Source organism: Acinetobacter faecalis (genome assembly GCF_034187745.1).
In the GTDB taxonomy this organism is placed as follows: Bacteria; Pseudomonadota; Gammaproteobacteria; order Pseudomonadales; family Moraxellaceae; genus Acinetobacter; species Acinetobacter faecalis.
This window is the reverse complement of sequence record NZ_JAXHPF010000005.1, coordinates 1-115,343: the sequence shown is the minus strand read 5'-3', so window position 1 is coordinate 115,343 and position 115,343 is coordinate 1. Positions and strand designations below refer to the sequence as shown.

Annotated in this window: 104 protein-coding genes, 5 tRNA genes and 1 riboswitch (1 of these 110 running past the window's edge); of the genes, 69 read left to right on the top strand and 40 right to left on the bottom strand. The window is 36.1% G+C overall.

The window, feature by feature from the left end; genetic code table 11:
* The 5 genes from SKM54_RS07115 to SKM54_RS07095 form a co-directional block, all read left to right on the top strand.
* Positions 1-553: the 3' portion of a hypothetical protein gene (locus tag SKM54_RS07115; RefSeq protein WP_321094961.1), read on the top strand. The gene continues 257 nt to the left of window position 1, outside the view; only the last 553 of its 810 coding nucleotides appear in the window; its start codon lies beyond the left edge, outside the window; it ends in the stop codon at positions 551-553.
* Positions 554-619: 66 nt separating this feature from the next.
* Positions 620-1,567 (top strand): RsiV family protein, encoded by a 948-nt coding sequence (locus SKM54_RS07110; protein ID WP_321094958.1) that lies wholly within the window; start codon positions 620-622, stop codon positions 1,565-1,567.
* Between the two features lie 3 nt (positions 1,568-1,570).
* A complete protein-coding gene (locus SKM54_RS07105; RefSeq protein ID WP_321087678.1) occupies positions 1,571-2,392 on the top strand; it encodes a TatD family hydrolase in 822 nt (273 codons plus the stop codon).
* A 100-nt stretch (positions 2,393-2,492) separates the two neighbouring features.
* Complete coding sequence (locus SKM54_RS07100; RefSeq protein WP_321094956.1) at positions 2,493-3,263, top strand: tRNA threonylcarbamoyladenosine dehydratase; 771 nt, start codon at positions 2,493-2,495, stop codon at positions 3,261-3,263.
* Between the two features lie 202 nt (positions 3,264-3,465).
* Positions 3,466-3,894, top strand: a complete 429-nt coding sequence (locus SKM54_RS07095) for a hypothetical protein (protein ID WP_321094953.1) — start codon at positions 3,466-3,468, stop codon at positions 3,892-3,894.
* A gap of 82 nt (positions 3,895-3,976) precedes the next feature.
* Here the strand turns inward: SKM54_RS07095 and dusA are convergent, their stop codons facing one another.
* The 3 genes from dusA to SKM54_RS07080 all read right to left on the bottom strand — a co-directional run bounded on the left by dusA (position 3,977) and on the right by SKM54_RS07080 (position 7,310).
* Positions 3,977-4,984, bottom strand: a complete 1,008-nt coding sequence (dusA, locus tag SKM54_RS07090) for a tRNA dihydrouridine(20/20a) synthase DusA (protein WP_321094951.1) — start codon at positions 4,982-4,984, stop codon at positions 3,977-3,979.
* An 80-nt stretch (positions 4,985-5,064) separates the two neighbouring features.
* Positions 5,065-6,249 (bottom strand): MFS transporter, encoded by a 1,185-nt coding sequence (locus SKM54_RS07085; protein WP_321094949.1) that lies wholly within the window; start codon positions 6,247-6,249, stop codon positions 5,065-5,067.
* A gap of 137 nt (positions 6,250-6,386) precedes the next feature.
* Positions 6,387-7,310 carry a DMT family transporter gene (locus SKM54_RS07080; RefSeq protein ID WP_321094946.1) on the bottom strand — a complete coding sequence of 308 codons (924 nt, stop codon included), beginning with the start codon at positions 7,308-7,310 and terminating at the stop codon, positions 6,387-6,389.
* A 775-nt stretch (positions 7,311-8,085) separates the two neighbouring features.
* On the opposite strand from SKM54_RS07080, the gene SKM54_RS07075 reads away from it, so the two are divergent.
* From SKM54_RS07075 to SKM54_RS07055, 5 genes are all read left to right on the top strand, one after another.
* On the top strand, positions 8,086-9,213 hold the full coding sequence (locus tag SKM54_RS07075) for a Re/Si-specific NAD(P)(+) transhydrogenase subunit alpha (protein WP_321094944.1): 1,128 nt from the start codon (positions 8,086-8,088) through the stop codon (positions 9,211-9,213).
* 11 nt (positions 9,214-9,224) lie between these two features.
* Complete coding sequence (locus SKM54_RS07070) at positions 9,225-9,548, top strand: proton-translocating transhydrogenase family protein (protein ID WP_004783638.1); 324 nt, start codon at positions 9,225-9,227, stop codon at positions 9,546-9,548.
* 3 nt (positions 9,549-9,551) lie between these two features.
* Positions 9,552-10,994, top strand: coding sequence for an NAD(P)(+) transhydrogenase (Re/Si-specific) subunit beta (locus tag SKM54_RS07065; protein ID WP_321094943.1), 1,443 nt, complete (start codon positions 9,552-9,554; stop codon positions 10,992-10,994).
* Positions 10,995-11,308: 314 nt separating this feature from the next.
* Positions 11,309-12,646, top strand: a complete 1,338-nt coding sequence (locus tag SKM54_RS07060) for an ammonium transporter (protein WP_321094941.1) — start codon at positions 11,309-11,311, stop codon at positions 12,644-12,646.
* A 10-nt stretch (positions 12,647-12,656) separates the two neighbouring features.
* Positions 12,657-13,268 carry a hypothetical protein gene (locus tag SKM54_RS07055; RefSeq protein WP_321094939.1) on the top strand — a complete coding sequence of 204 codons (612 nt, stop codon included), beginning with the start codon at positions 12,657-12,659 and terminating at the stop codon, positions 13,266-13,268.
* A gap of 67 nt (positions 13,269-13,335) precedes the next feature.
* Here the strand turns inward: SKM54_RS07055 and rsfS are convergent, their stop codons facing one another.
* The 5 genes from rsfS to SKM54_RS07030 form a co-directional block, all read right to left on the bottom strand.
* Complete coding sequence (gene rsfS, locus SKM54_RS07050) at positions 13,336-13,737, bottom strand: ribosome silencing factor (RefSeq protein WP_154771733.1); 402 nt, start codon at positions 13,735-13,737, stop codon at positions 13,336-13,338.
* 91 nt (positions 13,738-13,828) lie between these two features.
* Positions 13,829-14,608 (bottom strand): hydroxypyruvate isomerase family protein, encoded by a 780-nt coding sequence (locus SKM54_RS07045; RefSeq protein ID WP_321094937.1) that lies wholly within the window; start codon positions 14,606-14,608, stop codon positions 13,829-13,831.
* A 30-nt stretch (positions 14,609-14,638) separates the two neighbouring features.
* Positions 14,639-15,508 (bottom strand): NAD(P)-dependent oxidoreductase, encoded by an 870-nt coding sequence (locus SKM54_RS07040; RefSeq protein WP_321087668.1) that lies wholly within the window; start codon positions 15,506-15,508, stop codon positions 14,639-14,641.
* A 23-nt stretch (positions 15,509-15,531) separates the two neighbouring features.
* Entirely contained in the window at positions 15,532-16,320 is a 789-nt protein-coding gene (locus SKM54_RS07035) for a crotonase/enoyl-CoA hydratase family protein (RefSeq protein ID WP_321094935.1), read from the bottom strand.
* Between the two features lie 123 nt (positions 16,321-16,443).
* On the bottom strand, positions 16,444-19,260 hold the full coding sequence (locus SKM54_RS07030) for a GacS-like sensor histidine kinase (RefSeq protein ID WP_321094933.1): 2,817 nt from the start codon (positions 19,258-19,260) through the stop codon (positions 16,444-16,446).
* Between the two features lie 257 nt (positions 19,261-19,517).
* On the opposite strand from SKM54_RS07030, the gene cysM reads away from it, so the two are divergent.
* The 24 genes from cysM (at position 19,518) to SKM54_RS06910 (ending at position 42,770) form a co-directional block, all read left to right on the top strand.
* Entirely contained in the window at positions 19,518-20,438 is a 921-nt protein-coding gene (gene cysM / locus SKM54_RS07025) for a cysteine synthase CysM (protein ID WP_311918212.1), read from the top strand.
* 16 nt (positions 20,439-20,454) lie between these two features.
* Complete coding sequence (locus SKM54_RS07020; protein ID WP_321094931.1) at positions 20,455-21,276, top strand: 3'-5' exonuclease; 822 nt, start codon at positions 20,455-20,457, stop codon at positions 21,274-21,276.
* A gap of 6 nt (positions 21,277-21,282) precedes the next feature.
* Positions 21,283-22,674 carry a 23S rRNA (uracil(1939)-C(5))-methyltransferase RlmD gene (rlmD, locus tag SKM54_RS07015; protein WP_321094929.1) on the top strand — a complete coding sequence of 464 codons (1,392 nt, stop codon included), beginning with the start codon at positions 21,283-21,285 and terminating at the stop codon, positions 22,672-22,674.
* Between the two features lie 31 nt (positions 22,675-22,705).
* Complete coding sequence (locus SKM54_RS07010; protein WP_311918215.1) at positions 22,706-25,012, top strand: RelA/SpoT family protein; 2,307 nt, start codon at positions 22,706-22,708, stop codon at positions 25,010-25,012.
* Between the two features lie 197 nt (positions 25,013-25,209).
* A complete protein-coding gene (locus tag SKM54_RS07005; RefSeq protein ID WP_321094926.1) occupies positions 25,210-25,836 on the top strand; it encodes a beta-ketoacyl synthase chain length factor in 627 nt (208 codons plus the stop codon).
* Positions 25,830-26,642, top strand: a complete 813-nt coding sequence (locus SKM54_RS07000; RefSeq protein ID WP_321095047.1) for a lysophospholipid acyltransferase family protein — start codon at positions 25,830-25,832, stop codon at positions 26,640-26,642. Before SKM54_RS07005 ends, SKM54_RS07000 begins: the two co-directional genes overlap by 7 nt.
* The gene (locus SKM54_RS06995; protein WP_154771723.1) at positions 26,626-26,886 is read left to right on the top strand and encodes a phosphopantetheine-binding protein; all 261 of its coding nucleotides are present in this window, start codon (positions 26,626-26,628) and stop codon (positions 26,884-26,886) included. Before SKM54_RS07000 ends, SKM54_RS06995 begins: the two co-directional genes overlap by 17 nt.
* Before the next feature lie 9 nt (positions 26,887-26,895).
* Positions 26,896-27,144, top strand: a complete 249-nt coding sequence (locus tag SKM54_RS06990; RefSeq protein ID WP_154771722.1) for an acyl carrier protein — start codon at positions 26,896-26,898, stop codon at positions 27,142-27,144.
* On the top strand, positions 27,141-27,701 hold the full coding sequence (locus tag SKM54_RS06985) for a COG4648 family protein (protein ID WP_321094924.1): 561 nt from the start codon (positions 27,141-27,143) through the stop codon (positions 27,699-27,701). The genes SKM54_RS06990 and SKM54_RS06985 overlap by 4 nt, the downstream gene beginning before the upstream one ends.
* 23 nt (positions 27,702-27,724) lie before the next feature.
* Positions 27,725-29,389 carry an AMP-binding protein gene (locus tag SKM54_RS06980; RefSeq protein WP_321094922.1) on the top strand — a complete coding sequence of 555 codons (1,665 nt, stop codon included), beginning with the start codon at positions 27,725-27,727 and terminating at the stop codon, positions 29,387-29,389.
* A gap of 2 nt (positions 29,390-29,391) precedes the next feature.
* Positions 29,392-30,144, top strand: coding sequence for a glycosyltransferase family 2 protein (locus tag SKM54_RS06975; protein ID WP_311918219.1), 753 nt, complete (start codon positions 29,392-29,394; stop codon positions 30,142-30,144).
* Positions 30,145-30,191: 47 nt separating this feature from the next.
* The gene (locus SKM54_RS06970; protein WP_311918441.1) at positions 30,192-31,070 is read left to right on the top strand and encodes an LpxL/LpxP family acyltransferase; all 879 of its coding nucleotides are present in this window, start codon (positions 30,192-30,194) and stop codon (positions 31,068-31,070) included.
* Positions 31,070-32,602, top strand: coding sequence for an HAL/PAL/TAL family ammonia-lyase (locus tag SKM54_RS06965; RefSeq protein ID WP_321094919.1), 1,533 nt, complete (start codon positions 31,070-31,072; stop codon positions 32,600-32,602). Before SKM54_RS06970 ends, SKM54_RS06965 begins: the two co-directional genes overlap by 1 nt.
* Before the next feature lie 25 nt (positions 32,603-32,627).
* Entirely contained in the window at positions 32,628-33,050 is a 423-nt protein-coding gene (locus SKM54_RS06960; RefSeq protein WP_321089393.1) for an acyl-CoA thioesterase, read from the top strand.
* Between the two features lie 49 nt (positions 33,051-33,099).
* A complete protein-coding gene (locus tag SKM54_RS06955) occupies positions 33,100-33,696 on the top strand; it encodes a LolA family protein (protein WP_321095045.1) in 597 nt (198 codons plus the stop codon).
* On the top strand, positions 33,671-36,007 hold the full coding sequence (locus SKM54_RS06950; RefSeq protein ID WP_321094916.1) for an MMPL family transporter: 2,337 nt from the start codon (positions 33,671-33,673) through the stop codon (positions 36,005-36,007). The genes SKM54_RS06955 and SKM54_RS06950 overlap by 26 nt, the downstream gene beginning before the upstream one ends.
* A gap of 6 nt (positions 36,008-36,013) precedes the next feature.
* Positions 36,014-37,285 carry an NAD(P)/FAD-dependent oxidoreductase gene (locus SKM54_RS06945; RefSeq protein ID WP_154771714.1) on the top strand — a complete coding sequence of 424 codons (1,272 nt, stop codon included), beginning with the start codon at positions 36,014-36,016 and terminating at the stop codon, positions 37,283-37,285.
* Between the two features lie 15 nt (positions 37,286-37,300).
* A complete protein-coding gene (locus SKM54_RS06940) occupies positions 37,301-37,864 on the top strand; it encodes a DUF3261 domain-containing protein (protein WP_321094912.1) in 564 nt (187 codons plus the stop codon).
* Positions 37,854-39,053: a beta-ketoacyl-[acyl-carrier-protein] synthase family protein gene (locus SKM54_RS06935; protein WP_321094910.1), complete on the top strand. Its 1,200-nt coding sequence runs from the start codon at positions 37,854-37,856 to the stop codon at positions 39,051-39,053. The genes SKM54_RS06940 and SKM54_RS06935 overlap by 11 nt, the downstream gene beginning before the upstream one ends.
* Positions 39,050-39,487, top strand: coding sequence for an ApeP family dehydratase (locus SKM54_RS06930; protein ID WP_321094908.1), 438 nt, complete (start codon positions 39,050-39,052; stop codon positions 39,485-39,487). Before SKM54_RS06935 ends, SKM54_RS06930 begins: the two co-directional genes overlap by 4 nt.
* Positions 39,484-40,209 carry a 3-ketoacyl-ACP reductase FabG2 gene (locus tag SKM54_RS06925; RefSeq protein WP_321094906.1) on the top strand — a complete coding sequence of 242 codons (726 nt, stop codon included), beginning with the start codon at positions 39,484-39,486 and terminating at the stop codon, positions 40,207-40,209. The genes SKM54_RS06930 and SKM54_RS06925 overlap by 4 nt, the downstream gene beginning before the upstream one ends.
* On the top strand, positions 40,209-41,432 hold the full coding sequence (locus tag SKM54_RS06920) for a beta-ketoacyl-ACP synthase (protein WP_321089400.1): 1,224 nt from the start codon (positions 40,209-40,211) through the stop codon (positions 41,430-41,432). Before SKM54_RS06925 ends, SKM54_RS06920 begins: the two co-directional genes overlap by 1 nt.
* Positions 41,433-41,657: 225 nt before the next feature.
* Complete coding sequence (locus SKM54_RS06915; protein WP_321089401.1) at positions 41,658-42,092, top strand: excinuclease; 435 nt, start codon at positions 41,658-41,660, stop codon at positions 42,090-42,092.
* A gap of 21 nt (positions 42,093-42,113) precedes the next feature.
* Entirely contained in the window at positions 42,114-42,770 is a 657-nt protein-coding gene (locus tag SKM54_RS06910; RefSeq protein WP_321094903.1) for a 4'-phosphopantetheinyl transferase family protein, read from the top strand.
* Positions 42,771-42,815: 45 nt separating this feature from the next.
* Here the strand turns inward: SKM54_RS06910 and secF are convergent, their stop codons facing one another.
* The 7 genes from secF to queA all read right to left on the bottom strand — a co-directional run bounded on the left by secF (position 42,816) and on the right by queA (position 50,148).
* Positions 42,816-43,787 (bottom strand): protein translocase subunit SecF, encoded by a 972-nt coding sequence (gene secF, locus SKM54_RS06905; RefSeq protein WP_321089404.1) that lies wholly within the window; start codon positions 43,785-43,787, stop codon positions 42,816-42,818.
* 7 nt (positions 43,788-43,794) lie between these two features.
* Complete coding sequence (gene secD, locus SKM54_RS06900) at positions 43,795-45,693, bottom strand: protein translocase subunit SecD (protein ID WP_154771706.1); 1,899 nt, start codon at positions 45,691-45,693, stop codon at positions 43,795-43,797.
* Between the two features lie 54 nt (positions 45,694-45,747).
* Positions 45,748-46,077 (bottom strand): preprotein translocase subunit YajC, encoded by a 330-nt coding sequence (gene yajC / locus SKM54_RS06895; protein WP_321094901.1) that lies wholly within the window; start codon positions 46,075-46,077, stop codon positions 45,748-45,750.
* A 99-nt stretch (positions 46,078-46,176) separates the two neighbouring features.
* Positions 46,177-47,307, bottom strand: a complete 1,131-nt coding sequence (gene tgt, locus SKM54_RS06890) for a tRNA guanosine(34) transglycosylase Tgt (protein ID WP_321094899.1) — start codon at positions 47,305-47,307, stop codon at positions 46,177-46,179.
* A 175-nt stretch (positions 47,308-47,482) separates the two neighbouring features.
* Positions 47,483-48,049, bottom strand: coding sequence for a LemA family protein (locus tag SKM54_RS06885; RefSeq protein ID WP_152874637.1), 567 nt, complete (start codon positions 48,047-48,049; stop codon positions 47,483-47,485).
* 15 nt (positions 48,050-48,064) lie between these two features.
* On the bottom strand, positions 48,065-49,099 hold the full coding sequence (locus SKM54_RS06880; RefSeq protein WP_321094898.1) for a hypothetical protein: 1,035 nt from the start codon (positions 49,097-49,099) through the stop codon (positions 48,065-48,067).
* Between the two features lie 8 nt (positions 49,100-49,107).
* On the bottom strand, positions 49,108-50,148 hold the full coding sequence (gene queA, locus SKM54_RS06875) for a tRNA preQ1(34) S-adenosylmethionine ribosyltransferase-isomerase QueA (protein ID WP_311918225.1): 1,041 nt from the start codon (positions 50,146-50,148) through the stop codon (positions 49,108-49,110).
* Between the two features lie 171 nt (positions 50,149-50,319).
* Between queA and SKM54_RS06870 the strand changes: the two genes are divergently transcribed.
* Positions 50,320-50,406, top strand: a tRNA-Leu gene (locus tag SKM54_RS06870).
* Between the two features lie 167 nt (positions 50,407-50,573).
* On the opposite strand, the gene SKM54_RS06865 is transcribed toward SKM54_RS06870, so the two are convergent.
* Both SKM54_RS06865 and SKM54_RS06860 read right to left on the bottom strand, forming a co-directional pair.
* Positions 50,574-51,350, bottom strand: coding sequence for an HNH endonuclease (locus SKM54_RS06865; protein ID WP_321094896.1), 777 nt, complete (start codon positions 51,348-51,350; stop codon positions 50,574-50,576).
* 351 nt (positions 51,351-51,701) lie between these two features.
* Positions 51,702-52,109: a hypothetical protein gene (locus SKM54_RS06860; protein WP_321094894.1), complete on the bottom strand. Its 408-nt coding sequence runs from the start codon at positions 52,107-52,109 to the stop codon at positions 51,702-51,704.
* Positions 52,110-52,731: 622 nt separating this feature from the next.
* Between SKM54_RS06860 and SKM54_RS06855 the strand changes: the two genes are divergently transcribed.
* The 6 genes from SKM54_RS06855 (at position 52,732) to SKM54_RS06830 (ending at position 60,266) form a co-directional block, all read left to right on the top strand.
* The gene (locus SKM54_RS06855) at positions 52,732-53,967 is read left to right on the top strand and encodes a sensor histidine kinase (RefSeq protein ID WP_321094892.1); all 1,236 of its coding nucleotides are present in this window, start codon (positions 52,732-52,734) and stop codon (positions 53,965-53,967) included.
* 97 nt (positions 53,968-54,064) lie between these two features.
* Positions 54,065-56,824, top strand: a complete 2,760-nt coding sequence (gene glnE / locus SKM54_RS06850) for a bifunctional [glutamate--ammonia ligase]-adenylyl-L-tyrosine phosphorylase/[glutamate--ammonia-ligase] adenylyltransferase (RefSeq protein ID WP_321094890.1) — start codon at positions 54,065-54,067, stop codon at positions 56,822-56,824.
* Between the two features lie 18 nt (positions 56,825-56,842).
* Complete coding sequence (locus SKM54_RS06845; protein ID WP_152874632.1) at positions 56,843-57,769, top strand: branched-chain amino acid transaminase; 927 nt, start codon at positions 56,843-56,845, stop codon at positions 57,767-57,769.
* Between the two features lie 146 nt (positions 57,770-57,915).
* The gene (locus SKM54_RS06840; protein ID WP_152874631.1) at positions 57,916-58,686 is read left to right on the top strand and encodes a glycosyltransferase; all 771 of its coding nucleotides are present in this window, start codon (positions 57,916-57,918) and stop codon (positions 58,684-58,686) included.
* 21 nt (positions 58,687-58,707) lie between these two features.
* Entirely contained in the window at positions 58,708-59,454 is a 747-nt protein-coding gene (locus tag SKM54_RS06835; protein WP_171500269.1) for a glycosyltransferase family 25 protein, read from the top strand.
* Between the two features lie 14 nt (positions 59,455-59,468).
* On the top strand, positions 59,469-60,266 hold the full coding sequence (locus SKM54_RS06830; RefSeq protein ID WP_152874629.1) for a glycosyltransferase family 25 protein: 798 nt from the start codon (positions 59,469-59,471) through the stop codon (positions 60,264-60,266).
* On the opposite strand, the gene SKM54_RS06825 is transcribed toward SKM54_RS06830, so the two are convergent.
* Together SKM54_RS06825 and SKM54_RS06820 are read right to left on the bottom strand one after the other, a co-directional pair.
* Positions 60,267-60,959, bottom strand: a complete 693-nt coding sequence (locus SKM54_RS06825) for a glycosyltransferase (RefSeq protein WP_152874628.1) — start codon at positions 60,957-60,959, stop codon at positions 60,267-60,269.
* Positions 60,960-60,987: 28 nt separating this feature from the next.
* Positions 60,988-61,881: a glycosyltransferase family 2 protein gene (locus tag SKM54_RS06820; RefSeq protein WP_321094886.1), complete on the bottom strand. Its 894-nt coding sequence runs from the start codon at positions 61,879-61,881 to the stop codon at positions 60,988-60,990.
* 166 nt (positions 61,882-62,047) lie between these two features.
* Between SKM54_RS06820 and SKM54_RS06815 the strand changes: the two genes are divergently transcribed.
* Positions 62,048-62,833, top strand: a complete 786-nt coding sequence (locus tag SKM54_RS06815) for a glycosyltransferase (RefSeq protein WP_321094884.1) — start codon at positions 62,048-62,050, stop codon at positions 62,831-62,833.
* A 16-nt stretch (positions 62,834-62,849) separates the two neighbouring features.
* Here the strand turns inward: SKM54_RS06815 and SKM54_RS06810 are convergent, their stop codons facing one another.
* A complete protein-coding gene (locus SKM54_RS06810; RefSeq protein WP_321094880.1) occupies positions 62,850-63,725 on the bottom strand; it encodes a lysophospholipid acyltransferase family protein in 876 nt (291 codons plus the stop codon).
* Positions 63,726-63,898: 173 nt separating this feature from the next.
* On the opposite strand from SKM54_RS06810, the gene rfbB reads away from it, so the two are divergent.
* The 4 genes from rfbB to rfbC are packed head-to-tail and all read left to right on the top strand — an operon-like array spanning position 63,899 to position 67,292.
* Positions 63,899-64,960 (top strand): dTDP-glucose 4,6-dehydratase, encoded by a 1,062-nt coding sequence (gene rfbB, locus SKM54_RS06805; RefSeq protein ID WP_321087652.1) that lies wholly within the window; start codon positions 63,899-63,901, stop codon positions 64,958-64,960.
* 6 nt (positions 64,961-64,966) lie between these two features.
* Positions 64,967-65,860 (top strand): dTDP-4-dehydrorhamnose reductase, encoded by an 894-nt coding sequence (gene rfbD / locus SKM54_RS06800; protein WP_154771698.1) that lies wholly within the window; start codon positions 64,967-64,969, stop codon positions 65,858-65,860.
* Positions 65,857-66,741 carry a glucose-1-phosphate thymidylyltransferase RfbA gene (gene rfbA, locus SKM54_RS06795; RefSeq protein WP_321094878.1) on the top strand — a complete coding sequence of 295 codons (885 nt, stop codon included), beginning with the start codon at positions 65,857-65,859 and terminating at the stop codon, positions 66,739-66,741. Before rfbD ends, rfbA begins: the two co-directional genes overlap by 4 nt.
* Positions 66,738-67,292 carry a dTDP-4-dehydrorhamnose 3,5-epimerase gene (rfbC, locus tag SKM54_RS06790; RefSeq protein WP_321094875.1) on the top strand — a complete coding sequence of 185 codons (555 nt, stop codon included), beginning with the start codon at positions 66,738-66,740 and terminating at the stop codon, positions 67,290-67,292. Before rfbA ends, rfbC begins: the two co-directional genes overlap by 4 nt.
* 48 nt (positions 67,293-67,340) lie before the next feature.
* On the opposite strand, the gene SKM54_RS06785 is transcribed toward rfbC, so the two are convergent.
* Genes SKM54_RS06785 through SKM54_RS06770 form a run of 4 tightly spaced genes read right to left on the bottom strand, consistent with a single transcriptional unit; the run spans position 67,341 to position 70,376 of the window.
* A complete protein-coding gene (locus tag SKM54_RS06785; RefSeq protein ID WP_321094873.1) occupies positions 67,341-68,402 on the bottom strand; it encodes a glycosyltransferase family 2 protein in 1,062 nt (353 codons plus the stop codon).
* Position 68,403: 1 nt separating this feature from the next.
* On the bottom strand, positions 68,404-69,513 hold the full coding sequence (locus SKM54_RS06780; RefSeq protein ID WP_321094871.1) for a DegT/DnrJ/EryC1/StrS family aminotransferase: 1,110 nt from the start codon (positions 69,511-69,513) through the stop codon (positions 68,404-68,406).
* Positions 69,506-69,988, bottom strand: a complete 483-nt coding sequence (locus SKM54_RS06775) for an acyltransferase (RefSeq protein ID WP_321094869.1) — start codon at positions 69,986-69,988, stop codon at positions 69,506-69,508. Before SKM54_RS06775 ends, SKM54_RS06780 begins: the two co-directional genes overlap by 8 nt.
* Positions 69,981-70,376: a sugar 3,4-ketoisomerase gene (locus SKM54_RS06770; protein ID WP_321094868.1), complete on the bottom strand. Its 396-nt coding sequence runs from the start codon at positions 70,374-70,376 to the stop codon at positions 69,981-69,983. Before SKM54_RS06770 ends, SKM54_RS06775 begins: the two co-directional genes overlap by 8 nt.
* Positions 70,377-70,476: 100 nt before the next feature.
* Here SKM54_RS06770 and SKM54_RS06765 point away from each other — a divergent pair, with 100 nt between their 5' ends.
* Positions 70,477-71,427: a glycosyltransferase family 2 protein gene (locus SKM54_RS06765; protein WP_321094866.1), complete on the top strand. Its 951-nt coding sequence runs from the start codon at positions 70,477-70,479 to the stop codon at positions 71,425-71,427.
* 21 nt (positions 71,428-71,448) lie between these two features.
* On the opposite strand, the gene SKM54_RS06760 is transcribed toward SKM54_RS06765, so the two are convergent.
* The 3 genes from SKM54_RS06760 to SKM54_RS06750 all read right to left on the bottom strand — a co-directional run bounded on the left by SKM54_RS06760 (position 71,449) and on the right by SKM54_RS06750 (position 74,528).
* The gene (locus SKM54_RS06760) at positions 71,449-71,667 is read right to left on the bottom strand and encodes a hypothetical protein (protein ID WP_321094864.1); all 219 of its coding nucleotides are present in this window, start codon (positions 71,665-71,667) and stop codon (positions 71,449-71,451) included.
* A 147-nt stretch (positions 71,668-71,814) separates the two neighbouring features.
* A complete protein-coding gene (gene aspS, locus SKM54_RS06755) occupies positions 71,815-73,599 on the bottom strand; it encodes an aspartate--tRNA ligase (protein ID WP_321094862.1) in 1,785 nt (594 codons plus the stop codon).
* Positions 73,600-73,763: 164 nt separating this feature from the next.
* Complete coding sequence (locus tag SKM54_RS06750) at positions 73,764-74,528, bottom strand: DUF4184 family protein (RefSeq protein ID WP_321094860.1); 765 nt, start codon at positions 74,526-74,528, stop codon at positions 73,764-73,766.
* Positions 74,529-74,655: 127 nt separating this feature from the next.
* Between SKM54_RS06750 and znuD the strand changes: the two genes are divergently transcribed.
* Both znuD and SKM54_RS06740 read left to right on the top strand, forming a co-directional pair.
* Positions 74,656-76,797: a zinc piracy TonB-dependent receptor ZnuD gene (gene znuD / locus SKM54_RS06745; RefSeq protein WP_321094858.1), complete on the top strand. Its 2,142-nt coding sequence runs from the start codon at positions 74,656-74,658 to the stop codon at positions 76,795-76,797.
* Positions 76,798-76,910: 113 nt separating this feature from the next.
* Positions 76,911-78,374 carry a phospholipase D-like domain-containing protein gene (locus SKM54_RS06740; protein ID WP_321094856.1) on the top strand — a complete coding sequence of 488 codons (1,464 nt, stop codon included), beginning with the start codon at positions 76,911-76,913 and terminating at the stop codon, positions 78,372-78,374.
* A gap of 82 nt (positions 78,375-78,456) precedes the next feature.
* On the opposite strand, the gene SKM54_RS06735 is transcribed toward SKM54_RS06740, so the two are convergent.
* Positions 78,457-78,909 carry a hypothetical protein gene (locus SKM54_RS06735; protein WP_171501282.1) on the bottom strand — a complete coding sequence of 151 codons (453 nt, stop codon included), beginning with the start codon at positions 78,907-78,909 and terminating at the stop codon, positions 78,457-78,459.
* Positions 78,910-79,102: 193 nt separating this feature from the next.
* On the opposite strand from SKM54_RS06735, the gene SKM54_RS06730 reads away from it, so the two are divergent.
* Positions 79,103-79,546, top strand: a complete 444-nt coding sequence (locus SKM54_RS06730; protein WP_321094854.1) for an RcnB family protein — start codon at positions 79,103-79,105, stop codon at positions 79,544-79,546.
* Positions 79,547-79,582: 36 nt separating this feature from the next.
* Here SKM54_RS06730 and SKM54_RS06725 read toward each other — a convergent pair whose 3' ends face one another.
* A complete protein-coding gene (locus tag SKM54_RS06725) occupies positions 79,583-80,080 on the bottom strand; it encodes a phosphate-starvation-inducible protein PsiE (protein WP_321089427.1) in 498 nt (165 codons plus the stop codon).
* A gap of 163 nt (positions 80,081-80,243) precedes the next feature.
* Here SKM54_RS06725 and SKM54_RS06720 point away from each other — a divergent pair, with 163 nt between their 5' ends.
* Positions 80,244-80,426 (top strand): hypothetical protein, encoded by a 183-nt coding sequence (locus SKM54_RS06720; RefSeq protein WP_321091330.1) that lies wholly within the window; start codon positions 80,244-80,246, stop codon positions 80,424-80,426.
* A 62-nt stretch (positions 80,427-80,488) separates the two neighbouring features.
* Here SKM54_RS06720 and SKM54_RS06715 read toward each other — a convergent pair whose 3' ends face one another.
* From SKM54_RS06715 to SKM54_RS06705, 3 genes are all read right to left on the bottom strand, one after another.
* On the bottom strand, positions 80,489-82,270 hold the full coding sequence (locus SKM54_RS06715) for an acyl-CoA dehydrogenase C-terminal domain-containing protein (protein WP_248101465.1): 1,782 nt from the start codon (positions 82,268-82,270) through the stop codon (positions 80,489-80,491).
* A 168-nt stretch (positions 82,271-82,438) separates the two neighbouring features.
* Positions 82,439-84,241, bottom strand: coding sequence for an acyl-CoA dehydrogenase C-terminal domain-containing protein (locus tag SKM54_RS06710; RefSeq protein WP_321089428.1), 1,803 nt, complete (start codon positions 84,239-84,241; stop codon positions 82,439-82,441).
* Between the two features lie 312 nt (positions 84,242-84,553).
* Entirely contained in the window at positions 84,554-85,177 is a 624-nt protein-coding gene (locus tag SKM54_RS06705; RefSeq protein ID WP_321094852.1) for a hypothetical protein, read from the bottom strand.
* Between the two features lie 135 nt (positions 85,178-85,312).
* On the opposite strand from SKM54_RS06705, the gene baeS reads away from it, so the two are divergent.
* Together baeS and SKM54_RS06695 are read left to right on the top strand one after the other, a co-directional pair.
* Positions 85,313-86,971, top strand: a complete 1,659-nt coding sequence (gene baeS / locus SKM54_RS06700; RefSeq protein ID WP_321094850.1) for a sensor histidine kinase efflux regulator BaeS — start codon at positions 85,313-85,315, stop codon at positions 86,969-86,971.
* Positions 86,972-86,984: 13 nt separating this feature from the next.
* Positions 86,985-87,671, top strand: coding sequence for a response regulator (locus SKM54_RS06695; protein WP_248101477.1), 687 nt, complete (start codon positions 86,985-86,987; stop codon positions 87,669-87,671).
* An 85-nt stretch (positions 87,672-87,756) separates the two neighbouring features.
* On the opposite strand, the gene SKM54_RS06690 is transcribed toward SKM54_RS06695, so the two are convergent.
* The 6 genes from SKM54_RS06690 to SKM54_RS06665 form a co-directional block, all read right to left on the bottom strand.
* Complete coding sequence (locus SKM54_RS06690; protein WP_321087637.1) at positions 87,757-89,919, bottom strand: TonB-dependent siderophore receptor; 2,163 nt, start codon at positions 89,917-89,919, stop codon at positions 87,757-87,759.
* Positions 89,920-90,156: 237 nt separating this feature from the next.
* Positions 90,157-91,602, bottom strand: a complete 1,446-nt coding sequence (locus tag SKM54_RS06685; protein WP_321094848.1) for a protein adenylyltransferase SelO — start codon at positions 91,600-91,602, stop codon at positions 90,157-90,159.
* A 211-nt stretch (positions 91,603-91,813) separates the two neighbouring features.
* Positions 91,814-92,980 carry an acyl-CoA desaturase gene (locus SKM54_RS06680; RefSeq protein ID WP_321094846.1) on the bottom strand — a complete coding sequence of 389 codons (1,167 nt, stop codon included), beginning with the start codon at positions 92,978-92,980 and terminating at the stop codon, positions 91,814-91,816.
* Between the two features lie 260 nt (positions 92,981-93,240).
* Positions 93,241-93,966, bottom strand: coding sequence for a glycerophosphodiester phosphodiesterase (locus tag SKM54_RS06675; protein ID WP_321094843.1), 726 nt, complete (start codon positions 93,964-93,966; stop codon positions 93,241-93,243).
* A 36-nt stretch (positions 93,967-94,002) separates the two neighbouring features.
* On the bottom strand, positions 94,003-94,581 hold the full coding sequence (locus SKM54_RS06670) for a cob(I)yrinic acid a,c-diamide adenosyltransferase (protein ID WP_321094841.1): 579 nt from the start codon (positions 94,579-94,581) through the stop codon (positions 94,003-94,005).
* A gap of 87 nt (positions 94,582-94,668) precedes the next feature.
* Complete coding sequence (locus SKM54_RS06665; protein WP_321094839.1) at positions 94,669-96,516, bottom strand: TonB-dependent receptor plug domain-containing protein; 1,848 nt, start codon at positions 96,514-96,516, stop codon at positions 94,669-94,671.
* 40 nt (positions 96,517-96,556) lie between these two features.
* A riboswitch (cobalamin riboswitch) is annotated at positions 96,557-96,761 on the bottom strand.
* Positions 96,762-96,905: 144 nt separating this feature from the next.
* Here SKM54_RS06665 and SKM54_RS06660 point away from each other — a divergent pair.
* The 4 genes from SKM54_RS06660 (at position 96,906) to SKM54_RS06645 (ending at position 100,619) form a co-directional block, all read left to right on the top strand.
* Complete coding sequence (locus SKM54_RS06660; RefSeq protein WP_321094837.1) at positions 96,906-97,547, top strand: phosphoribosylanthranilate isomerase; 642 nt, start codon at positions 96,906-96,908, stop codon at positions 97,545-97,547.
* The gene (trpB, locus tag SKM54_RS06655; RefSeq protein WP_248101503.1) at positions 97,531-98,772 is read left to right on the top strand and encodes a tryptophan synthase subunit beta; all 1,242 of its coding nucleotides are present in this window, start codon (positions 97,531-97,533) and stop codon (positions 98,770-98,772) included. Before SKM54_RS06660 ends, trpB begins: the two co-directional genes overlap by 17 nt.
* Before the next feature lie 185 nt (positions 98,773-98,957).
* Entirely contained in the window at positions 98,958-99,488 is a 531-nt protein-coding gene (locus tag SKM54_RS06650; RefSeq protein ID WP_311918248.1) for a DUF1543 domain-containing protein, read from the top strand.
* 138 nt (positions 99,489-99,626) lie between these two features.
* Positions 99,627-100,619, top strand: a complete 993-nt coding sequence (locus SKM54_RS06645) for a DUF2804 domain-containing protein (protein ID WP_248101508.1) — start codon at positions 99,627-99,629, stop codon at positions 100,617-100,619.
* An 85-nt stretch (positions 100,620-100,704) separates the two neighbouring features.
* Here SKM54_RS06645 and SKM54_RS06640 read toward each other — a convergent pair whose 3' ends face one another.
* Together SKM54_RS06640 and SKM54_RS06635 are read right to left on the bottom strand one after the other, a co-directional pair.
* Positions 100,705-102,543 carry a DUF3413 domain-containing protein gene (locus SKM54_RS06640; protein ID WP_321089435.1) on the bottom strand — a complete coding sequence of 613 codons (1,839 nt, stop codon included), beginning with the start codon at positions 102,541-102,543 and terminating at the stop codon, positions 100,705-100,707.
* 202 nt (positions 102,544-102,745) lie between these two features.
* On the bottom strand, positions 102,746-104,077 hold the full coding sequence (locus SKM54_RS06635; protein ID WP_321094835.1) for a Na+/H+ antiporter NhaC family protein: 1,332 nt from the start codon (positions 104,075-104,077) through the stop codon (positions 102,746-102,748).
* A gap of 361 nt (positions 104,078-104,438) precedes the next feature.
* Between SKM54_RS06635 and trpA the strand changes: the two genes are divergently transcribed.
* The 12 genes from trpA (at position 104,439) to SKM54_RS06575 (ending at position 115,163) form a co-directional block, all read left to right on the top strand.
* The gene (gene trpA / locus SKM54_RS06630; RefSeq protein WP_321094833.1) at positions 104,439-105,242 is read left to right on the top strand and encodes a tryptophan synthase subunit alpha; all 804 of its coding nucleotides are present in this window, start codon (positions 104,439-104,441) and stop codon (positions 105,240-105,242) included.
* Complete coding sequence (accD, locus tag SKM54_RS06625; protein ID WP_154772870.1) at positions 105,239-106,135, top strand: acetyl-CoA carboxylase, carboxyltransferase subunit beta; 897 nt, start codon at positions 105,239-105,241, stop codon at positions 106,133-106,135. The genes trpA and accD overlap by 4 nt, the downstream gene beginning before the upstream one ends.
* Positions 106,132-107,415 carry a bifunctional tetrahydrofolate synthase/dihydrofolate synthase gene (gene folC, locus SKM54_RS06620; RefSeq protein ID WP_321094831.1) on the top strand — a complete coding sequence of 428 codons (1,284 nt, stop codon included), beginning with the start codon at positions 106,132-106,134 and terminating at the stop codon, positions 107,413-107,415. Before accD ends, folC begins: the two co-directional genes overlap by 4 nt.
* Positions 107,412-108,440: an SPOR domain-containing protein gene (locus SKM54_RS06615; protein ID WP_321094828.1), complete on the top strand. Its 1,029-nt coding sequence runs from the start codon at positions 107,412-107,414 to the stop codon at positions 108,438-108,440. Before folC ends, SKM54_RS06615 begins: the two co-directional genes overlap by 4 nt.
* 425 nt (positions 108,441-108,865) lie before the next feature.
* Positions 108,866-111,577: a preprotein translocase subunit SecA gene (gene secA / locus SKM54_RS06610; protein ID WP_321094826.1), complete on the top strand. Its 2,712-nt coding sequence runs from the start codon at positions 108,866-108,868 to the stop codon at positions 111,575-111,577.
* A gap of 158 nt (positions 111,578-111,735) precedes the next feature.
* On the top strand, positions 111,736-112,035 hold the full coding sequence (locus tag SKM54_RS06605; RefSeq protein WP_321094824.1) for a hypothetical protein: 300 nt from the start codon (positions 111,736-111,738) through the stop codon (positions 112,033-112,035).
* Between the two features lie 156 nt (positions 112,036-112,191).
* Positions 112,192-113,412 carry a bifunctional glutamate N-acetyltransferase/amino-acid acetyltransferase ArgJ gene (gene argJ, locus SKM54_RS06600; protein ID WP_321094822.1) on the top strand — a complete coding sequence of 407 codons (1,221 nt, stop codon included), beginning with the start codon at positions 112,192-112,194 and terminating at the stop codon, positions 113,410-113,412.
* A gap of 136 nt (positions 113,413-113,548) precedes the next feature.
* Complete coding sequence (nadA, locus tag SKM54_RS06595; RefSeq protein ID WP_154772900.1) at positions 113,549-114,622, top strand: quinolinate synthase NadA; 1,074 nt, start codon at positions 113,549-113,551, stop codon at positions 114,620-114,622.
* A gap of 144 nt (positions 114,623-114,766) precedes the next feature.
* Positions 114,767-114,843: transfer RNA gene (locus tag SKM54_RS06590), tRNA-Pro, on the top strand.
* Positions 114,844-114,888: 45 nt separating this feature from the next.
* A tRNA-Arg gene (locus tag SKM54_RS06585) sits at positions 114,889-114,965 on the top strand.
* Positions 114,966-115,007: 42 nt separating this feature from the next.
* Positions 115,008-115,083: transfer RNA gene (locus SKM54_RS06580), tRNA-His, on the top strand.
* Positions 115,084-115,086: 3 nt separating this feature from the next.
* A tRNA-Pro gene (locus SKM54_RS06575) sits at positions 115,087-115,163 on the top strand.
* Positions 115,164-115,343 lie beyond the last annotated feature (180 nt).

Genomic DNA, 115,343 nt, shown 5'->3' with positions numbered 1-115,343 from the left:
GAATCAAGCCACGGTCATTCAAGATCAAATTGGTTTAAATCAAAACATGAATTTGCAGCAAGCTATTAATGCTTATGTAAAAAAATCGGATGCTTGGCAGGCAGAAGAAAAGAATAAATCGGCGTATGAGTTGACTGTGTATACACGCATGGCGTATCAACGAAATCAGTATCTTTTATTGCAAATAGGTTTAGACTCAAAGCAAGACGGTGTAAATACTACTGAACGTTATTACTTTTTTGCAGCAGATCGAAAACAACAAAAAGCACTTAAAATATTAGATGTTATTGATGCAAAACAGCAAGTCAATATGAATGATTTTGTGCAAAAAGCGTATCAAGAATGGCTAGAAAAACAAATTCCATCTGTTAAAGAAATAGCGCCTAAAAAGCTGTTATGGGGGCAAGCGGATTGGTTCTTTGATCATGAAGGTCTTGGTTTACACTTTAGAACAAATGAAATTGTTAAAGATGCACAACAACTTGATATTTACCTAACTAAAGCACAAACTCAACAAGTTGTAAAACCTGTAATCTATGAAAATATGTTTTAGTTTCAGGTATGAATAATTATTTGATATTGCATTAAATAATTGAAAGATCAAAAGTAGGTTTACTCAATGTTAAAAAACAAAACTATATTCGTTATGAGTACGTTGGCAATCGCAATTTCATTAGGTGCGTGTCAACCAAAGCAAACGGAAAAACAAGAAGATTCTCAACAAACTCAAGTAGATCAACAAAAAGTTGAGCTTGTGGGTAATACAGAAAAGCTGTCTTTAAACTTACCTGAATGCAAAGATAAAAACTGTCCTGAGCTTGATATTGAGCGTTTGAATAGTAATCAAAAGTTTATTGATCAAGTGATTGATCAAAAGATTTTAGAGATTTTAAAAGAAGTTGTAACGCTTGCACCAAATGAAGATCATCAAGAAAATAGTGCATCTGCTGTTGAAGCAAGTTCGGCATTAAGCGTAAAAGATGTTAAAACTCCTAAAATGGCGCTTGAGGAAAAAGTTGCACCTTATACAAAAGCCTTTTTAGATTTAGATGCTGAAATTAAAGCTTTAAGTGCAAATCATAGTATTAGCTTAATGATTAAGCCTAAAATTTTGAATTCTGATGGTTCTTTAGTAACAGTTGTACTGAATAGCAGTAATTACTTGGGCGGAGCGCACGGATCTTCATCTCAAACGTATTTTAATTTCGATTTGGACACCCAAAAGCAAGTAACTTTAAGTGATATTGTTGAGAAAGATAAACTGAAACAGCTTGATGCAAAAGCGTATGAAGCATTTAAAGCGTGGATTGTAGAGTCTGAAATTGCAACCAATATTGATGAATATGAGCAAGCTTGGAAGTTTAAATTATCTGATAATTTCAACTTAGGTAAAAAAGGCTTAATTTTACAATATGGTGAATATGAAATTGGTCCTTATGTTGTGGGATTGCCACGCTTAGTCATCCCATACGATCAACTCAATGGCATTATTCAAGCCAAATATTTACCTGAATCGGCTAAAGTTTCAAATGCAGCGAGTGACGTTGCGGCTAAAGAAATGAAATAAAATATGAGCATTCGGCTTTTTGATACGCATACGCATTTTGATGTGCCTGATTTTGATGAAGATCGGGAGCAACTAGCATATGCAGCAAAAAGCCGTGGTGTAGAACATTTAATTTTGATTGGTTTTTTAGAATCTAGATTTCATGATTTACTCAAAACACATTACTTTTTAAATGGCTTAGAATTATCTCCTCAAAGCCATTTTGCGCCAGGCTTACATCCTTTTTATATTGAAGATCATCAAGTTCAGCATTTAGATTCCTTAGCACAATTATTGAAAATGGAAAATTGTGTAGCGATAGGGGAAATTGGTTTAGATACTTTTTTAAAGCAACATAAAGTGCCTGAAATTTATCAAAAACAAAAAGATTTTTTTACAGCTCAAATCGATTTAGCACAGCAATTTGATAAACCTATTTTGTTGCATATTCGAAAATCTCATGCTGATGTTTTGGCTATTTTGAAGCATCAACACTTTAAAAATGGTGGTATTGCTCATGCATTTAGTGGTGGTGTAGAAGAAGCAAAAGCCTTCGTTAAATTAGGTTTTAAAATAGGTGTTACAGGCCAAATTACCAATCCTAACGCAAAAAAAATACACCAAGTTGTGCATGCAATTGGCATGGAAAATCTTGTACTAGAAACAGATTGTCCTGACATGACACCGCTATGTTGCCAAGCATCTGATGGTACTAAAACAAGAAATACGCCTGTGAATTTACCTTATGTTCTAGATGGTTTGGCACAAGCTTTAAATGTAGATAAAGAAAAGTTAGCAGAACAGCTTTGGCAGAATTCATTTCAAGCCTTGAACCTTACGGTATAATTTAGTCAATGTTCTGTAAAGAAATTGAAGTCGATAAACAAGACGAAAGATGCGAAACACAGTAAAATAACCACAGTTTAAATTTAGATTTTATAGCGCAATGACTGAACTTCTCCAAGATGATGAATACGATCGCCGTTTTGCTGGTGTAGCCAAAATTTATGGCGATGATTCCTTTAATCATTATGAAAAAAGTCATGTGATGGTCATTGGAATTGGTGGGGTAGGGTCGTGGGCTGTTGAGGCTTTGGCAAGAACAGGAATTGGCGAACTTACTTTGGTTGATATGGATGTGGTTGCTGCATCAAATATTAATCGTCAATTACCTGCGATGACATCTACTTTAGGACATGAAAAAATTGAAGTGATGGCAGAGCGTTGTCGTTTGATTAATCCTAGAATTAAAATTAATTTAATTGATGATTACTTAACACCTGAAAATATAAAAGAAATTTTAAAAAATACACCAGATTTAATTTTAGATTGCATTGATGATGTAAAAGCAAAATTGGCTTTAATGCTTCATTGTCGTTTTAATAAAATTCCACTAATAGTGTCTGGTGGGGCAGGTGGAAAATTAGACCCACTTAAAATTCGCGTTGCAGATTTATCTAAAACTGAACAAGACCCAATGCTTGCAAAACTGCGTACTCAATTACGTAGTAAAGGTATTTGTAAAAAGCCAAAAGAAAAGTTTGGTATAACTTGCGTCTACTCTATTGATAATCCATTTTCGAGTGCTGATGTATGCCCAAGTGCAGGATTACGCTGTGGTGGCTATGGTTCTGCTGTTGTTGTGACTTCAAGTTTTGCAATGATTGCTGTTGCCGAAGTTTTGAAAAAATTAGATCAAAAAAAATCGAAGCAATAAGCTTCGATTTTTTTATTAAATAATTTTAATTTTTTTGTAAAAAAACATTGTGGAAGTATTAATTAAATACATGAAAAATAATACTAAATGGAATATAAAACCATTGAGGATTATTATGTTACATGCCTAAATAATAGTTGAATTATCAAGTAAAAGTTATTGATTAATTCTTATTAAAAAATATTATTTAGGGGTAATTGAAATGTATAAAGCGATTTTAGCTTTGGGTGTAGGAATAGTGTTAACAGCATGTTCATCTATGCCAACAACACAGCAAAATTCAACGTCTAAAGCACAACCTGCTACGCAAAAGTCATCTTCTAGTACGCAAAAAGTAGTATCAACAGATGGTAGTTATACTGGTGAGATTGTAGGGAGTGTTGCTGGTACTAAATTTTCAAAACTTAAAATTGGTATGTCAAAACGCCAAGTTGAAGATTTAGTGGGTATGCCATCAGATTCACGTTCTTATCAAACAGGTAAAGCTTGGATTCCTGTTGCTGGCGCATTTTCACAAGACACATATCGTACCCAAACTTATTATAAAAATACGGGTCGCTTAATTTATGCAAAACAAGGTACACGTTTATATCGTATTGAAGTAGACCGTTCAGAAGATGGTTATCAATAAGTTTAGGTTTAAAGTTTAAAGTTTAAAAAAAGTGGATAAGTTCAAACTTATCCACTTTTTATTTACTAGACAAGATAATGAATTATTCTGCCTGTTTATTTTGAATGTATTCTTCAGTACGTTGCATTGCTTCTTTAATATTGGCAATTGCATTTTCAACATCGGCAAAGGTTTTTGCATTACCACCGCTTAAAGACTGACGCCATTTACGTGCGCCCGGTAAGTTTTGGAATAACCCCAAAATATGACGGGTGATAATTGAAAGAGGTGCGCCTTCTTCCATACGTTTTGCAATATAAGGCATCATTTGATCCATAATTTCAAAACGATTAGGCATATCTAAATTCCACAATTGACCTAATTCAGCCAATAAATATGGATTGTGGTACGCCTCACGACCAATCATTACACCATCTACATGTTTTAAATGTTTTTGGGTTTCAGCAAAAGTTTTAATACCGCCATTAATTTCAATAAGCAAATTTGGGCGATCTTGTTTTAAGCGATAAACATCTTCATAGCGCAAAGGCGGAACATCGCGATTTTCTTTTGGTGATAAACCTTGTAGTAGTGCGATACGCGCATGAACAATAAAATTGTCGCATCCTGTTTTTGCAACAGTATCGACAAAGTGCAACATTTCTTCATAGGATTGCATGTTATCGATTCCAATACGGTGTTTTACCGTAACAGGAATATCAACTGCATTACGCATTTCAGCAATACATTCTGCAACAAGGTCGGGCTCTGCCATTAAGCATGCCCCGATTTTATTGTTTTGTACGCGGTCACTTGGGCAACCAACGTTTAAGTTCACTTCATCGTATCCCCAGTCTTGCGCCATTTTTGTACAAGTTGCGAGGTCTTTAGGGTTAGAACCACCAAGTTGTAAAACAATAGGATGTTCTTCGTTGTTGTAGTCCAAATGTCGGTTTGCACCACCAAATAAAATTGCACCCGTGGTTACCATTTCGGTGTACATGATGATATTAGGATTAAATAGGCGTGCAAAAAAACGATAGTCTTTTGTTGTCCAATCCATCATAGGTGCTACAGATATACGTGGCGTTAAAGATTGGATTGATGACATAAGAAACCTAAATTAAACAACAAGAGTGCGAATTATACGGTGTTTATAAAAAAAATCTAATTTTGAAATTAAGAGAATATTCAAATGTGAGTTCTTTTTAAAAATAGCTTATCCAAAAATGCAAAACATGCAGAAAGAGCGACTAAGCAAATTCCTACAATACAGCTTCCTTCCCAACCGCCGTGTCGCCAAGCATACACACCTAGTGCTGAACCAGTCGCTCCACCAATAAAGTACATGGTCATGTAAATAGAGTTAATTCTAGATTTAGAATCTTCACGTAAACGGAAAATAATATTTTGATTACCTGTATGAACAAGGACTAATCCAAAATTTATAAGTCCAAATCCAACAATATAGCTAATAAGTGAATATTGACCGAAATAAAGGAAAAACCAGCTTATGGCTAAAGTTGAAATACCTGCCCAAGTAATTGTTTTTGTATAACCACGATCTGCAAATTTACCAATTCTTTTTGTTGAAAGTGCACCGAAAATACCAACCAATGTCACCATGCCCACCATCATGTCAGATAAACCAAATGATGATTTAAGCAATAATGCAATTGTTGAAAAAAGAACACTCATTGATGCAAATGCAAAACCACCAGTTAAAGAGCGATATCTTAGGCGTGGCTCATTTCTCAATAAGGACATCATTGAACTAAAGATTTTTCCATAGCTCATTTTAGTAATAGCTAAGTGTGGTAAACGAGTTGTAAGTAATACTGCAATAATGAGCATAAGTACTGCACTTACAAGATAAATCACTTTCCAATTAAATAAGTTTGAAAGTAATCCTGCCAAGCTTGTTGAAAGTAAAATACCAACCAATAAGCCACTCATGAGTAAGCCAACAACTTCACCAATTTTTTTAGGCGCAACACTCATTGTGGCAAATGGAATAAGCACTTGAGCTGCTACAGAAAACAATCCTGTCATGATTGTGCCTATCCATAACATTGGAAGATTCACTGAAAATGCACATAAAAAAAGACCAATTGAAGCCATGAACATCAGAAAAGGAATCAGTTTGGTTTTATTTACAATGTCGCCAATTGGAACAAGAAAAAGTAAGCCAAGTGCATAAGATACTTGAGCAAAAGTGACAGTTAATGCAACTTGATCGATGGGTGTATTAAAGTATTCGTGTATGGAATTAATTAAAGGTTGGCTGTAGTAGTTCGCACCTGCACAAAGTCCACAGGCAATAGCCATCAACCAAAGTAAGGCTTTATTTTGGCTAATATCAACGTGTGGCTGCATGTAACTTCCTTTGGGCGTACTTATTTGTGAGATAAAAAGGCATTAACTAAAATATAAGAATTATCTCTATTTAAGATAAAAGCCAATTCAATTAAGTTGCTCATCATGGCATATAACGTTACTCATTATTATTGTATTTATGAAAGTTTTTTCTTGGCTAAGGTAATCATAAGCACGCCAATAATATTTAAAGCACAACCAAACCATTGAATAGTATTTAGAGTTTCACCTAATAAGAGTGTGGCTAAAATAATGGTAAGAATAGGGCCAATTGAAGCAATCATTGCTGTTTGAGCTGCACCTAATCGAGCAATACTTTCAGCAACAAGTATGGTAGGTAAAACAGTAACCAATAAACCTAAGGCTATGCCATACCAAATAACACTCGATGGAAGAGCAACAAGTAAACCAATAGGATTTGGTGTTGCTATACAATAGTGCGTTAGCATCCCAATACAAGCAATACTTAAAGCCAAACCACTAAAATTCCATGAACCGAATTTATTAATTAAACGTGGTGTAAGAAGTAAATAAGCTGCAAAACTAATCGCGCTCGCAAAAACTAAACTTACACCTAGCCAAAAATTACCCTCATGTGGCACATTGCTTTGCTCTTGTAGCATAACAATAACAGTACCGCCATAACTGAGCGCAATTGCGAAAATACTATAGGCATTTAAAGGTTTTTTATAAATAAAACTGGTCGCAATAACAGTTAAGGTTGGATATAAAAATAAGATAATGCGTTCTAATGAGGCGCTAATATGCATAAGCCCTGCAAAATCGAGCCAGCTTGAAAGGTAATAACCAATTAAACCTGCAACAACTAAAATTCCCCAATCTTTAGCTACAATGTTTTTGTTATTTGCACGATTAAACCAAGCCAATAATAAAAAGAAAGGTAATGCGCTTAACATTCTTAAAGCCATTAAAACCGTGCCATCAACCAAAGGTGATAGCTCATAAGCTTGTTTAATGAAAATGGCTTTGGTACTAAATAAAAATGCAGCGGTTACTGCAAAAATACTGCCGACCTGAGTTTTTGTTAAAGCTAAATTCATTTTGCATTACACATTTGGGGGAAGATGTTTGTTCTAAAATGAGTATAAGGCTTTAAAGCAAAGAGGTTAAATGCAAAAAAATGATGGAAGAGAGAACATCTTGGAATGAAACGGAATAAATTTAAGATTCAAAACGCTCAATAAGTGCACAAAAATGGTGCGTTTGATAAAAAGATATAAATTACCTGAATGATAAAATAATTAATTTGAAATATTTAGATGATTAAAAAAATTAAATTAGCTTCTTTATAGGGAGGAAATTAAAAAATAGTCTCAATTTTGTTGATCCGTTTTTCTCAATTTTCACCTGTAATTTTTGAAATGGATTATCTCTAGAGAAAATAAAAAATTGACTATTAATTAAAATAAAGCGGTGTCAATTAAGTCAATTTGAATAAATTTCCATTAACTAGAATCTGCAAGATAGGCATCATTCATAGAACGCTTAAACAATAAAAATATATTGAAAAGTTCATTATTTCTGTCAGAAATTCCAGTCTAAATTTTAATCTATAAAAATGAACTTTTAATTATAAATTTCACATTGAAACATGAAGTCAAAATGACTTTTTAGATTTGGAGATAAGCCTCAATTTTTATAAAAACGTTAAATTATTTATGAATCATCAGTTCAAAATTTAAACATTTATTTAATAAATGGTAGGTAGTAATTTTGGAAATTATCAATAGAATCAAAAAAACAAAGATTTTTAATCTTGAGGGAAATACTGCGAATTGCGGTATGTATAAAGAAAAATTAGCTTGAGGGACGCTCATGCAGATAGGAATTCCAGCAGAAACGATTGTCGGAGAAAACCGAATTGCCGCTACGCCTGAAACTGTAAAAAAGTGGATTGGTGTAGGGCATACAGTCGTTATTGAACGCAATGCAGGTGTGAAAGCAGCTTATATCAATAGTGCCTTTGAACAAGTTGGGGCAAAAATTGTAGATGATGCTTATGCAGGTAGTCAGATTATTTTGAAAGTTCGTGCACCTAAAGGTGATGAAATTCAAAAGTTAGCAGCAAATACAACAGTCGTTGCTATGTTTGATCCTTATCGAAATACAGAGTTAGATCAATTTGCTGAAAAACAAATTTCCGCATTTGCATTGGAATTGTTGCCTCGAACATTATCTCGTGCACAAAACATGGATGTTTTGTCATCTCAAGCAAACCTTTCTGGCTATAAATCTGTGCTTTTAGCAGCAACAGAATATCAACGTATGTTCCCAATGCTCATGACCGCAGCAGGTACTGTAAAGCCTGCACGTGTCGTGATTATGGGCGTGGGGGTTGCAGGTCTTCAAGCCATTGCAACGGCTAAACGTTTAGGTGCCGTGGTTGAAGCAACAGATTTACGTCCAACAGCAAAAGACCAAGTTGAATCTTTAGGTGGTAAATGGTTAGACGTACCGATGTCTGAAGAAGAACAACAAAAAGCGGCAGATGCAGCAAAAAATGGTTATGGTTGGATGCCAGGCGAAGAATATATTCGTGACCAAGCCGCAATTGTAGATAAAGCGGTTTCAAATGCAGATATCGTGATTACCACAGCACTTTTACCAGGTCGTGATGCACCGCGTTTAATTAAAGCTGAAACCGTTGCCAAAATGAAACCGGGTTCAGTCATTTTAGATATGGCTGTAGAAACGGGTGGAAATGTTGAAGGTTCTGTATGTGGTGAAACGGTTGTGACTGAAAATGGTGTGAAAATTTTAGGCGTTCCTAATATTCCATCAACTGTTGCTACAGAAGCATCTGCACTTTATGCACGCAATGTTTATAACTTTGTTGAAACACTTTTTGATGCAGAAAAGAACTTTGCAATTAATCAAGAAGATGAAATTCAAAAAGCATTGCTTGTTACTCATAACGGCTCGTTGCTATTCAAACGTGGTTAAGGAGAATTTTCATGGTTGAAACTATTACAATTTTTGTCTTAGCCATTTTTGTTGGTTACTACGTGGTTTGGGGTGTAACACCTGCTTTGCATACACCGTTAATGGCTGTAACAAATGCACTTTCTTCAATCATTATTGTGGGCGCAATGATTCAAACTGTTGGCTTACCTATGGTTGGCGTTGAAGGTAGCGTAGATTTTCAAACAATTAACGTTGTGAGTGTGTTGGGCGCAATTGCTGTATTTCTTGCAAGTATCAATATTTTTGGTGGCTTTGCGGTAACTGCACGTATGCTCGAAATGTTTAAACCAAAACAAAAGAAAAAAGAGGGTTAAAACATGGATTTTATTCGAGATTATGCAGATTGGTTTTATCTTATTGGCGCTGTACTTTTTATTTTAACATTGCGCGGTTTATCAGGTCCTAAAACAGCAATTGCAGGAAACCGCTACGGTATGATTGCAATGGCAATTGCAGTGCTCACAACATTCTTTGTCGCTGAAAATCCTGTGGTTTGGATGATTGTAGGGGCAATGGTGTTAGGTGCAATTATTGGTATTGCTCGTGCCCGTACTGTACCCATGACGCAAATGCCTGAAACTGTGGCACTTATGCACTCTTTAGTGGGTTTGGCTGCGGTGCTTATTGCTGTTGCTGCCATTATTCACAACAACGAATTGGCAAAATTAGATGTCGGCTTACTTCAAGAAAATGGCGTAAATTTCCATGAAATGGGCAAAGTTCATTTATTTGAATTGTTTGTCGGTTGTTTTGTTGGAGCAATTACTTTTACAGCATCTGTTTTTGCTTATGGTAAATTGGCTGCAAAAAAATGGGCAAAAACCATTTCAGGGACATGGGTTAAACCAGTTCAAGCACTAATCTTCATTGCAATGTTTGCTGCGGGAATTCACTTTTTCTTAACAGGGAATATGACATCTTTCTGGGCAATGACAGGTCTTGCACTTGTGTTTGGTTGGGTTTGGATTGCGCCTGTGGGTGGCGGAGATATGCCAGTTGTTGTATCACTCTTGAACTCATTTTCAGGTTGGGCAGCAGCAGGTATTGGTTTTACCCTAGAAAATAACATGCTGATTGTTGCGGGTTCACTTGTTGGTTCTTCAGGTGCAATTTTGTCTTACATTATGTGTAAAGCTATGAACCGTTCAATCATCAACGTTTTATTTGGCGGAGCAATGGGCGGAACTGCGGTTGCTGTTGAAGCAGGAGATAAAGCACCACGTAACCATCGTTCAGGTTCGGCAGACGATGCAGGTTTCTTAATGTCGAATGCTGATAGTGTTGTGATTGTGCCGGGTTATGGTATGGCGCAAGGTCGTGCGCAAAATGCAGTTAAAGAACTAGCAAACCTGTTAAAAGAACAAGGTGTAACGGTGCGCTTTGCAATTCATCCTGTAGCTGGTCGTATGCCGGGGCACATGAACGTATTACTTGCAGAAGCAGATGTACCTTATGAAGACATCTTAGAGATGGATGAAATCAACTCAGATTTCCCTGCAACTGATGTCGTACTTGTCATTGGTGCAAATGATGTTGTAAACCCTGCTGCAAAAGACGATCCAAGCTCACCAATTTATGGCATGCCAATTTTGGAAGCACATAAAGCACGTACAATTATGGTGATTAAGCGTTCAATGGCAACAGGTTATGCAGGTTTAGACAATGACTTGTTCTATAACGATAAAACCATGATGATTTTTGGTGATGCGAAAAAAGTGGTTGAAGATATGACAAAAGCTATTAATGGTAATGGTCATTAATTTTTAACACGAATTAAAACCGCCTTAGGGCGGTTTTTTTGTGCTTAATCATGCAACTAAAAGTGTATTTTTAAAGTGCTTATATTTAAGAAAAATTGAAAAACTGCATAGTGTTGAGGCAGAAAAAATAATTTGGTTTTGGGTGGTGCATTTAGTCTGAGCTTTTTAAAGAAAAATACTGCCTAAATACTCTTTCTAATTAAAAGAAAAATCCAAAATAGTGCGTGAATTAATGATTTTAAAGAGAATAATATCTAAACACATGCTTTGGCATATTTGTTGCAATTTCATGCTTCAATCTTGGGGGATTGTGTATGAAAAATATAAATTATTTAGCATTTTTACTTTTGGCAATGTGTTCTTCTGCTTGGGCAGATGAAACACTCGCAACAACAGCAAAAAATATTCAAGAACTACGTATTTCACTAGATAGTGTTTGGGTCATTTTAGGCGGAATTTTAGTATTTTTTATGCAAGCAGGATTTGCACTCGTAGAAAGTGGTTCTGTACGAAGTAAAAACACTGTCAATGTATTAATGAAAAACTATATGGATGCCTGCTTAGGTGGCGTGGTTTTTTGGTTAGTTGGCTTTGGCTTAATGTTTGGTGTGAACTCTACGGGGTGGTTTGGTTTAAGCCATTTTGCACCCAATGATTTAGATGATTGGAATTGGAATTTACTATTTTTCCAAATGATGTTTGCCGCAACAGCAACAACTATTGCAAGTGGTGCAATGGCAGAGCGAATTCACTTTGTTGCGTATGTGGTGAGTGCAGCGGTTGTTTCAGGCTTTATTTATCCAATATTTGGTAGTTGGGCTTGGGGCGGTTTATTTAATGGTGATGGTTGGTTAAAACAACTTGGCTTTATTGATTTTGCAGGCTCAACAGTTGTGCATTCAATGGGAGGTTGGGTTGCTTTTGCAGGGATTGTAGTTTTAGGTCCGCGTTTAGGTCGTTTTGGTAAAAATGGTCAAAGTCATTACTTAGCAGGTCATAACTTACCTTTAGTTGCGTTAGGTGGTTTTATTTTATGGTTAGCTTGGTTTGGGTTTAATGCAGGTTCAACCATTAATGCCAATGTTAGCATTGGTCGCATTGCACTAAATACACACTTGGCAGCATGTGCTTCTGCAGTTGCATACATGATTTATGCATTACTTCGCGGTAAAGCTATTTTAATTAAAACAACTATTAATGCATCTTTGGGGGGGTTAGTTGCCATTACAGCAGGCTGTGCTTCTATGACACCAATTTATGCTGTTATTACAGGTGCTTGTGCAGGATTAGTTGTAAGCATAATGCCGTATTTTATGGAAAAATTACGCTTAGATGATGTTGTAGATGCTGTAACTGTACATGGTTTTTGTGGTGCTTGGGGAACGATGGCAGCAGGATTATTCTTAGAAAACAATATGTTCAATTCCGATATTTTAATTGTTCAAGCATTAGGGGTGGTTTCTGCATTTGCTTGGGGTTTTGGTGTTGCGTATATCGTATTTAAGATTCTAGATGTTGTGATGGGTGGTTTACGTGTAGATAAACAACACGAACAACGCGGTTTAGATTACACAGAACATGCGGAATTATCTTATCCAGAGTTTCAAAAAGATGTGACTTTTGAAACAGATAATATTAATAAACGCCATTAAGGAGCTGAAAATGTCGAGCGAATTATTGAGTCGTACACAAAAACGTGAAGCAATAGGTCGTGGTTTAAGTCCTTACATGAATGAAAACTCACTACAGCGTGTTTTGAATTATTGGGAAGATGAATACGGTGATCAGCCACCATTTGTATTAAATAAATTTTTGACAGAAATATGTAATACAGATGAATTACGATTTTTCAAAAAGGATATTTTGAAGAAAGTATTGGGGGAGCTTGCAACACTTGAAAAGGATGTTTTGTTAAATCCAAGCAAAACGCCAAAAGTAAATAATTTGGTTTTATCTAAACAAACCTATGAAGCATTTGTATCTTTTGTGCAAGATGTTTGTAGTACTGTAGATTTTAAAAACTTTTCTGAATTTAATGACGATGTGAAAATTGCATTAAAAGAATCTAAATTTGAACTTTTAACCAATTCAAATATTAATGATAAAGTTTTTTTAGATTTTATACCTACAGAATTTTATGCGCGTTTTATAACAACATTATATGAAGTGTATTGTGAGTATTTTGGACCACCAAAAGCAGATCAAGTTTATGCGCAGTTAAAATTGAAAGTTAAGCAAACGTATCCTCAGGTAGATATACATGTGCTGCTTTAAGTAAATTGATAAAATTTTGACAATAAAAAAGCGACCATTGAGCCGCTTTTTTATTTGCTATATAAACTTAAGCTACAGATTCTGGAGTAGCACGCCATAAGCTTTCTAAATCATAGAATTTACGAGCTGTTGGAAGCATTAAATGCACAACAACGAATCCAAGGTCAACAAGAATCCACTCAGCATCACGCTCGCCTTCAACGCCAATAGGGCGGAAGCCAGCTTTACGTGCTTCTTCAGCAACGTTGTCTGCAAGTGATTTAACGTGACGAGTTGATGTACCGTTTGCAATAACAATAGCATCAGCTACGTTACTAATACGGCTAATATCAAGTTCAACAATTTCTTTTGCTTTTACATCTAGGAGAGCTTCGCGTACAACTTTCAAGCAAGCTTGTACGTCTTTACTTTGAGTATTCATTGCGAGATCTTGAGAATTAGAAGCGCCGGGCGATGGTTCTAAATTCATAGAAGGTATAATTTCCTGACAATTATGCATAGTCTAATATAGCTTTTTTTTAGCTAAAATTCAATCGAATCTATTTTTGTATAGAAAACGTTTAAGCAAAGTATTTCTTTTTCCAATCAAAAGACAACATAGAGCTCTTAGAAGGCTTGTATTCTGCAGCAATAAATCCGCTGTAATTGCTTGTACTTAACCAATTAAAAATTTCGGAATAAGCAATATTTGCAGTATCGGGTTCGTGTCTATTTGGGCAATCTGCAAATTGAATATGTCCAATATTATCTATATTTTCTTGTAAAGCTTCTAAAACATTTTCGCCCATCATTGCCATGTGGTAGCAATCGAATTGCATTTTTAAATTTGGATTTTTAATCGCTTCAAGTATGTCTTGCGCTTGGGCTATATTTTGAACTAAAAATCTTGGCATATCTGTGCCATTAATCATTTCAAAAACAGGTTGAATTTGATGTTCACCTAACATGTGACACGCGAGTTTTAAGTTACTTGCAAGTGTATTTAAACACGGTAAAAGGTCTGCGTCTAAAGGTTGTTTACCTGCCAAAATATTCACACTTGGAACATTGAGTACAGTTGCATATTGAATTGCGAGCTTTAAAGCTTGATGGAATTCAGTTTCCTTACCTGGAATACCTGCTAAGCCATTTCCCCCTTGCATTAAATCTCCGGCAGGAACGTTAATCAGGCAAATGCTCAAATTATATTGTTCTATTTTCGCTTGAATATCTTCAATACTTAGCTCATAAGGAAACTGAATTTCGATATGTTGAAAACCCTGTTCCTTTGCTAAAGCAAAACGCTCTATAAGTGGAACTTCAGTAAAAATCATAGAAAGATTAACTGCGAGTTTAGACATGTGAGAGTTCCTTAAATATTTTGTACGATTTTATTTTGGTTCAACGTGCTGAATAACAGTTGCTAAATCTGCTTCAGAAAAGCCTTGTGTTTGATGGTCTTTTAATTGAGATAGAGCGCGCTTTGCAACAGGAATATCTAAGTTAAATTGCTCGGCAAGTTTTACGGCATTATTTAAATCTTTAGATAAGGTTTGAACTTTCCATTGCACAGGTTCAAATGTATGCGTAGCCATACGTGGTGCTAAAATTTGAAATGGTTTTGAGTCTGCAAAACCACCTGCAAGTGCAGGGGCTAATAAGGTTGTATCTACACCAGATAAAGAAGCTAGAGCAACAGCTTCGGCAATTAATGTACTGTTTGCAGCTACAATCAGTTGATTACAAATTTTTGTTGCTTGCCCTGTACCTGTTTCGCCCATGCGTGTAACGCGCTGCGAAAGTACATCGTAAACAATTGCTAAACTCTCAATTACGTGAGCATCGCCACCTGCAAAAATAACTAAACTGCCTTGTTCTGCACCAATTGTTCCACCTGAAACAGGGGAGTCAATCCAAATGGCATTTTTAGCTTGAACTTGTTTTGCTAGTGACTTGGTTTTATCCACAGATAAACTAGAGAAATCCACAATCACTTGTTGTGGTTGTAAATAATCTGCAATTTGGTCAATAACCCCTTGAACGGCAGAATCATCTGCAAGGCACGTAAGCATAATTGGATATTGTCCAATTTCATTTAAGTTCAGTTTTGTTGCACCTTGCGCCACAAGTTCGTCACATGCAGATGCTGTTCTATTCCAAACAGCAACTTGAAAACCTGCATTTAATAATCGGGATGCCATTCGACTTCCCATTAATCCCATACCTAAAAATGCAATTTTAGTTTGGAGGTTAAAGCTCATGGCACATCCTTTTATTTAGTTCACTATTTGTATTGGCGAGGCAAAAATTCAAGTTCGGGCTTTTTATCTTTCTTACGAGCAATTTGACTGTTCTTACCTAAAAGTAATTTTAACTGCCAAATTTTTTCTAAACGTAAAGATTTAGAAGGTTGATGCTCCATTGCATCTAGTACACGTTTAGATGCAGTTAAAGCATCTGGCGAGCGCTGAACCATTTCATTGGCAATTGCTTGAGCGCGTGCTAAAGGCGATTCGTCTAAATGCGTGACCAAGCCAATTTCTTTGGCATAGGCACCATCGAAAATACGAGCGGTTAAGGTTAATTCTTTGGCTAAATCTAAGCTAATTAAACCTTTTAAAGAACGACTTAAACCCATGTCTGGCACTAAACCCCAACGACTTTCCATAATTGACATTTGGGTTTTAGGGTTGGCAATTCGAATGTCAGATGCAAGTGCAAGTTGCATACCTGCACCAAAGCAAAAACCTTCAATGGCACTAATGACAGGAACAGGGAGTTCTTGCCAAATTAAGAATGCTTTTTGAAATAAGCTTTGACCGGGTTTTACTAATTCCCAAGCAGCAAAGGCTTTATTTTTAGGATTATTTAAGTCTGCTAAATCTATACCTGCACTAAAAACTTGAGCCTCACCCGTTAAAATAATGCAGCGAAGAGAGCGGTCTTTTTTGAATTTTTCAGCTGTACTTACAAGCTCTTTGAGTAGCGCAAAACTCATTGCATTACGTTTGTCTGGGCGGTTTAAATAAACCGTCGCAATTCCGTTGTCTTTTTCTATTCGAAGTAACGCCATGTTAAAAAACTCTTATTTAGCTTCGATGTTGAGCATAGCATGTGCCTATATAAGATACATGACAGCGCAGTCACCTCCTAGCATAGACACAGTCAACTTTAGTGGCATTTGCCACTTTAAATTTTAAGAATTAAATCGACCTAAAATTTGTTTTGCTGCAAGCTCTACTTGATAAATAATATCTTTGAGTTCATTCAATTTATGCATGACTTCTTGAATAAATTGATCATCTGCTTTACGACGCTCTTTACGCAAAGTTGAAACGAATTGCTCAAATTTACTGGTGATTTCTTGCAAGTTTGGCGTGCCGACATAGCGAGTTGCACCATGTAATCTATGCAATACATGTTCAAGTTGCGGGAAATCTTCCATTTCTATAAGTTGTTCGATTTCTTTTAGCTCCACAGCAAAACTATCGGTGAGCATTTTGAGTAAATCGACAGCTAAATCTTCTTTATTTGCTGCAAGTTGTATGCATTGTTGCCAATTTAAAATTTGCGGATTAATGGTATCTAGTGTTGCCGATTTTTCTGCAAGTGAAGCTTTACTCACAAAATTAGGTGATGTCCAATCCGTTAAAATTTGAATAATTTGTTCCATTTGGATTGGCTTGGTCACGTAATCATCCATACCTACTTTAAGCAGTTTTTGCTTTTCATCGGCAAGGGCATGTGCGGTTAAGGCAATAATTGGTAAGCGCTTATGATTTTCCAATGTCGACTCGAGCGAGCGAATGGCACGAGTGGTATCAATGCCCGACATGACAGGCATTTGAATATCCATGAAGACTAAATCGAAAGCTTTTTTATTGTCTTCAAAGTTTTGCTCTAAAATACCAATTGCTTCTTGACCACTTAATGCTTTGGTTACTTTAACGTTCATTTCACCTAACAGTGCTTCTAGAACAATTAAGTTTGGAAGATGATCATCAACTGCCAAGACATGTAGTCCTTGTCCATTAAATTCTTCAGTTTCAACGTCTTCAAAACTACTTTCATTATTCAGCAAGTGAATTAATGCAGAACGACTTAATGGTTGATAAAGCGGTAATGCATGATAGTGATGAAGCAAATCTGGCTCTAAAGCCATTTGATAACCATAAATGCCAATTTTGCCTTGATATCTTGAGCGAATTTCTTTGAGTAAGGTTTCTGTGTCGCCGTTATGGTCGAAAATAAGCCACGTATTTTCAATATCTTCAGACAGTAAATTTAGGCGACTAAATAAATCAATAATTGACGTCGCTTCAATATGATCTACTTTGTAATCTTCTAAATAGTTACGCAAAATATTCGCAGTCGCAGGATGCGCCATAAACGATAAAACTTGGGTATTTTCAAAATATGGATGAACCGTAATTTCATCATCATTTTTACCCAGCATTGCGGTAAACCAAAAGGTTGAGCCTTTATCTGTTGGAGCACGCTCTTGGTTATCTTCAAAGCCAATTTGACCTTGCATAAGATGAACAAGCTGTTTTGAAATCGCTAAGCCTAAACCTGTTCCACCAAATTGACGTGTTACAGAAGCATCGCCTTGAGAGAATGATTCAAATAAACGTTTTCGATCTGTACCATTTAAACCAATACCACTGTCTTGAACGCTAAAATGAATCAGACATTGTCCAATATCGTCATGTTCTATACGTGCACGTACAATAATTTCACCATCTGGCGTGAATTTAATGGCGTTAGAAATAAGGTTGGTCAAAATTTGCTTAAAGCGAAGTGCATCTCCAACAACATGGGTAGGTAAATTATTGGCAAAGTAAAAAGCCATGTAGATATGCTTTTGCGCTGCAAGCGGAGAGAGCATATCCATTACATCGTAAATTGCTTCTTCTAAATCGAACAGAGCTGTATCTAACTCGAGTTTACCTGCATCAATTTTAGAGAAATCTAAAACGTCATTAATAAGCGCAAGTAAATGTGCAGATGATTTACGAATGGTTTGTAGATAAAGTTTTTGTTCATTGCTCATACTGTCTTGGCGCAAAAGTAAATGAATAAAGCCGTCAATACTGTTTAAGGGCGTACGTAATTCATGACTAATATTGGCCAAAAATACCGACTTAGATTGATTGGCTGAAATTGCTTGGTCACGCGCTTGACGATAAGTAATATTTTGAACTTCTAAAGTATCGAGTGTTCGTCTTAAATCATCTTCTGTTTGTTCTGTATGTTCTTTGAGTTCTAAAAAACTAAAATGTAAACGCTTCACAACGTTTGCAATATCACGCTGTAATAAGCGTAATTCGCCTGTACTGTTAATTACAATATGTTGATCGAGCGTATCTGCATTTAGGCGTTGAAGTTGCATACGAATTTCGTACATTGGTGCAATCCAACGTCGTGAATAGAAATTCAAACAAAGCAAAAGAAGTAATAATGTGGTTAAACCAGTTGCAATTAAGACAATTAAAACTCGATAACGCGCAATTTGCAGTGGCTGATTGTCTAATTCAACCATTAACCAAGCAGGATTGCTCCCTGTATTTTGAATGGCTAAGCCGTAAATATTGCTGTTGTTCGATTTTATAGGGCCAACAAAATCTGTGTTATTTTTTATGAAATTGGGCCAAGTCGATTGCTTTTGATAGCCACGACTTAAAAGCACCTGATTTTTTGAATTTACAACGGCTGCACGAGTAACATACTTTTCATCCATAATACTTTGCATGAAAAACTGCGATTGAATAGAAGCAAGTTCTGGGTTTGTTAAATGAGAAACAAACGTTTCTGCTGAAATTTCATTACGCGTTAAAATTGCCAAAGCCATTTGTTTTTGTTGAGACTTTGCCGCATTTGAAGTTTCAGATAAAACAAGAACAGCACCTACGCATGCCAAAATCATGATAGGAACAAAAATCAGTGCAATGAGTTGCCCATAAGCATGATTTAAATGAAGTCGTTTAAATAACTTTTTGTTGATATTTGACATGTTTAGATCAAGTTTTTCGTTATGCAATCGAGTTTAGCATGCTTTTTTCAGCAGTTAATATTTTCATCGGTGAATTAAATATAGCGTAAGGTAAAAACCTGTAGAGATAATCCATATAAAGCTTATGTGATTTTTTGAGCTAAACATGCAGAAGATAAGCGTTTGTAATTTAATTATCTTTATTAAAAAATGGTGAAAAGAGTGCAGAATAGCGGTTTTTTCCATACAATATGCGCACCTCGATATAGGTGCACACAATGAGTAACACATCCCCAGATTTTCAAGCAACCGATTTTTTATTAGACCACTATGTCGGAAAAACGCCATTGGTGCGTTTACAGCGTCTTGCAAATCATACTAAAGCAACCGTTTTAGCAAAACTTGAAGGCAATAATCCTGCTGGTTCTGTGAAAGACCGTCCAGCATATAACATGATTATGCAGGCGGAAAAACGTGGGCAAATAAAACCGGGTGATACACTTATTGAGGCAACAAGTGGTAACACAGGTATTGCTTTAGCAATGGTTGCAGCAATGCGTGGCTATAAAATGAAACTGATTATGCCATCAGGTTCAAGCCAAGAACGTAAAGATGCAATGCGTGCTTACGGTGCTGAACTTATTGAATCTGAAAACATGGAAGAAGCACGTGATTTAGCGCTTCAAATGGAAAAAGATGGTAAGGGGTTAGTCTTAAATCAATTTGGTAACCCAGATAACGTAGAAGCACATTATTTAACGACTGGCCCAGAAATTTGGCAACAAACAGGCGGAAAAATTACGCATTTTGTAAGTGCAATGGGAACAACAGGGACAATTATGGGTATTTCAAAATACCTAAAAGAACAAAACCCTGATATTCAAATTGTAGGTTTACAACCATCTGAAGGTTCAAATATTGCGGGTATTCGTCGTTGGCCTACAGAGTATTTACCAACAATTTTTGATGCGAAACGTGTAGACCGTATTATGGATATTCCGCAAAGTGAAGCGGAAAAAACAGCACGTCAATTGGCACGCAAAGAAGGCATTAGCGCAGGTACATCTTCGGGTGGTGCTGTATGGGCTTCAATTAAAATTGCTGAAGAAAATCCTGATGCGGTTATTGTGTGCATTATTTGTGACCGTGGTGACCGTTATCTATCTACTGGGTTATTCTCTGTAGTAGATCCTGAATAATAAATTTGAGATAAAAATGCGCTTACCTGTTTTAATTTTTGATATAGAAACTCTGACCGATCTTAAATCGGGTGCGCATTTGTATGGTTTAGATTTGCCAGAAGCCGATCTTGAACAAGCGCTGATGAAATTGCGTCGTCAAGAAACCGGAATGGATTTTCCTCGCTTACCTTTGCATGAAATTGTATGTATTTCAGGTTTATGGATAGACGAGCTTGGCGCAATGAAATTGTTTTCATTTAGCCGAGAACAATTTTCAGAAGCAGAAATTTTAAGAAAATTTTTATCTATCTTTGATAAGAAAAATCCGACTCTTGTGAGTTGGAATGGCTCACAGTTTGATATTCCTGTGATTTTATACCGTGCGATGTATCATGGGTTATCTGCGCCAAGTTTGTTCGATCAGGGCGAAATTGATAGCCAAAAAAGGTATAATAATTATCAGAACAGATACCATCATCGTCATATCGATTTAATGGATGTGATGGCAATGTTTAATGGTCGCAACTTCCAAAAGTTAGATGATATGGCTCACTTACTAGGTTTCCCTGGTAAGCGTGGCGAGTTTGGTTATCATGTGCCTGAATACGTTAAAACGCAGCAATGGTTAAAATTAACAAGCTATTGTGAGGGAGATGTATTAAACACATGGCTTATTTATATTCGTTGGCTTTTATTAAAAGGTCAGTTGAATACAGAAGATCATCGCTTGTGGGTTCAAAGCACCATTCAGTATTTACAGTTACAACCGCAACATACAGAGTTTTTACATGTTTGGCGTGAAACTGCCAAAAAAACGGAATTTACTTCCTTCGATTTCCCATCTTCCCAAGATTAGGTACACATGAAACATAGAGCTAAACCTCGTACTACTCAACAAGCTATTTATACTTTTCAAGTTGAGTCGCTATCACACGAGGGGCGCGGAATAGCGCACTATGGTTCACATCCAGATCATCCTAAAGATAAACACGGAAAAAAAGTGTTTATTGGTTCTGCTTTACCTGGTGAAACGGTTAAGGCAAAAATTACACGTGAAGTAAAAAAATTAGAAGAAGCAGATTTTATTGAATTGTTAAGTGAACCATCTGCTATTCGTGCAGAACCACAATGTCCTCATTATGGAATTTGTGGTGGTTGTAATATGCAACATATTCAAAAAGATGAACAAATTTTATTAAAGCAAAATGTGTTGAAATCGCATTTGGAACATTTTGCTGGTATTCAGCCAGAAAAATGGTTGGAACCAATACGTTCATTGCGTGAAGATTATCGCCGTAAAGCACGTGTCGGCGTACGTTACATTCCGAATAAAGATAAGTTGGTGGTTGGTTTTCGTGAGCGTGCGAGCAACCTTTTAACCAATATTGACCGCTGTGTGGTGCTTGATAAAGAGTTTGGCTCTTTAACCACTTTGAAGCAGTTATTCCAAAGTCTAAAAGGCAAAGCAGAGATTGGTCATGTAGAATTAGCCATGGGCGACGCAGAAATTGCACTGTTGGTTCGTCATACAGATAAATTATGCGATGCTGATGTCAACGTATTAAAAGAATTTACGTTACATAAGCAATGGCAATTATATTTGCAACCTGCTGGCGCAGAATCAGTTCATCGTGTTGATGATGCACAAGCAGCAATGCGTTTGCACTATAATTTGAATGACTTTGATATTAAATTTGCTTTTCATCCTTTAGATTTTACACAAGTGAATTCAACAATTAATCCGCAAATGGTTAAAATGGCATGTGAATTGCTTGAACTTAAAGGTGGCGAAAGAGTTTTAGATTTATTTTGTGGGTTGGGTAATTTCTCATTGCCTTTAGCGCGCTGTGTTGGTGCGACAGGTGAGGTCATTGCTGTTGAAGGATCCGATGAAATGGTTCATCGTGGTGCGGAAAATGCGAAACTCAATGGTTTAAGCAATATTAAGTTTCATTCACAAGATTTAACAAAAGATTTTTCGCATCATTCTTGGGCAAATCAAGGTTTTGATGCATTATTGATTGACCCGCCACGCTCAGGTGCGGAAGAGGTTATGAGTTATGTACCAAAATTTGGTGCAACAAAAATCGTTTATGTATCGTGTAATCCAGCAACACTTGCAAGGGATGCTAAATTGTTGGAACAGAAAGGTTATCGATTGAAGGTAGCAGGTGTTATGGATATGTTTACACATACCGGTCACGTTGAATCAATTGCATTGTTTGAGAAAAAACTCGTACTAAACGATGAATAAATAATGAAACATATAGAGGTAGGAGAAAGGTATGGTCACAGTACGTGAACAGCTTCCTGGACATTTTAATGAATTGTCTGAGGAAACGACTGTAGAACATGCCGAGCAAGCACGACAAGATGTAGCTGAATGGCTTAATCGTGTACGTGGCATATTAGATGGGGCAGCACTTAAGCGACTCGAAGAAGTTGCGAATTACATTTTACAAAAAGAACTTGAGACAACGGTCAATCATCGTTCAAACACGCTTTATGCGGGTATTGAAATGGCAGATATTCTTGCCCATTTACATGCCGATGAAGACACGCTTTCAGCAGCATTCCTGTATCGAAGTATTCGAGAAGGGCTTGTGTCTATTGATGAGGTTCGAGGTTTATTTGGCGATGCTGTTTTTGCTTTGGTTAAAGGCACCTTGGCAATGGGGCGTTTGTCGGATTTAATTGAAAAAAATAAACGTTTAGAAGATCACTTTAATAACAACCAACGTGAACATTTAACAGGCATTTATAAAATGCTAATTTCCGTAACGGAAGATGTTCGTGTGGTTTTAATTAAGCTTGCAGAACGTACCTATGCATTACGTGAATTAACGCATTCTTCGAAAGAGCGTCAAGAACGTGTTGCTCGAGAAATCTTAACGATTTATGCACCACTTGCACATCGTTTGGGTATTGCTCAATTAAAGTGGGAACTTGAAGATTTAGCGTTCCGTTATTTAGCACCAGATCGTTACAAAGAAATTGCGACACTTTTAAATGAAAAACGTTTAGAGCGTGAGCAATATATTCAGTTTGTCATTGATAAACTGAAAAATGAATTAGCCGAACATAATATTGAAGCTGAAATTAATGGGCGAGTGAAACACATTTATTCGATTTATCGAAAAATGAAAAGTAAAAACCTAAGTTTCGATCAGCTTTACGATATTCGTGCGCTACGTGTTTTAGTAAAAACAGTACCCGAGTGTTATCACAGTTTAGGTATTGTTCATCAAATTTGGCGCCATATTCCGCATCAGTTTGATGACTATATTACTAATCCAAAAGCCAATGGATATCGTTCGCTTCACACTGCCGTAATTGCCGAAAATAAATCTTTGGAAGTGCAAATTCGTACTATGAGTATGCACGAAGAAGCAGAGCTTGGTGTGTGTTCGCATTTCAATTATAAAGAAGGCGCGAAAGCAACAGATCACTCTTTTAATCATCGTTTACATTCATTGCGTTCGGTGCTTGAACATTATCAAGAACGTACCGATGCAAGTGCACATAAAGATGAAAAAGATGGTGAAGATTTTGAGCAGATTCAAGAGTTTGAAGACTTCGAAAAAATTTATGTCTTTAGTCGTGATGGTGATATTAAAGAGTTACCACGTGGTTCTACGGTTTTAGATTTTGCATATCATGTGCATACAGAAGTTGGAAACAAGTGTTATGCAGCACGTGTAAACCAACGTTATGTGCCTTTAACGTATACGCTTAAAACGGGCGAGCAAGTTGAAATTTTAACCAAGAAAGATCGTGAACCAAACCGTGATTGGTTAGTGAATTCTCTTGGTTATATTAAGACAGGACGTGCACGTGATAAATTACGTCATTGGTTCCGCCAACAAGATCGTAGTAAGAATTTAGAAGTTGGTCGTGAACTTTTAAATAAAGAATTAGCACGCCTTGCAATTCACCCCAAAAGTATTGATTTAAGTGATTACTGTAACCATTTCAATGTAAAGCAAGGGGAAGATATTCTAATTGCTTTGGTGAATGGTGATGTAAGTTTGCATGCCCTGATTAATCAGGTGAATCGTCATATGCACCTTGATCAGGATGAACCTGAATTGGTGCTAAAACCTACATTAAATCCACGTGCCAGTCATACATTGTCTGCGCATGGTATTTTAATTGATGGTTTAGATAACGTTGAATTACATATTGCACAATGCTGTCAGCCTGTACATGGTGAGTCAATTGGTGGATATATCACATTAAATCGTGGTGTGAGTATTCATAAAGTTGCCTGTCCAGATTATGTTCGTATGATTGGTCAAGAACCTGAGCGTGCTGTAGAAGCTGATTGGGAAATGCAACCAACACGTGGACAAAGTGTGCAAATTGTTGTTGAAGCTTATGATAGACGTGGTTTGTTGAAAGATTTAACGCAAGTGATTTTCTCTGATCAAATTAATATTCGTCAGGTAAATACGATTTCTGAAGCAGATGGTATTGCCAATATGAAGTTATTAATTGAGGTTAAGGGGCTTGCGCAACTGTCAAAACTCTTAGCTCGTTTAGAACAGCAACCAGGTATCATTAGTGCGAGACGTTTAGTTCAAGGTAACTAACCTATTTAGGAAAAGCTTACATAATTCATTTATGTAGGCTTTTTTTGTTTTTCAAAATAAAAGAAGAAACATTAATTGTTTAAAATAAAGTATTAATAATAAACAAGATATTTTTTGTCTAAATCATCTTCCCAAATGTTATAATTACCATCAGAATCAACGTGCTTAAAATGTTGTATGCATAGGGAAAAGTGAATATGGTCAGGTTGAATATTAGTCAGCTGAATATAAATACAGTCGACTCTACTTTCCAGGCTTTAGAAAAAATTTCACCTATGCAGCGTCGCCGTTTGTCGTTTATTGCAAAACTTGCTTTGAATAATGCAATACAATCATTAGAAAATAATAAGGTTGATTATATTGTTTGGGTTTCCCAATATGGTGATGAGCATAAAACTTTAAAAATTTTAGCAGATGTTCTGCAAGATGAAACACCATCTCCAACACAATTTTCAACATCTGTTCATAATGCTGTTGCTGGTTTATATTCTATTCTTTGTGAAGACTCGACACCGTCAACAAGCTTGGCTGGAAGTTGGAATGCTGGATTAATAGAAGCATATGCTTGGCTAAAAACAATAAATCAAGCCAATGCAAAAGCGCTCATAGTTTATTATGATGAGCCACTTCCTAAGCTTTATACAGAGCAACAGGATTTTGACGTTATTGCGATGTCTGCAATATGTTCATTAAATGATGAAAATTTTTTACTTAATTTAGCTGAAATGTCGGCAGAAACGAATGCTGCAATTGAAGCTCAACAATTTTATACGTTTTGGCAAAATGCCAATGAAACGAAATTATTTGCATGGCAGAAATGTTAAATATTAAAAAAATTAAGCAACAGGCAAATTATTTGTGGCGTGTAGGTGCTACAGGATTCAGCTTTGCAAGTTTTGGTGTTGGTGGCGTTATCATTGGTGGCGTGTTAAGCCCTATTGTTAATTTGAGCACCAAAGATAAAAAATTAAGACAAGAAAAGACCCAAAAAATCATTAAGCATAGTTTCCATGGTTTTTTCGACATGATGGAAAATCTAGGGCTTATGACTTATGAAATTGAAGGGCTAGAAAAACTTGAAAATAGCCGTCAAGAATTAATCATCGCAAATCATCCAACACTTGTAGATGTAGTAATGCTCATTGGTTTAATGGAACAAGCTAACTGTGTTGTTAAACAGGCATTGTGGTCAAATCCGTTTACACGTGGTCCTGTACAAGGTGCAGGATATATTTTAAATGCAGGTTCAGAACAATTTATTCAAGAATGTGTAGAGCGACTTGCTTGTAAAGAATCACCATCTTTAGTGATTTTCCCTGAGGGGACAAGAACTGCAAAAGGTGAAGTTATTAATGATTTTCAGCGTGGTGCAGCAAACATTGCATTACGTGCGAATGTGCCGATTCGTCCTGTGTTAATTACATGTACACCCTCTACATTAACTAAGAATGAAAAGTGGTATCACATTCCATCGAAGCCATTTCATATTCATGTGAAAGTACTCGATACTTTTACAATTCATGATGCTTTAGAAGACGTGAGTATTAATCCAAAAAATGTACGTCAGCTAAATCATTACTTCCATCAATTTTTTTACCAAGAGTTATCTAAAAATGAGCAATCTTGCTGATGAATTAAAGCAAATGATTATCGATGTTTTGGCCCTAGAAGATATTAGTGTGGCTGATATTGATACTGATGCGCCTTTATTTGGGGATGGTTTAGGTCTAGATTCGATCGATGCATTAGAGTTAGGTTTGGCTCTAAAAAAACGCTACAACATTCATTTGAATGCAGAATCTACTGAAACAAAACAATATTTTAAATCAATTCAAAGTTTAGTTACTTTGGTTGAAGCACAACAGACAGCATAAGGGGCTTTTATGCTAACTCAAGAACAAGTACTTGAAAAATTACGTGAGTGGATGGAAGAGCTTTTTGAAATTGCTCCTGAAGATATCCAATTAGAATCTAATCTTGCGACAGATTTGGATGTGGATAGCATTGATGCAATTGATTTGGTTGTAAAAATTAAAGAACTCACAGGCAAACAAGTGAATCCTGAAGATTTTAAAAATGTTCGTACAGTTCAAGATGTTGTCACTGTTATTCAGAATATGACGGCTGAATGAGTTGGATTGTAAAAGGGATAGTAGCAATCGGATTGATTCTCTATCCCTTTTTAGTTGGTTATAGCTTGGCAAATGGGCAGTATATTTGGGTCAGTTGCCTCTTAATTGTATTTGGAGTAATTCGCTTACTAAGTAAGGGAAATACTTTGCTATGGCCATTAACAGGATTTGCAATTTTGTGTGGTGGATTAAGCTTAGTGCTTAAAGATCACGCTTGGTTAAAGCTATATCCTGTATTTATGAGTGTAGGTGCATTAATTATTTTTGCAACGACACTTGTTAAACCACCATCAATGATTGAACGATTTGCGCGTTTAGCAGAACCAAATTTGCCTGCTGAAGGGGTAATTTGGACAAAGAAAGTAACAATTGTTTGGTGTGGATTCTTTGTTGTAAATGCTGTTATTGCTTTAGGAACAGTGTTATTTACATCCACAAAAATTTGGGTGTTATACAACGGTTTTATTTCCTATCTTTTGATGGGAGTTTTGTTGCTTGGGGAATATTTATTGCGTAAACGTCAACAGCGTTTACATGAAATGCAAAAAATGAACTAAGTAAAAATAGAAAACGGATTGTTATGTCTTGTTATTTTGAGAATTATGTAAATTCACCAAAGCTACTTTGTATAAAGTCAGATTTGAGTACCGTTAGTTTTGCAAGTTTTTGGCAAGATGTTGCAGAGCAGCAAGCTCAAATTGAACAACTTGAAACAGAAACATGGGCACTTTGGGAACAAGATAGCTACGAATTTTTAGTTTTATTGTTTGCTGCACTGAATGCGAAGAAACAAGTGTTGTTACCACCCAACCGTATTAGTGATTTAGAAAAAGAATTAGCAGAACAAAATATCTATTTTTTAACAAGACAGACACTTCAGTTTGAAGCATCCCAGATTTTTTTAAAATTTGATCAAAACTTTTTAGAGCAGTCTTCTGTTTATTTCTATACATCTGGTTCTACAGGTCAACCGAAAAAAATTCCTCGTACACTTGCGCAGTTATTTAATGAAGTTGCAGGTTTAAATGAAAGTTTTGAGCTTCCAGAACAAGCTGTTGCGATAGCGACAGTCAGCCATCAACATATCTATGGTTTGCTCTTTAAACTACTTTGGCCTTTGGCGAGTGGACGCAGTTTTTATCAAAACCAAGTCGCTTTTCCTGAAGATGTTGTTGATGTCGAAAAGAAAATTGCTCATTTGAATATCGTAAATTATGTAATTTCTAGCCCTGCATTATTAAAGCGTTGGACGACAGATGTTGTGTTGCAAGAATGTATTACGGTGTATTCATCGGGTGGTAAGCTAGATTCAGGTATTCGCCCATTTGTGAATGTGCCAATTACAGAAGTTTTTGGTAGTTCGGAAACAGGTGGAATTGCGCATAGACGAGAAGATGAGGCATTGTGGACACCATTTGCGAACGTTGAAATTCGACAATCGGAACAACAAGAACTCGCAGTGAAAGCAAATCATGCATGTACTCAAGATTGGATTTTAACAGGTGATAAAATTGAGCTTGTTGATTTAGATAACTTGAAGAGTCCATTTAAATTATTAGGTCGCTTAGACAGAATTATTAAATTAGAAGAAAAGCGTTTAAGTTTAGATGCGATTGAACATAAAATTTTAGAACTTGATGATGTTTCGCAATGTCATGTATTGGTTGTTGAAAAAGAACATCGTCAAATGTTGGCATGTGTAGTTGTGCTTACAAACGAAGCTCGTGAAAAGCTTGTAAAAGGTGAGAAATCAACATTTGTTGCCAATATAAAAGCAAAATTAAAAGACAAGTTAGAAAGTATTGCTATTCCAAGACAGTGGCGATTCATCACGCAATTACCACAAAATGCACAAGCTAAGTTAAATAAACAATATTTGAAATCATTGTTTCAGCCAATGTTATTACCTGTTGTGCTTGAACAGAAATTAGTAGATGTACAAGCACAATTCGAATTGGAATTTACACCTGAATTAGAGTGTTTTAAAGGACATTTTCCAACATTTCCAATTTTTCCTGGTGTGGGGCAAGTTGGCTTTGTTCAACACTTTGCAAAACAAACTTGGGCAGATTTACAATGGTGTAACGGCTTTGAACAATTGAAATTTCAAGAGTTAATTTACCCTTACTCTGTTGTCCAATTAAAACTTACACGCAAATTACATAAAATTAGTTTTGAAATATTAGGCGATGATAAAACGATTGCTTCAGGTCGTTTGTTGTTTGCTCTTCAAGAGGAGGCGTGAATATGAGTGAAGATATAAAGCATTGTTTTGTGATTCCTGTATATAACCATCCTCATTATTTAGAAAGTTTGGTGCAACATTTAAATCAATTTCAGCTTCCAATTATTATGATTAATGATGGTAGTGAACAGGAATGCACGAATTTATTGCGAGAAATTGCGAGTAAAAATAACTTAGTGGCGTTAGTTGAACACGAAATTAACCAAGGCAAGGGTCAAGCAGTAATCACTGGTATCTTTAAAGCAAAAGAACTAGGTTATAGCCATGCATTACAGTTAGATTCTGATGGTCAGCATGATTGGAATGATATTCAAAAATTTATAGATGCTTCAATTGCAAATCCTCAAGCAATGATTATTGGCAATCCTGTATATGATGCTTCTGTGCCAAAGCTACGTTTATATGGACGCTATGCGACACATATTTGGGTGTGGATTAATAGCTTATCTTTTGAAATTAAAGATAGTATGTGCGGATTTCGAATTTATCCAGTTCAAAGCACAGTTAAAGTATTAGAAAAAGCCACTTTTCAATTGCGCATGAGTTTTGATATTGAAATTTTGGTACGCCTGAAATGGGATAATGTTCCTTTTGTTAATGTGCCAACGCAAGTGATTTATCCTGAAAATGGAATCTCACATTTTAATGCATTACGAGACAATATTGGTTTAACGAAAGCTCATTCCAAGCTTTTTGCAGGCATGTTAGTTCGTTTACCTAAATTAATTTATCAAAAAATAAAGAGCGCAGAGTGAAGCTAAAAAGTAAAAATCAATGGAGTAATATTAAAGAGCGGGGCGGTATGCTTCCGCTTATGCTCATGCTTGGTTTTTATCGATTAGGCGGTCGATGGCTTTGTCGTTTTGTTTTGTTATTTGTGATTTTTTGGTATTGGTTATTTTCTAAATTTGCACGTAATGCTTCGTTGCAATATTTAACTAAATTACATGAGTTTGCAGGTGAAAAATCACCATTTTCTAAAGCGCCAACACAAGCCAATACCTATTCACATTTCATGGAATTTGGTGAATGTATTTTAGATAAAATTGAAGGCTGGTTAGGCAGTGTTGATGAATCTAAGCTTGAGTTGTTTGGACATGAGAACTTTCGTGAACATTATCAAAAAGGTGCGGTTATTGTCGTTTCTCATTTTGGAAATATTGAGTTATTACGTGCAGTTAAATCGAATCATAAGCAAAAAATTAATGTGCTTGTTTATCAAAAGCATGCAACTAAATTTAATTCATTTTTAAAAAAGCTAAACTCAAATGCAGATGTGAATCTTTTGTCTGTTGATGACGTTGGTATAGAAACGGCTGTCATTTTGCAAGAAAAATTAGATCGTGGTGAGTGGATTATTGTTGCTGCAGATCGTGTTCCAATTCAATCTGAGCGTGTGCAAACAGTTGAATTTTTAGGTGAAGATGCAAGTTGGCCTCAAGGTTCTTGGATTTTAGCCAATTTATTAAAGGTTCCTGTATTAGCAGTATTTTGCTACCGCATGAATCAAAATTTTGAAGTTCATATTCATAAAATTGCCGATAAAGTGCAGTTTTCTCGTAAAAATAGAATGGAAGAAATGAAGCAAACAACACGACAATATATCGAGTTGTTGGAGGGTCATTGCTTACGTGTTCCGTATCAATGGTTTAATTTTTATAATTTTTGGAATAAAAAGTAATGCAAGTGTTAGTCGTGGGGGAAAAGCCACTTTCTATTGAGGAAGTGGTTGCTGTAGCCCGTCAAGAAATTCAAGTTGCACTTCCTTCATCTAATGAATGGCGCTCGCTTATTCAACGCGGTGCAGATTTTTTAGATCAGCTTTTAAAAGATGAAGGCGTAATTTACGGTGTAACAACAGGATATGGCGACTCTTGCTTAGTTGAAATTCCGCCGCATCAAGTAAATGAACTTCCTTTACAATTGTCTCGTTTTCACGGTTGTGGCTTAGGTCAAAATTTAGATTTAATTACAGCGCGTGCAGTTGTTGTAACACGCTTATGTTCATTGGCACGTGGTTATTCGGGTGTGTCACTTGCATTGCTTGAACGTTTAGCTTGGATGCTCAATGAAAATGTAATTCCTGTAATTCCTTCTGAAGGTTCTGTTGGAGCAAGTGGTGATTTAACACCGTTGTCTTATATTGCAGGTGCTTTGGTTGGTGAACGTGATGTGTATTATCAAGGTCAAATTGTACCTATTGCTGAAGTGTATGCAGAAAAAGGCATGCAAGCACATGTAATGCGTCCTAAAGAAGGGCTTGCACTCATGAATGGTACGGCAGTAATGACCGCTATTGCATGTTTAAATTATAAAAAAGCAGAACAAATTTCTTTAGCAAGTACCTGCATTACAGCATTAAATGTTTTGGCTTTAGAAGGTAATCCAAGTCATTTTGATGAAGTTTTATTTGCTCAAAAACCGCATGTTGGGCAACAAAATATTGCTGCACAATTACGTGAATGGTTAAACAGCGAAGTTCAAACTGAACATCAGAGTTCTCGTTTGCAAGACCGTTATTCATTACGCTGCGCACCACATATTATTGGTGTATTTGAAGATTCAAAAACTTGGTTGCGTCAATTTATTGAAAATGAATTGAACTCAAGTAATGATAATCCACTTATTGATCCTGTAAATTTACGTGTTTTACATGGTGGTCATTTCTATGGTGGTCATATTGCTCAAGCCATGGACAGCTTAAAAATTATGATCGCTAATATTGCCGATTTGATGGATCGTCAACTTGCACAATTGGTCGATTATAAAATGAATAATGGTTTACCTCGTAATTTAACAGGTTCAACCGCAGATCGCTTACCGCTAAATCATGGATTTAAGGCAGTTCAAATTGGTGTGTCTGCTTGGACAGCCGAAGCGTTAAAACAAACACTTTCAGCATCAATATTCTCTCGTTCTACAGAGTGTCATAATCAAGATAAAGTCAGTATGGGAACTATTGCAGCGCGTGATGCTGCTCGAGTAATTATTTTAACTGAACAAGTGATTGCCGCTTTAAGTTGTGCAAGTGTACAAGCGATTAAATTAAAAGGTGTAGATACAGAACTTACGGAAGTATTAACGCAGTTTAAACAGTGGGTTCTTCAAACCTTCAATTATGTAGAAGAAGATCGTCCATTACAAAATGAGTTACAAGGTCTTGTAGATCGATTTGAAAATTTAGAATTATTAAATCAAGTATTCAATTCATAAGACTTTTTAAAAATAGGAACACGCTATGCATGCCGATGTAATTATTGAAGTGCCATTTCACGATGTAGATACAATGAATGTGGTTTGGCATGGGCATTATTTGAAGTATTTTGAAATTGCTCGATGTAAGTTACTTGATCAATTTCATTATAACTACAATCAAATGCGTGATTCAGGGTTTGCATGGCCTGTTATTGAAAGCTATGTGCGTTATGCACAAGGTATCGAGTTTGCTCAAAAAATTCGTATTCGTGCCATTTTGAAAGAATGGGAAAACCGTTTGAAAATTGAATATCAAATTTTTGATGCTGAATCGGGTAAACGTTTGACGAAAGGATTTACCTCGCAAGTTGCTGTAGATATGAGTACACGTGAAATGTGTTATCAATCTCCACAAGTTTTGCTCGATTGCTTAAATGCTTGGTCTGAATTTAAGGCTGGAAAATAAAATGAATATAAAAAAAACACGATTTTTAATTGTTTTTATTGGCTTTGTGATGAGTTTATTTGCATTATTAAGTACAACAACGCATGCACAAAATTCAGATCTTAAACAAATTTTCACTCAGCTTTCAGCATCTTCTGTTGTACGTGCGAACTTCGTACAGCATAAAAAATTAGCGTCTTTAAATAAAACCTATGTATCTAAAGGCACGGTGGTATTTACAAAAGACAGAGGTGTGCTTTGGCAAATACAAAGTCCTGTGAAAGCAGATTTAATTGTTACACCTAAAAAAATTGTACAAAAAACACAACGTACATATAGCCAAATTGAAGTGGATAAAACGCCTTATGGTTCGGTTGCAACCATGTTTTTACAGTTGATGTCTGGTAATGAAACCGCTTTGGCAAAAAACTTTAATGTAGTTTCTGCAAATTATTCGCCAACGAAATGGAATGTATCTTTAACGCCAAAAAGTGGTTTATTTAAAAAACTTTTTGTAAAAGTAGATGCACAAGGTCAGCGTTATGTAGATCAAATTGTGATTCAAGAACAAGCAAATAACAGTACAACTATTCGTTTTAGTCAGCAAGCAGCTCAACCTCAAACATTAACGGCAGCTGAAAATGCACTTTTCCAATTGGCAAAATAAGTGCACGGCCGCTTGGCTGATTGTTCTAAGTATTATTGCGATAGTGCTTGGAGCAGCATGGCTTAATAAAGATATTAGGATTCAGACTAATATTTTTGCTTTGCTTCCTGAAACGCACCAAGATGCCCGTTTAGAAAAAGCACAGCAATATGTTAGTGATCAGCTCAATAATAAAGTATTTGTGGTGCTTGATGCCAAAGACGATGCATCTTTAAAACAAGCGACTCAAGAAATTCAGTCTGAAGTAAAACAAAGTGATTTATTTCAGCCTTTAAAACCACAACTAGATAATGAAAAATTTGCCACAGCTTTATATCAACATAAAGTTGGCTTACTCAATGAAAATGATAAAACGCTTTTAGAGCAAAAGGATTATCAAGCACTTACAGAACAAAGTATGTTGCAAATGATGAGTCCGGGCATGCCAATAACAGCAGAACTTTTACAACAAGATCCGCTGTTATTTTTTCCACGTTATGTAATGGGTTTGTCTGCTTTACAATCGCAAACAGATATTCAATTAGAAGATGGTTTTGCCACTATTCGTGATGATAAAGGAATTTCACGACTTTTAGTTTTAGAACTAAAAAGCAGTCCTTACAATATTGATTATCAAGAACAAACTGCTATTTTTATTGATGCTTTAAACCAAAAAATTAAACAACATAATGTAGAACCACATTGGACAGGCACGCTGATGTTTGCTCAGTTTGGTACAAGTTCAGCTCAAGAAGAAATTTCAACCATTGGTGTGGGTTCTACACTTGGAATTTTACTTCTTGTGTGGTTTGGCTTTCGTTCTGTGCGTCCAATGCTGACAGAAATGGTTGCAGTTGGAACAGGATGTTTAGTTGCCTTTGCTGCAACATACTTAGTGTTTGATGAAATTCATTTAATGACTTTGGTGTTTGGCGCAAGTTTAATTGGTGTATGTGTCGATTTTTCATTTTATTTCATGGCGTTGCAATCTCAGCATAGACATGTCAATGGATTTAAAGTCTTAACGCCAGTTTTACCAAGTTTGTTTGTAGGTTTGCTAACGACATTATTTGCTTATGTTGTTTTAAGTTTCACACCATTTCCAGGCTTTAGACAAATTGCTGTGTTTTCTATGGTGGGTTTAACCGCAGCGTGGATTACCAGTATTTTATTATTGCCAAGACTTCCTGCTTTAAATGCAGAACCTGCAATTCGAACTTTAAGTTTTATTGGAAAAATTCGTAGTTTTGTACAAGCGAATAATCCACTTCGTTATGGTCTAATTCTTATTATTTTACTTGTAACTACAAGCAGTTTATTTTTCTTAAAAAGTAATGATGATATTCGCAATTTGCAGAGTATGGACCAAAAACTTAAACAAGAAGATCAATACGTTCGTGATCGTTTTATGCAACAGCAAGGTAGTGACTACTTTGTAGTAAGTGGCACAACGCCTCAAGAACTTGAGAAAAATGAACAAACTTTATTATTGAAATTAGAGCAACTTAAACAAGATGGAAAAGTTGAAGGTTTTCAAGCTTTAGGGCAGTGGTTACCATCTATTCAACAGCAACAACACAATATTCAATTATTAGAACAAATTCCACGTGAAACATTAACTGAATACGCACAAGTAATGCAGTTAGATACGCAAGATATTTTAAGCTGGCAACAGCATTTAAAACAGCAACCATTGCTCACGGAAAAAATCTTTGCAGAACATCCACTCGCATTTTTACAAATGAGTGCAACTGAGCGTTTGGTGATGTTGCAAGGTGTTCATAATAATCAGGCCATTCAAAGTCTAATGGGTGAAGATGTTCAGTTACTACAACCTGTTCACCAACTTTCACAACTGTTTAAAGAGCATCGTATTCATGCGCAGTGGTTACTATTATCTGCCATTGTTTTACTGATGATTGGTTTAGGTGTGCTTTACGGTAAAAAGTCCATTTTACCTTTAGTTTTACCTGTCACTATGGCGCTCATGACTACGTTTGCGATTCAGGCTTGGCTTGGTGCTGAAATTAACTTATTCAGTATTATGGGGACATTTCTAATTATGGGGATTGGCGTGGACTATGCGATTTTTTATCGCCATGGACATGATCATCCTCAAGTTGTTGGCATGGCATTGTTCTTATGTATGATGTCGACATTTTTTGGTTTTGGTTTGCTTTCATTTAGTCAAACTTATGCCATTCATTGTTTTGGATTAACTGTTTTATTAGGCGTAATTTTCGCATTTATTTACGCAACATTGTTTACATCATCAGATGATAAGCATGTTGTGATTAACAACATCAGTCAAAGAGCTGAAGGTTTGGAGTAAGATTGCATGAGTACAATGCAAAAAACAGATATTTTAATTATTGGGGCGGGACCTTCTGGTAGTTCGGCAGCAGCATTGCTAAAACAGAAAGGATATGATGTTACGATTATTGAAAAACAGCATTTTCCACGGTTTTCTATTGGTGAATCTTTGCTTCCTCAGTGCATGGTATTTTTAGAAGAAGCAGGATTGCTTGATACTGTGCGTGATCATGTTGAAGAGTGCGGATTCCAATTTAAAAATGGCGCAGCTTTCTTAAAAGGGAAAAAACGTAGCTTTTACGATTTCACTAAAAAATTTAGCGAAGGGCCGGGAACAACTTGGCAAGTAAGACGTGCAAGCTTTGATCATATTTTGGCGCAACAAGCTGAAAAGATGGGAACGGATATTCGTTTTGGGCATGAAGTATTAGCTGTTAATGTTGAGCCTGAACAGCCTATTTTGACTGTAAAAACTGAACAAGGTGAAACCTACCAAATTCAAGCAAAATTCTTGTTAGATGCAAGTGGTTTTGGTCGTATTTTACCTAAGCATTTAGACTTAGAAAGCCCATCAGATTTTCCTGTACGTCGTGCTGTATTTACCCATATTGAAGATGGAATTTTAGATGATCCTGAATTCGATCGTGAAAAAATTCTAATTACAGTTCACGAAAAAGATCCACGTGCATGGTATTGGCTCATTCCATTTGCAGATGGTCGTGCATCTTTTGGTGTGGTTGCCGAAGAAGATTTCTTTGAGAAATATGGCTTTGATGGTAGTAGCGATTACGATGTTGCTGCTTTGCAACGTCGTATTTTAGCTGATGATGAAGCACTTTCTTATGTACTTCGTAATGCAAAATTCGATACGCCTGTGCGTACATTGGTCGGTTATTCAGCAGATGTAAAACATCTTGCACAGCGAAACTATGCACTGTTAGGAAATGCGGGCGAATTTTTAGATCCTGTGTTCTCATCGGGTGTTACCATTGCGTTGAAATCATCAAGCATGGTTGTGCCTTTGGTTGACCAATATATTAAAGGCGAAAATATTGATTGGATGGAACAATATGAAAAACCGTTACGTGCGGGAATTCAGGTGTTCCGTGCTTATGTTGAAGCTTGGTATACAGGCGAATTTCAGAATGTTGTATTCTCAAATCATCAAGAGAATAATGTTCGTAGCATGATCGCATCTTTACTTGCTGGTTATGCTTGGGATCAAACAAACCCAATTTATAAAAATGCGAAAAAACGTTTAAGCACAATTGCTGAATATTGCCGCGAAGATCAATAAGGAAAAAGGACAGAAATGGACTTCAAGCCTCGTTTAAAACTTACAGCAACGTTATTGGCAACAGCACTATTTTGTAGTGCTTGCCAATCTCTAATTCCATCTGCTCAAGGTTTGGTTACGCCAAGTTGGGTAGCTCAGTCTTATCAACGTCAAGACCAAATTGAAGTTGAATGGAAAAAACACAGTTTTAGCTTTTTGTTATATCAACAGCAAAATGGACAAAACTTGGAAATGGTTGCTTTAAGTTTGACGGGGCAACAACTGTTTAAATTGAGTTTTGATGGCAAAAAAGTAGATGTTCAACAGCGTATTAATCAAATGAAATTACTACCATTTGAATATATTGTGCGTGATTTACTTTATGCAACATATCCTAACTTTTCACAGTTGCAAGGCAGTCAAATACGTGTTGAAACAAATCCATCAACACAGAAAATTTATATTCAGCAACAAGCCGTTTTAGAAATTATTCATCAGCCAGATTCAATTGAGTTGAATAATGTGCAAGTGCCATATCAAATGGTCATTAGCTCAATAGATGAAAGCTTAGAAAGTGATGAGGCTTCAAATGCACAATAAAATTGGTGCAGATTATTCTGCTGTTGGTATTCAATTTAGTGTGGGCTTATCTGCTTTAGGTGAAAGCTCTGAGCAAATGAAGTTAGCATTAAATACGAACGTGAATACATTTACACAATGTTCAGAATTTATTGCTGAAAAGAAAGTATGGGTTGGTGCTTGTGCATCTGAACTTATTCAAGATGTTCCTTTAAGTTTAAAGCAGTCAGATTCAAGAAATTTAAGATTTGCATTAACTGCATTACAACGTATTGAATCAAATATTCGTGAATATACAGCTCAGTTTTCTAAAGTTCGTTTAGGTGTAGTTCTTGGTACATCAACTTCAGGTATTGCAGATAACGAAGTTATTTTAAAACAACATTTTCGACATAATGAAGATGTTGAAGTGATTCATAAAAAACAAGAAATGGGCAGTTTAGCAAAAGACTTACAGCAATATTTAGGTTGGGAAGGTCCTGCTTATACAATTTCTACAGCATGTTCATCGAGTGCAAAAGCAATGGCTGCAGGTCAGCGCTTAATTAATGCAGGTTTGGTTGATGCTGTACTTGTAGGTGGAGTAGATACACTTTGCCAACTTACCTTGAATGGTTTTAATTGCTTAGAAAGCTTGTCACATGATATTTGCCAACCCTGCGGTAAAAACCGCGATGGTATAAATATTGGTGAGGCGGCAGCATTATTTTTAATCTCTAAAGATCAAGCACCTGTTATGTTTTTAGCGGCAGGTGAGTCTATGGATGCTTGGCATATTTCAGCGCCACATCCTGAAGGAAAAGGTGCAGCAGAAGCCATGCAAAAAGCTTTAGACATGGCAAATTTAAAAGCATCAGATATTGGCTATTTAAATATGCATGGTACTTCAACTGTGCAAAATGATGCGATGGAAATTAAAGCTGTACGTAAAGTTTTTGAAAATATTGATGTGCCGCTCAGTAGTACGAAGCATAAAACAGGGCATTGTTTAGGTGCTGCAGGTGCAATAGAAGCTTATATTTGCCAACAGATTTTACTTGATCAATCTTGGTTGCCTTTGCATCATTCGGGTGTTTTAGATCCTGAATTAGATGATCAAAATTATGTTTTAAATACAAATTTAGATAAGCCTATTCAATATGTAATGAGTAACTCATTCGCATTTGGTGGTAGCAATATTAGTATTATTTTAGGGACAAGTTTTAAATGATGGATGCAGTAAAGTTTATTCCACATGAAAAGCCCATGGTTTTTGTTGACCACTTAATTGAAGTGACAGATGAAAAGGCAATTGCGGAATTACATATTACGCCAGACTTAATGTTTTGTGAGCCCGAAGGTCTACCAACGTGGACAAGCATTGAAATTATGGCGCAAACAGTCAGTGCCTATGCAGGATTCCAAGGTCGAAAAAAAGGTGAAAATCCTAAAATAGGCTTTTTATTGGGTACGCGGAAAATGCATATTCCTGTGCCATATTTTGCAATGGGTGATGTTGTTCGAATTTGTATTGAACAAAATTATTTGCATGAGGGTTTGGGGCAATTTCAATGTGAAATTGAATATAAAGAACATAAAATATGTGCAATGTTAAGTGTTTATGAACCACAAGAAATTGATCAAATTATTGGGAAATTAAAGTGAATAAAAGAATTTTAGTAACAGGGTCAAGCCGTGGTATTGGTAAAGCAATTGCAATTGAATTAGCAAAAGCAGGATTTGATGTTACTGTTCATGCAAGATCAAGACAACAAGAAGCAGAACAAGTTGCAGAAGAAATTAAATCATTTGGGCGTAATAGCCATGTATTAATGTTTGATGTAAATGAGCGCGAAAACATTCTACAAATATTAGAAAAAGATGTTGCAGATCATGGTGCATTTTATGGCGTTGTTTTAAATGCGGGACTTACTCGAGATGGCGCATTTCCTGCTTTAACCGATGAAGATTGGGATCATGTTGTAGATACATCATTGCACGGTTTTTATAACGTATTAAAACCACTTGTTATGCCAATGATTCGTTTAAAACAAGGCGGTCGTATTGTGACTTTATCTTCTGTTTCTGGAATTATAGGGAATAGAGGGCAGGTGAATTATAGCGCTGCAAAAGCAGGTTTAATTGGTGCAACTAAAGCACTTGCACTTGAGTTAGCAAAAAGAAAAATTACGGTAAATTGTGTTGCACCAGGTTTAATTGAAACCGAAATGGTGTCGGAAGAAGTAAAAGAACATGCTTTAAAAATGATTCCACTTCAAAGAATGGGGCAAGTGGAAGAAGTTGCTAAAGTTGTAAAATTTTTATGTAGCGATGATGCAGCTTATATCACTCGCCAAGTCATTTCAGTGAATGGGGGATTAATTTAATGAAGCGCGTTGTTGTTACAGGAATGTCAGGAATCACTTCTTTAGGTGAAACAGCAGATCAAATTTTTGAACAGTTCCATCAAGGTAAAAGTGGCATTCGTTATATGTCAGACTGGGAAGTGTATACAGATTTACGCAGTAAATTAGGTGGGCCTGTAGAGTCATTTACTGTGCCAAGTCATTTTAATCGTAAAGTGACACGAGGCATGGGGCGTGTTGCGCTTATGTCTGTAATTTGTGCAGAAAAAGCATTAGAAAATGCGGGTTTGTTGAATGATCCGATTTTAAAAAGTGGTGAAACGGGCGTTGCATACGGTTCATCTGCGGGTAGTGTAAATGCTGTTCGTGAGTTTGGTGCAATGTTGTTAGATAACAACATGAATGAGCTTAATGCGACAACTTATATTCGTATGATGTCACATACGAGTGCCGTAAATATGACGGTTTATTTTGGTTTAAAAGGCTTAACTTTGCCAACATCAAGTGCATGTACTTCAGGCTCAATGGCAATTGGTCAGGCATACGAAGCCATTAAATATGGTAAACAAAAGGTAATGCTTGCAGGTGGTGCAGAGGAATTAAGTGCGGCAGGATCGGCTGTATTTGATGTCTTACTTGCAACAAGTGCGCAAAATGATCATCCAGAAAAAACGCCAAGACCTTTTGAAAAAAATAGAGATGGTTTGGTTGTTGGTGAAGGTGCAGGATGTTTAATTCTAGAAGAATATGAACATGCTAAAGCACGTGGTGCAAAAATTTATGCAGAAATTGTTGGCTATGGTAGTAATACAGATGGTCAGCATGTAACGCGTCCAGATTCAGAAATGATGGGGAGATGCATGCAATTGGCACTAAAAGATGCTGAACTCAGTGCTGATGATATTGATTATGTAAATGCGCATGGAACATCTACAGACCAAGGCGATATTGCAGAATCTCAAGCTACAGCACGTATTTTAGGTAAAAAACCAATTAGCTCATTAAAGAGTTATTTTGGACATACTTTGGGTGCGTGTGGGGCGCTTGAAGCATGGTTAAGTATTGAAATGATGCTACGTAATGAGTTTACCCCAACTTTGAATTTAGATGAAGTAGATGAAGCATGTGGCGATTTAGACTATATCGTTGGTGAAGCTCGTTCAATGCAAGCCGATATTATTATGAGTAATAACTTTGCCTTTGGTGGAATTAATACATCTCTAATTTTTAAGAAAATTGCATAAAGAGATTTTGCTGTGAAGTTTTAAATGATGATTTTGACAATGTTTTAGGCTAAGTAAATTTACCGTCTTAATTCATTGTTGGATCTTTGAAACTTAAAATGTAAAAGCAATGTTATTCATTAAAAATGCCATTGCTTGAAAGTTAAGATTAGATAAATATGTATATGTTCAATTTGCAAAAGCAAAGCAATAATTGAAAATAATAAATTTTAAGAGGGAAATATCATGTTGTTAAAGAAAGTTTATCTTGCAGCAATTCTTGGTTTAGTTGGGGTTTCTTCGGCTTATGCAGCAGATGAAGCGCATAATTTTAACTTTAGAGAAGCTGTTGATCGTGCTGTAGCTGATGGTGTTTTAGATGGTTCTGTAAAATTCTATTTGGCAGGAACACGCTCTGGCGGTAAAGCAATTGCAAGAGGCTTGGTAACAAATAAAAAAACCAATGGTTTTGGGAAGTCTGCTGAAAAAGCATGTGATCATGTTTTACGTTCTGCACTTATTCAATTCCAAAATACTGCAAAAGCACGTGGTGCAAATGCGGTTACTAACTTGGTAAGTTATTACAAATCGAACACTTCAAAAAGTACTACAACATATGAATGCCATAAAGGTACAGCAATTGCTGGTGTTGCTTTAAAAGGTGATATCGTAAGATTCTAATTTGGATATCGAGTTGAGCAAATGAACAAGCATAAATTAATCACAATTCATGTGAATTCATTGGCTCAACTTATTCCATTAGAAAAATCCAATTTTCTAGATATTCGCTCTTATAATTATTATAAAAAAGAACAAATTTATACTCAGCGTAATCAATATTTATCGAGCGCTTTAAACAGTGAAATTCTGAATGAGCACATTGTTCCAACAGAATTTGGTAAGCCTTATTTAGAGCAACATCCAACATTCAATTTTAATCATAGTCATAGCCAAAAAAATTATGCTTTGGCGCTTAGTCATTCCGTAAAAGACTTGGGCATTGATGTTGAAGATTTAGATCGAAAAGTACGTTTTGAGGCTTTAGCACAACATGCTTTTCATCCTAACGAATTAGAAAATTGGAATAGCTTAGAACAGCAAAAAGAATATTGGTTTAAGGTTTGGACAACAAAAGAAGCTGTGCTTAAAGCCGCTGGTCTAGGTATTCGAATTAACTTAAATGAATTTGATACGCAAGTTCATGCTGAACAAAATGGTGGGATGTGTAGCCATCCGCAAATAGGCACGTTTGCTTATCAAAACTTTCAACTTGCCCATATTATGCTAACCGTTGCATGGCGATCTGAGCAGTCCTGTAAAGGTTTTAATTTGCCAGAAATACAAATACATCCGCATTAAAAAAACCCATCTTATGATGGGCTTTTTATTGAGTTTAGAAAAAAGTTAAATAACTTCTTCTTCATCAAACTCTGGTTTAACTTGCACAATGAAATCTTGGCGGTTAATACCACGCCATAAAGCAAAGGCAGTACCAATGTAGATAGATGAATATGTACCCACAAATACACCTACAAACATTGCTACAGAGAACCATTTCAGGCCATCACCACCCATCAACATCATTGCAATAACAACAAGCAATAAAGTCATAGATGTATGAATGGTACGACGTAAGGTTTCAGTCAATGCAATATTGATAATTTCTAATGGCGAAGCACCACGAATTTTACGGAAGTTTTCACGAATACGGTCAGATACAACGATGTTATCGTTGAGCGAGAAACCAATAATCGCAAGTAATGCCGCAAGAACTGTTAAGTCGAAAGGCCACTGCATCATGGCGAAAATACCCAAAGTCACCACAATATCGTGGAACAATGAAAGTACTGCACCCATCGCAAGTTTAAATTCGAAGCGAACTGTTACGTAAACAAGCATTAATAATAATGCTAAAGCAACAGCGCCCGCAGAACGAAGATAAAGCTCATTACCTACTTGACCACCTACAACATCAACTTTATGCACAACAGCAGCATTACCTGGTAATTGAACAGCTTTGTTAATGACGTTGTTCATATCTTCTGCTTTCATTTCTGATTGCACAGGCATACGAACCATAAGGTCGCGGTTTGAACCTAAAGTTTGAACAACAGGGTCACGGAAACCGGCTTTAGCTAAAGCAGCAGAAACATCGGTTGCTTCAACAGGTTTAGCATAGTTTAGTTCTGCTGCAATACCGCCAGTAAAATCTAAACCAAGGTTTAAACCTTTCGTTGCAATAAAGAAGATACTTGCCACTGTAATGAGAATTGAAAACAATGCAGCAGGCATCGCAATTTTCATAAATGGAATAATACGTTCTTCTTCAGGGCGACCGTATTTTTTTGAATCTAGTTGAGTATTATCAGTCATCATCGATCTCCTAAATGCTCAACTTTTTCAAGTTACGTTTTTTGCCATAAATGATTTGAACAATTGCACGCGTTACTGTAATCGCAGTGAACATTGAGCAAACAATACCAATCATTAATGTAATGGCGAAGCCTTTAATAGGACCTGTACCAATTGCAAATAAAATGAACGCAACAAGGAATGTTGTTAAGTTTGAGTCGAAAATGGTGTTATACGCACGGTCATAACCTGCCACAATTGCTTGCTTAGGCGAGGCTCCCCATTTCATTTCTTCTCGTATTCGCTCACAAATAAGTACGTTGGCATCGACCGCCATACCAATGGTAATTACAATACCTGCAATACCTGGAAGGGTGAGGGATGCACCAAGCCAAGACATTACTGTCAAAATCATGGCAAGGTTAAGTACAAGTGCAAAGTTTGCGATTAAACCAAATAGACGGAAGAAAACCACCATCCAAATCGCAACAAGTAAGAAACCAATTTGAGTTGAAAGAACACCTTTGTCGATGTTTTCTTGACCTAAGCTTGGACCAATAACACGTTCTTCAACAAAGTACATTGGGGCAGCTAAAGCACCTGCACGTAACATTAATGCAAGTTCTGCTGCTTCTTGTGGAGAATCTAGACCTGTAATACGGAATTGTGAACCTAATACTGCTTGAATTGTTGCAGCATTAATTACAACAGATTCTGTATAAGGTGTACGTACTTCAGTTTGCGCACCAGTTTCAGGATCTTGAACGTAGCTAATACGCTGTTTGTTTTCAATGAACAATACAGCCATACGTTTGCCAACAGCATTACGTGTTGCATCCGACATTAACTTACCACCAGAAGAATCTAGGGTAATGTTAACTTCAGCACCACCAGAATCTTGGCTAAAGCCTGAAGATGCATTTTGAACACGTTCACCCGTTAAAATACGAGTGCGGTTTAGTAATAACTGACGACCACTATCAAGCGATTGGAATGCAAATGCTTCTGTGCCAGGAGGGGCTTGATCTTTTAATTGACCTGTATATGAGTCAATGTGTTGATCGTTTAAATCAGATACCAAACGGAATTCTAAGTTTGCTGTACGACCTAATACACGTTTTGCTTCAGCAGTATCTTGCACACCAGGAAGTTCAACCACAATACGGTTGCTACCTTGGGTTTGTACAAGTGCTTCGGCAACACCTAACTCGTTAATACGATTACGTAAAGTTGTTAAGTTTTGGTTAACTGCATAAGACTGAATTTCTTGTTTGCGTACATCAGTATAAGTTAAACGTAAAGTTGAACCTTCAGTTGTAGCAACAGCTTGTTGTGTATATTCATTACCATTTCGGCGTAAGAAATCTCCAGCTTCATCGCGGTCAGAATTATTTGCGAATTGAACTGTGATGACATTATTGTTCAGCGAAAGGCTGTTGAATTTAATTTTATTATCACGGAGTTGACGGCGTAAATCTGTTGCTGATGTTTCCATACGCTGACTAATGGCTTTGTCCATATCTACTTCAAGTAGGAAGTGAACACCACCACGCAAATCTAGACCTAACTTCATTGGTTTTGCACCAATTTTTTGAAGCCATTCTGGAGTTGTAGGCGCAAGGTTAAGAGCAACAACATAATTGTCACCAAGACCGCGACGTAACGCATCTTTTGCTTTTAATTGTGCTTCAGATGAATCTAAACGTAATAATGCGGCATTATTGGTGAAACTATTGTCATGACTGGCAATGTTTTCGCTTTTTAAAATTTGCTCTGCTTTTTGTATGATGCTTTGATCAATTTGGGTGCCAGCTTTGGCACCAGAAATTTGAACAGCAGGTTCATCTGGATACAAACTTGGCAGGGCATATAATGTACTAATCACAAGAACAAATAGGATTAGTAGATATTTCCATGCTGGGTAACGCATTTATTTTCTTCTTAAAATGAAAAAAGTCGTGCGAATCGCACGACTAATTTTTGATTAAAGATTATTTAATGTGCCTTCAGGAAGAACTGAAATCACGCTTGCACGTTGAATTTTCACTTCAACACCACGGCTCAATTCAATAACAGCGAAGTCGCCTTCAATCTTAAGGACTTTACCCATAAGACCACCAGCAAATACAACCTCACTTCCAACACCTAAGCTTTCAACTAACGCGCGGTGTTCTTTTGCACGTTTAGATTGAGGACGCCAGATTAAGAAGTAAAAGATTGCAACGAATACAGCAATCATACCTAAGTTAGCAATTAAGCTTGGTTGTTGTGAAGCTTCGCCCGCTGCATGAGCAGTAGAAATGAAAAGACTCATTGGATTTTCCTAAATAAAAAACTGTAATTAACTACATGATAATAAATTAACTTGTAAGCAATTTACCTTGTCTTTTTCTTCAGCGCAAATACTGAAATATTAATCTTGCGGACAAGGTGGAACTTCTAAGCCACGACGAGCATAAAAATCTGCTACAAAATCATCAAAGGTACCGTTATCTAGGGCATCACGCATTGCTTCTGTAAGGCGCAAATAATAACGTAAGTTATGAATCGTCCCTAACATAGAGGCAAGCATTTCACCGCATTTTTCTAAATGGAACAAATACGAACGTGTGAAGTTGGTGCATGTGTAGCAATCGCAATGTGCATCAAGCGGGCTTTGGTCATGACGATATTTCGCATTACGAATACGAACCAAACCATCAGTCACAAAATAATGACCATTACGCGCATTACGAGTTGGCATTACGCAGTCGAACATGTCGACACCACGACGCACAGCTTCTACGATATCTTCAGGTTTTCCTACACCCATTAAGTAACGAGGTTTATCTGCTGGCATTTGCTCAGGAAGATAATCCAATACTTTAATCATTTCTTCTTTAGGTTCGCCTACTGAAAGACCACCAATTGCATAGCCATCAAAGTCGATGTCGAGCAAACCTTTAAGTGATTCTTCACGAAGATCTTCGTACATACCACCTTGAATAATACCAAATAGGGCATTACGGTTTTTCAGTACATCGTGATGTTGAGTTTTACAACGCTTTGCCCAACGTAAAGAAAGTTGCAAAGATTTTTGCGCTTCTTCACGAGTTGCAGGATAAGGCGTACATTCATCAAAAATCATTACAATGTCAGAATTCAATGTATGTTGAATATCCATTGAAATTTCTGGTGAAAGGAAAACTTTTGAACCATCAATAGGAGAGCGGAACGTTACGCCATCTTCTTTAATTTTACGCATAGCGCCAAGACTAAACACTTGGAAGCCGCCTGAATCCGTAAGAATAGGTTTATTCCATTTCATGAAACCGTGTAAGCCGCCGTGTTCACGGATTACATCTAAACCAGGGCGTAAATATAAGTGAAAGGTATTGCCAAGAATAACTTGAGATTTAATTTCCTCAATATCTCGTGGGAGCATACCTTTTACGGTACCGTAAGTTCCAACAGGCATAAACATTGGTGTTTCAACAACACCATGCTCTAGGGTCAAACGACCACGTCGAGCGCGGCCCGACTGCCCTAATTTTTCAAACTTCATAAAATGTCCAAATCATGGCGAAAAAACAGTTCGCTGATTAAATGTGCTAAAAGTCCAATATTTTCCTAGATTCTTGTATGAAACGCTAGCTTTATCGAGTTTTAACTCTGTAATTTTTGTTTATGAAAATCTAAAGTTACTGTCATAAACCATTTATTGAAATAAATGTGGCTTGTTAAAAATTTGGACGATAATCGAAACTTTGAGAAGCTTGATTATCTCTAAATGGGCGAAGCTTCTTTTTCCCAAGTGTTGCAGTGTTAATAATATTGTTTGGGAAAATTTGAATATGATTATTGAACAGCTCAACATTTCTATTGAAGATGGTAATAGCAGCAGAAACATTGTCATTTTGTTCTTCAATTTCACTCATCATTTTTAGATAAAGTTCATTGGCTTTTAATTCAGGATAATTTTCGACAACAACATTTAAGTTACGCATTAATTCTTTACTTAAGCTTTCAACACGTTGTAATTGAGAGACATCACTTGTATTTAAGTTGAGGTTCAAAATGTTTTGACGTAATTCAGTTACTTTTTCTAAAGTGCCTTTTTCAAAGCTAGAATATTGTTCAACTAGAGGTGCTAAATCATCTAATACTTTTATTTTTTGACGTTCGTATGTTGCTACATCTGACCAAGCCCGAATTGAAGCATTATGATGTCTTACAATATTATTTCTAATCATAATAATCGCTACAGTTATTGTAATTAGAACCAATAAAACAATAATCATCCCCATAATATATTCCTTGTTTTAATCTTTAGTTAAGAAGAGCATTAAATCACGTTGTAGTTGCTCTAAATGCGGTAATTTAAATGTACGTAAATGACCACGTAAAGCAGAGATATCTTCAACAGTTTTATCATTTTTAGAAATTTGGAATAGATTTTTCGCGCCCATAAAACACATTACATTTTTATCTGGGTGAAAGAGCAATTCGCCATTTTGATGATTAAAAAAGTTAGCAAGCTTTAGCGTAAGCACAGGCGTTAGTGTTTTTGCTAAATGCATGTCGCTTGTGCCAAAGAAATCGATTTTTCTATTTGCTGCAATATAGTTACTTTGCCATTCATGCAAATAAGGATAGTTAAATTTTTTAGAGATAGATGTGACTGCTAATCCCTGAATATAGATATTAAAAATGAAAGCACCCCAAAGCCTTTTTTCAATTTCAGTTGTTTTTAGAGTCACACCATGTTGTTGTTTTTCTATGGCTTCGGTTACGTAACTATATGAAAAAATGAGAACAGAGTGCTCAATACCTTGATGATCAATCCAAGTTGTTGAGGCATAGGAATCTATATTATTCGAATGATAGCCACGGTTAAAAATAGGGAAAAGATTTTTTAAATATACTGTAAATAAATGAGCATTAATTGTATGCCCAAGATATGGAGGCGGTCTGTTAAATTCAAGCTGATATTTTTTTGCAATGATGGTTTTTTCTAAATATGAAGTGACGCTTTGAATCTCTTCGTTATCTTCATAGGTAATATATGACCAAAAAATTGCCGAACATCCTGCAAATAAACATAACTGTGCCCATATATTTGAGGGTGATATAAAAATGGCAAGAGATAATATTGCGCCTAAAATACCTAATAAGAGGGGCAGTTTATTATCAAACTTTAATGTGTGATTTGCATTCCAAGGGTGTAAGCCATCAAGTATGTCTTGATGGCTACGTGCTTGACGACCTAATTCTTTAAGCCTATCAATATTGTTAAAAACAACCGCATTCTTTTTTCTGCGAATGTGGATTGAGTGTCTAACACTATCTATAGGCATAATTAGAACTACTTCGTTGCTGTGGAATCAACTAGCATGGCATCGCCATAACTAAAGAAACGGTATTTTTCTGCCACAGCATGATGATATGCCTTCAAAATGTTTTCTTGCGTTGAAAGTGCAGAAACCAACATTAATAAGGTAGATTCTGGTAAATGGAAGTTTGTAATTAAACGATCAACTACTTTAAATTCATAACCTGGGTAAATGAAGATTTGAGTATCGCCAGTCCAACCTTTTAACTCACCGTCATTTGCTTGAGCCGCACTTTCTGTTGCACGAGTTGCTGTTGTACCTACAGCAATCACTTTATTACCGCGAGCTTTGGTTTCTTTAATAAGTTGCATTGATGCATCTGATACATCACACCATTCGCTATGCATAATATGGTTTTCAATGTCATTGGTACGAACAGGTAAGAACGTGCCAGCACCTACATGCAAAGTCACAAATGTTTTGTTAATGCCTTTTGCTTCAAGTTGATTTAAAAGTTCTTGGTCGAAGTGTAGGCTTGCAGTTGGTGCTGCAACACTTGCAAGTTTTGTAGGATCATTAAAAACAGTTTGATATCGCGCAGTATCAATATCTTCAGCTTCACGATTGAAATATGGTGGAATTGGAAGTTTTCCGTATTTATCGAGCACATCTAAAATGGGTTGAGAAAATTCAACAATAAATAGATTTTCGTGACGACCTGTTACAGTCACTTTAACTTCATCTACACCAATAAATAATTCTGCACCTGCTTTAGGTGAATTACTTGCTTTAATGTGGCAATGTGCAACAAAAGGTGTTTGCATGCGTTCGACTAAAACTTCAACTGCACCGCCACTTGCTCGTTTACCTTTTAAGCGTGCTTTCATTACTTTTGTGTCATTAAGAACTAGCAAATCACCAGGCTCTAGTAAATCTAGAATATTGGTAAAATGTAGGTCGTGATGTTGACCTTGTGCATCTAAGTGCAAAAGACGAGAAGCACTACGAGTTTCAAGTGGATAGCGAGCAATAAGCTCATCTGGGAGATCGAAATTAAAGTCGGAAAGTTGCATGATTAATTAGAGCAAACACATATATTAAAACTGTGCTTAGTATATGCTTTTTTAAGTTTTATAGATGATATTGAGTGATTATAAGTCAAAAAAAATAAGACTGATTTAAAAATATACAATTGTTTTAAACTTGCGTTGACAAGTTTTTGAAACGGAGTAATATAGCCGCATCCCGAGGTGGTGAAATTGGTAGACGCGGTGGATTCAAAATCCACTATCAGAGATGATGTGTCGGTTCGAGTCCGACCCTCGGGACCATCTACCTAAAAAGGCTCTAAGCAAATTAAGACTTAGAGCCTTTTTTTATTGTCTGAAATTATTGCAAATCTAAAAGAACTAAAAAGTAATATCGAATTTGTTTTAATCAGCAAAAAATAATGCTGCATGTACAAATAAAGTTATATATGCAGCATTAATATAAATACTTATTGGAGCTGATGGTGTGCTCTGTGCCAGTCTAAATATTCTTTATGTTTATCTTCAATTTTTTTTAATTTCATTGATGTATTAAAACCAAGATATTTACAGTCTATTTCACTAATTTTAGAGCTAAAAATGATACTCCCATCATTTCTAAAGCTAATGTACCCCTTGTCAAAGGCGGCGTCTAAATTAGGGGTTAATAGTAAGCCATTAAATAAATCTAAGCGAGAGTGGATGTCTTCACACCAAGGAATAATGTGGGAAGCTACGAGTAAGGATTGATTGTCGCATCCTGTTACAGAACATGAGTTGTTCCAGTAGGTCATAAGGGCAGTCCTAAATTTGTCTTGCCCAACTCTAGCTTTGGTGATTACTGTACATTCAGTATTAATGGGTAGAGTGGAATTCTGTGGGTTAAGATGCTGCTTTGGACTTTGTAAGGGAAACATTAACTCTATAAATTGGGTAAGTTGTTTCTCTTCTTTGAAATCGAAAGTTAGTGCAGGGTTGGATGAGCCACCAGAGGGTGTATAGCCTTTGTAATTTGAACTTTTTCCAATTACACCACCAAAAACTGGAATTGTTTTCGCCTTTTCTAAAATTGTTTCGTATTGAATAGGAATAGCTAAGATATTAACAGTACTTGTGCTAGGTTTTTTAATGTGGACGTAGTGAGATAGAGAAGGGTGTGTTAGACGATAAACTTTTTTAGTACTGTCCTCTTCCTTGAAACCTAGCGTGGTTAGATGTGCGAGTATTGTTGTAGCAGATAGAAACATATTTGTTCCATAATTTGATTGGTTCAACAAAAGTATGTAAGGCGATCGTTGGCTAACTAAGTAATTTTATGTTATTGAGAACTAAATGTTTGTTAATTGTTCAGCAGGTATTAAGGATAGGAACTTTAATTATTTTCTTTGTTTTATTAAAAACTTTTACTCGTTGCATAGCTATAATAAATAATAGAGTGCTATATAGTTTTTATGGACATTAAAAAAGCGGAATAAGTTGCCCTATTCCGCTTCCTCAATTGGCATGTTTTCCATCATCACTCGAAAGTAAAGATGGCTCGAAACAAACAAACACCAACCAAAAAGGTATATCTAAGATAAACCCAAGGCGAATGTCTGTCAAGAGGAGCGTCTAATCCCTTCTTTGCGATCTAGGCATAGGTTGTGATACTTTTCCATCACTTCCGAGGCAGGGACGAGTCTTTGATTGGCGCGCTTATATCTGTCTCTGTTCCAAACCATAAGTAAAATGATGGGAATGGTGACGAAGAGAGCCAAAGGAAAAATAATAGAGCCGAAAATGCAAGCGAGAGTAATCATGGCCGTACTGTCGAAATCTAATTCATGTTGCTTAACTATGGGGTGATTATCAATCACGATCTTGGTATGTACGAGCGCATCAGAAAGTTCATCTTCGTCCAAATACTCATGGTACAGTTGATATATCTTTCTAAAGTCTCTAGGAAGATCATTTTCCGTTTCGTATCCATAGTCAGCTAATTTAAATTCCTTTCCCTTTAAAAACATTCGTCACGTCATCCTTTTGGCTAGCCTCTTGCCTCACTCATTGCAGGCGGAACTTCAAGCTTCAAAGTGTCCAATCGACTTAGTGAGGTAAGAACGATATTAGTGTTGGGTATATCTTAGTGTTCAGAGAGTTTAAGTTTTAAACCCAAGTAGCCTGAATGATCTAAAATCGCACGATCTAGGTGGAATACACCGTCAATCCATGTCGACTTCCCATCTTTGCCTACTCTGAAACCTGCGCAATGGTAGGTGTAAGTAGGTGTTGAGGCTGTTGTACTTTTGTTTAATATTACTGATTGAAATAAGTCGTTTGAAATATTAAAAGTGGAAGATGAGTTTGTCTTATTTTGAAAGGGAGTATCTTTTTTAGTGTTTTTTCGAAGCAAAACTATTCATTCAAATTTTATTATAACTTTTACAAATCAAAAACAATAATCCTTAATAAAGATGATTTTTAAATCATTAAATAGAATTACAAATCTAGTTTATTTAACTGTGCTTTACTCTTCATTTTTATGGTCATCTTCGCATTTGGCTTGTTAAATGTGTAATATTTTGTTATTTTTTATTCGTAAATATCGTAGCAGTGATTCGGACATCCATAAGAGACTGTAGGGCCTGTATGAAATTAGAATTACTAGAAATAGGCGAAAAAACTGAGCAGCTTGGCGCATGTCGTTTGTCTCTGCTTTTGGGTATTTTATCTGAAGAAAATCAAATTGTTAAATTTTTGAAATTTGCATGCGGTATGTTGCAAATGGATTTTGGTATTTTAGTTTTTAAAGATGAGCCTTATGGTTGGCTTGAATCTGATGGTAAATGCCATGCATTTTTGGCGCAACCACATGAAGAGTATGAGCACTTTTTTTTAGATCAGGCTTATATAGATGAAAATCATCCTAATTATAAAGAAGTATCTGAATATATTTTAGTACGTGGTGTCGAGCATAAACGCTTTGTAACCATGAGTTTAAAGCATGAGGGTCGATCCATTGGTCATGTGGTTTTATATGATGAGCGCTCAGATATTATTGATAATAAACAATTAAAAATTGTTTTAGAGTTTGTGCAAAGCTTGGTGAATATTATTAAGTTACGCCTTGAAAATGCAGAACTTAAAGAAATGTGTGAGCAACAATCTGCTTTGAATGCGAGTAAAACGAAATTTTTCCAAATTATTGCCCATGATTTAAGAGCACCATTTCATGGCTTAATGGGTTTTTCTGATGTATTGGCGCATGAGCGAAATACTTTAGATGAAAATGGTGTTCAAGATATTTCTGAATATTTATTTGAAACATCACAGTCTACTTATAACTTATTAGAAAATTTATTGCAGTGGGCAATGGCAGAGGGTGGACGTTTTGTGTATCACCCAATTTGTTTCGATTTAACGCAATTAACAACCATTGTTCAAAATGTTCTTGCAAGTTTGGCTGCTAAGAAAAATATTGAAATTATTAGTCAGGTATCTCCGCACTTAAAAGTGTATGCAGATATCAATATGATCACCTCTGTTGTTCAAAACTTAGTATCTAACGCATTAAAATTCACGTATACCGATGGCAATGGCAAAGTCATTATGAGTGCTGATGAAGATGAACAATATGTTCATATTTATGTTCAAGATACGGGGCTGGGTATGAATGAAAAGCAAATGCAGAATATATTTGACCCTAATTTCACAGTGAGTATTCGTGGAACTTCAGGTGAAAAAGGCACGGGTTTAGGATTGGTATTATGCAAGCGCTTTGTCGATTTAAATCATGGAGCAATTTCTGTGTCTTCAAAAGAAGGTGTTGGAACAACATTTAAAGTTTCTTTGCCTAAAAATAAAAAATCTGCTTTGGCGGCATAAAGCTCAAAGAATAAAAATAAATATTCAACCAATTATTTTCCCAATTTGCTTCGAGTACTGCTATAAATAATAAAAATATAAGGCTTCAGGTTTGGGAATGAACTCGGAACAACTGCATAAAACATTACGCGCAAGTCAATATGCTGAACTCGTTTTAGAAAAGCATAAAGAATTAATAGAAAATGATTATGCTTTTGATGCATTTTTAAAGCCTTTAAGTCGCACGCAAATTGCCAATATTGTCGATGAATCTTTAAATGAAATAACAGATGAAAATCAGTGGATGCGCGTAATTCGTATTTTACGCGCACGTCTTATGTTTCGCTGGATTTGGCAAGATGCAAACCAACTAACCAATGTTAAACAACTGACCCAAGAACTGTCAGATTTTGCAGATTTAGCTGTTTGTGTTGCTAAAAATTATGCTCGAACAGCATTGGTTGCTAAACATGGCGAACCAATTGGTTATGGTGGGAAAGTTCAAGACCTTATTGTAATTGCAATGGGGAAACATGGCGCTCAAGAACTTAACTTATCAAGTGATATTGATTTGATATTTGCCTTTGATGAGCAAGGCGAAACCAATGGTCGCAAATGCATTGATGTTCAGCAATTTTGTATTTTGTGGGGGCAAAAATTAATTTATTTGCTCGATCACATTACCGCAGATGGATTTGTATTCCGTGTTGATATGCGCTTACGCCCTTGGGGCGATGGCTCTGCACTTGCAATTAGTCATGTCGCTTTAGAAAAATATTTGAGCCAACATGGTCGTGAATGGGAGCGCTATGCGTGGATTAAAGCACGTATTGTGACAGGTGGTGAAGATGGCGATGATTTGCTTGCCATGACACGTCCGTTCGTGTTCCGCAAGTATGTCGATTACACAGCTTTTGAAGCCATGCGCGAAATGAAAGCGATGATTGAACGCGAAGTTCAGCGTCGTAATATTGAAGATGATATTAAGCTTGGTGCAGGCGGAATTCGCGAAGTTGAATTTATTGTTCAGGTTTTTCAGCTTATTTATGGTGGATCAAAACTTGAGCTACAAGATCGTCAATGTTTGGTAAGCCTGAATCATTTAGGAGAAGTTGGTTTACTTGAAGAACAAGCAGTTGCAGAACTTGAAGATGCTTATTTATTTTTGCGCCGTGTAGAACATGCGATTCAAGCTTTAAACGATCAACAAACACAATCTTTACCAACAGAGCCTGATCAACGTGCCCGAATGATTGAAACCTTAGGTTATTCATCTTGGGAAGATTTTCTTCATGTCTTAAATTCAAAGCGTTCAAAAGTCATTTATCAATTTGAGCACTTAATTAAAGAAAAAGAAGTAGATCCTTTAGTTGAAAGCTTTGCTCAAATTGAAAAACAATTAGATGAAGTTTTAGATGAAAATGCCAAGAATTTAGTCTATGAATTTTGGCATGGGCATGCTTTGAAAAAACTTCCTGCAAAAGCTGTTCAGCGCTTAAAAATGTTTTGGCCTCACTTAATTGAAGCTATTTTACAATCCGATAAACCGCAAATGGCTTTGGTTCGCTTAATGCCTTTGGTTGAATCTGTAATGCGTCGAACAGTTTATTTGGTTATGCTCATTGAAAGTAAAGGTGCGCTACAGCGTCTAGTTAAAATGGCAACAGTAAGTCCTTGGATTTGTGAGGAACTAACACATTATCCTGTGCTTCTCGATGAATTTTTATCGATGGATTTTGAATTACCAAAACGTAAAGACTTGGAAGATTCTTTGCGTCAGCAATTACTACGTATTGAAATTGATCAAGTTGAAGATCAAATGCGAGTACTGCGTTTATTTAAAAAGTCGAATGTGCTGACGGTTGCTGCAAGTGATGTACTTGCAGAAAGTCCGCTCATGAAGGTATCTGATGCATTAACCGATATTGCAGAAGTTTCAGTTAATGCAACATTGCATTTGGCTTATCAAATTACTGCGAAAAAACATGGTTATCCATTATGTTTAGATGGGCAACGTTGTTCTTTAGATCATCTTGCATTTGCTGTGATTGGTTATGGAAAAGTAGGCGGAATTGAACTTGGTTATGGTTCAGATTTAGATTTAGTCTTTATTCATTATATGGATGAACAAGCAGATACAGATGGTCAAAAGCAAATTAGTGGCTTTGAATTTGCGATGCGAGTTGCACAGAAGTTTGTTTCACTCATGACAACACAAACTTTGGATGGGCGTGTTTATGAGGTCGATACTCGTTTACGTCCTTCGGGTGAAGCAGGCTTGTTGGTTACAAGTCTAAAAGCATTTGAACAATATCAAAATAAAAGTGCTTGGGTGTGGGAGCATCAGGCATTGGTACGCGCAAGATCAATTGCAGGCGAACAAAGTTTAAGAGAAAAATTTGAGATATTACGCTGTGATATTTTGACACGCGAGCGAAATGAAGAAAATGTGCGTGCTGAAGTTTTAAAAATGCGTGAAAAAATGAAAGACCATCTTGGATCATCTAAAGAGCAAAAAAAAGATGGAATTTTTCATTTAAAACAGGATGCAGGTGGTATCGTTGATATTGAATTTATGGCACAGTATGCTGTATTGGCATGGAGTGGGTCGAATCCAGATCTCGCCCATTACTCCGACAACGTACGAATCCTTGAGGATGCCGCAAAAACAAGTTACTTATCCAGTGACGATGCGACAGCATTGATTCAAGCTTATCTAAGTGAACGCGCCGAGAGTCACCGTTTAGCCCTTGCAAATCAATCCATGCAAGTGAATGCTGCGGACTGGCTTGATACCCGAAAGGTCGTTTGCAAATTGTGGCAAAGATTAATTGATCCAACTGCAAATATAGCGTTGGATAAAAATGACTGTGTATAAAAATTTGGAGTGTGTTTCATGAATTTGGCTGATCGTGATGGTTTTATTTGGCAAGATGGACAATTAGTAGATTGGCGTGAGGCGAAAACTCACGTATTAACACATACTTTGCATTACAGCATGGGTGTGTTTGAAGGTGTCCGTGCTTATGAAACCCCGAATGGAACGGCTATTTTCCGTTTAAAAGAACACACTAAGCGTTTATTAAATTCTGCAAAAATTTATCAAATGAAAGTTCCATTTGATCAAGCGGCATTAGAACAAGCGCAAATCGACGTTGTTCGTGAAAATAAATTAGCATCTTGCTACTTACGTCCAATTATTTTTATTGGTTCGGAAAAGCTAGGTATTGCTGCAACAGATAACACAATTCACTCTGTTGTTGCTGCTTGGAGCTGGGGTGCTTACCTTGGTGAAGAAGCAATGGCGAAGGGTATTCGCGTTAAAACTTCATCATTTACACACCATCATCCTAACGTGACAATGTGTAAAGCAAAAGCATCTGGTAACTACACATTATCTATTCTTGCGCATCAAGAAGTTGCTCATTCAGGTTACGATGAAGCAATGCTTTTAGATCCACAAGGTTATGTGTGCCAAGGTTCTGGTGAAAACGTATTTATGGTACGTGATGGTGTGATTCATACACCAGATGTTGCTGGTGGTGCATTAGACGGTATTACACGTCAAACTATTATCACAATTGCAAAAGATCTTGGTTATGATGTTGTAGAGCGCCGTATTACTCGTGATGAGTTCTACATTGCCGATGAAGCATTCTTTACAGGTACTGCTGCAGAAGTAACACCTATTCGTGAATATGACGACCGTCAAATTGGCGAAGGTGTACGTGGTCCAATCACAACACAAATTCAAAAAGCTTATTTTGATGCTGTTCAAGGCAAAGACCCTAAATATGCCCACTGGTTAACTTACGTAAAATAAGTTTAAACAGAATAAAAAAGGACTCGGAAGAGTCCTTTTTTATTCTAGAAAATTTGATAGGTAATCTGGTTTTCTTATTTCAAAAATAAAAACGCGAAAAGACTGTGATATGATGTTTAGCACTAGATAGGTGGATGTTTATAAGCATGTCTTTACATGAAAATGATGATGTTATAAGTACAACAGAACAACAAGATCAAAATATTGTGTTGTGCATGAAGTGGGGAACTAAATATGGTTCTGAATACGTCAATCGTTTGTACAACATGGTAAAGCGTCACACGACTGTTGACTTTAAAATGGTCTGTTTGACGGATAGAACAGAAGGAATTAATCCTGAAGTTCAATGCTTCCCAATTCCACCACTTGCATTACCTGAAGGCAGTCCTGAACGTGGTTGGAATAAACTTTCTACATTTGAGCCGGATTTGTATGGTTTAAAAGGGAATGCATTATTCCTCGATTTAGATGTTGTGATTGTAGACAATATGGATGAGTTTTTCACTTATCCCGGTGATTTTTTAATTATCCACGATTGGAAACGTCCTTGGCGTATTACAGGTAATAGTTCTGTTTATCGTTTTAAGTTGGGTGCTTTCCCGGGGTTACTTCCGTATTTTCGTGAAAATTTCGATGAAATACGCGAGAAATTCCGCAATGAACAAGCTTATTTATCTTGGTATGTAGATAAAGAGGGTAAGCAAACGTATTGGCCTGATAGTTGGTGTAAAAGTTACAAATATCACTGCTTACAAAAAATTCCAATGGCGTTTTTTAAGCCACCTGTAAAACCAGAAGGTGTAAAGGTTATTGTATTTCATGGTGAAATTAATCCACCTGATGCAATTAATGGCGGTGGTGGTAAATGGTATCGTTACGTGCTGCCTTCGCAGTGGATTAAAGATGCTTGGCAATAATTGGTCTAAATGGAATTAAAAATGAAACTAGGTGTTTATTTAATTAATTTAGACTCAAGTACTGATCGTTTAGCGCAAGCATCAGCCGAGTTAAAAAAGCATAATATTGAGTTTGAACGTATTTCAGCTGTTGATGGCCGTAAGTTAGATGTTAAAACGTATGAATCTTATAATAGTTCACAAGCGAATGCGCTTATGGGCCGTGATTTATTAGGTGCTGAAATCGGGTGCTATTTAAGCCATAAACGATGTGTATCTGAGTTTTTAGCTTCTGATTATGACTTTGTCATTGTTGTTGAAGATGATCTTGAAGTGATTTCTGATTTAGTTGCGACAGTTAAGAAGACAGTACAATGGCTAGAGCAAAATCAAAAAGGTTGGTACCTCATTAATATTGGTAGTACTAAGCGCAAGTTAAGCAAACAGATGCATCAAATTGAGCAACATCAGCTTTTAAAAGCCTATTACTTCCCTGTATTAACTTTAGGGTTGGTTTGGTCGCGAGAGGGTGCTCAAGCATTTCAGCATGATTTGATTCAAATTAATGCGCCTATTGATGTTGCTTTACAAAGTTGGTTAACAGATTTAAGTAAAGGATATTCAATTTATCCTCCATTAGTTCAACCAAATGGTGCTGAAAGTGATATTGATGCTGTTAAAGTAAATTCAACAGCAGTTAGACAGCGTGTAGGTAAGCGTTGGCCACGTCAAAAAAGAATGTGGGGTAATAAATTGAAAGCTTTAAAAAATAAAATTTGTTCGACTTAAAGATTGAATAAAAGATGAAAGTTTTATTAATTAATTTAGATCAATCAAAAGATCGTTTAGCTCAACAACAAGCTCAATTTAAAGATTTAGGTTTGGAGTTCGAGCGTTTACCAGCTATATCAATTAATGATTTTTCAGAGGAGGAATATAAGCGTATAGCCTTTGGTGGTCAGCGTCCTTTGAAACAGTCTGAACTAGCTTGCTTCTTAAGCCATAAAAAAGCATGGGATTATATTGTTGAGCATAATGAACCTTGTGTTGTTTTAGAAGATGATGCAATTTTAGTTAAAGATTTCAAAAATATTTTAAATGATTTAATGCAACTCAAAGAATTAGATTATGTGAATTTAGAAGTACATGGTCGAAAGAAAACAGTTGCAAAAAAATCGACATATTCTCTGGCTAATAATAACTACAACCTTCTTGAAATTTATATCGATCGAAGTGGGACGGGAGGGTATGTGTTATATCCGACTGGAGCTAAAATTTTATTAGATTTTATGGGTAAACGTGCCATTGGCTTATCTGATGAGTTTATTCATAGTTGTTATGAATTAAAAGCTTATCAAATTGAACCTGCAGCATTATTACAAAGTGACAAGTGCCCTGAATATAAAGTCCCATGTAAATATATTCATGAGTCTGTGATTGCACAAGTAAAGAATAAATTGAATTTTGATTTAACTACAAATGAGAAATCACAATTCAAAATGAGGAGAATAAAGACCCAAATTAATTTAGGTCTTCGTCAATTGCAATACTTAGGATTTGGAGTGAAGAGAGAAATTTTGGTTGATCCGAATAAATTTTAATTAACCGAAAATTTTACCTTTCCATTTTGCAAACCAAGATTTTTTCGAAGCATTTGCAACGCTATCATCTTCCCCAATATGGTGGCAAATACCATTTTCAAGAAATAGGACGTAACGTTGTTGTGCGCGAAGCCAACGTGAAACGTGCCGTTCTTTTTTAAACTCGCTAAAGCCCTTTGGCATGCTTTTCCATAATTCAATAGAGGCAAGATGTGGATTGAAAGTAAAGCCATGCCATTGATCATGCATGCTATCAAATCTTGCTAAGTTCAGTGGTGAAGACTTAATAAATTGAATTTTTGATTTTTGCTCTTCTGAAAAGGGAAAATCAGTCCATTTGCGAAAGCATACTTGTGTTGCTTTAGGATTTTCTTTAAGTATTTCAAAATATTTTTCAAATTCGATAGATTGGTCAAATAGCCAGTCATCTTCACAGTGAAATATGTATTCTGTTTGAACTTTTGAGTACATTTCATCTACAGCTTTATGATGACCAACTTGATTGGGGAGGGTGATGAGTAATCCATCAGGGCAAAGTTCTTTAAAAACTTGATTGGTTTCTTCATCACGAAAATCATTTATTGCAATAATTTGCTTAAATTGAGCTTTTGAAAGCAAACTATTTAATGTTTGACGAAGTAATTCTGGTCGTTTGCCAATAGTTAAGCAAAGCGTAATATCGTAAGCTTTCAAGTGATTTCCCAATAGAATAATGATTCAATTATAATTTAAAGTATAACCATTCCACAGATTCGTTCAAAGTTCTGTTTGTTACATCTTTCATTGCAGACCATTGAGCGTATTGGAATTTATGACGTTTTGTTGGTAGTAATACTTTAAGAATTTTATATAAAGCGGATTTCCAAATTGATTTCTTATTAAGTTTTTCAATGAGTTGATCAAATTGATCCTTTGGAAAATGTTTGTAGGCGAATAAAATTTGAGAGCGATACCAACGATAAAAGAAATCATAGTTTTGATAAGGCTCGCTAGAACCGCCTTTGTGATACATTTTTAAATCATTAACTTTTATAAGTTTTAAGCCAAGTTTTTTTACGCGTAAGCATAAATCTTCATCTTCACAGTACATGAAAAAATCAGGGTCAAAGCCTTGAATTTTTTTCATAGTATCTGTGCGGATTAGCAATAGTGCTCCACTAAACCAAGCTATTTTATCAGTAAAACCAAATGTCTCATGGAATTCGAAATCGTAAAATTCAGATTTATCTTCTTGGTCATCATTTATAAGCTGGGTTGTAATAAGACCATAATCTTTGTTTGATTGAGTATGTTGTAGTAGAGATTCTAGATAATCATTTTGCATCATTCTTAGGTCAGGGTTTGCGATGAGCAAATGTTGACCTTGTGCATTTTTTACAGCTAGATTCATAGCACGACCAAATCCAATATTGTTTTTGGATTGAACTAAATGAATATTAAGTGATTTTTTTAATCCTGAGTCGCTAATAGTTTTTTCTAAAATATTATTTTGTATATTATTAACAATGATAATTTCATAGATGCTTGGATCAAGTGTTTGTTGATGTAAATCATTTAAAAAATTTAAGATAAATTTTTCGGTATTGTAGTTAACAATAAGAATAGAAAGTTTCATGCTTTAGTTTAAAATGATAATTGTCTAATGGGTATTATAAATACTAAATATTTAAATGTTGAGAAATCCGTTATGCAGAATGCTAAATTTTGACAAAAATGGAAAAAATAAGAATGTACTTAACTAACTTAAGATAAAATAATATTAAAATCTAAGGATAAGGCAAATGTTACCTTCATTTTCAAAATTAGACACCTCTGGTGGTTTTGCTAAAAAATATAGTTTTTGTACATTAGTTACGAATTTTGACGAATATTTAGAAATGATTCAAAGTGCAAAATTAGCTGGTTTTGATCGAGAGGATGTGGAATATTTTTATATTGATAATATAGGTCAAAACTCCGAAGATGGGTTTAGTGGGATAAATAAAGCTTTTAAAAATGTTCGTGGTAAATATTTAATTTTTTGCCATCAAGATATCGTCTTTAAATTCGATAATATTAATAAATTGGATGAATGTATAGCTGATTTGGAGGCAAAAGATCCTAATTGGGCTGTAGTAGGTAATGCGGGAAAAAAAGAAAATGGAGAAATAATTTTAAGAATTACTGATCCTCATGGCGATAATTCAAAACTTGGAAATTTTCCAGAAGAGGTTGTTAGCCTTGATGAAAACTTTTTAGTTTTAAATAGATCTTTGAGTCTATCCACAAGCTTTGATTTGGAAGGATTTCATCTATATGGATTAGATATTTGTAGAAATGCAAATTATTTGGGATATAAAAATTATGTAATTAATTTTCATTTACTACATAAAAGTGCTGGTAAAATTGATCATAGTTTTATAAAAGCTCAACATGCATATTCTGTATTGGAACATAAAAGAAAAAATAGAAACTTTTATACAACGACGTGTACTAATTTCTATGTAAGTAGTAATTCTATATTAAATTGCATATTCAAAGTTAAATTTTTATTTAAAATTTACAAGCGCTTTAAAGGTCTTAGATAAAAATATACGATCCTAACTATAAAGTGTACAGTTTTTCAGTTTCTTTTGAGCCTCTAAAGCGTTTATATCCCCACATATAGTGTTCAGGGAATTGATTAACTAGGTCTTCTACTACTTTATTCATAGTGGTGGTTGAAATGTATGTATCTGGGTCATAAAGTTTGGGGTATTGTAAGCCTGCATCATTAATATAGATGTTGTATCCATCATTACTTTGCGAACGTACACATACCATTGAAATCAATCGGCACTTAGTTTTTTGAGCTAATTTAGGGGCTAGTGTACTTGTAAGTGTATTAATTCCAAAAAATGGGGCAATAATGCCACCTGAGGGTGCTGGAACATGGTCTGGTAAAATTATGCTAAACCCACCTTGCTTGAGGGTTTTAAATAAGGCTCTTACACCAGATGAATCGGTAGGAACCATGGTTGTATTTAAATGATTCCTTGAGGCTAGAATAAATTCATTTATGGTTTTATTTCGTATAGGCTTATACATAATCGTGGGTGTGCCATATTGATGCACCCACGGGTTCATGATTTCCCAATTTCCTAAATGTGGAGTAATAATCAAAGCACCTGTAGGGTCTGCCAAAGCATCTTTAAGAATATCCAGACCGCTGACCTTTTTAATTTGTTTAATATTCCAATCTGTTGGCATTGCCCAACACTTCAAAGATTCTGCATAGTTCATACATTGGTTGATCACGCTTTTCTTCGCTAAAATTTCGAGTTCTTCATCAGATAAATGAGGGTAGCAAATAGAAAGATTAATACGTGTTTTCCACAGCATACCGCTTGTTTTTTTAGTGTTTACAAGCTTTGCAATTATTTTTGCTATTGTTTTTATTGTATTTTCAGGAGTGTAGCGAAAAATAGAAAGAATGTTCATGGAATTAGTAAAAGTAAATTTGGAATAATGATAACTTAAAATTGTGAAGAGATACTATTTACCATACTGATTATTTGTTCTTTTAGTAATATTTTTTTGTGAAATTGCATTTTTATAAATGGATTATTTGTTATTATTCATTGAATAAATATAGTGGGTATAAGGAACATTAAATGCGTTTAATGATTACAGGTGGGGCTGGCTTTATTGGTTCGGCAGTTATAAGACATATAATAAAAAATACGAATCATGAAGTGTTAAACGTAGATAAACTTACTTATGCGGGTAATTTGGAATCACTTGTTTCGGTTGCAAATAATGAGCGTTATACATTTAGCCAGACAGATATTTGTGATCGAACCGCTTTAGATCAATTATTCGCAGATTATCAGCCTGATGCTGTAATGCATTTAGCAGCAGAATCACATGTAGATCGTTCTATTACTGGCCCTTTTGCCTTTATTGAAACGAATATTATTGGCACGTATCAACTTCTAGAAGCAAGTCGTCATTATTGGAATTCTTTAGAAGAAACTAAAAAACAAAAATTTCGTTTCCATCATATTTCAACAGATGAGGTGTATGGTGATTTGGAAGGGACAACAGATCTGTTCACAGAAACAACTTCTTACTCACCAAGTTCACCATATTCTGCATCAAAAGCAAGTTCAGATCATTTAGTTCGTGCTTGGAATAGAACATATGGCTTACCCGTTTTGGTAACGAATTGTTCAAATAATTATGGTCCTTATCATTTTCCAGAAAAATTAATTCCTTTAATGATTTTAAATGCCTTACAAGGGAAAGCGCTGCCTGTGTATGGTAATGGGCAGCAGATTCGTGATTGGTTATTCGTGGAAGATCATGCACGTGCTTTATTTAAAGTTGTTACTGAAGGAATTGTTGGTGAAACCTACAATATTGGTGGGCATAATGAGAAAGCAAACCTAGATGTTGTACATGGAATTTGTGAGTTATTAGAAGAGTTAGCACCGAACAAGCCTGAAGGTGTAAACCAATATAAAGATTTGATTACGTATGTAAAAGATAGACCTGGTCATGATGTTCGCTATGCAATTGATGCAAGTAAGATTCAGCGAGAATTAGGTTGGACACCAGAAGAATCATTTGAAACAGGTTTACGTAAAACAGTGCAATGGTATTTAGATAATCACGAATGGGTAACTCACGTACAAAGTGGGGAATATCAGTCTTGGTTAGAAAAGCAGTATTAAAACAAAATGAAAATTTTGTTATTAGGGAAAAATGGCCAAGTTGGTTGGGAGTTACAACGCTCACTTTCACCTCTTGGTGAAATTATTGCACTAGATCGACATGGCTTAAATGAGTGGTGTGGAGATTTAACACAGCCTGAGAAAATCTATCAAACCATTTTGGATATTTCGCCAGATGTTGTTGTTAATGCAAGTGCTTATACAGCAGTAGATTTAGCTGAAGCAGATACAGAAACTGCAAATTTGGTAAATCATTTAGCAGTAGGCAAAATTGCTGAAGCTTGTTTAAAAGTAAAAGCATTATTGATCCATTATTCAACGGATTATGTTTTTAATGGTGATGGTCAAACTTCATTTAGTGAAGATAATGCTATTGAACCATTAAATGTATATGGTCAAACTAAAGCGTTAGGTGAGCAAGTGATTGTTGCTTCGAAATGTGACCATCTTATTTTTAGAACATCTTGGGTTTTTGCTGAAAAAGGGAAGAACTTTTTAAAGACAATGTTAAATTTGGCACAGCAAAGAGAAGAGCTTTCAATTATTGATGATCAAATTGGTGCGCCAACATCTGCTGAGTTAATTGCGGATGTCACAGCATATTCGCTTATTCAAGTTCTAAATGATAAATCAAAAAGTGGTATTTATCATTTAGTTGCAAGTGGTGAAACATCTTGGTTTGAATATGCAAAATATGTATTTGAACAGGCTGAAAATGAAGGATTAGATTTGGCTGTGAAAAAGGTTAATCCAATCCCTACAACAGCTTATCCAACACCTGCAAAAAGACCTCACAATTCACGATTAAATAATCACAAAATTCAACAGTCATTCCATCTTGTAATGCCAGAGTGGAAAGTTCATGTGAAAAGAACAGTTACGGAGTTACTATCAAAATGAGTTTAAAGCGTAAAGGTATTATTTTAGCTGGTGGTTCGGGCACACGTTTACATCCAATTACAAAAGGTGTATCGAAACAGTTGTTGCCAATTTACGATAAACCTATGATTTATTATCCGTTATCTGTATTAATGCTTGCGGGTATTAAAGAAATTTTAATTATTTCAACACCAGAAGATTTGCCAAATTTCGAAAAATTATTGGGTGATGGTTCACAGTTTGGTATTGAGCTTAGTTATAAGGTTCAGCCATCTCCAGATGGTTTAGCTCAAGCATTTATTATTGGTGAAGAATTTATTGGTGATGATCATGTCTGCTTAATTTTAGGCGACAATATTTATTATGGTCAAAATTTTAGCCAACAATTAAAAGCAGCAAGTGCTGTTGAACATGGTGCAACAGTTTTTGGCTACCATGTGACAGATCCTGAGCGTTTTGGTGTTGTTGAATTTGATTCAACGGGTAAAGTGTTGAGTATTGAAGAAAAACCAACTCATCCAAAGTCTCCATATGCCGTAACGGGTTTGTATTTTTATGATAATCGAGTGGTTGGGTTCGCTAAGCAAGTGAAACCATCTCACCGTGGTGAATTAGAAATTACAGACATTAATAATGCATATTTAAAAGATGACTCATTAAATGTTGAGTTATTGGGGCGTGGCTTTGCTTGGTTAGATACTGGCACACATGAATCATTACTTGAAGCTGGGCAATTTGTTTATACAATTGAAAAACGTCAATCTTTAAAAGTCGCATGTTTGGAAGAAATTGGTTTTTTACAAGGTTGGGTTTCAAAAGAAAACTTAAAGCAAAGTGCTGAGGCATTGAAAAAAACAGAATACGGTGAATATTTATTTAAATTGTTGGAAGAGGTAAAGTGAAAGTAGAAGCCACAAAAATCGAAGGTTTACTTATTCTTCATCCTCAGGTATTTGGTGATGATCGTGGTTGGTTCATGGAAAGCTTCAATCAGCAAAAGTTTGAAGCAGCATTAAAAGAGCTTAATTTACCTATTCCAACATTTGTGCAAGATAATCACTCTTTATCGCAAAAAGGCGTGTTGCGCGGATTGCATTTTCAAAAAGCTCCATACGCACAGGGTAAACTTGTGCGTGTAGTGCAGGGGAAAGCTTGGGATGTTGCTGTAGATATTCGTCCCGAGTCTAAAACATATGGACAATGGGTTGGTTTGGAGTTGAGTGCAGAGAATAAAACCATGTTCTGGATTCCAGAAGGTTTTGCTCACGGCTTTATTGCTTTGGAAGATAATACTCAGTTCTTGTATAAAACTACGAATTACTACCACAAAGAGAGTGAAGGGGCAATTCTTTGGAATGACCCAACGCTTGCGATTGAATGGCCTTTAGAGAGTATTGATCATATTCGGGTAAGTGATAAGGATAAGCTTGCTTTGCTACTACAGAAAAACTAGCATAGCCGAGTCTATTATTTATAATAAATAATAGACTTATGTTCCATTTTATTTATATTCGTGATAGTGGATATTGGTCTGAGTGGGTTTTTGAGTTTTAAATATGATTTTAAATAAATTTAAACTAGTGTAAGAAAAGCTTAAAAATCCCAATATTGTAATTTTTTTGTCATTTTGCACACGAGTTTTATTAAAAATATATTTTTTAATAAAACTTGGTTTAGTCTTATTAATTGCTTTTTGAATCGACTCTAGATCCATTAGGCGTTTTGTAGTGGGGTTTAGGTAAATGATTTTTTCTACATATGCTATCTCTCTGTTTTTAATGGAGTGTAATGACCAGTCAATAAACGTTTGAGGAAGTGGCTTATTAGGCCAATACTTTCCTAAATATTCAGAGATAATTTTAATTTGTCTTATACTATTTTTGTGTATATTTGTATCGTGTAATCTATAAAATACACTTGGTTTGTGGATAATTTTATAGTTGTATTCAGGATGATCTTTTAAGAATAAAAAAATTTTTGTTCGTAATACAATATCATCGCCTGTCATGTCTTCATCAAAGCCATTAATTTTATCAATTAAGTCTTTTCTAAATATTGCACCTTGAATGTAAAAAGCTCCAAAATCTTTGTATTCAAGTTCTAGTAAATCATCAATATTTGGATTAGAAATATCCTCAATAGGGAGTTTTCCAGGCTTGTCGAAGTCAATATAGCCTAGATTATTTATCGATATAGCTTTGGAGCTTGAAACAAAAGCTAGCGATTTGTCTTCAATTATTATTTCTAAAAAGTTAGTAAAAATTTTACTATTAAAAACATCATCCAGGGAAATAAAGGTTATATATTCACCATTTGCATGTTTTATTGCATTGTTGAAATTTAAACCGATATTTCCAGTATTTTGTTGGGCAATAAGTTTAATAGGATATTTAAAATTTGTGATCAAGTCATTTAGTAATTCAACACTTTGATCACTAGAACCATCATCAACAACGATTACCTCAATATTGGGATAATTAAGTCTAGAAATTGATTCTAGATTATCTGTCAAATAATTTGCATGATTGTATCCTAAGCAGCAAATAGATAATAAAGGTTGCATATTAGAAGTCATTAATTATCTCACAAATATATTCAACATCAGTGAAGTCTAATGTTGGTCCAATTGGTAATGAAAGAATTTCATTGTGAATTTGTTCAGTAATTGGTAACGAGAAGCTATTAAGGTTTGAATAAGCTTGTTGTTTGTGTGGGGGGGTAGGGTAATGAATTAACGTTTGAATATTGTGCTTAGTTAAATGTTCTATTAAAGCTCCTCTATTATTGCTACGCACTGTAAACAAATGCCAGACATGACCTTGATATAAGGATGCAGGCTGAGGAATATTAGGAGTAATTAATTTTCTATTTTGAATTAATGATAAGTATTTATTAGCAATTTGTCTGCGAATTTTAATTTCATTATCTAAATATTTTAGCTTAATATTTAAAAAAGCAGCTTGCATTTCGTCAAGTCGACTGTTTACACCAATGTATTTATTGACATATTTTTCATGTGAGCCATAGTTTCTAAGTGCAACTAATACTTCTGCAAGCTCATTGCAACTTGTTGTAATTGCACCGGCATCTCCCAATGCTCCTAAATTTTTACCTGGATAAAAACTAAATCCAGATGCATCACCCCAACTTCCAGCTTTTTTGCCTTCAATTTCTGCACCATGTGCTTGAGCTGAATCTTCCAGAACAAGAAGATCGTATTTATTTGCAAGTCGTATAATGTTTGGCATATCTGCCAATTGACCATATAAATGAACTGCAAGAATGGCTTTTGTTTTTGATGTGATTTTTTCTTCAATTAAGTGTGGATTTATATTGTAGGTATTAATATCTGGTTCAACTAAAACAGGCTTTAGATTATTTGCAGATATAGCTAAAATGCTCGCAATGTAGGTATTCGCTGGAACAAGAACTTCATCGCCATCGCTTAGTTTCCCAAGTTCTTTCCATGCTCGTAGTACTAAAATAAGCGCATCTAGCCCATTTGCTACACCAATTGCATGTTGAGTACCACAATATTGAGCAAAATTATTTTCAAATTGAGCTAATTCATTTCCATTAATATACCAACCAGAATCAATCACACGAGTAGATGCTTCGATTAATTCTTGACGATATTGTTGATTAATTTTTTTTAAGTCTAAAAAGTTAATCACGATTTGTATGTCCTATAACTTGAGCTGGATTTCCAACGACAATAGCATATGGTGGTACATCTTTAGTAACAACAGCACCAGCACCAATTAAACTATAATGACCAATAGTTATACCAGGTAAAATTGTTGCATTGGCTCCAATAGATGCGCCTTTTTGAACGAGGGTAGATAAAAATTTATCGGGATACTTTTTAGACCGTGGTTTAAGGTCATTGGTAAAAGTTGCATTTGGACCAACAAATACATCGTCTTCAAGAATTATGCCATCCCAAATGAAAACACCAGATTTAATTGTGACATTATTTCCAATTTTTACATCATTTTCGATTAGGGTGTGGGCACAAATATTGCAGTTTTCACCAATTTGGGCTTTCGGTAAAATTACAACAAATTGCCAGATTTTAGTATTTTTGCCGATATTTTTACATTGATTATCGCTTAAGGGATGTTGGTAGAAATTTAATGTATTATCCATAGGTTTTTAAAAAATCATCATAATTGCGAATATAGTCATTTTCATCATAAAAGTTATTGGCTAAAACCATAAGCACACAGTCTTCTGAAAAATCATACATTTCCCTCCAAATAGCAGATTCAATAAGTAAACCTTGTGCCGGATTATCTAGAAGTAAGTTAATTTTTTCTTTTCCATCATCAAGAAGAAAGCGACAAGACCCTCTAACAGCAATAACGACTTGCGATAAGTTTTTATGTGCGTGAAAACCTCTACGCACGCCTTCAACTGTATTAAAGAGGTAATAAACACGCTTAATTTCAAAGGGAATATTTTTATCCTTTTCTAAAGCGATGAGTGAACCACGTTCATCACCATGCATTTGTAAGGGGATTAGTTTTATTTCCATAATAAAAGATTTTAAAATTTTTTTTATTATAACAATTAATTAATTAGTTGTTGAACTTTATTGCTAAGGAAAATATATTATTAATATTTTAAAGTGTTTTATGATCAATCGTCTTGCAGTTGTGGTAGCAGCATATAATGAAGAGTTAAATATTTCTAAATGTTTAGACGCTTTATTATTACAAACTTATCAAGATTTTTTGATTGTTGTTGTTGATGATGGTTCAATAGATAGAACAGCAGAAATTGTAAAATCATATACTAGGTCTCATGCGAATATTTTTTATGTTTATCAGAATAACTCAGGTGCTGCTGAAGCGCGTAAACGAGGGGTGGAGTTCTTTGATGTTGAATATGTAACCTTTGTTGATGCTGATGATTTACTGTCAGATGATGCTATTGAATCTGCACTGGAGGTTATGAGCTCTACTCAAGCGAATGTAGTTCTATATCAGCTAGTTGTTTCAAGAAGTAAATTTAATAATGATTATTGGGAGTTTGTTTATTATACGGATGAAGTCGTATTTAAGGGACGTGATGCATTTGTTAATTCTATTTTACATTGGGGTGTACATGGTTTAGGTGTATTTGAAAGATCAATTTTTATTAAATCATATTTGGATTATAGTAGTTTAAATTATAGTAATATAAATTATATTAATAATGATGAAATTGTAACTAGGCTAATTTTTTTAAATTCGAAAAATGTTGCAGTTTGTAGTGGTAAATATTTTTATCAATTTAATGAAAATTCGGTTACTAAGAGTCCTAATGAACGATTTTATTTAATATTGGAAAATACAATTTTATTACATAAGATATGTATTGAAAGGAATATTGATTTCCCTTTTCACAAAAAATATTATGAAGATTTTATGTTTGTTTATAAAAAATATAAAACATGGAAATCAATGCTACATAATTTGGCTGTATGGAAAAATGAGCTAAATAAATATCTAAATTTTTTATTCAATCCATCTATTTTCTTCAACTTATCACTGAAAGAAAAGCTTAAACTAATCAGAATAAAATTCAAACTAATATTTTTTTGAATTGTTCGAGGGATAAGGATTTTAATCTCTTTCTTTATTCCCTTTCAACACCATATAAATAAGCCCAACAAAAATAACAAAAGCACCGCCAATACTACTTAAAGAGAAGAATACAATGCGATCATATGTTGTTAAATTAAATAGCTGATTATCTACAATATGGCGCATGAATAACCACTGTACGATAGCAAAAACGATTAAAACAATTGCACGACGACGAACTTCAGGACGCATAGCCATAGGAGATAATTCACAACTAAGTGGAAAGTGATGGCTATTATGCCATTGATATTCTGTTGACTCAATGCAACAAAAAAGCCCTGCAATTGCAGGGCTTTTTTTACTCTTTATATTTCTCCGAAGGGGAGAAAAAGAAGGAAGTAAAAATTATTTAGCTTCTTCTGCTTTTGGTTTCTCGCGTAAACGAATACCTAAATCACGCAATTGGTTACCTTCAACTGGCGCAGGTGCTTGAGTCAATGGACATTCCGCAGTTTTCGTTTTAGGGAATGCAATCACGTCACGAATAGAAGATGCACCAGTCATCAACATTACAAGACGGTCAAGACCGAATGCTAAACCACCATGAGGTGGCGCACCGAATTTTAATGCATTTAACAAGAAGCTAAATTTCTCTTCTGCTTCTTCTTCATTAATACCTAAAGCTTCAAAAATTGCTTTTTGCATTTCTAGGTTGTGAATACGTAAAGAACCACCACCAACTTCAGTACCGTTTAATACCATATCGTAAGCAACAGACAATGCAGCGCCAGGGTTATTCTTCACTTCTTCAACGCTAGATTTAGGAAGCGTGAATGGGTGGTGAACAGAAGTCCATTTACCATCATCAGTTTCTTCGAACATTGGGAAGTCAACAACCCAAAGCGGAGCCCACTCACAAGTCGCAAGATTCATATCGTGACCGACTTTAATACGTAAAGCACCCATTGCATCATTTACAACTTTTGCTTTGTCCGCACCAAAGAATACGATGTCGCCATTTTCAGCGCCAACACGTTTCAACAAGTCAAGTACGATTGGCTCGATGAATTTAACGATTGGAGATTGAAGACCTTCAATACCTTTTTCAAGTTCGTTAACTTTGATGTACGCCAAACCTTTTGCACCGTAGATACCAACGAATTTAGTATATTCGTCGATTTGGCTACGAGGTAATGCACCAGCACCTGGTACGCGAAGCGCAACAATACGACCTTTAGGATCTTTCGCTGGACCTGCGAATACTTTGAACTCAACGTCTTGCATCATGTCTGCAACGTCAACAAGTTTCAAAGGAATACGTAAGTCAGGCTTGTCAGATGCATAGTCACGCATAGCATCTGCATAAGTCATACGAGGGAATTTGTCGAATTCAACATTTAGAAGTTCTTTGAACATCTTAACTGTTAAAGTTTCCATTAAATCCATGATGTCATCGTCACTCATGAACGATGTTTCAACGTCGATTTGTGTGAATTCAGGCTGACGGTCAGCACGTAAGTCTTCATCACGGAAACATTTTGCAATTTGGTAGTAACGATCGATACCGCCAACCATCAACAACTGTTTGAATAGCTGTGGTGATTGTGGAAGTGCGTAGAAGCTACCGTTAGATACACGACTTGGAACTAAATAGTCACGTGCACCTTCAGGAGTTGCGCGCGTTAAGATCGGAGTTTCAACGTCTAAGAAACCATTTTCTTCGAAGTAGTTACGAATAAGGTTCGTTAATTTAGAACGGAAACGTAAACGATCTAACATTTCAGGACGACGAATATCAAGGAAGCGATATTTCAAACGTACTTCTTCAGAAATATTTGTGTTTTCGTCATTCAATGGGAATGGCGGAGTTTCAGAAGCAGCAAGAACTTCAATGTCTTTGCCTAATACTTCAATTTGACCGCTAGTAATATTTGCGTTTTCAGTACCTTCGTAACGACGACGTACACGGCCTGTAATTTTTAATACAAATTCTGAACGAGCCTTATCCGCTGTTGCGAATGCTTCAGGAGTATCTGGGTCAATAACCACTTGAACTAGACCATCACGGTCACGCATATCAAGGAAAATAACACCACCGTGGTCACGGCGACGGTGTACCCAACCGCATAAAGTGACGGTTTGGTCAATTTGAGCTTCGGTTAAAGAACCGCAGTAATGAGTTCGCATCATAGCGTAAACAATCCAACTATATGGTTTAAGGCGAGCGAATGCGTAAACAGCGCACCGCTTTCGAATATTGAATTATGCCTCTTTTTGGGCATTTTGTCACAACAAGTCAAAGTAAAAAGCCTAAGCTTGAGCTTAAATTTTTAAAATTTTAATTAAGGCATGACTTATTTATGATTTTTTTTGAAATATTTATATTGATAAACGATGCAACATAATGAAAAACAAATTAATGCAGCTTGAGTAAATTTGTTGAGCATTCTACCTAAAAAATAATATTGATGATTGAGCCAAACTTCATATGAAATTTGTGAAGCGTAATCACTTAAAGCAATGAATCCAATAAATATACTTAAAGCTAAACTACATAAAATAAATTTTTGCTGATTTTTTAGGGAGATACTTGGGTTTTTGTACTTTTTATAATATTGATGAATCATGTAAAAAATAAACGGTAAAGGCAAAATTGAAGACACTATTTGTAAGATGAAAGCATAAGAATATTGTCGATTAAATAGTGAAATTTCAGATTCAAAAAATGGAAGAGAGAATAAAGTCCTTGAATCTAAATGCGTAAAGCCATCCCATAAAAGATGAGTTATATTGCCGATGATTAAAGCAATGCAGATCAATCCTAAAAATCTACAAAAATATAAAAAGTTTGAAATATTTAGGTCATCTTTAAGTGATAAACATGAAGATAAAGTTGGGCGAAATAAACTGTACCAAAGACAGCAAAATGATAATCCTAAAAATAAGTTAGGATAAAAAATAGCAGTCCAACCATGTGTTTCTAAACCGCTTGAATTGGAAAAAAGTCTAAATAAATCTGGTGTCATACTGCCAATAGCAAGTGCTGCAATTGGAAGTTTGTTTTTTGATATTTTTGAAATAGGTGATGCAATTACTGTGTGAGCAAGCGTAAAAGGCATAATCAATATTTCAAAAAAAGGATATTGAGCAGACTAATTGAATTGTAATAAATGCACAAATATCTTGCATAAAATGAGTAATGTTATAATATAACAAAATCAAAACGATCTAACCTGAGTTTTAGACATGTCCTTTCATAAGAATTTGCTCACGCTATCTATTTTAGCTGCCTTTACACCTGTTGCTTTTGCACAAGATGATAAACAAGCACAACAATTAGAAACTTTAAAATCTACAGCACATCCATTGACGCAAACGGCTGCAGATTTTGCTGCGGCAGATAATGTGATTGGGCAGAAAACACTTTCAACAGGCGCGCCAACAATTGGTGATGCTTTGGATGGTCAGTTAGGTGTACATACAAATCAATATGGTTCAGGTTCAAGCCGTCCTGTTATTCGTGGTCAAGATGGTCCACGTGTAAAGGTTTTACAACATGCTTCTGAAACAGCAGATGTTTCAACGTTGTCGCCTGACCATGCTGTGACTGTAGATCCTATTTTAGCTAAACAAATTGAAGTCATTCGTGGACCTTCTACTTTGCTTTATTCGGCAGGTACTGTAGGTGGTTTGGTTAACGTAACAGACAATAAAATTCCAACGCAAATGCCTGAAAAGGGTTATGAAGGGCAGGTCGGTTTACGCTACAACTCAGGTAGTGATGAAAAACTTGCAAGCGGTGGTGTAACGGTTGGTTTAACAGATCAAGTCGCATTACGTATTGAAGGTTTAAAGCGTGATGCGAATGCATATATTGCGCCAAATTATTATCACGCTCATACGCATGAACATGACCTAGGTAATGGTCAGGTAGAAAAGCATACAGAATATGAAAAAGAGCGCCGTGTAGGAAATACTTTTGCAAAAGGTGAAACTGTAAACGTAGGTTTGTCTTGGATTCATGACCGTGGATTCACAGGTATTTCATATAGTAATCGCCAAGATCAATATGGTTTGCCAGGTCATAGCCATGAATATGAGTCATGTCATCCACATGACGACCATTTACATTGTGCCGGTAATAACCATGCAGGACATAATAATGTACCTGGTCATAATAATGGCGGACATGGGCCTGGTCACGGTGGCGGACATGATCATGAAGAACATGAAGCAGGTCCTTGGGTAGATTTAAAAACAGAACGTTATGATTTCCGTTCGGAATTAGCAGATCCATTTGCAGGTTTTTCAAAATTACGTGCACATGCAAGTTATACAGACTATAAGCATGATGAAATTGAAGGTAATGAAGTTGCAACAACCTTTAAAAGCAAAGGCTACGATGGTCGCTTAGAGTTAGTTCATAACCCTGTTGCAGGTTGGGAAGGTGTGTTTGGAACGCAATATACTCAGCAGAAATTAGACATTACAGGTGAAGAATCTATTCTTGAGCCAACGAAAACACAAAAATGGAGTCTATTTGCTTTAGAACATAAACAAATTAATGACTTTCATATTGAGTTAGGTGCGCGTGTAGATCATCAAACAATTGATATCGAATCAAATAAAAAGAATTATAGCGATCAGGCATTTTCTGGTTCTGCTGCTGTGAATTGGGCATTTGCACCAAATTACACATTATCTTTAGTGGGTTCACATCAACAACGTTTACCGCTTGCACAAGAGTTATTTGCAGATGGAAAACATCTTGCGACAAATACTTATGAACGTGGTAATGAAAATCTAGATGTTGAAAAATCAAATAACTTAGAACTTGGTTTGCGTTATGAAAATGGTCCTTTAGATTACAGCATGAATGTTTACCATAACTGGTATGACAACTATATTTATGCGGCAACGACGGATCGTTATGAAAATTTCCGCTTAGTCGATTACACACAAGACAAAGCTCGTTTTTATGGTGTAGAAGGACAAGTAGGCTATGCGATTAACGACACTTATAAAGTAAGTTTATTTGGTGATGCTGTTCGTGGAAAAATTGATGGTGAAAATGCTCCACGTGTTCCAGCAGGTCGTGTTGGTACTAAAGTAGATGTAGATTTTGCTGATGGTTGGACAGGTTTAGCAGAATATTCACATGTATTTAAACAAGATCGTATTTCAGCATACGAGCAAGAAACAAGCGGTTATAACATGGTGAATTTAGGTGTGGCTTATGCAGGTAAATATGCACAAGACACAGACTATCGCGTTTACTTTAAAGCAAATAATTTGTTAGATGAAGATGTATATCAACATGCATCATTCTTATCGAACATTCCACAAGTGGGTCGTAACTTTACGGTTGGCGTAGACTTTAGTTTTTAAGTGAGTGCATGTTTTATCAAAATTTAAGAGAGTAGACGGCGATAAAACATAAAACTGCTTGAAAAAGCAAAGAATAAAACCTAGCCTGAGCATATTGGGTTAGGTTTTTTCTTATGCGTATCTTTAAAAAAATTCATCAAAAATTAAATTGGTCTCGTAAGCAATATATTGGGCTTGCATTGGGGTTATTGGCTGTCACATATTTATGTTCGGCAATTTATCATACGTACAAGCCAATACCTGAAGGTTTAAACTTCACAGGAAAATTACGTCATGCCAATGTGCAGTTTTTAGCAGATCAAACCTATATTGATGCCAATGGTAAACAACAGCAAGATCAAAAAATATTTAAAGAAATTCTAAAGCTCATAGACGATGCACAAACCACGATTGTGATAGATATGTTCTTGTTCAATAAAGAAGTAGGTGCATCAAAAGTTCAACAGCAAGATTTAACGCAGCAACTTACCGATGCACTGATTAATAAAAAAATCTTTCATCCAAATATTGAAATTAAGTTTATTACAGATCCAATCAACTCTGTTTATGGTGGAATTTTACCAAATAATTATCGTCAGTTACGCCAAGGAGGAATAGATGTCATTGAAACAGATTTAACACCATTACGTGCATCGAATCCTGTATGGTCAGGTTTGTGGTATATCTGCTGCCAAGGTTTAGGAAACACAACAGAAAGCGGTTGGTTGCCTAATCCATTTGGTGATGAAAAAATTACGTTAAGAAGCTATTTTAATTTATTTAACTTTAAAGCCAATCATAGAAAAACTATTACTGTAGATACCAAAGATGGGTGGAAGACATTAGTCACCTCTATGAATCCACATGATGGGAGTTCGCGTCATTCAAATGTTGCATTAGTTGTTGATGGTAATACTGCAATTGATGTGCTTAAAACAGAACAAACCGTAGTTATGATGTCGAAAGGTGATGTTTCAGGCGTTGTGATTGGTGATTTTGATGGTGATAAAAACTTACCTCAAGTACAAGTTTTAACTGAAAAAGCTATTCTAGATGCAACGTTAAAGACAATTGAATCTGCGAAAAAGAATGAGAACATTGATTTAGCGATGTTTTATTTGTCTAAACGTCAAATTGTGAAAGCTTTAATTACTGCAAAAGAGCGCGGTGTGAATGTTCGTGTTTTATTAGACCCAAATAAAGATGCATTTGGGCGTGAAAAAAATGGTATTCCAAACCGCCAAGTTGCTTCGGAATTAAATGATGCAGGCGTTACTGTTCGTTGGTGTAATACACAAGGCGAGCAGTGCCACAGCAAAATGTTGATTAAATCGAATGCTCAGCAAGCTGAAATAATTTTGGGTTCTGCAAATTTCACGGCACGTAATTTGAAAAATTATAATTTAGAAACTAATTTGCGTGTAGTTGGCTCAAAACAAGCTGATGTCTTTAAAGATGCTCAAGGCTTTTTTAATACAGCTTGGTCTAATTTAGAAGGTCGTAATATGAGTGTTGAATATGCGAAATATGCAGATGAGTCTAAATTTAAATATGGCGTTTACCGCTTTATGGAATGGAGTGGTTGGTCTACTTTTTAATCTGTGCTTTACCTCTCCCTAACCCTCTCCTTTTAGGAGAGGAAATTCCTCCCTTTTTTAAAGGGAGGTCAGGAGGGATTCTTTAAGACTTAGGATTTGGCGGAACAATCGCATCTAAATCTTTATCAGAAATATTATCTAATTCATGTAAATCTGTTTTAATTTTCCACTGAGTTTCATCTTCAATGGGTTTTGGTAAACGAGCTTCTAACCAATCGCAGACAACATCGGGTGGAAAATCTACATGATTACATTGAATAACCCAACATAAAAACTGCTTTGCTTCACCATTCATATAAGGTGGCGGAGATACAGGTAAAAATTGTGTTGGAAGACGTTCATTTTTAGAAATGTAATTTAATACATGTCCAAGTTCTTGTACTGTTTGCCAAGCGAGGTCATGTTCAATATTAATTTGGAACTTAAACCACCAACTGTGTTTTCCATCGGAACCATAAGAGTCGATGAAAGCTTTTTGAACACTTGGTACTTTGCAGAAGAATTCATATAAACGGTCAAAACTTAAATCAGACACAGAGATTTGATCCAATACAAATAAAATAATTTTAGCATAACTCTGTTCATTCTATGGGTTGATATTCATAGAAAACGGAGAGATGTTGAATTACAAAAAATATGTAATTGTTGGTTTTTTCTTCATTTTTTAAATTAAACTATTATTTATAATGAAATAAATTTTAAGAGGGTGTGCAATGAAAAGCATAGGAATGGCTACACTAAGTACTATGGTATTTTTATTTATGCCTTCTTTGGTGCAGGCAAATAGTCCAAAGTGGAATGCTTCCATTGGTGTAAATGTAGGTAATACACATCGACCAAATTATCCACAACAGCCACCACATTATCCACAGCATCATCCAAACTATCCAAACCAAGGTTATCCAAATCATGGATATCCGCCTAATCGTCCATTTCCACCATCAGGTCATGTTCACTCTCATGGTGGCGTTAGTTTGAACTATCAGGCGCCAAGTTATACAACGGTCAATCATCAAACTTATACTTGGGTGAATGGAGATCCAAATGTCGCACAAATTAAAAGTTCGACTAAAATTGTGATTACCAATTGGCGTGAATTAGGTTTACCTGCACCGCCAAGCGGTATGCATTGGATTTATGAAGATGGTCGCTATATTTTAGAGCCAAATTAAAAATAAAAAATCCCGCACATTTGGCGGGATTTTTTATTATGCAAGTTCATCATCTTGTGGGCGCGGAGGATTATCTGAAGTTACTAGTTTTTCGGGATGTTTTTCTCGCATAACAGATGGATAAGTCCAAGATGCATAACGAACAATTAAAATAGCAAAAGAAAGAATTAAAATAGAACCTGTTGTAATCACAAGTCCCATATCTGCTTTGTGATCGTGTTGAATATCTGCAATGAGTAAACGTGTTAAAGCTGTAATAGCAATGTAAATTAAAAAGCGTACAGGCATGTGGTTGGTTTTAAAGTAAATACCTACCATTGCACCTAATTCTAAATAAATGAATAGTAGAAGAATGTCATCAATCGTCGCAAATTGTTTAATGGTTAGAATTTCAAAAACTGTATTTCCCGCAGACCAAATCACCATACAGCCAATTACAAATAGGGCAATGTAGTGAAAGCCTTCTACAGCAAGATTTCCAAAGCGGTCGAGGAGGGTTTCAATTTTTTCAATTTTGGGATTTCGATGTGACATGCATCCTCCTAATATCTGTTCAAGTTATCGTTATTAAAAGATAAGCAAGTTTCATGCACATTTAATGAAATTGAATGACTTTAAAATAATAAAAAATAGTATTTTATTTGAACTAATTTGTTGTAATTTATGTTATGACTAAAGTATTGATAAGGAGAAAGAAATGTTAGATAAGATTCAAACAAAAATTGACACTTTAAGTTCTGGTAAAAAACTAATTTTAGGGACAGGGATTCGTGAAGATGAAATGCAAAAAGTCGTAGAACTTTGTAATGCATTACAAAGTAGTGGTGTGATTAAAATTGTAAATGTGCAGTCATCAACCATTATGATTCAAAAGCTATAAAATATTTCATCATAAAAAAACGCCTGAATAATCAGGCGTTTTTTTTATTGTCTTAAGAAAAATTAAGACTGATTTGTGAAGTAATCTTCACTGAAGTTCATAATGATATCTGAACCTGCTTTAATTTTAGTAATACGAAGTGAAAGTTCAGGCAAAATGCGCTGTGCAAAATAAATCGCAAGCGACAATTTGTTTTGGTAGAACTCGCCATCTTTATCTTTTGCAGCATTTGCAATACGTGCAAACATGTAAGAGAAGCTGAGTAAGCCCACAGCATGTAAGTAATCTACTGCTGCTGAATTCGGGAATTCAGTATTTTCTTTTGCTGCTTCTAAAATGTATTGAGTTACAGCTTCAACTTCTGCTGCTGCATCTAAAGTTGCATCTTTAATAAAGTTTAAGTCTGCGTCTAAATCATTTGCAAAGTCACGAATTTCTTGAACGTATTCGGCAATATATTCACCATTACATTTAATGGTTTTACGACCAATTAAATCTTGTGATTGAACGCCATTTGTTCCTTCGTAAATTTGAGCAATACGTAAATCACGAATACATTGTTCCATACCCCATTCACGAATATAGCCATGACCGCCAAAGCACATTTGAGCATCTAAAGTTGCATTGAAAGCTGTATCTGTTAAGTACGCTTTTGCAATAGGCGTGAGTAGCGCAACACGTTCGTTCGCAGCTTTAACCGCTTCAGGATCTGTTGAAAATTTTGTGATATCAAGTTGTTGACCAACATACACAGCAAATGCACGAGATGCTTCGTTATTTGCACGTGCATTTAATAACATACGACGTACATCACCATGAACGAGAATGCTATCGGCAGGCTTATTTGGTGATTGAGCACCTGACGCACTACGACCTTGTAAACGATCTGTCGCATATTGTGCAGCGTTTTGGTAAGCAAACTCAGAAGCACCTAAACCTTGAATACCCATAGATAAACGTTCGTAGTTCATCATGACGAACATTGCAGCTAAGCCTTCGTTTTCTTTGCCAACAAGATAACCTTTAGCACCATCAAAGTTCATTACACATGTTGCAGAGGCTTTGATCCCCATTTTATGTTCGATAGAACCAGGACCTGCTGCATTACGTTCGCCCAATGAGCCATCTGCATTAACTAAGAATTTAGGCACAATGAATAACGAAATGCCACGTGAACCAGCAGGGGCATCTGGTGTTTTAGCAAGTACAAGGTGAATGATGTTGTCTGCTAAGTCGTGGTCACCACCTGTAATGAAGATTTTTGTACCTGTGATGTTATAAGTACCATCTTCATTGCGTTCAGCTTTAGTTTTAATAATGCCTAAATCTGTACCTGCATGTGGCTCTGTTAAGCACATAGTGCCTGACCATTCACCTGAATAAATTTTTGGTAAATACGTTTCTTTTTGCTCTTGAGATGCGTAGCTACTAAGTGCCATGCCTGCACCAACAGAAAGTAGGGGATACAGCATGAAAGATGGATTTGTTGCAAATAACATTTCATCTGCAAGTACTGTCAGCATTTTAGGCATTTCCTGACCGCCCCATTCAGCGTCAGCAGCTAATCCAATCCAACCACCTTCAGCATATTGTTTGAATGCTTCTTTAAAGCCTGCTGGTGTTTTTACATTGCCATTGCTATATGTTGCACCTTCTTCATCACCTGTGCGGTTTAAAGGTAGAGTTACATTTTGAGCAAATTTTGCCATTTCTTCTAAAATTGCTTCTGCTGTTGCAGCATCAACATGAGTCAGGTTTTCATTGGCTTGCCAGAATTGCTCTGCATTAAATACATCATTTAGGATGAATTTCATATCTGCTAGAGGTGCATTATAAATTGGCATATTGGTCACCCATTTTTTGTCTGTTTTTCAGTATTTTAATCAGTCTAAAGCAAGTTTTTATATCTTGTTAGAAGACCAAAGGATTAATTTTTCATATCTTTTATAAAGAAAAAGGACGGCCAATTCAATGACTGTCCTTTTTCGGAACTGCATTATTTTTGCATGATCTTAGAATGCAAAGTGTTCAGCGTCTAAAGTCATTAGCGGTTCTAAACCACCAGAAATAACATCTACATGTGAACGTACACGCGGAAGTATTTTCTTAAAGTAGAAGCGAGCAGTTGTCACTTTTGCATTGTAGAAGTCTACTTCTGTTGTGCCTGCAGCAAGTTGTTCTTGAGCAACAAGAGCCATGCGAGCCCATAGGTATGCAAGTGTTACATAGCCAGAGAAGTATAGGTAGTCTACCGCAGCAGCACCAACTTCATCTGGGTTTTGCATTGCCTTCGCACCAATTTGCATTGTTAACTCACCCCACTCTTTATTCAGAGCAGCAAGCGGTTCAATAAATTCTCTCATTGCAGCATTGTCTTTGTTTGCTTCAACAAGTTTATGAATAATCTTAGTGAAGTCTTTTAACATTGCACCTTGAGTACCCAATACTTTACGACCTAGCAAATCTAGTGCTTGAATTTCTGTTGTGCCTTCGTATAAGCAGGCAATACGTGTATCACGAACAATTTGTTCCATGCCGTGTTCAGAAATAAAGCCGTGACCACCAAATACTTGAACGCCATGTTTAGCAGATTCTGAACCAATTTCAGTTAAGAATGCTTTTGCAATTGGAGTGAGTAATGACAATAGATTGTCTGCTGCTTTACGTTCTTCTTCAGTTGCACCTTTTTCAGCTGTGTCTGCATACAATGCTAAGTTGTAAACAAGTGCACGTGAGCCTTCAGCAAATGCTTTTTGAGTTAAAAGCATGTTACGAACTGCAGGGTGAACAATAATTGGATCTGCTTCTTTTTCAGGTGCTTTAGGACCAGAAAGTGAACGCATTGCTAAGCGATCTTTCGCATAAGTTAATGCACCTTGGAACGCAGATTCAGATGCAGATAAACCTTGCACAGCAGTACCAATACGTGCAGTGTTCATGAATGTGAACATGCAGTTTAGACCACGGTTTTCAGGTCCAATTAAGAAACCTTTTGCATTATCGAAGTTAATGACACAAGTTGCATTACCATGAATACCCATTTTGTGTTCGATAGAACCACAACGTACAGAATTGCGTTCACCTACAGAACCATCTGCATTTAGGTTGAACTTAGGTACGATAAATAACGAAATACCTTTAGTACCTTTTGGAGCACCTGGTAAACGAGCAAGCACGATATGAACAATGTTATCTGCCATGTCGTGTTCACCAGCAGAAATAAAGATTTTCTCACCAGTAATTGCATAGCTGCCATCGGCTTGTGGTTCGGCTTTTGTGCGAATAATACCTAAGTCAGAACCTGCATGAGATTCTGTTAAGCACATTGTGCCTGTCCATTCACCTGAAACAAGTTTAGGAAGATAAGCATCTTTTTGTTCTGTAGAGCCATGGTGTTCTAAAGTACGAACAGCACCATGAGAAAGACCAGGGTACATACCCCATGCCCAGTTAGATGTACCCACCATTTCAGAAATGATGATACCTAAAGAGTTTGGTAGTGCTTGACCGCCGTATTGTTCTTCAGCCGCAAGTGACGGGAAGCCAAGTTCTACATATTTTTGATATGCTTCTTTAAAGCCTGTAGGTGTTGTAACAACGCCATCATTCCAAGTACAACCTTCACGGTCGCCCACTTGGTTTAAAGGAGACAGTTCATTTTCACAGAAATCTGCAGCGGCTTCTAAGTATTGATCAACCAATTCGCGGCTAACGCTTTCTTGGAATGCAGGAAGAGTTGCATAATGTTGTTCAGCGTTTAATAACTCATGCAAAACGAATTGCATGTCACGTAGGGGCGCTTTGTATTGTGGCATATCGGTTTCCTCAATACTGGTTCAAACCAGCGTTATAATCCAGATAACATTTTAAACGAGTCTTCATTGACACGTATTTGAATAGCTTAATCCTGCTACATCTTAGATTAAGGTACAAGTATTTCTTTGAATAATCATAGTGACTGTTAAGTCAAAAAAAATATTTTAAATTTCTGTAAGTATTTAGAGTCTATAGATTTTTATATGCATTTTTATGACATTAAAAGTCAATTGTGCTCAAAAGTGATAGTGAATAAAAAAGGCGCAATAATGCGCCTTTAATATCAATATGTTAGTAAAAAAACAAATTTATTATTTTGTAGGATTTACTTGTTGAGTTGGTTTAGTCGGTTGAAAACGTACTTCGCATTTGCCATCTACCGTTTGTGAACCAGCTTTAATTTGAACAGCTTTGCCGTCTTTTTGACCTTGGCAAGCTTTTGCAATTGCTTGTTGGCGTGCTTGTTTTTCAGCTAAACGTTGATCGAACTTTTTCACTAACTCTACACGCTGTGCATCTGTTAATGCTTCACCACGTTTAAATTCACCTTGAGGAATATTGCCATGCATAGGGCGATGTTCTTGGCGCATTTTTTTATCTAATTGCTTATCTAATTTCTTATGTTCAGGTTTGAAGGTCATTACGCATGTACCATCAATAGATTTTTCACCTGCTTTAATTTGAACAGTACTTCCAGCCGATTTATTATCACAAGCTTTATGAATTTGTTGCATTGTTTCACGATGTTCTGCACGTGATTTTTTAAATGCTTCACGCTGCTCTGGTGACATTTTACGGTCATACTTGCCATGATGTTCTTTCATCATGCGTGGATGGTTTTTATCTTGCGTATTTGCTGTAGATTGACATGCAGTTAATGCTCCCATACTTAAAATACTTGCACCAACTAAAGCCATTTTTGTCATGTTATTCATTGTTTTAATCGCCTTAAAGAAGAAGTAAATTCGATTGTTAAAGATTAAATAATAATGATGAAGAAACAATGGAGAGTTTTTTGAGTCAGTGTTGGTTACAATGTGAAATATAGAAGAAAAAATAGAGATTTGCTCTTGAAGATTCGCCGTTTCCCCATAGCCTTACGTTTATTTCTAACTGTGCTTTTAACCACAGTAGTTATTACGACTGTAAGTTTAGGGGTTTTACACTGGACTATGCAGAAGAACTTTGCCAAATATGTGGCAGATGTTGAAATGCAAAAGTTAGATCATTTGATTCATAACTTGGCAGATGTATATGGCGAATATCAAGATTGGGGGAATGCCATTCAAGCGCAAATGCTTCAAATAGAAGGTGAAGCTGCACCAGATGATTACGATAAATTGTCACATTGGTGGCTGAGACGTCAGTATGATATTGCATTACAACAACGTTATTTTGAAGAACACACCATTATTAACTCCTCAAATATGGCTAAAATTGTTCAAAATACGCCTGCATTAAGTGAAGAAGAGTTAAGTATTCTGAAGCTGAATTTACCTTCAGAATTTCAGCCTTTTGAAGGCTTAAGATTTCCGTTAAGTTCTAACCAAAATTTAGCAAGAATTGCCCAAAATAATAAGGCTACTGACTCACAGCAATCAGAGAATACGACCAATAAAAAGCAATTTATTTCGATGCCTGACCGTTTAGGTTTAAGTTCACGATTGTCTTTATATGATGCTGAACAACAATTTATTGTGGGTGAACAATCGGATGATCAAATGTCTTTTCGTCCAATTTTAGTCAATTCTAAAGTTGTGGGATATTTAGGTTTAAAACCTGTTTTAGACCAAGATGATGCATCAAGTATTAATTTCTTTAGTAATCAAAAACGTTATTTATTATTGGTATATGGCCTGACAATTTTCGTGAGTTTAATTGCATCTTTATTGCTTGCAACCTACTTTAGAAAACCAATTCAACGACTTTTAAATGGTACGCGTGAGTTAACCAAAGGTAATTATCAGCACCAAGTTACAGTAAACCGTAATGATGAATTGGGTGATTTATCGAATAAGCTGAATCAGTTAGCGATTATGTTGGATCAGCATGAAACATCACGCCGTCAATGGGTTGCAGATACATCTCATGAGCTAAAAACGCCTTTAGCTGTGCTTCAGGCGCAAATTGAAGCAATGCAAGATGGCATTCGAAAGCCAACGCCTGAACATTTTAATTCAATGTTGAATCAGGTGAGTAGTTTGAAAAAACTCACACAAGATTTAGCAGATTTAGCTCAAGCAGAGGCAATGCAACTTAAATGTTATATGGCAACTGTAAATCCTTGGGCTGTTATTGAACAAGAAATTGAAAACTTTAGGCCTAAGTTTGAGCAAGCAAATTTAACCATTACTGCAACAGGTGAAGGTGCAGATTTACAATTAGATATAGATCGCTTTAAGCAAATTGTGGTGAACTTATTGGGCAATAGCATTCGCTATACAGAAGCAGGCGGAAAAGTTCATGTACATACTGAACAGTCTGCAATGCAATGGACTGTGTATGTAGATGACAGCCCATTAGGTTTAAGTGATGAACAATTGGCAAATTTAGGTCAAAGATTTTACCGTGTGGACGATTCTAGAACTCGTGCGACAGGTGGAACAGGTTTAGGATTAGCTTTATCGGCTAAGATTACTCAAGCGATGGGTGGTGAATTAAGCTTTGATCATTCACCATTAGGTGGTTTGCGTTGCAAATTAACCTTCCCGAAACAAATGAAACAATAAAAGGAAAGCATGCATGAAACATATCATGTTGGTGGAAGATGAAGTTGAACTTGCACAGTTAGTACGTGATTATTTAGAAGCTGCAGGCCTTGAGGTCAGCATGTTTCACGATGGTCAGGAAGCGTATGATAGCTTTATGCAACGTAAGCCAAGCTTAATGATTTTAGATTTGATGGTACCACGTATGGATGGTTTAACCATTTGCCGTAAAGTACGTGAACAATCTGATATTCCAATTATTATGGTAACCGCACGTACAGAAGAAATTGATCGTGTGCTTGGTTTAAACATGGGTGCAGATGACTACGTATGTAAGCCATTTAGTCCTAAAGAATTGGTTGCGCGTGTGCAAGCTGTTTTACGTCGTTTGGAGCGTAAAGCTGAGCCTGAAAGCAACGATTTATTCCGCATAGATAAAGCACAACAGCGTATTTGGTATCAACAAAAGTCTTTGAGCTTAACGCCTACAGAGTTCCGTCTGCTTGAGCTATTTTTAGAGCATGTAGGGCATGTATATTCACGTGCACAATTGCTTGATCATATTAATCCTGACAGTTTTGATGTTGCAGACCGTGTGATTGATAGCCACATTAAAAACTTGCGCCGTAAAATTTCAGATGCTGCTGAAACAGGTAATAGACATGAATGGATTCAAGCTGTTTATGGTGTGGGTTACCGTTTTGAATATCCTGAAGATTAATAGTTTTTAGCTAGTTCTCTAAAGCGAATAAGTAGAAACTTATTCGCTTTTTTGTTGATTAAATTTAAATATTTTCTGTTAGAAATTAAAACTTAAAGCTAGATGAAAACAGTAAAGTTCGAGGTTCACCTAGGTTAATGTCATTCGCCCAATAGTGTTTATTAAAGGCATTATTTAAGTTAGCACGTAAAGTTACAGGTACATCTTTAAGTTGAGTTTGATAACGTGCACCTATATTAAATAAAGTATAGGCAGGTAAAACGTCAGTATTTTCTTTATCTGTGAAGCTTTTACCTGTGTAAGTTACACCTGCATTTACAGATAAGTTTTCAATTTGTGGTAGGTTGTATTCAACATAAAATTTGAACATTTCTTTGGCGACAATAGGCGGACGTTTACCTTCAAGTTCAGGCTTGTTTTTCTGTTGTTTAATTTTAGGATCTAAATAAGTATATCCACCCACAACAGAGAACCGATCGGTTAATTTTCCTGTTGCTGTAAACTCAATACCTTGATGGACTTGTCGTCCATTTTGAGCATAAATAGCATGTGTATCATCAATATTTTGGCTATATTCAAGTGCTTTATCAATTTTGAAAATTGCTGTATTTAAAGCAAGTTGATCGTTGAAATCGTATTTTAGACCAAATTCAATTTGCTTACTTTTGATTGGATCAAACTGTTGTCCTGCATTAATAACCACATGAGAACCTGACGTATCGGGCGCAATTCCACCATTTTCTAAAGACTCAATATAAGTTGCATAGGTGGTAATATTATCTTGTGGTTTATAAATAAGAGAGAGATTTGGCGTAAATACAGATTGTTCAGTCTCTTTTAATTTATTCTGAATTTTGACATAAGCACCACCAATTAAAGCAGACCATTGATCATTGAACGTTAGATCATCACCAATAAGCCAACTTTCAGTTTTTGTATCTGCGCTACTTTTATATGCTCCACGGTCTAGCATCTCACCTTCAGGTTTGGGGAAATAACTAGGTGAAGATGTATTTAAATTTTCATAGATAATTTCTTTCGCATCTTTTTTAAAGCGCTTTTGAGTCGTATTCGCAGTTTGATAACCAAATGTTAATTTATGAACAATGTTTGCAGTATTAAATTGATAGTCTAAATAAGTTGATGTGCGCTTATCAAACTGTTGGCTTGTACGTCGGTTCATACCATTGGCATAAATACGTGGAATAGTTTGATGATAAGTGCCATCTGTATTGACCTTATTTACACCAAGTTGAGTTGCACGGTCACTTTGGCTTTCTAGATAATTCATTCGAAGTGTGAGTTGATCATTGGCTTGCCAATTTAAATGCGCGCCATAGCGTTCGGTTTTGTATTCGCTATTTGTCCAATCTTGGCTCCAAGACATATCATTGCGTAAGTTTTTTGCTGAAATACGTTGCACATTTTTACCTGAAAAATCCCAATCGGCAGATTTTCCATCAATATTAAAATCACGATACATTGCATCGAGTTGTAAAGTTAGTTGATCGGTTGGTTGCCAGTCGAGAGCAAGGCTAACAAATTTTTTGTCGATGTTTTGGTTTTTAATTTGAGTTTCACCATCTTGCTTCATGGCATTTAGGCGATAACCAAATTTATTTTCTTCATCAAATTTTCCTGAAAAATCTCCACCAATGTACCAATTTTTTCCGCCTGTTGATCCTAAAGTAATTTCATTCAGTGGCTCAATTGTAGAACGTTTGCTTATAAAATTTGTCATTCCACCTACATTTGCAGGACCATATAAAAAGCCAGATAGACCATTAAAGAATTCTACTTTTTCTGTATCTTCAATAGTTGTGCCATGTCCAAATTGGTCGCCCAATAAACCATCTCTAAAACTTGTTGCTACACGAAAGCCACGTAAAAAAACCATGGGTTGGTCGTTGGCATATTGTGGTGTATGCAATTGCATGAGGGGATTCATTCGGTAGATTTCATCTGTGCTTGAATTGGCTTGCACATTTTTAATTAAATCTTGTGAATAAACTTGAATAGAGTAGGGCAAATCTTGCAGTTTTCGACCTTGCCAAGGACCTATATGTGATACTTGATTGGTTTTATAGCCTTGTGCTGCTGTGCCTGAATCTTCAGTTGCTGTAAAGCTTAAAGTTGAAAGTGTTTGAGATTCTTGCTCTGCATGTAGAGAACTACTTAATAAAATCAAACTTGTTGTATACAAGCATAAGTAATAATTATTCAGTTTTAATATGTGATTTGAGTTCATTAAATTACCAAAAGTGCGAAACTAATCGTTTAAATTTCGCGAATGATAATCTTTATTATTTGATAATTGCTTTTATTTTACACAAAATATCAATAACTCAACCAAAGAGTAAAAAAGTTTTGTTTGTTTTACATGAGTTTATTTGTGAATTAGGGTAAAAGTTTAGTGAAAATTCGACAATATTAAGTTGTGGATAACGGTTAAATTATCCACAAGAGTTTTGTCAATAAATATGAATTAAGAAGAGCAGCTCACCATCACTTCAGGTACATCACTCGGCAGCGGTGCTAAATCTTCAGGCTTTTCTAAATTTATTTGTTTTGTGAATGGCTGACTGAGTAATTCAAACAAGCGCTCGACTTCTGAAAAATTGTTGCGTTCCGCAAGTTCAATTGCTTTTTGAGCCATGTGATTACGTAAAATATAATGTGGATTGATCTTTTGCATTTCTGCATCTAGTTCAGTCAAATCCTGCCCATTTCGAATTGCTTGATATTGCGCTAAAAAGTTCTCAAATTGGAAACGATCTAAACAATCATCTTTTAAAACTTCATATTCTTTGTTTTGTAAGCGAATAAAACTTTGTGTGTAATCGAGTTGCTCACTTTGCAAAATTCGTAGGAATGCCATCGCGCAATCAAAACTATCTTTATGGAAACTTGGTAAGCCCATCTTTTGACTTAAACCATGTTTGTAGTGCTCTAAAAAAGTTGGTTCGAAATGCTCCAAACATTGTGCGAGAGCATCTTTCCATTGTTCTTTTTCATATTCAGCAGGGCAAAGTGGAACTAAATTATTCAGCCATTGCCATAAATTCCAGTGTCCAATACTTGGTTGTTGCTGATAGGTATAACGTGCTTTGTAATCGCTATGATTGTTAATCCAATTGGGGCGAAAACGCTCCATAAAACCATAAGGACCAAAATCTAAAGTTGAACCTGTAATATTAAGATTATCTGTATTCATAACGCCATGTGCAAAGCCCACAAGTTGCCAATGTGAAATCATAATTGCAGTGCGCTGAATGACTTTTGTTGCAAAAGCTAAAATGGGTTGATCTGCTTCAAGGCATTCTGGGTAGTGCCATTCAATACATTTTTGCGTAAATTCAGGAAGTAAATCTGCTTGATACTGATTGATCCATTCGAAATGTCCAAGACGAATATGACAATCTGAAGTGCGAAGCATCATTGCACCAAGTTCTAATTTCTCACGTTGCACACCTTGAGTTGAAGATGTAAAACCAACCGAGTTACTAGATGGAACACCTAAAGAATTAAGTGCATGTCCCGCTAAATATTCACGAATAACAGAACGTAAAACAGCACGACCATCCCCCATTCTTGAATATGGCGTAGAACCTGCACCTTTTAAATGTAAGTCTATTGTTTGATTATTTTTATCTAGAATTTGTGCAATCAGTAAACCTCGACCATCGCCAAGTTGTCCCGCCCATTGTCCAAATTGATGACCTGCATACACCATTGCAAGTGGTTTAAACTCTTGAAAAGTTTTTTGCCCGCTGCAAATCTCTACCCAATTGTTTTTATCATCTTCCGACCAATTTAATTCATTGGCTAAATTTTCATTAAAATGTCCTGCCTTAGCACCTTGTAAGGGCGAAGGTTGTTGCTGATGATAAAGTTTAGGGCTTAGAGAAGGGTAGCGCGAGTTAAATTGCATAAGACAAATATCTTTAAAGTTTCTAAGATCAATATAACAAACTTAGTAAATATTTTATAAAAAGCTTTTAATGTTAAATTACGATTTATTTAGAGATTAAGAAATTTATTTTCAGTTTCATTTTAAGAACCATCATAGGAATTTAAAGTAATTATACTTTTCGTAAGCAATAAAAAAGCCCCAAGAGAGGAGCTTTTTTATTGCATTAAATTTAGTTTGAAGCAGGGTTCTTTTTCAAATTACGTACAAGTAAATTAAGAGCTGCACGATGATGAGAAAGACGCTGTTCTACCAATTGGAATTCAACTTTTAATTTGTCATCCATTTGGTGGATTTTTTCAGTTACAGATGCTTTTTTAGTTTGAATTTCAAGTTCTTTCAATTTTGCCCAATCGTTTAGGGTTTGAGAGAAAGCATCATATTCTTGAGCAATACGACTTTTAACTGTCGAAATATCTTCAGTAACGTTATGTCCATACACAGCTAAGTCTTGTTCAGCATATTTAAATTTCATCGCCAATTCTGCTTTTTTAATATTGAAGCTAGGAATACGACGTAAATTTTTTGCTAAACCAAGTTTAGAGCAAGACCAAATTAACCATTTTGTCGGGTCATATTGCCACCATTTCACGCCATTACGGTAATCGTATTGGAAGATATGATGGTAGTTATGATAGCCTTCGCCCCAAGTTGCAATTGCTAACCAGAAGTTATCACGCGCAGTATTTTCGTCTGTATAAGGACGTTTGCCCCACATGTGACATAAAGAGTTAATAAAGAACGTTACGTGATGACTAAGGATTAAACGCATTAATCCACCAAGTAATAATACACCCCACATATCGCCAGTTGCCCAACCGATAGGTAGTAAAATAGCTGCATGAACAGCAATTACTAAAGGAATGTAGTATTTGTCTTGGAACATCACAACTTTGTCTTTTAACAAGTCTGGTGCATTTTTATAGTTTGCTTCAGCAGCAGGATAGTTACGAAGCATCCAACCCATATGCGCATACCAAAAACCGTTATTAATAGAGTATGGATCTTGATCGATATCATCTACATGACGGTGATGCGTACGGTGACCTGATGCCCAAAACAAAATACTATTTTGAACAGCAAAAGTTCCCATCAGCATTAAAATAATTTTTAAAGGCAAAGTCGCTTCATAAGCACGATGTGCCCAAAGACGGTGATAGCCTGCAGTAATACCAAGACTACTGACACCTAGCAAAACAAACATACTCACCCAAGCGCTTACGCTGAAATCGTGCTGAAATGCGTAAAGTGGGATAGCGATTATCGCAACAATAGGTAAAAACACCAATGCAAAAACTGCAATCCAGTTGATTGGGGCTTTTGGTAGGGGAGCATTCATCTCCAACAGTACTCCTAGAACCTTTGCAGGTTATAAAACTAGCCTTAGCTTCTTATAAAAATAAGCTGTAATTCTTTGCATCTTAGCATGGTTTTAAAAAGATGCACCATAATTATTGTACAGTTGTATTGTGTTAAGTTGATACAAAAATAACCAGAGGAATGATTGGTTTTATCGAAGTTTAAAAAAGCTTTCAAATAAATTAACGATTTTCGAAAACCAATGAAAACACTTGGAAATAAAGGCTCTAAGTCAATTGCTTATGTTTTTTGGTGAAGTGCTTTTAGCATTTCTTTTGGATAATCGGTGATTAAACCATTAATACCTAAGTGACGTAATTCTTGGGCGCGTTTAACATCATTTACCGTCCAAACACTAATCGCTAAATTGGCTTCTTGTGTCGCAGAAATCATCTCATTTGTGGCAAGTTGATTCATCCAACCAATTTGGCAGCATCCAAGTTCTAAAGCCTGATCAATTGCACGATGTTTAATGTCATCTTCAATGAGTAAACCATGCTTAAAAGAAGATTTTTGATGATTGAGTGCTTGATGAATTTTGGTGTCAAAACTTGTAATAACAGCAGAATGTTCAAATCCGATAAGTTGCTGTTGTAATATTTCTACCAACTTATTTGCATCATATTCAGAATTGACCGCTTTGACTTCAACTTCAATGTGATCAAAATTGTGAATGATTTTGAGGGTATGGTCGAGCAATGGAGTAGCTTCAAAAGCATTCCAATTGTCCCATGTGTGAGATTGGTCATAGTTGCATAAATCACCCGATGTACATTCATAGAGTGATTTATTTTGTCCCGTTGTGCGAATCATTTGGTCATCATGCATGATGATGAGTGCATCATCTTTGAGTTGTCGAACATCAAATTCCACCGCACGAATACCTAAATCTTGAATATATTGAAACCCGCCTAAAGTATTTTCAGGTGCTTCACCACGTGCGCCACGATGTCCAATAATTCGCATAGGATTTTTCTCAAAGCGTTTAATTGAATTATACGCTTAAATTGTTTCGTTAATATTTTTTTGCCAAAGCACTTCAGTACCACCTTCAGCACGTTGTAATGCACGAGATGCCACAAATAACCAATCTGATAATCGGTTTAATAATTGCAAAGAGGGTGCTTGAATGTTTTTATCACGAGAGTGAACAGCCATTAATCTGCGTTCTGCACGACGGCAAACAGCACGCGCTTGGTGTGCATAACTGCATGCCAATGAACCTGACGGTAAAATAAAATCTTTTAACATTGGGAGATCTTCATTTAAACGGTCAATTTCATTTTCTAAGTATTCAATGGCAACGGGTTGAACCAAGTTAAAGTTTGGAATGCAAACTTCGCCACCTAAGTCGAAAAGCCAGTGTTGAATAAGGCTTAAAGATTTATCCCAAGTTGCTTTGTCTTCAATTGTACTTACAGCAATTTGTGAGCGTAATACACCAATACTTGAGTTGAGTTCATCTACATCGCCTAATGCTTCAATTCGTAGGTCATCTTTTGAAACGCGTGAACCATCTCCTAGTCCTGTTGTTCCTGAGTCACCTGTGCGGGTGTAAATTTTGCTTAAACGGTGTCCCATGATTGTTCCTTTAAATGTTTGAAATAGGGGAAGAATAAAAAAGGATAATGCCTTTAGACATTATCCTTAGTTTTTACTATCTGTACATTAGTATTTGAAAGTCACACCAACAGAAGCTTGGCGACCACCGTTGATGTAATAAATACCATTCCCACTAGAGTATTCAGTTTCATATTGAACATCACCAATATTTTCAATATTAGTGAATAGTTTAATATTGGGGTTTATATTCCAGTAAGCATTTACATCGATTGTTGCATAACCCGGGTTATTGTATTGAGTGCTATAACTTTTAGACTTAGAGCTACCAACTATAGAAGTGCTAATTCCATAAACCTCATTTTGTAAGCCTGCTGATAGTGTTGCTTTTTGACGAGGGCGCTTTTGCAAATCTTCATTTGTTTCTGCATTTTTTGCTTGTACATAAGCATATGAAGCATTTAAGAATAAATCATTTGCACTCCATTTATAAGAAACTTCACCACCTGTAAATTCAGATTTATTTACATTAATTAAAGTGTTGTTTTTTGAAGTAATCAGATTGTCTACTTCATTACGATATACAGATAAAGAAATTACAGAGTTTTCAGTAACTTTCTGATCTAAACCAACTTCATATGAAAAGCCTTCTTCAGGTTTTAGGTTTGGGTTGCCACCCCAATTTTTTGCATATAAATCATTCATACTTGGTGCTCTAAATGAGCTACCAATATTGGTATAGATACTTGTAGATGGGCTAAAGTGATATCTTACAGCCCCTTGACCAACGGTATGTGAGCCGAAACGTTCATCATCTTCTAAGCGAATGCCAAATTGCGTATCGATATTATTTACTTGGTATTGATGTTGAGCAAAATAGCCTGTGCTGTTGTTTTTACGACTGTATTCAACATCGTACATAGGATCCCAATCACTTTTAGATAAAATATCTGCTTCAATATTTTTATGAGTTACTCCCATTAGAATATTTTGAGAAGGTGTGAATTGCCATTTTCCATAAACTTCAGCTTCTTTAGAGGTATTGTGAACAAAGTCAGGCTTGTCCATTTGATCTAAATCATCTTTAAACTGTGATAAACGGGCATTTAATTCAAGATCTGATGTGATTTTAACCTTACCCTTTAAGTTCACAATTTCATTTTGAAAATCTTGTGAAACTAAATTGCCGTTTAAGTTGTAAGCACCATTTCCTTCATTTTGGCTGTAATCTAAAGATGCGGAAAAAGCTTCTTTGTCGACACCAAATTTTGCGCTGTATCCTTTTTGATCATATGCATATTTTTGATTACTGTTGCTTAATACTTCAGTGCCATCAGATTCTAAACGTTGACCGCGAATTTGTGCATACAAACCATTTTCAGCAAAGTCGGCACCTACAATTGATTTATAAGTTTTATTTTCACCAATTTCGCCTGTAACAAATGCACCTGTTTTTACCGGTGTTTTAGATACAAGTTGTATTACACCACCAATAGCATCAGTACCATAAAGTACAGATGCCGGTCCTTTAAGAACTTCAATTTGCTTCAGGTCTGTTGTGTCAATAAATTGAATTGATGCTGAACCCTGAGAAGGTGTATTTAAACGAACACCATCACGCATGACTAAAGTATGATCAGACTCAGTTCCACGTAAAAAAATAGAAGCTTGCTGTCCATATCCGCCAGTCTGAACCATATTGATTGATGCATCATTAATTAATAAGTACGGTAAAGATGCAATAGGGGATTGATCTAAAACTTTAGGCTCAATAATTGAAATACGCGCAGGCACATTTTCAATATTTTGTTCACTACGAGAAGCTGTAACCACAATCGTGCTTAAAGAAGATTTTGCAGAAGTTTGAGCTTCAGTCGTTGCTGATACAGACGTTGAAAAACCCATCGCAATAGCGATTGCACCCACAAGGGCAGTAGGTTGAAAAAGTGTAGACATGATTGATGCGCTCCATACATTCACCCCCCGTGAATGATTGAGTTAAAGGGCACAATAAGCTGGTATCCGGACTTAAATGTGATCGAACTATCAATCTACTTATCCACCTTCCCACAAAAAATTGCAGTGGTGTAAATTGTTCAATTTATAAAGATAAGCTTTTCATTTTACCGTTGCGGGGGCAGTGTTGGATTCGCACCAACTTCCCTATAGCCATGGCTAAGACTTATTGCATTCGCGCGAAGTATAAAGTTAGCATGTGAAATACACAATCTTCGTCAAGAATATTGCGTATGAACTTTACGCAAGCTTGAAAAATTGCATTACAATGATTCGCCTTCAATATTTATAGATGGGCTATAAACAAGGCATGGCAAGAGCAACAAAACATGCGTACTCGTGTAAAAATATGTGGAATCACACGAATTCAAGATATTAAATCTGTTGTAGATGCTGGTGCAGATGCAATTGGCTTTGTATTTTTTCCACCAAGCCCTAGACATGTTAGTGTTGAATTAGCTCAAGAACTTGTAAAACATGTACCTGCTTATGTACAAACAGTTGGCTTATTTGTGAATGCATCTAGCGAAGAAATATTAGAAGTATTAAAAACAGTATCTTTAGATGTTATTCAATTTCATGGTGATGAATCACCTGAACAATGCCAACACATTGCGAAAGTTACAGGCAGACGTTGGTATAAAGCCATTCAAGTGAAACCAGATTTAGATGTAATTTCAATGATTAAGCAATATCAACAAGTGGGTGCAAGTGCTATGCTTTTGGATGCTTGGCATCCTGAGCTAAAAGGTGGGACAGGACATTCTTTTGATTGGTCACAGTTCCCACAACTTGATATTCCATTAATATTGGCAGGTGGATTAAAACCTGAAAATATTGAAAACGCTATAAAGACGACCAAGGCATATGCCGTAGATGTCAGCGGAGGCGTAGAGTCCGCAAAAGGTATAAAAGACCAACAACTCATTGAACAATTTATGCAAGGAGTCCATCGTGGATCAGCAAAATAAAAGTCATAACAGTCAAGTTGACTATACCCAATTCCCAGATCAAAAAGGGCATTTCGGTATTCATGGCGGACGTTTTGTGTCAGAGACTCTTATGGCGGCTTTAGAGGATTTAGAAAAACTCTATTTTCGCATGAAAGATGACGAACAGTTTCTGGCAGAATTTGACCGTGACTTGGCGTACTATGTCGGTCGCCCAAGTCCTTTATATTATGCAGAGCGATGGTCGAAAGAACTCGGTGGTGCACAAATTTACTTAAAACGTGAAGACTTAAACCATACAGGTTCTCACAAAATAAATAACACAATTGGTCAGGCGCTTCTTGCAAAACTTTCAGGTAAAAAACGTATTATTGCTGAAACAGGCGCAGGTCAACATGGTGTTGCAACAGCAACAATTGCAGCACGTTTAGGTCTTGAATGCGTTGTATTTATGGGGGCTGATGACGTTAAACGTCAAGCAATGAACGTATATCGTATGCGTTTGTTGGGTGCGACAGTTGTTCCTGTAGAAAGTGGCTCTAAAACATTAAAAGATGCCATGAACGAAGCAATGCGTGACTGGGTAACAAATGTTGATTCAACTTACTATGTAATTGGTACAGTTGCAGGTCCACATCCATACCCACAATTGGTACGTGATTTCCAATCGATTATTGGTCGTGAAGCACGTCGTCAAATTCAAGAACAAGCAGGTCGCTTACCTGATGCGCTTGTTGCTTGTGTCGGTGGTGGTTCAAATGCAATGGGCCTGTTCTATCCATTCTTAAATGACCAAGATGTGAAAATGTACGGTGTTGAAGCAGCAGGCTACGGCATTGAAACAGGTAAACATTCTGCACCGTTAAATGCAGGTCATGTGGGCGTACTTCATGGTAACCGTACTTATTTAATGTCTGATGATCAAGGTCAAATTATTGAAACGCATTCAATTTCAGCGGGTCTAGATTACCCTGGTGTTGGTCCTGAACACAGTTTCTTAAAAGATATGAACCGTGTTGAATATGTGCCAATTAATGACAATGAAGCGCTTCAAGGTTTCCGTGATTTAACGCAAATTGAAGGTATTATTCCTGCATTAGAAAGCTCTCATGCAATGGCATATGTAACGAAACTTGCGCCAACGATGTCTAAAGATCAAATTATTATTGCGACGGTTTCAGGTCGTGGTGATAAAGATTTAATGACAGTTGCACGTATTGATGGCGTGGAAATGGTAGAGATGTAATTTCCTTTAAGTCCTCTCCTTACAGGAGAGGGTTGGGGAGAGGTAATCCAAAGATTAATCGCACTCGAAAGTGCGATTTTTTATTGTCAAAAATAAATAAAATACTCATCTACGATTATTAAATGGCATGAAATATATAGCTGACGTATGATTAAATTCCTAGCCAAAAGCCAATGGAATTTTTTATGCCAAGCTTATTTATTGCCATGCTCGGTGGTCGTCATACACGTGCAAACACGGAAGTACATGATGTTGTGCTTGCAGTGGGCGAAACATTAAAAGATATCTACCCTCAATTAAAAAATGCATGGTTTGGTGAACAAAAAGGTTTACATATAGATGCTTGGGCAAAAATAAATAGTGTGGAATTTGAAGGTAGAAAATATCAAGTACAATTTAGTGATGCTGCACCAAATCAAGAAAATCAAAAACTATTTTTAATTAATTTAGGTGGCTATGATTCACGTGAATTTGGCGAGTTACATCGCTATGTTTTAGTGGTTGCACAAAATGCAATGGTCGCTAAACAAAAAGGTAAGGCATATTTTGCACAACATTGGCAAAAACAGCATACAGACCGAGTTTTAGATGTAGATGACTGTATTGCAATTGATCATGTCCATGGGCGTTATATTGAATTGGTAGAGTATGATTCTGCAAAAAGTATTGAAACTAACCATTGGGAAAATACATATCTGATGCTAGATGAACACTGATTATGAGTCTATTATTTATGGCAAATTCACATAATTCATATAGGTTTTGAATATTGAGTGTTAATTTGCTATTTTAAAAATATGAGGTGTTAAAGCCTTTAAAATTGTATGGATTTAAGTGATTAAGGATTGTCAAAAATGGATTTGATTCAATCGAATGGACAGCCTCGTTATGGTCGCTTTTCAGAACTACCATTAAGTATTGATGTTAGTAAATACGATTATAAAACACCATATGGAAATTCTTTAGTCGGGTGGCGTAAGCGTCTAAAATATAAAAAATTTAAATTTTGTTCTATTCAACATGAACATTACAGTATAGGTGTTGCGATTGTTGATATTGCATGGGCAGGGCACGGTTTTTTCTATATTTATGATCATGAACGTAATGATGTTTTAGAATGGAATGCGATAAATGCATTTGCTAGAAATACAAAACTCGATGAACAGCCTCTATTTAATCAAAGTTATTTTTTAAATAATCCTTATCAAATTGAAATGCAGCATGCGAATGGGGCACGTTATATCACCGTATCAAAATATGGTGAAATTATTTTAAGTGTTAGAACATTTTGTGCTGGAACAACACCTCTAAGCTTGTGTAGCCCAAATGGTATTAATGGTTGGACGTATACGCAAAAATTAACCACGCTTGCTTGTGAGGGATTTTTCAAGAATAAGAAAGGTCAGGTTATTCAATTTAATGATCGTACTTTTGTTGCTTTAGATGATACTTGTGGTTTTTTAAGACCTGAAACAGCGTGGTTTTGGTTATCTTGTAATTTTTGGGATGAGCAAAATAATCGTATAGGCATTAACTTAGCATCAGGTGTAAATGAAAGCTTTGGTAATGAAAATAGCTTGTGGGTGAATGGTCAGTTATATGCATTATCTGATGTTTTATTTCAGCAAGTTTCAGATGCGCAGTGGATAATTCAATCTTTAGATGAATCTTTAAATTTGACCGTTACGACGGGCTGGCGCCGTTATGAAAATTTAAATTTAAGATTGGTTGGAAGTCAGTTTAGTCAGTGGCAAGCCAAGATTAGTGGCACTGTTTTACAAGATGGTCAAAAAATTATTTTTAATGAACAATATGGCTTAATTGAACAGCATTATGCGAAATGGTAGTTATAGATTTTCGTGAATTGAGTTAAAACTCAAGCAATAAAAAAGGCTTCTTAAAGAAGCCTTTTTATTTGGTGTTATTTCGCGCTTATTTATTAAAGCGACTCATTTGTTCTAAAGCACTTTGTAAATATTGACCATTAAATTGCTGACCTTTAATCGGTTTATTCGACTTGTCTAAGAACTCATATTGACCCACAGCACCAACTTCTAAAATATCTTGCTTGGTGATTACTGCATAACGACTATAACCTGATGCAAGAATCCAATCACGTTTTACTTCTGAGCTCATCAAGTCTTCACCTACAGAGTAATCTTTGATGTTATTGGTCACGCCTAAATAATGTTTCATAAGCGTTGGTACGACATCTTGATGACTTGTAAATGTATCATCACTCCAATTCATAATGCCCGAAGTATTGATTTTTGGACCAATAATTGCAAAAGGAACTTTGACTTGAGGATCTGTAAAGTTGCCATTATGACCCCAGAAATTTTCCATGTTGTCATTTACTTCTTGACCATGATCGCCTGTAATAATTACAAGCGTATTTTCTTCATCACCTGAGGCTTTAATTTTATCTAGTACTTGTTTCACAATGCTATCGACATAATGAACGCTTGTTTTATAGCGATTCATCATTAAAGAGCGATCTGTATCATTGCTAAGTTTTAGATAATTCACTTCTTCAAGCATTGGCTTAAATTGATGAGGATAGTCATTTGGGAAAGCATATCCATGAGGTGAATCGTAGAATAAGAATGAGAAAGTTGGTTTGTTTTTATCGCGTTTATCGAACCATGTTAACCAGTCCTGCGTTAAACCGACATCTAAACCATCAGGAGAGCGGCCTGCAGAACTAATACGTAAATTTGGTACTTTGGCGAATACAGTACGATCAAATTCTGGATTTGTGAGTTTAGCGGCAGCAAAAATACCTAATTGATAGTCCATAGCTTGTAAACGATCCATGAAGACTGGAGTTTTACGATTTGATAAAACGCTATGCCAATATGTACCTGGGATGCCGTAAAATAAACCAAAAATTCCTGTACGAGTTGCGCTACCAGTGGATAAATGATTTTGTAATATTTTACCTTTTTGTGCGTATGCCCACATATTTGGGCTAACTTCTGCATTGAAGGTATCTGCACGCCAAGAATCCACCACAATAAACACGATGTTAGTTGGTTTGCTTACAGGTTGAGCTTGAATTGGCTGTAACGGATAGTTCAAATCACTATTACTGGTGATTTTCATCTCTTGTTGTTTTTTAATTGCCTCTTCATCAATCCAACCCATTTTACGCATAGTTGCTGTTGAAGATGATGGCTGGAACAATGGTAAATATTTTTTGGTCATGGTTACAGGTTGATAGACATTAGCTGCCGCCCAAATGTGAATACCATGAGAAATTAATAGGGTAATAAAGGTGATCCAAGCAAATTTTTTACCCAGTTTCCAATGTGGAAGTGGAATGTTTTTATCTAATTTTACAATCAATGTGTACTGTAAAGCCCACAACGCTAAAATGCCGAAAATGGTCATGAGCCATGTAGATAATGGAAAGCTTACAACTTGCCCTGACATCACAAGTTCAAGCATCACCATACTGATATGGAAACGATATTGAGAAAAAACAATCGTATCAATAAACAGTGTAATTAAGATGAAAGAGCTTATGCCTGAAATAATTAAACGACGAGCAATTGTCGGAAGTAACAACAATGGAATTAGGATTAAACCAATAAGTGCAGTTAATGTTGCCATATGAGATATGACACTCGACACTAAAAAGCTAAAACCTAAAAGATCGCTTGGAATTTCAGGCATCACAAAGAAGTATCTGCAAGCAATTAACATTGCAATAATTGCATTTACCGCAATGAAGTATCCATGACTATGTAGTTTTGTTTTAAAAGGCATAAACAGCACGCTTTGATATGAATTAGGTGGGTTAAGCTAAAGGCTCAACTTTTAAAGGGGGATATAATAAACTTAAAAAGTGGTTTGTTGAATAAAAACTATTCGTCACAGAATTATGTGGTGTTATTTGATCAAATATTACAAAGATATACGGATAAATAAACAGTCATAAAAAAGCGGTCATATAGACCGCTTAGAAACTTTAGGCTTGTTTAAATTTTGGATAATGGAAAATAATGGCGAATACCGCAAATATGGCAAGTACCCAACAGTAATAAATACTTCCAATAAGTTCCACTGGTGATATTTTTGCAATAGAGCATGCTAATAGAAGTTGTGCACCATAAGGAATTAAGCCTTGAATTACGCAAGAAAAAATATCCAATAATGCTGCAGCACGTTTAGGATTTACGCCATATTCTTTAGCAACTTCTCGTGCCATATCTCCAGATAAAATAATAGCAACTGTGTTATTGGCAACAAATAAGTTAGAGAAAATCACAAGAAGGCTAATTCCAATTTCACCTGCACGTTGCCTACCAACTTTAAATAATTGAGTGATTTTATAAATACGTTGAATGAGCCATTCTAAACCGCCTTCCTTTTGCATAATGGCAGATAAGCCACCTAAGAACATAGAAAGTAGAGCCACTTCGAACATGCTTACAAAACCATCATAAATGGCATTGTTAAACTTTAAAACGTTAAAGCTTGATGAATCAACTAAGCCAATAATTCCAGATAGAATTACACCAATGGTTAAAACTGCCAATACATGCAAACGTGTGAATGCCAGAATAAATACAGTAACATAAGGAAGAATTAGCCAAAGGTCATAATCTTTATATGTAATTGCTTGAGAGCTTTGTGTGAGCATCATGTATATAAAAATAGTAATAATTGATGCAGGAACAGCAATCCAAACATTGACCTTAAATTTATCTCGAAGTTGAACCTTCTGACTGTTTGTTGCGGCAATTGTTGTATCAGAAATCATAGATAAATTATCGCCAAACATTGCTCCGCCAACGACTGCACCAATGGCTAAAACAGGTGCAATATCTGTTGCTTGAGAAAAGCCAAAAGCAATAGGCGCACATGCTGCAATGGTTCCCATAGATGTTCCCATTGCTGTTGCAATAAATGCAGCAATTAGAAATAGCATTGGAAGTACAAAAGAAGGAGGGATGATAGATAAACCAAATTGCACAGTTGCATCTACGCTACCAATTGCACTACTTGTACTGGCAAATGCACCTGCAAGCATAAAGACCATAAACATTAGAATTAAGTTTGGATGGCTTGCACCTTTTAGAAACTCTTCAATGCCGATGTTTAGCTTATCTCGATACAATAAAACAGCCACAATAATTGCAGGAATAGCTGCGACAGGTGCCTTAATTTGGTAAAAAGCAAACTCTGTTCCAATGATGGAGTGATAAATGCCACTGCCTAAAAACAACGATAAAAAAACAATAAGAGGTAGCAATGCAATTGCGCGAGCATGCACTTTTGTTGAGTGATGGGAGGTCATAGGAGATAAAAAAGAGAAGAATGCTATTAGTATAATGCAGGTTTTGCTATTTCAGTCATTTTTAAATGTAATTGCTAAGCAATTTATTTTTATCAATATTTTTAAATAAATCTAAGTTTATCTAAATGATTGGAAAATTTAGAAAAGCGAAAAATAGGCATCTTTGATCATTGTGTAAAAAAACGAAATATCGGTAAATGTATCTTTCGGATTGTTCTGAGCGAGAATATTTGCAAATGGAATATCAAAAGCAAGAATTGAGAGCTATTCATCGAGTAAAAAATAGCGTTACAATGCATTGTCTTGTATTTCTACAAAAGCAACTCCTCAGTTTTAAATAATTCAAGGAATGTACAACCCTATGTCACGTTTAGCCACTCGATTTGCACAACTTAAATCTCAACAGCGTAAGGCTTTAGTTTCGTATGTCATGGCAGGTGACCCTCAACCGCAAGTAACTGTTACATTATTGCATAATATGGTTGAAGCAGGGGTAGATGTGATTGAACTTGGACTTCCATTTTCAGACCCTATGGCAGATGGTCCAGTCATTGCCCTTGCAGCAGAACGTGCATTGGCAGGTGGAACAAATACCCTAGATGCTTTGAATATGGTGAAAGAGTTCCGTCAAAAAGATACAGAAACACCAGTTGTTTTAATGGGTTATTTAAATCCTGTTGAAGTTCTTGGTTATGAAAAATTTGTATCTTATGCCAATGAATGTGGTGTAGATGGTGTTCTACTTGTGGATTTACCACCTGAAGAAGCTCACGATCTAAATGTTGTTTTGAAAAAGTTTGATATGGATCAAATTTTCTTATTAGCACCAACATCCACAGAACAACGAATTAAACACGTTGTGAAACAGGCAAGTGGTTTTATCTACTATGTATCTTTGAAAGGGGTTACAGGTGCGGCAACATTAGATGTTTCTGAAGTTACTGCACGTATCCAAAAAATTAAAACTGAAACAAATATTCCAGTTGGTGTTGGTTTTGGTATTAGCGATGCTGCCTCTGCAAAAGCAATTGGTGGTGTGGCAGATGCTGTAATTGTTGGAAGTGCTTTTGTAAAACAATTTGCGAACTTAACACCAGAACAAGCCGCTATAGAAACGGTTAATAAAGTTAAGGAGCTTCGAGCTGCGCTCGATGAGTTAGTATGAGTCAAGAAGTGAAAACAGGGAAGATTCTTAGCCCTACTACGCCGTGGACAGATCGTGCTGTTCCAAGTATTCATGTTCCAGATGAACAAGAAGTCTATAAATCTACATTTACAGAACCAACTATTGAATGTCCTGAGTGTCATTCTTTAGTTACACGTACAGCAATGTCTTTCAATGCTTATGTTTGTCCACAATGTGATGAACATTTACGTATGAAAGCTCGTGAACGTTTAACTTGGTTCTTTGATCAAGTAGATAACGAACTTGGTCAGGAATTTAAAGCCAAAGATCCGCTTAAGTTTGTAGATAGCAAGGCTTATCCAGACCGTATGTCTGAAGCTCAAGCTAAAACTGGTGAAACTGAAGCATTGGTTGTAATGCAAGGTACTTTGAAAAATGTATCTATGATTGCATGTGCTTTTGAGTTTGACTTTATGGGTGGCTCAATGGGTACAGTTGTTGGTGACCGTTTTGTACAAGCTGCTGAACGTGCTATTCAATCTAAACAAGCTTTAATTTGCTTTGCTGCTTCTGGTGGCGCACGTATGCAAGAAGGCATGTTGTCTCTTATGCAAATGGCACGTACATCTGCTGCAATTCAACGTATGAAAGAAGCTGGTTTACCGTACATTGTGGTATTAACACATCCAGTTTATGGCGGTGTAACTGCATCATTAGCAATGTTAGGTGATGTTCATATTGCAGAACCTAAAGCAATGATTGGTTTTGCGGGTAAACGAGTAATTGAACAAACAGTACGTGAAAAATTGGAAGAACCGTTCCAACGTGCTGAGTATTTACTTGATCATGGTGTAATCGATCAAATCGTACACCGTCATGCATTACGTGATACTGTATATCGCATTGTGACGAAATTGATGAATTTGCCTTGAATAAAGCACCACTTGCGACAGACTGTTTAAACACATGGCTCGATTATTGGAGCCATGTTCACGTTACGGGTATTGATTTAGGTTTGGAACGCGTTATTCCTGTTGCTGAAAAGCTGGGTGTAACAAGTCCTCGAGCAAAAGTTTTTACTGTTGCAGGAACAAATGGTAAAGGCTCAACGACAACAACTTTGGCAGCGATATTAAAAGCCCAGGGTTATAATGTTGGACTTTACCAATCTCCGCATATTTACCGTTTTAATGAACGTGTAAAATTATCGGGAATAGAAGTAGATGACCAAACACTGGTCGATGCCTTTGTTCAAGTTGATATTGCACGCCGTGAATGTGATTTATCTTTATCATTCTTTGAAGCAACTACACTTGCAGCTTTTGTAATCTTTAAAGATCAACAATGTGATGCGTGGGTGCTTGAAGTTGGTTTAGGTGGTCGTTTAGATGTTGTAAATGTTGTAAACCCAAATGTTGCTGTTATTACCAATATCGGTTTAGATCATACAGATTGGTTGGGCGATACCATTGAGAAAATTGCTTTTGAAAAAGCAGGAATTATTCGTTCGAATATTCCAGTTATTTTTGGTGGATCTCAAGATATTCCGCAAGCAATTCTAAATAAAGCTCAAGAATGTAATGCACCTTTATATGCGGTAAATCGTGATTATTTTTATCGCTTTACTGAAGATGGTCAGGCGTGGATGTTTGCATCTACGGGTTGTACATTAAAGTTGCCATTAGGTTCATTGGCACTAGAAAATATTTCAACTGCTGTTGCTGCCATTTTGGTAAGCGGTTTAGAAATAAAACAAGAAGCTATTGAAGACGGTATTCAGCAAGCTAAATTAGCAGGTCGATTTGAAATTCGACAAATAAAAAATAAGACTGTAATTTTTGATGCAGGACATAATCCGCATGGTGTTGAGTTCTTATTAAAACAATTGAAAAACTATTTGAATTACAATAAACAGTTCACTGAAGTCGTGAGTGTTTTCTCGATGTTGACAGATAAAGACATAAATTCTGTTGCACAGTTGTTGAAAGATACTGTATTAATGTGGAAAATTGCACAATTAACAGTCCCTCGAGCAGCAGAAATTTCTCAACTTGATGATGCGCTGAAAGGACAAAATATAGAACACTTTGAAAGTGTTAAATTGGCATTTAAATCGGCACTTGATGAATCAAAAAATAATCAGCTGATTTTGGTGTGTGGATCATTCCATACATTAGAAGCCGTATGGGAGTATTTGGAAGAATGTCAATGAATAACAAGCAACGCTGGATGGGTGGCGTTGTTTTATTAGGTGGTGGTGTTTTATTGGCGGCCTTACTTCTAAAAGGCAAGGAAGAAATACATCAAAATAATGTCAATGCACCGCAACAAGTTGAGCTTGCTCAGCAAACACAACAAAAAACTACTGAAAGTGAAATGATTCAACTTCAGCCTTTAACTGTGGATGTTGAAACAGAAAAACGTTTACTTGAAGAGCAGAAGCGTTCACGTGAAAAAGCGGTTGCAGAACAAGAAGCACGGGCAGCAGAGTTTTTAGCAACTCAGCAACAAGCTGAAGCTGAAGCTGCACGTAAAGCCGCAGAAGAATATGCTGCAATTAATGCACATCGTAACGGTGTAAATCAAAGTTCAGACAATATTCCACCAGAACTCATTGAAGATGAAAAAGCAAAGCAGAAACGTTTAGCTGAAGAAAAACTTGCGGCTCAAAAGAAATTGGAGCAACAAAAGGCAAATCAGTTAAAGGCGGATGATGCCAAGAAAGAAGCTGAGAAAAAACGTCAAGCTGAATTAGCCCGTCAAGCGGAACAAAAGAAATTAGCTGAAGCTGAGGCAAAGCAAAAAGCCAATGAAAAGTTGAAAGCTGAAGAAAAACGTAAAGCAGACGAGAAGAAAAAAGAAGAGCAGCGTAAAGCTGAAGAAAAAAGTAAGGCTGAAGAAAAACGCAAAGCGGATGAGAAACGTAAAGCCGAAGAAAAGAAAAATGCCGAGGCTAAAAAAGCACGGGATTTACTCGAAAATGGCGATAAGCAGTGGATGGTACAAGTTGCGCTTGCTGCAAATGAAGCAAATGCAGATGCTGTAGCTGCAAAACTTCGGGCAAAAGGCTACAAAGTAACGAAGAGTCCAACATCTAAAGGGATTCGAATTATGGTTGGGCCATCTAAAGACCGTGAAACTGCCGATGCGTCACGTAAGAAAATTGCGGCTGATGCAAGTTTAGGAATGAAATCTGCTTGGGTAATTGATTGGGTGCCTTTAGAAAAACGCAATTAATTTAATTATTCATTGTTGAAAGTAAAAAAAGGATTCGACTCGTTTTAGTTGAATCCTTTTTTGTTTGAAAAGATTGAAGTTATTAATAGGAAAGTAAAAGTATTTTATTGCATTGGATTGATTCATTTTTTGTAATATTTTTGGATAAAACAAGAAGGTTAATTTATAAAATATTTAATGACTTATTTCTAAATAGGATATGTCAGTTTTTATTGAATAAAAAAACAAACGAGAAAATCAGGACTTATCTATATATAGAAAGATTAAAATTTGATACATTGTTGGCACTTAGATTTCAGTGCTTAGTAACGCGAAGATTATTTTTATATTGGTTTTGTGCAAAACCCTTGTACTTCAAATTTCTAGCACCATAATAAAGACTAAGAAAAACTTATTTTGATAAGCAAGATTTAGAGAGTCTATTCATGTTGGCAAGTCTGATCGGAGGAATCTTCGGTACTAAAAATGAGCGCGAACTTAAACGCATGCGCAAAATTGTTGAAAAAGTTAATGCGCTCGAGCCGACGATATCAGCTTTAAGTGATGCGGACTTATCTGCAAAAACCGAAGAATTTAAACAACGCTATAACAAGGGCGAAAGCCTAGATAAGCTATTACCAGAAGCGTTTGCAGTCTGCCGCGAAGCAGCAAAACGTATTATGGGAATGCGTCATTATGATGTTCAGTTAGTAGGTGGTATTACACTTCACGAAGGTAAAATTGCAGAAATGCGTACCGGTGAAGGTAAAACGCTTATGGGTACGCTTGCTTGCTATTTAAATGCAATTAGTGGTCAAGGTGTTCACGTAATTACCGTGAATGACTATTTGGCGCAACGTGATGCTGAATTAAACCGTCCATTATTCGAATTCTTAGGTTTAAGCATTGGTGTTATTTACTCAATGCAAGATCCAATGGAAAAATCTGAAGCTTACAAAGCAGATATTACCTACGGTACAAATAACGAATTTGGCTTTGATTACCTTCGTGACAACATGGTGTTTTCTTTAGGTGAAAAGAAACAACGTGGTTTAGTTTATGCAATTATCGATGAGGTCGATTCGATCTTAATTGATGAAGCACGTACTCCATTGATTATTTCGGGTCAAAGTGAAGATTCTTCACAGCTTTATGCGGCAATTAATGCGATTCCGCCAAAATTGAAGCCACAGAAAGAAGAAAAAGTGGCAGATGGTGGACATTTCTGGATTGATGAGAAACAACGTTCAGTTGAAATGACTGAAATTGGTTTTGAAACAGTTGAAGATGAACTGATTTCAATGGGTTTATTAGCAGAAGGTGAGAGTTTATATTCATCTTCTAACTTAAACCTTGTTCATCACGTGACGGCTGCAATTCGTGCACATTATTTATATCAACGTAATGTTCAATACATCATTAACGATGGTGAAATCATTATTGTCGATGAAAATACAGGTCGTACGATGCCAGGTCGTCGTTGGTCTGAAGGTTTGCATCAAGCAGTAGAAGCGAAAGAAGGCTTAGAAATTCAGCCTGAAAACCAAACTTTGGCAACAACAACATTCCAAAACTATTTCCGTTTATACAGAAAATTATCTGGTATGACGGGTACTGCAGATACTGAAGCTGCAGAAATGAAAGAAATTTATGGTTTAGATGTTGTTCTTATTCCTACACACCGCCCAATGGTGCGTAAAGATGAAAACGATTTAATTTATTTAAATCGTAACGGCAAATATTCTGCAATTATTAAAGAAATTCAACGCATTCATGAATCAGGTGTTGCGCCAATTCTTATTGGTACTGCAACTATTGAAGCATCTGAAATTTTATCGGATAAGCTAAAAGAAGCTGGTATTACACATGAAGTATTAAATGCGAAACAGCATGAGCGTGAAGCAGATATTATTGCGCAAGCGGGTGCTCCGCGTGCAGTAACTATTGCAACAAACATGGCGGGTCGTGGTACAGATATTCTTTTGGGTGGTAACTGGAAAGCATTACTTGCCAAAATTGAAAACCCAACGGCTGAAGATGAAGCTCGTTTAAAAGCTGAGTGGGAAAAGAACCACGATGCTGTACTTGCATCTGGTGGTTTACACATTATTGGTTCAGAACGTCATGAATCACGTCGTATTGATAATCAGCTTCGTGGTCGTGCAGGTCGTCAAGGTGACCCAGGTGTTTCACGTTTCTACTTATCTCTTGAAGATGACTTAATGCGTATTTTCGCAGGTGATCGTATTGTAAGTATGATGCGTGCGATGGGCTTAACGGAAGATGAAGCGATTGAACACAAAATGGTGTCTCGCTCTATTGAAAATGCACAGCGTAAAGTAGAAGCACGTAACTTCGATATTCGTAAAAACTTATTGAAATACGATGATGTAAACAACGAACAACGTAAGATTATTTATTCTCAACGTGATGAAATTCTTGCTGAAAGTACACTTCAAGAATACGTTGAAGAAATGCATCAAGAAGTTGTGAAAGGTTTAATAGCAAACTACATTCCACCAGAATCTATTCACGATCAATGGGATATTCCAGGTTTGGAAGCAGCGTTGCGTGAAGACTTTGGCGTTGAAATGGAAATTACGCGTTGGCTTGAAGAAGACCGTCGTTTAGACGAAGAAGCTTTGGTTGAACGTATTTACGATGAAATTTTACAACGCTATCGTAGCCGTCGTGAACAAATGGGTGCAGAGTCAGCAGCAATGCTTGAACGTCATTTCATGTTGGGTTCGCTAGATCGTCATTGGAAAGATCATCTTGCAGCAATGGATTATTTGCGCCAAGGTATTCATTTACGTGGTTATGCACAAAAGAATCCTGAGCAAGAATACAAAAAAGAAGCATTTAACTTATTTATTAATATGTTAGGTGTGATTAAGTCTGATGTTGTAATGGACTTATCACGTGTTCACGTTCCAACAGCAGAAGAGTTAGCTGCATTGGAAGCACAGCAACAAGCACAAGCTGAAGCAATGAAACTTAATCTGTCTCATTCTGAAGTACCTGATTTTGATTTTGAAGCAGCTGAAACAGAATTTACGCCTGTTGAAAATCAAGAGATTGTTGCACCTGCAAGCCGAAATGCGCCATGTCCATGTGGTTCTGGTATGAAGTACAAACAATGTCACGGTAAAATTTAATTTATATTGAATTTTATTTAACAAAAAAGCAGAGCAAAATGTTCTGCTTTTTTGTTATGAATAGAGCTAAATTAATTGAGTGAGTTTCAAGAGTTGTTGATGTTCACTTTATTAAGTGGTATTTAATGGCAGATTGAAATTTAGATATGGGAAATACAATGAAAATAGTATTAAAAACATTCGTGATTGCTGCATTGGCAATTCCAACACTTTCATTTGCAAATACGGCTAAATCGACTTCACAAGCACAAGTTGTAGATGGAAAGGTAACTGTTGCAAGCCCACGTACAGGTATCAGATACACTATAGATAATCCACATCAACGTCCTGTATCAATTCAAACTGAAGCAATTGCAGCAGCAACATCGGCAACAGTAAATCGAATTGTTGCATCTAATCCTGCTTTATCTGAAGAAAGTCAGCAAGTTGCTAAAAAAGCATTATTGGTTGCACAATAATTAAAAATTATTAGATATTTAAAACCAGCGACTAAGCTGGTTTTTTTATAAATAAAATAGAAGAAAGTTACACTCTTGCTTTGCTTTTGCTCGATTTTTCAATGAATTTCTAATAAGCTGTGGTTTTCTATATAAAACTACATTGGAAATTTCAAAATGGCTGTAGGTGACGTATCTATGCCGCAAATGCATGCGGTGAAAGGTGTAAAAATTGGTTCGGCAGAAGCGTATGTACGTTACCAGAACCGACGTGACCTTGTTATTTTTGAATTTACAGAAGGTTCAAATGTTGCAGGTGTATTTACGCAAAATGCATTTTGTGCCGCGCCTGTACATATTTCTAAAGCACATCTTAAAATTACTAACCCACGTTACCTTGTAATTAATACAGGAAATGCCAATGCGGGTACGGGTAAAACGGGGATAGCAAATGCAGAAGCGACTTGTGCAAAGCTAGCAGAACTTGCGGGCGTATCTAGATCTGAAGTTCTTCCATTTTCTACAGGTGTGATTGGTGAGCAACTTCCAATTGAACGTTTAGTAAATGGTTTACAGCCTGCTTTAGAAAGCCTCAATGAAAACGCTTGGTTAGATGCTGCAACAGGCATTATGACGACAGATACAACACCAAAAGGTGCATCTGAGCAGTTTGAAATAGATGGTGTTACGTACACTATGACAGGTATTTCAAAAGGTGCAGGCATGATTCGCCCAAATATGGCGACTATGTTGAGCTATGTGGCTACAGATGCGCCAATTAGTCGTGAGCTAGTACAACAACTTTTAAATGAAACAGTGAATGTATCTTTTAATCGTATTACGGTAGATGGTGATACATCAACAAACGATTCATGTATCTTTGTTGCGACAGGTCAAGCAGGTGGTGCTGAAATTACATCACCTGAAGATGTACGTTATTCAAAAGTTTTAGAAGTTTTAACACGTGTAATGAAACGTCTAGCACAATTGATTGTGCGTGATGGTGAAGGCGCAACTAAATTTATTACTGTTGCTGTTGAGGGTGGTGAAAACACTCAAGAATGTTGCGATATTGCATATAGCATTGCACACTCACCTTTAGTTAAAACGGCAATTTTCGCATCAGATCCAAACTGGGGACGTATTTTAGCTGCAATTGGTTATGCAGGCGTTCCTAATTTAGATGTTGAAAAAATTCAAGTTTGGTTAGATGATGTGCAAATCTGTAAAGATGGTGGTGCAGCAGAAGATTATACGGAAGAAGCTGGTGCCCGCGTTATGGCTCAGGCTGAAATGACCATTCGAGTTGATTTAGGTCGAGGTCAAGCCAAAGATACGGTATATACCTGCGATTTGTCATATGACTACGTAAAAATTAATGCAGATTATCGTTCATAAAATTTAATATAAAAAGCCTCCGTTGAGAGGCTTTTTTATAACTATTGTTTTTTACTTACTGGTCAAGAAAATAAAATTGACTGGATGTTGGGATCGCTTACAGCAAGTAAGCAATATGGATAGAGAAGACGTTGTTATGAATAATGCGACCAATTTAATTGCCAATGACGCTAAATCAATTGTGCAGGCGCATTTAGATCGCTTAGGTGAATCTAAAGACTCTCATTTAACTGAAGAAGTTAAACAAGAGAAATTTGCCCAAATAAAAGCAGAATTAGAAAAGCAAAATGCAGTATTGGTTGCGCATTATTATTGTGATCCTGAAGTACAAGAGTTAGCAGAGCTAACAGGTGGTTGTGTTTCAGACTCATTAGAAATGGCACGTTTTGGTCGCGATCATCCCGCAAAAACACTTGTGGTTGCAGGCGTAAAATTTATGGGTGAAACATCTAAAATTTTATCCCCTGAAAAAACGGTGCTTATGCCAACTTTAGAAGCAACTTGTTCTTTAGATTTGGGCTGTCCTGTAGATGAGTTCACTAAGTTTTGTGATGAGCATCCAGATTATACCGTTGTGGTATATGCAAATACCTCTGCGGCAGTTAAAGCGCGTGCAGATTGGGTAGTAACGTCAAGTTGTGCTGTAGAAATTATTGAACACCTAGATAGTTTGGGTGAAAAAATTATTTGGGCACCAGATCAGCATTTAGGGCGTTATATCCAAAAGAAAACAGGTGCCGATATGTTGCTTTGGGATGGTTCATGTATTGTGCATGAGGAATTCCGAGCGCGTGGTATTGAAACCATGAAAGCTTTATATCCAGATGCTGCAGTTTTAGTTCATCCAGAATCACCTGAATCTGTAATTGAAGTGGCGGATGCTGTTGGAAGTACCTCTCAATTAATTAAAGCAGCAGAAACATTGCCACATGAAAGACTTATTGTTGCTACAGACCGAGGTATTTTCTACAAAATGCAACAGGCAGTACCAAATAAGATACTTATTGAAGCACCAACAGCAGGTGAAGGGGCAACGTGTCGTTCTTGCGCACATTGTCCATGGATGGCAATGAATGAATTGGATGGAATTTTAGAAGTATTGCAAAAAAAGGATCAAGAAATTTTTGTTGATTCTGCTTTAGCAACACGTGCTAAACTGCCTTTAGATCGAATGTTGAGCTTTAGTGCTGCATTGAAACAACAAAATTGATTGAAAAATATCTAAAATGCTTGATAAATAAACGGTTGAAGCATTTTTTTGATTTTTTTTAAATATAGGTGTTGACGTCTTTGGGCGTCGCGCCTAGAATGCACACCGTACCGAACGAGATGTTCGATACAAGCTGAGATGAATCGGAGCATAGCACAGCCTGGTAGTGCACCTGGTTTGGGACCAGGGGGTCGTAGGTTCGAATCCTACTGCTCCGACCAATTCCTCAAGGCAAAGAAAGCTTGATATTTTATATCAGCGGTAATGCGCCTGTAGCTCAGTTGGATAGAGCATCCGCCTTCTAAGCGGATGGTCACAGGTTCGAATCCTGTCAGGCGCGCCATTTGGTTCGTTTGATTATAGAATCTGAAAGCTTGTTGTAACGGTGATTGTAGCTCAGTTGGTAGAGCCCCGGATTGTGATTCCGGTTGTCGTGGGTTCGAGCCCCATCATTCACCCCAATTCGGAGCATAGCACAGCCTGGTAGTGCACCTGGTTTGGGACCAGGGGGTCGTAGGTTCGAATCCTACTGCTCCGACCACTTTCTTAAAGTGGTCATAAAAATATACCGCGTTTAGCGGTTTTTTTATGCCTGAAATTTGGCGATTTATAAAAATGAATAAATATAACTAAAAAATGTTTGTTTCTTTATTGTTGATATATTTCCTTGATTCCTTGATTCCTTGATTCCTTGATTCCTTGATTCCTTGATTCCTTGATT

Coding starts and splice junctions, on each gene's coding strand:
- SKM54_RS07110 (WP_321094958.1), top strand. CDS start 620: ATGTTAAAAAACAAAACTATATTCGTTATGAGTACGTTGGCAATCGCA.
- SKM54_RS07105 (WP_321087678.1), top strand. CDS start 1,571: ATGAGCATTCGGCTTTTTGATACGCATACGCATTTTGATGTGCCTGAT.
- SKM54_RS07100 (WP_321094956.1), top strand. CDS start 2,493: ATGACTGAACTTCTCCAAGATGATGAATACGATCGCCGTTTTGCTGGT.
- SKM54_RS07095 (WP_321094953.1), top strand. CDS start 3,466: ATGTATAAAGCGATTTTAGCTTTGGGTGTAGGAATAGTGTTAACAGCA.
- dusA (WP_321094951.1), bottom strand. CDS start 4,984: ATGTCATCAATCCAATCTTTAACGCCACGTATATCTGTAGCACCTATG.
- SKM54_RS07085 (WP_321094949.1), bottom strand. CDS start 6,249: ATGCAGCCACACGTTGATATTAGCCAAAATAAAGCCTTACTTTGGTTG.
- SKM54_RS07080 (WP_321094946.1), bottom strand. CDS start 7,310: ATGAATTTAGCTTTAACAAAAACTCAGGTCGGCAGTATTTTTGCAGTA.
- SKM54_RS07075 (WP_321094944.1), top strand. CDS start 8,086: ATGCAGATAGGAATTCCAGCAGAAACGATTGTCGGAGAAAACCGAATT.
- SKM54_RS07070 (WP_004783638.1), top strand. CDS start 9,225: ATGGTTGAAACTATTACAATTTTTGTCTTAGCCATTTTTGTTGGTTAC.
- SKM54_RS07065 (WP_321094943.1), top strand. CDS start 9,552: ATGGATTTTATTCGAGATTATGCAGATTGGTTTTATCTTATTGGCGCT.
- SKM54_RS07060 (WP_321094941.1), top strand. CDS start 11,309: ATGAAAAATATAAATTATTTAGCATTTTTACTTTTGGCAATGTGTTCT.
- SKM54_RS07055 (WP_321094939.1), top strand. CDS start 12,657: ATGTCGAGCGAATTATTGAGTCGTACACAAAAACGTGAAGCAATAGGT.
- rsfS (WP_154771733.1), bottom strand. CDS start 13,737: ATGAATTTAGAACCATCGCCCGGCGCTTCTAATTCTCAAGATCTCGCA.
- SKM54_RS07045 (WP_321094937.1), bottom strand. CDS start 14,608: ATGTCTAAACTCGCAGTTAATCTTTCTATGATTTTTACTGAAGTTCCA.
- SKM54_RS07040 (WP_321087668.1), bottom strand. CDS start 15,508: ATGAGCTTTAACCTCCAAACTAAAATTGCATTTTTAGGTATGGGATTA.
- SKM54_RS07035 (WP_321094935.1), bottom strand. CDS start 16,320: ATGGCGTTACTTCGAATAGAAAAAGACAACGGAATTGCGACGGTTTAT.
- SKM54_RS07030 (WP_321094933.1), bottom strand. CDS start 19,260: ATGTCAAATATCAACAAAAAGTTATTTAAACGACTTCATTTAAATCAT.
- cysM (WP_311918212.1), top strand. CDS start 19,518: ATGAGTAACACATCCCCAGATTTTCAAGCAACCGATTTTTTATTAGAC.
- SKM54_RS07020 (WP_321094931.1), top strand. CDS start 20,455: ATGCGCTTACCTGTTTTAATTTTTGATATAGAAACTCTGACCGATCTT.
- rlmD (WP_321094929.1), top strand. CDS start 21,283: ATGAAACATAGAGCTAAACCTCGTACTACTCAACAAGCTATTTATACT.
- SKM54_RS07010 (WP_311918215.1), top strand. CDS start 22,706: ATGGTCACAGTACGTGAACAGCTTCCTGGACATTTTAATGAATTGTCT.
- SKM54_RS07005 (WP_321094926.1), top strand. CDS start 25,210: ATGGTCAGGTTGAATATTAGTCAGCTGAATATAAATACAGTCGACTCT.
- SKM54_RS07000 (WP_321095047.1), top strand. CDS start 25,830: ATGTTAAATATTAAAAAAATTAAGCAACAGGCAAATTATTTGTGGCGT.
- SKM54_RS06995 (WP_154771723.1), top strand. CDS start 26,626: ATGAGCAATCTTGCTGATGAATTAAAGCAAATGATTATCGATGTTTTG.
- SKM54_RS06990 (WP_154771722.1), top strand. CDS start 26,896: ATGCTAACTCAAGAACAAGTACTTGAAAAATTACGTGAGTGGATGGAA.
- SKM54_RS06985 (WP_321094924.1), top strand. CDS start 27,141: ATGAGTTGGATTGTAAAAGGGATAGTAGCAATCGGATTGATTCTCTAT.
- SKM54_RS06980 (WP_321094922.1), top strand. CDS start 27,725: ATGTCTTGTTATTTTGAGAATTATGTAAATTCACCAAAGCTACTTTGT.
- SKM54_RS06975 (WP_311918219.1), top strand. CDS start 29,392: ATGAGTGAAGATATAAAGCATTGTTTTGTGATTCCTGTATATAACCAT.
- SKM54_RS06970 (WP_311918441.1), top strand. CDS start 30,192: ATGCTTCCGCTTATGCTCATGCTTGGTTTTTATCGATTAGGCGGTCGA.
- SKM54_RS06965 (WP_321094919.1), top strand. CDS start 31,070: ATGCAAGTGTTAGTCGTGGGGGAAAAGCCACTTTCTATTGAGGAAGTG.
- SKM54_RS06960 (WP_321089393.1), top strand. CDS start 32,628: ATGCATGCCGATGTAATTATTGAAGTGCCATTTCACGATGTAGATACA.
- SKM54_RS06955 (WP_321095045.1), top strand. CDS start 33,100: ATGAGTTTATTTGCATTATTAAGTACAACAACGCATGCACAAAATTCA.
- SKM54_RS06950 (WP_321094916.1), top strand. CDS start 33,671: ATGCACTTTTCCAATTGGCAAAATAAGTGCACGGCCGCTTGGCTGATT.
- SKM54_RS06945 (WP_154771714.1), top strand. CDS start 36,014: ATGAGTACAATGCAAAAAACAGATATTTTAATTATTGGGGCGGGACCT.
- SKM54_RS06940 (WP_321094912.1), top strand. CDS start 37,301: ATGGACTTCAAGCCTCGTTTAAAACTTACAGCAACGTTATTGGCAACA.
- SKM54_RS06935 (WP_321094910.1), top strand. CDS start 37,854: ATGCACAATAAAATTGGTGCAGATTATTCTGCTGTTGGTATTCAATTT.
- SKM54_RS06930 (WP_321094908.1), top strand. CDS start 39,050: ATGATGGATGCAGTAAAGTTTATTCCACATGAAAAGCCCATGGTTTTT.
- SKM54_RS06920 (WP_321089400.1), top strand. CDS start 40,209: ATGAAGCGCGTTGTTGTTACAGGAATGTCAGGAATCACTTCTTTAGGT.
- SKM54_RS06915 (WP_321089401.1), top strand. CDS start 41,658: ATGTTGTTAAAGAAAGTTTATCTTGCAGCAATTCTTGGTTTAGTTGGG.
- SKM54_RS06910 (WP_321094903.1), top strand. CDS start 42,114: ATGAACAAGCATAAATTAATCACAATTCATGTGAATTCATTGGCTCAA.
- secF (WP_321089404.1), bottom strand. CDS start 43,787: ATGATGACTGATAATACTCAACTAGATTCAAAAAAATACGGTCGCCCT.
- secD (WP_154771706.1), bottom strand. CDS start 45,693: ATGCGTTACCCAGCATGGAAATATCTACTAATCCTATTTGTTCTTGTG.
- yajC (WP_321094901.1), bottom strand. CDS start 46,077: ATGAGTCTTTTCATTTCTACTGCTCATGCAGCGGGCGAAGCTTCACAA.
- tgt (WP_321094899.1), bottom strand. CDS start 47,307: ATGAAGTTTGAAAAATTAGGGCAGTCGGGCCGCGCTCGACGTGGTCGT.
- SKM54_RS06885 (WP_152874637.1), bottom strand. CDS start 48,049: ATGGGGATGATTATTGTTTTATTGGTTCTAATTACAATAACTGTAGCG.
- SKM54_RS06880 (WP_321094898.1), bottom strand. CDS start 49,099: ATGCCTATAGATAGTGTTAGACACTCAATCCACATTCGCAGAAAAAAG.
- queA (WP_311918225.1), bottom strand. CDS start 50,148: ATGCAACTTTCCGACTTTAATTTCGATCTCCCAGATGAGCTTATTGCT.
- SKM54_RS06865 (WP_321094896.1), bottom strand. CDS start 51,350: ATGTTTCTATCTGCTACAACAATACTCGCACATCTAACCACGCTAGGT.
- SKM54_RS06860 (WP_321094894.1), bottom strand. CDS start 52,109: ATGTTTTTAAAGGGAAAGGAATTTAAATTAGCTGACTATGGATACGAA.
- SKM54_RS06855 (WP_321094892.1), top strand. CDS start 52,732: ATGAAATTAGAATTACTAGAAATAGGCGAAAAAACTGAGCAGCTTGGC.
- glnE (WP_321094890.1), top strand. CDS start 54,065: ATGAACTCGGAACAACTGCATAAAACATTACGCGCAAGTCAATATGCT.
- SKM54_RS06845 (WP_152874632.1), top strand. CDS start 56,843: ATGAATTTGGCTGATCGTGATGGTTTTATTTGGCAAGATGGACAATTA.
- SKM54_RS06840 (WP_152874631.1), top strand. CDS start 57,916: ATGTCTTTACATGAAAATGATGATGTTATAAGTACAACAGAACAACAA.
- SKM54_RS06835 (WP_171500269.1), top strand. CDS start 58,708: ATGAAACTAGGTGTTTATTTAATTAATTTAGACTCAAGTACTGATCGT.
- SKM54_RS06830 (WP_152874629.1), top strand. CDS start 59,469: ATGAAAGTTTTATTAATTAATTTAGATCAATCAAAAGATCGTTTAGCT.
- SKM54_RS06820 (WP_321094886.1), bottom strand. CDS start 61,881: ATGAAACTTTCTATTCTTATTGTTAACTACAATACCGAAAAATTTATC.
- SKM54_RS06815 (WP_321094884.1), top strand. CDS start 62,048: ATGTTACCTTCATTTTCAAAATTAGACACCTCTGGTGGTTTTGCTAAA.
- SKM54_RS06810 (WP_321094880.1), bottom strand. CDS start 63,725: ATGAACATTCTTTCTATTTTTCGCTACACTCCTGAAAATACAATAAAA.
- rfbB (WP_321087652.1), top strand. CDS start 63,899: ATGCGTTTAATGATTACAGGTGGGGCTGGCTTTATTGGTTCGGCAGTT.
- rfbD (WP_154771698.1), top strand. CDS start 64,967: ATGAAAATTTTGTTATTAGGGAAAAATGGCCAAGTTGGTTGGGAGTTA.
- rfbA (WP_321094878.1), top strand. CDS start 65,857: ATGAGTTTAAAGCGTAAAGGTATTATTTTAGCTGGTGGTTCGGGCACA.
- SKM54_RS06785 (WP_321094873.1), bottom strand. CDS start 68,402: ATGCAACCTTTATTATCTATTTGCTGCTTAGGATACAATCATGCAAAT.
- SKM54_RS06775 (WP_321094869.1), bottom strand. CDS start 69,988: ATGGATAATACATTAAATTTCTACCAACATCCCTTAAGCGATAATCAA.
- SKM54_RS06770 (WP_321094868.1), bottom strand. CDS start 70,376: ATGGAAATAAAACTAATCCCCTTACAAATGCATGGTGATGAACGTGGT.
- SKM54_RS06765 (WP_321094866.1), top strand. CDS start 70,477: ATGATCAATCGTCTTGCAGTTGTGGTAGCAGCATATAATGAAGAGTTA.
- SKM54_RS06760 (WP_321094864.1), bottom strand. CDS start 71,667: ATGGCTATGCGTCCTGAAGTTCGTCGTCGTGCAATTGTTTTAATCGTT.
- aspS (WP_321094862.1), bottom strand. CDS start 73,599: ATGATGCGAACTCATTACTGCGGTTCTTTAACCGAAGCTCAAATTGAC.
- SKM54_RS06750 (WP_321094860.1), bottom strand. CDS start 74,528: ATGCCTTTTACGCTTGCTCACACAGTAATTGCATCACCTATTTCAAAA.
- znuD (WP_321094858.1), top strand. CDS start 74,656: ATGTCCTTTCATAAGAATTTGCTCACGCTATCTATTTTAGCTGCCTTT.
- SKM54_RS06740 (WP_321094856.1), top strand. CDS start 76,911: ATGCGTATCTTTAAAAAAATTCATCAAAAATTAAATTGGTCTCGTAAG.
- SKM54_RS06730 (WP_321094854.1), top strand. CDS start 79,103: ATGGCTACACTAAGTACTATGGTATTTTTATTTATGCCTTCTTTGGTG.
- SKM54_RS06725 (WP_321089427.1), bottom strand. CDS start 80,080: ATGTCACATCGAAATCCCAAAATTGAAAAAATTGAAACCCTCCTCGAC.
- SKM54_RS06720 (WP_321091330.1), top strand. CDS start 80,244: ATGTTAGATAAGATTCAAACAAAAATTGACACTTTAAGTTCTGGTAAA.
- SKM54_RS06715 (WP_248101465.1), bottom strand. CDS start 82,270: ATGCCAATTTATAATGCACCTCTAGCAGATATGAAATTCATCCTAAAT.
- SKM54_RS06710 (WP_321089428.1), bottom strand. CDS start 84,241: ATGCCACAATACAAAGCGCCCCTACGTGACATGCAATTCGTTTTGCAT.
- SKM54_RS06705 (WP_321094852.1), bottom strand. CDS start 85,177: ATGAATAACATGACAAAAATGGCTTTAGTTGGTGCAAGTATTTTAAGT.
- SKM54_RS06695 (WP_248101477.1), top strand. CDS start 86,985: ATGAAACATATCATGTTGGTGGAAGATGAAGTTGAACTTGCACAGTTA.
- SKM54_RS06690 (WP_321087637.1), bottom strand. CDS start 89,919: ATGAACTCAAATCACATATTAAAACTGAATAATTATTACTTATGCTTG.
- SKM54_RS06685 (WP_321094848.1), bottom strand. CDS start 91,602: ATGCAATTTAACTCGCGCTACCCTTCTCTAAGCCCTAAACTTTATCAT.
- SKM54_RS06680 (WP_321094846.1), bottom strand. CDS start 92,980: ATGAATGCTCCCCTACCAAAAGCCCCAATCAACTGGATTGCAGTTTTT.
- SKM54_RS06675 (WP_321094843.1), bottom strand. CDS start 93,966: ATGCGAATTATTGGACATCGTGGCGCACGTGGTGAAGCACCTGAAAAT.
- SKM54_RS06670 (WP_321094841.1), bottom strand. CDS start 94,581: ATGGGACACCGTTTAAGCAAAATTTACACCCGCACAGGTGACTCAGGA.
- SKM54_RS06665 (WP_321094839.1), bottom strand. CDS start 96,516: ATGTCTACACTTTTTCAACCTACTGCCCTTGTGGGTGCAATCGCTATT.
- SKM54_RS06660 (WP_321094837.1), top strand. CDS start 96,906: ATGCGTACTCGTGTAAAAATATGTGGAATCACACGAATTCAAGATATT.
- SKM54_RS06650 (WP_311918248.1), top strand. CDS start 98,958: ATGCCAAGCTTATTTATTGCCATGCTCGGTGGTCGTCATACACGTGCA.
- SKM54_RS06645 (WP_248101508.1), top strand. CDS start 99,627: ATGGATTTGATTCAATCGAATGGACAGCCTCGTTATGGTCGCTTTTCA.
- SKM54_RS06640 (WP_321089435.1), bottom strand. CDS start 102,543: ATGCCTTTTAAAACAAAACTACATAGTCATGGATACTTCATTGCGGTA.
- SKM54_RS06635 (WP_321094835.1), bottom strand. CDS start 104,077: ATGACCTCCCATCACTCAACAAAAGTGCATGCTCGCGCAATTGCATTG.
- trpA (WP_321094833.1), top strand. CDS start 104,439: ATGTCACGTTTAGCCACTCGATTTGCACAACTTAAATCTCAACAGCGT.
- accD (WP_154772870.1), top strand. CDS start 105,239: ATGAGTCAAGAAGTGAAAACAGGGAAGATTCTTAGCCCTACTACGCCG.
- SKM54_RS06615 (WP_321094828.1), top strand. CDS start 107,412: ATGAATAACAAGCAACGCTGGATGGGTGGCGTTGTTTTATTAGGTGGT.
- secA (WP_321094826.1), top strand. CDS start 108,866: ATGTTGGCAAGTCTGATCGGAGGAATCTTCGGTACTAAAAATGAGCGC.
- SKM54_RS06605 (WP_321094824.1), top strand. CDS start 111,736: ATGAAAATAGTATTAAAAACATTCGTGATTGCTGCATTGGCAATTCCA.
- argJ (WP_321094822.1), top strand. CDS start 112,192: ATGGCTGTAGGTGACGTATCTATGCCGCAAATGCATGCGGTGAAAGGT.
- nadA (WP_154772900.1), top strand. CDS start 113,549: ATGAATAATGCGACCAATTTAATTGCCAATGACGCTAAATCAATTGTG.